90 protein-coding genes, 1 other RNA gene and 10 pseudogenes (2 of these 101 cut by a window edge) are annotated in these 115343 nt (G+C 58.3%); 48 read left to right on the top strand and 53 right to left on the bottom strand.

Translation table 11 applies throughout. The features are described 5' to 3' along the window. The 4 genes from ACA072_RS09525 to hemN form a co-directional block, all read left to right on the top strand. Positions 1-1914, top strand: the 3' portion of a protein-coding gene (locus ACA072_RS09525; RefSeq protein ID WP_497624084.1) for a heavy metal translocating P-type ATPase. Its footprint begins 537 nt before the window's first position; 1914 of the gene's 2451 nt are visible here — the last part of the coding sequence; its start codon lies beyond the left edge, outside the window; it ends in the stop codon at positions 1912-1914. Between the two features lie 22 nt (positions 1915-1936). Beyond that, positions 1937-2155 (top strand): cbb3-type cytochrome oxidase assembly protein CcoS, encoded by a 219-nt coding sequence (ccoS, locus tag ACA072_RS09520; protein WP_007905420.1) that lies wholly within the window; start codon positions 1937-1939, stop codon positions 2153-2155. Continuing rightward, a complete protein-coding gene (locus ACA072_RS09515) occupies positions 2148-2831 on the top strand; it encodes a sulfite exporter TauE/SafE family protein (protein ID WP_497624083.1) in 684 nt (227 codons plus the stop codon). Before ccoS ends, ACA072_RS09515 begins: the two co-directional genes overlap by 8 nt. Before the next feature lie 221 nt (positions 2832-3052). Next, a complete protein-coding gene (gene hemN, locus ACA072_RS09510; protein WP_497624962.1) occupies positions 3053-4435 on the top strand; it encodes an oxygen-independent coproporphyrinogen III oxidase in 1383 nt (460 codons plus the stop codon). Here hemN and ACA072_RS09505 read toward each other — a convergent pair. Continuing rightward, positions 4432-4899: a hypothetical protein gene (locus tag ACA072_RS09505; RefSeq protein ID WP_497624082.1), complete on the bottom strand. Its 468-nt coding sequence runs from the start codon at positions 4897-4899 to the stop codon at positions 4432-4434. The genes hemN and ACA072_RS09505 overlap by 4 nt on opposite strands. A gap of 156 nt (positions 4900-5055) precedes the next feature. Between ACA072_RS09505 and fnr the strand changes: the two genes are divergently transcribed. Both fnr and ACA072_RS09495 read left to right on the top strand, forming a co-directional pair. Further along, positions 5056-5790 carry a fumarate/nitrate reduction transcriptional regulator Fnr gene (gene fnr, locus ACA072_RS09500; protein WP_090182045.1) on the top strand — a complete coding sequence of 245 codons (735 nt, stop codon included), beginning with the start codon at positions 5056-5058 and terminating at the stop codon, positions 5788-5790. 79 nt (positions 5791-5869) lie between these two features. Further along, the gene (locus ACA072_RS09495) at positions 5870-6418 is read left to right on the top strand and encodes an adenine phosphoribosyltransferase (RefSeq protein ID WP_497624081.1); all 549 of its coding nucleotides are present in this window, start codon (positions 5870-5872) and stop codon (positions 6416-6418) included. 126 nt (positions 6419-6544) lie between these two features. Here the strand turns inward: ACA072_RS09495 and ACA072_RS09490 are convergent, their stop codons facing one another. The 5 genes from ACA072_RS09490 to dnaX all read right to left on the bottom strand — a co-directional run bounded on the left by ACA072_RS09490 (position 6545) and on the right by dnaX (position 12341). Then, positions 6545-7693 carry an acyl-CoA dehydrogenase family protein gene (locus ACA072_RS09490; RefSeq protein ID WP_497624080.1) on the bottom strand — a complete coding sequence of 383 codons (1149 nt, stop codon included), beginning with the start codon at positions 7691-7693 and terminating at the stop codon, positions 6545-6547. 189 nt (positions 7694-7882) lie between these two features. Beyond that, positions 7883-8485, bottom strand: a complete 603-nt coding sequence (gene recR, locus ACA072_RS09485) for a recombination mediator RecR (protein ID WP_403100645.1) — start codon at positions 8483-8485, stop codon at positions 7883-7885. Positions 8486-8550: 65 nt separating this feature from the next. Beyond that, positions 8551-9585, bottom strand: coding sequence for an NADPH-dependent curcumin/dihydrocurcumin reductase (curA, locus tag ACA072_RS09480; RefSeq protein WP_497624079.1), 1035 nt, complete (start codon positions 9583-9585; stop codon positions 8551-8553). Positions 9586-9847: 262 nt separating this feature from the next. After that, complete coding sequence (locus ACA072_RS09475; RefSeq protein ID WP_109628912.1) at positions 9848-10186, bottom strand: YbaB/EbfC family nucleoid-associated protein; 339 nt, start codon at positions 10184-10186, stop codon at positions 9848-9850. 67 nt (positions 10187-10253) lie between these two features. Next, positions 10254-12341, bottom strand: a complete 2088-nt coding sequence (dnaX, locus tag ACA072_RS09470) for a DNA polymerase III subunit gamma/tau (RefSeq protein WP_497624078.1) — start codon at positions 12339-12341, stop codon at positions 10254-10256. Between the two features lie 144 nt (positions 12342-12485). On the opposite strand from dnaX, the gene ACA072_RS09465 reads away from it, so the two are divergent. Then, entirely contained in the window at positions 12486-13235 is a 750-nt protein-coding gene (locus ACA072_RS09465; RefSeq protein WP_497624077.1) for a substrate-binding periplasmic protein, read from the top strand. Positions 13236-13379: 144 nt separating this feature from the next. On the opposite strand, the gene ACA072_RS09460 is transcribed toward ACA072_RS09465, so the two are convergent. Further along, entirely contained in the window at positions 13380-15080 is a 1701-nt protein-coding gene (locus tag ACA072_RS09460) for a putative bifunctional diguanylate cyclase/phosphodiesterase (protein ID WP_497624076.1), read from the bottom strand. 303 nt (positions 15081-15383) lie between these two features. Between ACA072_RS09460 and ACA072_RS09455 the strand changes: the two genes are divergently transcribed. Next, positions 15384-15698: a helix-turn-helix domain-containing protein gene (locus tag ACA072_RS09455; protein ID WP_461980546.1), complete on the top strand. Its 315-nt coding sequence runs from the start codon at positions 15384-15386 to the stop codon at positions 15696-15698. Positions 15699-15881: 183 nt separating this feature from the next. Here ACA072_RS09455 and ffs read toward each other — a convergent pair. The 6 genes from ffs to ACA072_RS09425 all read right to left on the bottom strand — a co-directional run bounded on the left by ffs (position 15882) and on the right by ACA072_RS09425 (position 25431). Then, positions 15882-15978, bottom strand: an RNA gene (ffs, locus tag ACA072_RS09450) — signal recognition particle sRNA small type. 336 nt (positions 15979-16314) lie between these two features. Then, complete coding sequence (locus ACA072_RS09445) at positions 16315-17481, bottom strand: zinc-binding metallopeptidase family protein (protein WP_497624075.1); 1167 nt, start codon at positions 17479-17481, stop codon at positions 16315-16317. Positions 17482-17640: 159 nt separating this feature from the next. After that, positions 17641-19998 (bottom strand): NAD-dependent DNA ligase LigA, encoded by a 2358-nt coding sequence (ligA, locus tag ACA072_RS09440; protein WP_497624074.1) that lies wholly within the window; start codon positions 19996-19998, stop codon positions 17641-17643. Between the two features lie 169 nt (positions 19999-20167). Beyond that, positions 20168-21022: a cell division protein ZipA gene (zipA, locus tag ACA072_RS09435; protein ID WP_497450875.1), complete on the bottom strand. Its 855-nt coding sequence runs from the start codon at positions 21020-21022 to the stop codon at positions 20168-20170. A gap of 258 nt (positions 21023-21280) precedes the next feature. Further along, complete coding sequence (smc, locus tag ACA072_RS09430; RefSeq protein ID WP_497624073.1) at positions 21281-24769, bottom strand: chromosome segregation protein SMC; 3489 nt, start codon at positions 24767-24769, stop codon at positions 21281-21283. A 2-nt stretch (positions 24770-24771) separates the two neighbouring features. Then, complete coding sequence (locus ACA072_RS09425) at positions 24772-25431, bottom strand: GntR family transcriptional regulator (RefSeq protein WP_461957980.1); 660 nt, start codon at positions 25429-25431, stop codon at positions 24772-24774. A gap of 266 nt (positions 25432-25697) precedes the next feature. On the opposite strand from ACA072_RS09425, the gene xdhA reads away from it, so the two are divergent. From xdhA to guaD, 4 genes are all read left to right on the top strand, one after another. After that, on the top strand, positions 25698-27152 hold the full coding sequence (gene xdhA / locus ACA072_RS09420; protein ID WP_497624072.1) for a xanthine dehydrogenase small subunit: 1455 nt from the start codon (positions 25698-25700) through the stop codon (positions 27150-27152). Continuing rightward, positions 27145-29544 (top strand): xanthine dehydrogenase molybdopterin binding subunit, encoded by a 2400-nt coding sequence (xdhB, locus tag ACA072_RS09415; RefSeq protein ID WP_497624071.1) that lies wholly within the window; start codon positions 27145-27147, stop codon positions 29542-29544. The genes xdhA and xdhB overlap by 8 nt, the downstream gene beginning before the upstream one ends. A gap of 143 nt (positions 29545-29687) precedes the next feature. Next, a complete protein-coding gene (gene xdhC, locus ACA072_RS09410) occupies positions 29688-30533 on the top strand; it encodes a xanthine dehydrogenase accessory protein XdhC (RefSeq protein WP_497624070.1) in 846 nt (281 codons plus the stop codon). 8 nt (positions 30534-30541) lie between these two features. After that, positions 30542-31846 carry a guanine deaminase gene (guaD, locus tag ACA072_RS09405; protein WP_497624069.1) on the top strand — a complete coding sequence of 435 codons (1305 nt, stop codon included), beginning with the start codon at positions 30542-30544 and terminating at the stop codon, positions 31844-31846. A gap of 177 nt (positions 31847-32023) precedes the next feature. Here the strand turns inward: guaD and ACA072_RS09400 are convergent, their stop codons facing one another. Then, positions 32024-32788, bottom strand: a complete 765-nt coding sequence (locus ACA072_RS09400) for a GntR family transcriptional regulator (RefSeq protein ID WP_497624068.1) — start codon at positions 32786-32788, stop codon at positions 32024-32026. 356 nt (positions 32789-33144) lie between these two features. On the opposite strand from ACA072_RS09400, the gene ACA072_RS09395 reads away from it, so the two are divergent. Continuing rightward, entirely contained in the window at positions 33145-34335 is a 1191-nt protein-coding gene (locus ACA072_RS09395; protein WP_497624067.1) for a benzoate/H(+) symporter BenE family transporter, read from the top strand. Positions 34336-34446: 111 nt separating this feature from the next. Here the strand turns inward: ACA072_RS09395 and ACA072_RS09390 are convergent, their stop codons facing one another. Next, a complete protein-coding gene (locus tag ACA072_RS09390) occupies positions 34447-34791 on the bottom strand; it encodes a YggL family protein (RefSeq protein ID WP_007896965.1) in 345 nt (114 codons plus the stop codon). Between the two features lie 234 nt (positions 34792-35025). Between ACA072_RS09390 and dacB the strand changes: the two genes are divergently transcribed. Beyond that, positions 35026-36486 carry a D-alanyl-D-alanine carboxypeptidase/D-alanyl-D-alanine endopeptidase gene (gene dacB / locus ACA072_RS09385; protein WP_497624066.1) on the top strand — a complete coding sequence of 487 codons (1461 nt, stop codon included), beginning with the start codon at positions 35026-35028 and terminating at the stop codon, positions 36484-36486. 150 nt (positions 36487-36636) lie between these two features. Here dacB and ACA072_RS09380 read toward each other — a convergent pair whose 3' ends face one another. After that, the gene (locus tag ACA072_RS09380) at positions 36637-39039 is read right to left on the bottom strand and encodes a sensor domain-containing diguanylate cyclase (protein WP_497624065.1); all 2403 of its coding nucleotides are present in this window, start codon (positions 39037-39039) and stop codon (positions 36637-36639) included. 141 nt (positions 39040-39180) lie between these two features. After that, positions 39181-41451, bottom strand: a complete 2271-nt coding sequence (gene rlmKL, locus ACA072_RS09375; protein ID WP_497624064.1) for a bifunctional 23S rRNA (guanine(2069)-N(7))-methyltransferase RlmK/23S rRNA (guanine(2445)-N(2))-methyltransferase RlmL — start codon at positions 41449-41451, stop codon at positions 39181-39183. A gap of 530 nt (positions 41452-41981) precedes the next feature. Here rlmKL and rmf point away from each other — a divergent pair. After that, positions 41982-42197 carry a ribosome modulation factor gene (gene rmf, locus ACA072_RS09370; protein ID WP_003223300.1) on the top strand — a complete coding sequence of 72 codons (216 nt, stop codon included), beginning with the start codon at positions 41982-41984 and terminating at the stop codon, positions 42195-42197. Between the two features lie 294 nt (positions 42198-42491). Here rmf and ACA072_RS09365 read toward each other — a convergent pair whose 3' ends face one another. Beyond that, positions 42492-43511, bottom strand: a complete 1020-nt coding sequence (locus ACA072_RS09365; RefSeq protein WP_131060000.1) for a quinone-dependent dihydroorotate dehydrogenase — start codon at positions 43509-43511, stop codon at positions 42492-42494. A 232-nt stretch (positions 43512-43743) separates the two neighbouring features. Here ACA072_RS09365 and ACA072_RS09360 point away from each other — a divergent pair, with 232 nt between their 5' ends. The 7 genes and pseudogenes from ACA072_RS09360 (at position 43744) to cobA (ending at position 53998) form a co-directional block, all read left to right on the top strand. Continuing rightward, positions 43744-44955 (top strand): CmpA/NrtA family ABC transporter substrate-binding protein, encoded by a 1212-nt coding sequence (locus ACA072_RS09360; RefSeq protein WP_497624063.1) that lies wholly within the window; start codon positions 43744-43746, stop codon positions 44953-44955. A gap of 15 nt (positions 44956-44970) precedes the next feature. Next, positions 44971-45546: an ANTAR domain-containing response regulator gene (locus ACA072_RS09355; RefSeq protein WP_008146285.1), complete on the top strand. Its 576-nt coding sequence runs from the start codon at positions 44971-44973 to the stop codon at positions 45544-45546. A 344-nt stretch (positions 45547-45890) separates the two neighbouring features. Beyond that, positions 45891-47102 (top strand): nitrate/nitrite transporter, encoded by a 1212-nt coding sequence (locus ACA072_RS09350; protein WP_497624062.1) that lies wholly within the window; start codon positions 45891-45893, stop codon positions 47100-47102. Positions 47103-47109: 7 nt separating this feature from the next. Beyond that, entirely contained in the window at positions 47110-48780 is a 1671-nt protein-coding gene (locus tag ACA072_RS09345; protein ID WP_497624061.1) for a bifunctional protein-serine/threonine kinase/phosphatase, read from the top strand. Between the two features lie 469 nt (positions 48781-49249). Continuing rightward, positions 49250-50506, top strand: a pseudogene (locus tag ACA072_RS09340) (NAD(P)/FAD-dependent oxidoreductase); the annotation flags it as partial. Between the two features lie 2 nt (positions 50507-50508). After that, positions 50509-53223 carry a nitrate reductase gene (locus ACA072_RS09335; protein ID WP_497624060.1) on the top strand — a complete coding sequence of 905 codons (2715 nt, stop codon included), beginning with the start codon at positions 50509-50511 and terminating at the stop codon, positions 53221-53223. Between the two features lie 10 nt (positions 53224-53233). Further along, positions 53234-53998 (top strand): uroporphyrinogen-III C-methyltransferase, encoded by a 765-nt coding sequence (gene cobA, locus ACA072_RS09330; RefSeq protein WP_497624059.1) that lies wholly within the window; start codon positions 53234-53236, stop codon positions 53996-53998. An 86-nt stretch (positions 53999-54084) separates the two neighbouring features. On the opposite strand, the gene ACA072_RS09325 is transcribed toward cobA, so the two are convergent. The 8 genes from ACA072_RS09325 to ppsA all read right to left on the bottom strand — a co-directional run bounded on the left by ACA072_RS09325 (position 54085) and on the right by ppsA (position 62140). Further along, positions 54085-55119: an OmpA family protein gene (locus ACA072_RS09325; protein WP_497624058.1), complete on the bottom strand. Its 1035-nt coding sequence runs from the start codon at positions 55117-55119 to the stop codon at positions 54085-54087. Positions 55120-55226: 107 nt separating this feature from the next. Further along, positions 55227-55817: an RNA polymerase sigma factor SigX gene (sigX, locus tag ACA072_RS09320; RefSeq protein WP_010456518.1), complete on the bottom strand. Its 591-nt coding sequence runs from the start codon at positions 55815-55817 to the stop codon at positions 55227-55229. Positions 55818-55904: 87 nt separating this feature from the next. Then, on the bottom strand, positions 55905-56729 hold the full coding sequence (locus ACA072_RS09315; protein WP_008027407.1) for a mechanosensitive ion channel family protein: 825 nt from the start codon (positions 56727-56729) through the stop codon (positions 55905-55907). Positions 56730-56731: 2 nt separating this feature from the next. Continuing rightward, on the bottom strand, positions 56732-56980 hold the full coding sequence (locus ACA072_RS09310) for a CrfX protein (RefSeq protein WP_077748196.1): 249 nt from the start codon (positions 56978-56980) through the stop codon (positions 56732-56734). A gap of 63 nt (positions 56981-57043) precedes the next feature. Next, on the bottom strand, positions 57044-58039 hold the full coding sequence (gene cmaX, locus ACA072_RS09305; RefSeq protein ID WP_497624057.1) for a divalent cation transporter CmaX: 996 nt from the start codon (positions 58037-58039) through the stop codon (positions 57044-57046). A gap of 26 nt (positions 58040-58065) precedes the next feature. Then, entirely contained in the window at positions 58066-58557 is a 492-nt protein-coding gene (rraA, locus tag ACA072_RS09300; RefSeq protein WP_027922555.1) for a ribonuclease E activity regulator RraA, read from the bottom strand. Positions 58558-58678: 121 nt separating this feature from the next. Beyond that, entirely contained in the window at positions 58679-59668 is a 990-nt protein-coding gene (locus ACA072_RS09295) for an alpha/beta fold hydrolase (protein WP_497624056.1), read from the bottom strand. A 96-nt stretch (positions 59669-59764) separates the two neighbouring features. Next, positions 59765-62140 (bottom strand): phosphoenolpyruvate synthase, encoded by a 2376-nt coding sequence (gene ppsA, locus ACA072_RS09290; RefSeq protein WP_461957963.1) that lies wholly within the window; start codon positions 62138-62140, stop codon positions 59765-59767. A 174-nt stretch (positions 62141-62314) separates the two neighbouring features. On the opposite strand from ppsA, the gene ppsR reads away from it, so the two are divergent. Next, a complete protein-coding gene (gene ppsR, locus ACA072_RS09285; RefSeq protein ID WP_084318745.1) occupies positions 62315-63133 on the top strand; it encodes a posphoenolpyruvate synthetase regulatory kinase/phosphorylase PpsR in 819 nt (272 codons plus the stop codon). Between the two features lie 112 nt (positions 63134-63245). Here ppsR and ACA072_RS09280 read toward each other — a convergent pair whose 3' ends face one another. Then, positions 63246-64655 (bottom strand): aminotransferase-like domain-containing protein, encoded by a 1410-nt coding sequence (locus tag ACA072_RS09280; protein ID WP_497624055.1) that lies wholly within the window; start codon positions 64653-64655, stop codon positions 63246-63248. 135 nt (positions 64656-64790) lie between these two features. Between ACA072_RS09280 and ACA072_RS09275 the strand changes: the two genes are divergently transcribed. Continuing rightward, entirely contained in the window at positions 64791-65693 is a 903-nt protein-coding gene (locus ACA072_RS09275) for a DMT family transporter (protein ID WP_497624961.1), read from the top strand. A 135-nt stretch (positions 65694-65828) separates the two neighbouring features. Here the strand turns inward: ACA072_RS09275 and prpD are convergent, their stop codons facing one another. The 6 genes from prpD to ACA072_RS09245 all read right to left on the bottom strand — a co-directional run bounded on the left by prpD (position 65829) and on the right by ACA072_RS09245 (position 74548). Beyond that, positions 65829-67313 carry a 2-methylcitrate dehydratase gene (prpD, locus tag ACA072_RS09270; RefSeq protein ID WP_497624054.1) on the bottom strand — a complete coding sequence of 495 codons (1485 nt, stop codon included), beginning with the start codon at positions 67311-67313 and terminating at the stop codon, positions 65829-65831. 203 nt (positions 67314-67516) lie between these two features. Continuing rightward, on the bottom strand, positions 67517-68707 hold the full coding sequence (gene prpF / locus ACA072_RS09265; protein ID WP_497624053.1) for a 2-methylaconitate cis-trans isomerase PrpF: 1191 nt from the start codon (positions 68705-68707) through the stop codon (positions 67517-67519). A 56-nt stretch (positions 68708-68763) separates the two neighbouring features. Further along, positions 68764-71358, bottom strand: a complete 2595-nt coding sequence (acnD, locus tag ACA072_RS09260) for a Fe/S-dependent 2-methylisocitrate dehydratase AcnD (RefSeq protein ID WP_497624052.1) — start codon at positions 71356-71358, stop codon at positions 68764-68766. Positions 71359-71565: 207 nt separating this feature from the next. Continuing rightward, positions 71566-72693 carry a bifunctional 2-methylcitrate synthase/citrate synthase gene (gene prpC, locus ACA072_RS09255; RefSeq protein WP_497624051.1) on the bottom strand — a complete coding sequence of 376 codons (1128 nt, stop codon included), beginning with the start codon at positions 72691-72693 and terminating at the stop codon, positions 71566-71568. 245 nt (positions 72694-72938) lie between these two features. Next, positions 72939-73829: a methylisocitrate lyase gene (gene prpB, locus ACA072_RS09250; RefSeq protein ID WP_462026333.1), complete on the bottom strand. Its 891-nt coding sequence runs from the start codon at positions 73827-73829 to the stop codon at positions 72939-72941. Then, positions 73826-74548 carry a GntR family transcriptional regulator gene (locus ACA072_RS09245; protein ID WP_497624050.1) on the bottom strand — a complete coding sequence of 241 codons (723 nt, stop codon included), beginning with the start codon at positions 74546-74548 and terminating at the stop codon, positions 73826-73828. Before ACA072_RS09245 ends, prpB begins: the two co-directional genes overlap by 4 nt. A 299-nt stretch (positions 74549-74847) precedes the next feature. Between ACA072_RS09245 and rloA the strand changes: the two genes are divergently transcribed. From rloA to pabB, 4 genes are all read left to right on the top strand, one after another. Beyond that, entirely contained in the window at positions 74848-75384 is a 537-nt protein-coding gene (gene rloA / locus ACA072_RS09240) for a retropepsin-like aspartic peptidase RloA (protein WP_438660844.1), read from the top strand. A gap of 5 nt (positions 75385-75389) precedes the next feature. Continuing rightward, positions 75390-76925 (top strand): osmotic stress tolerance membrane protein RloB, encoded by a 1536-nt coding sequence (rloB, locus tag ACA072_RS09235; protein WP_497624049.1) that lies wholly within the window; start codon positions 75390-75392, stop codon positions 76923-76925. Continuing rightward, positions 76925-77905, top strand: coding sequence for an alpha-L-glutamate ligase-like protein (locus ACA072_RS09230; RefSeq protein WP_497624048.1), 981 nt, complete (start codon positions 76925-76927; stop codon positions 77903-77905). The genes rloB and ACA072_RS09230 overlap by 1 nt, the downstream gene beginning before the upstream one ends. A gap of 223 nt (positions 77906-78128) precedes the next feature. Further along, complete coding sequence (pabB, locus tag ACA072_RS09225; RefSeq protein ID WP_497624047.1) at positions 78129-79466, top strand: aminodeoxychorismate synthase component I; 1338 nt, start codon at positions 78129-78131, stop codon at positions 79464-79466. A 127-nt stretch (positions 79467-79593) separates the two neighbouring features. Here the strand turns inward: pabB and thrH are convergent, their stop codons facing one another. Then, entirely contained in the window at positions 79594-80211 is a 618-nt protein-coding gene (gene thrH / locus ACA072_RS09220; protein ID WP_109628821.1) for a bifunctional phosphoserine phosphatase/homoserine phosphotransferase ThrH, read from the bottom strand. Positions 80212-80384: 173 nt separating this feature from the next. On the opposite strand from thrH, the gene ACA072_RS09215 reads away from it, so the two are divergent. From ACA072_RS09215 to ACA072_RS09205, 3 genes are all read left to right on the top strand, one after another. After that, complete coding sequence (locus ACA072_RS09215; RefSeq protein WP_497624046.1) at positions 80385-81125, top strand: phosphoadenylyl-sulfate reductase; 741 nt, start codon at positions 80385-80387, stop codon at positions 81123-81125. Positions 81126-81698: 573 nt separating this feature from the next. Continuing rightward, positions 81699-83240: an NCS1 family nucleobase:cation symporter-1 gene (locus tag ACA072_RS09210; RefSeq protein ID WP_497624045.1), complete on the top strand. Its 1542-nt coding sequence runs from the start codon at positions 81699-81701 to the stop codon at positions 83238-83240. A gap of 57 nt (positions 83241-83297) precedes the next feature. Next, positions 83298-84026: an aspartate/glutamate racemase family protein gene (locus ACA072_RS09205; RefSeq protein ID WP_438660838.1), complete on the top strand. Its 729-nt coding sequence runs from the start codon at positions 83298-83300 to the stop codon at positions 84024-84026. 131 nt (positions 84027-84157) lie between these two features. Here the strand turns inward: ACA072_RS09205 and ACA072_RS09200 are convergent, their stop codons facing one another. Continuing rightward, positions 84158-85081, bottom strand: a complete 924-nt coding sequence (locus ACA072_RS09200; protein ID WP_497624044.1) for a LysR family transcriptional regulator — start codon at positions 85079-85081, stop codon at positions 84158-84160. Positions 85082-85349: 268 nt separating this feature from the next. Between ACA072_RS09200 and ACA072_RS09195 the strand changes: the two are divergent. Beyond that, positions 85350-85604 (top strand): annotated as a pseudogene (locus ACA072_RS09195) (arylsulfatase); the annotation flags it as partial. 282 nt (positions 85605-85886) lie between these two features. Here ACA072_RS09195 and ACA072_RS09190 read toward each other — a convergent pair. Then, the gene (locus tag ACA072_RS09190; RefSeq protein ID WP_497624043.1) at positions 85887-87164 is read right to left on the bottom strand and encodes an OmpP1/FadL family transporter; all 1278 of its coding nucleotides are present in this window, start codon (positions 87162-87164) and stop codon (positions 85887-85889) included. 559 nt (positions 87165-87723) lie between these two features. On the opposite strand from ACA072_RS09190, the gene ACA072_RS09185 reads away from it, so the two are divergent. From ACA072_RS09185 to ACA072_RS09155, 7 genes and pseudogenes are all read left to right on the top strand, one after another. Further along, positions 87724-90258, top strand: a complete 2535-nt coding sequence (locus ACA072_RS09185; protein WP_497624042.1) for an arylsulfatase — start codon at positions 87724-87726, stop codon at positions 90256-90258. A 116-nt stretch (positions 90259-90374) separates the two neighbouring features. Then, positions 90375-91517, top strand: coding sequence for a formylglycine-generating enzyme family protein (locus ACA072_RS09180; RefSeq protein WP_497624041.1), 1143 nt, complete (start codon positions 90375-90377; stop codon positions 91515-91517). Beyond that, positions 91504-91659 (top strand): annotated as a pseudogene (locus tag ACA072_RS09175) (transporter); the annotation flags it as partial. The gene ACA072_RS09180 and the pseudogene ACA072_RS09175, both read left to right, overlap by 14 nt. A gap of 48 nt (positions 91660-91707) precedes the next feature. Next, positions 91708-92385 (top strand): DUF3313 domain-containing protein, encoded by a 678-nt coding sequence (locus tag ACA072_RS09170; protein WP_497624040.1) that lies wholly within the window; start codon positions 91708-91710, stop codon positions 92383-92385. A gap of 111 nt (positions 92386-92496) precedes the next feature. Continuing rightward, a pseudogene (locus ACA072_RS09165) lies at positions 92497-92878 on the top strand (hypothetical protein). A 13-nt stretch (positions 92879-92891) separates the two neighbouring features. Beyond that, positions 92892-93350 carry a glycine zipper 2TM domain-containing protein gene (locus ACA072_RS09160; RefSeq protein ID WP_497451152.1) on the top strand — a complete coding sequence of 153 codons (459 nt, stop codon included), beginning with the start codon at positions 92892-92894 and terminating at the stop codon, positions 93348-93350. Between the two features lie 307 nt (positions 93351-93657). Beyond that, the gene (locus tag ACA072_RS09155) at positions 93658-94413 is read left to right on the top strand and encodes a bestrophin-like domain (protein WP_497624039.1); all 756 of its coding nucleotides are present in this window, start codon (positions 93658-93660) and stop codon (positions 94411-94413) included. Positions 94414-94986: 573 nt separating this feature from the next. On the opposite strand, the gene ACA072_RS09150 is transcribed toward ACA072_RS09155, so the two are convergent. From ACA072_RS09150 to ACA072_RS09140, 3 genes and pseudogenes are all read right to left on the bottom strand, one after another. After that, a complete protein-coding gene (locus tag ACA072_RS09150) occupies positions 94987-95433 on the bottom strand; it encodes a GNAT family N-acetyltransferase (protein ID WP_497451150.1) in 447 nt (148 codons plus the stop codon). Between the two features lie 532 nt (positions 95434-95965). Next, a complete protein-coding gene (locus ACA072_RS09145) occupies positions 95966-96277 on the bottom strand; it encodes a hypothetical protein (RefSeq protein WP_497451149.1) in 312 nt (103 codons plus the stop codon). A gap of 558 nt (positions 96278-96835) precedes the next feature. After that, positions 96836-96997 (bottom strand): annotated as a pseudogene (locus tag ACA072_RS09140) (con-10 family general stress protein); the annotation flags it as partial. A 263-nt stretch (positions 96998-97260) separates the two neighbouring features. On the opposite strand from ACA072_RS09140, the gene ACA072_RS09135 reads away from it, so the two are divergent. The 3 genes and pseudogenes from ACA072_RS09135 (at position 97261) to aac(6') (ending at position 98764) form a co-directional block, all read left to right on the top strand. After that, a complete protein-coding gene (locus ACA072_RS09135) occupies positions 97261-97818 on the top strand; it encodes an ATP-dependent Clp protease proteolytic subunit (protein ID WP_497624038.1) in 558 nt (185 codons plus the stop codon). A 115-nt stretch (positions 97819-97933) separates the two neighbouring features. Next, a pseudogene (locus ACA072_RS09130) lies at positions 97934-98184 on the top strand (DUF1652 domain-containing protein). 124 nt (positions 98185-98308) lie between these two features. Continuing rightward, a pseudogene (aac(6'), locus tag ACA072_RS09125) lies at positions 98309-98764 on the top strand (aminoglycoside 6'-N-acetyltransferase). A 447-nt stretch (positions 98765-99211) separates the two neighbouring features. Here aac(6') and ACA072_RS09120 read toward each other — a convergent pair. The 7 genes and pseudogenes from ACA072_RS09120 to ACA072_RS09090 form a co-directional block, all read right to left on the bottom strand. Then, positions 99212-100243 (bottom strand): sensor histidine kinase, encoded by a 1032-nt coding sequence (locus tag ACA072_RS09120; RefSeq protein WP_497451147.1) that lies wholly within the window; start codon positions 100241-100243, stop codon positions 99212-99214. A gap of 9 nt (positions 100244-100252) precedes the next feature. Beyond that, a complete protein-coding gene (locus ACA072_RS09115; protein ID WP_497624037.1) occupies positions 100253-101728 on the bottom strand; it encodes an ATPase domain-containing protein in 1476 nt (491 codons plus the stop codon). Beyond that, a complete protein-coding gene (locus ACA072_RS09110) occupies positions 101725-102159 on the bottom strand; it encodes a hypothetical protein (protein WP_497624036.1) in 435 nt (144 codons plus the stop codon). The genes ACA072_RS09115 and ACA072_RS09110 overlap by 4 nt, the downstream gene beginning before the upstream one ends. Before the next feature lie 100 nt (positions 102160-102259). Then, positions 102260-102796, bottom strand: coding sequence for a hypothetical protein (locus tag ACA072_RS09105; protein WP_140678747.1), 537 nt, complete (start codon positions 102794-102796; stop codon positions 102260-102262). 183 nt (positions 102797-102979) lie between these two features. Beyond that, positions 102980-103108, bottom strand: a pseudogene (locus ACA072_RS09100) (transcriptional regulator); the annotation flags it as partial. Positions 103109-103289: 181 nt separating this feature from the next. Then, entirely contained in the window at positions 103290-103484 is a 195-nt protein-coding gene (locus tag ACA072_RS09095) for a hypothetical protein (RefSeq protein ID WP_497451144.1), read from the bottom strand. A 484-nt stretch (positions 103485-103968) separates the two neighbouring features. Further along, entirely contained in the window at positions 103969-104208 is a 240-nt protein-coding gene (locus ACA072_RS09090; protein WP_497266481.1) for a DUF1652 domain-containing protein, read from the bottom strand. Positions 104209-104383: 175 nt separating this feature from the next. On the opposite strand from ACA072_RS09090, the gene ACA072_RS09085 reads away from it, so the two are divergent. After that, positions 104384-104593 carry a hypothetical protein gene (locus ACA072_RS09085; protein WP_497266483.1) on the top strand — a complete coding sequence of 70 codons (210 nt, stop codon included), beginning with the start codon at positions 104384-104386 and terminating at the stop codon, positions 104591-104593. Positions 104594-105146: 553 nt separating this feature from the next. Beyond that, positions 105147-105584, top strand: a complete 438-nt coding sequence (locus ACA072_RS09080) for a PRC-barrel domain-containing protein (RefSeq protein ID WP_497451143.1) — start codon at positions 105147-105149, stop codon at positions 105582-105584. Positions 105585-105881: 297 nt separating this feature from the next. On the opposite strand, the gene ACA072_RS09075 is transcribed toward ACA072_RS09080, so the two are convergent. The 3 genes from ACA072_RS09075 to ACA072_RS09065 form a co-directional block, all read right to left on the bottom strand. Next, complete coding sequence (locus ACA072_RS09075; RefSeq protein WP_497624035.1) at positions 105882-106193, bottom strand: hypothetical protein; 312 nt, start codon at positions 106191-106193, stop codon at positions 105882-105884. Between the two features lie 274 nt (positions 106194-106467). Continuing rightward, positions 106468-107163 carry a VIT1/CCC1 transporter family protein gene (locus tag ACA072_RS09070; RefSeq protein ID WP_109631392.1) on the bottom strand — a complete coding sequence of 232 codons (696 nt, stop codon included), beginning with the start codon at positions 107161-107163 and terminating at the stop codon, positions 106468-106470. Positions 107164-107661: 498 nt separating this feature from the next. After that, complete coding sequence (locus ACA072_RS09065) at positions 107662-108831, bottom strand: sensor histidine kinase (RefSeq protein WP_497624034.1); 1170 nt, start codon at positions 108829-108831, stop codon at positions 107662-107664. A gap of 499 nt (positions 108832-109330) precedes the next feature. On the opposite strand from ACA072_RS09065, the gene ACA072_RS09060 reads away from it, so the two are divergent. The 3 genes and pseudogenes from ACA072_RS09060 (at position 109331) to ACA072_RS09050 (ending at position 110863) form a co-directional block, all read left to right on the top strand. Next, complete coding sequence (locus ACA072_RS09060) at positions 109331-110023, top strand: DUF421 domain-containing protein (protein ID WP_497266493.1); 693 nt, start codon at positions 109331-109333, stop codon at positions 110021-110023. 68 nt (positions 110024-110091) lie between these two features. After that, positions 110092-110319, top strand: a pseudogene (locus ACA072_RS09055) (DUF4062 domain-containing protein); the annotation flags it as partial. 1 nt (position 110320) lies between these two features. Beyond that, complete coding sequence (locus tag ACA072_RS09050) at positions 110321-110863, top strand: MFS transporter (RefSeq protein ID WP_497624033.1); 543 nt, start codon at positions 110321-110323, stop codon at positions 110861-110863. A 14-nt stretch (positions 110864-110877) separates the two neighbouring features. Here the strand turns inward: ACA072_RS09050 and ACA072_RS09045 are convergent. Continuing rightward, positions 110878-111843: pseudogene (locus tag ACA072_RS09045) on the bottom strand (GlxA family transcriptional regulator); the annotation flags it as partial. Positions 111844-111925: 82 nt separating this feature from the next. Further along, positions 111926-112177, bottom strand: a complete 252-nt coding sequence (locus tag ACA072_RS09040; RefSeq protein WP_497624032.1) for a DUF6555 family protein — start codon at positions 112175-112177, stop codon at positions 111926-111928. A 71-nt stretch (positions 112178-112248) separates the two neighbouring features. Here ACA072_RS09040 and ACA072_RS09035 point away from each other — a divergent pair, with 71 nt between their 5' ends. After that, a complete protein-coding gene (locus tag ACA072_RS09035) occupies positions 112249-113379 on the top strand; it encodes an ATP-binding protein (protein ID WP_497624031.1) in 1131 nt (376 codons plus the stop codon). 249 nt (positions 113380-113628) lie between these two features. On the opposite strand, the gene ACA072_RS09030 is transcribed toward ACA072_RS09035, so the two are convergent. After that, positions 113629-114195: an MltR family transcriptional regulator gene (locus tag ACA072_RS09030; protein WP_497624030.1), complete on the bottom strand. Its 567-nt coding sequence runs from the start codon at positions 114193-114195 to the stop codon at positions 113629-113631. A 500-nt stretch (positions 114196-114695) separates the two neighbouring features. Further along, positions 114696-115343 carry the final stretch of a hypothetical protein gene (locus ACA072_RS09025; RefSeq protein ID WP_497624029.1) on the bottom strand. 1068 nt of this gene lie beyond the right edge of the window, so 648 of the gene's 1716 nt are visible here — the last part of the coding sequence; the start codon falls outside the window, past its right edge — the gene reads right to left on this strand; its stop codon occupies positions 114696-114698.

The raw sequence follows: 115343 nt of genomic DNA, 5'->3' as shown, positions 1-115343 counted from the left end.
CAACTCGGCGTCGCCGGATTGCTGTGGTTCCAGGCGATGATGGCGACCATGGCCACCTGGCCGGAATTCAACATCGACCTCAGCCCCGAGCTGCACACCATTCTGCGCTGGGTCGCGCTGTTCCTGACCACGCCGATCGTTTTCTACAGCTGCGCGCCGTTCTTCAAAGGGGCGATGCGCGATTTGCGCACCCGTCACCTGACCATGGACGTGTCGGTGTCATTGGCGATCGGCAGTGCCTACATCGCGGGGATCTGGACCTCGATCACCGGCGTCGGCGAGTTGTATTTCGATGCGGTGGGAATGTTTGCGTTGTTCCTGCTGGCCGGGCGTTATCTGGAACGTCGCGCCCGGGAACGCACTGCAGCGGCGACTGCACAGCTTGTAAACCTGTTGCCCGCTTCGTGCTTGCGCCTGAGTACTGACGGCCAGAGTGAGCGGATCCTACTCAGCGAATTGCGCGTAGGCGATCAAGTGCTGGTGCATCCGGGCGCAATCCTGCCAGCCGACGGCAAGATCCTCGATGGCCAGTCGAGCATCGACGAATCGCTGCTGACCGGCGAATACCTGCCGCAACCGCGTACCCAAGGCGATGCGGTCACCGCCGGCACCCTGAACGTCGAAGGCGCGTTGACCGTGGAAGTGTTGGCGCTGGGTCAGGACACACGGCTGTCAGCTATCGTCCGCCTGCTGGACCGCGCTCAAGCCGAGAAACCACGCTTGGCGGAAATCGCCGACCGCGCCGCGCAATGGTTCCTGCTGCTAACGCTGATCGCATCCGCCTGCATCGGCCTGTTGTGGTGGGAACTGGATTCGTCGCGAGCCTTTTGGATTGTCCTCGCGATGCTGGTTGCGACGTGCCCGTGCGCCTTGTCGCTGGCCACGCCGACCGCCCTCACCGCCGCCACCGGCACGCTGCACAAACTCGGTTTGCTGCTGACGCGCGGTCATGTGCTGGAAGGCCTGAACCAGATCGACACGGTGATTTTCGACAAGACCGGCACGTTGACCGAAGGTCGCCTGGCGTTGCGTTCGATCCGCCCGCTCGGAGCACTCGACAGCGATCAATGCCTGGGCCTCGCCGCAGCCCTGGAAAACCGCTCCGAACACCCTATCGCCCGGGCATTTGGCCGGGCACCGCTGGCGGCCGAAGAAGTCCTCAGCATGCCGGGGCTTGGCCTCGAAGGCCTGGTCGGCACGCAACGCTTGCGTATCGGCCAGCCGGGTTTTGTCTGCGAACTCAGCGGCGCTGCCGTGCCGGTCATGCCCGATGAGGCGGGCCAGTGGTTGCTGCTCGGCGACAGCCAAGGTCCACTGGCGTGGTTTGTCCTTGATGACCGTTTGCGCGCCGATGCAGCGGCGCTATTGCAAGCTTGCAAGGCTCGCGGTTGGCGCACTTTGCTGCTATCGGGCGATACCTCGCCAATGGTCGCCAGCGTGGCCGCCGAATTGGGCATCGACGAAGCCCGGGGCGGTTTGCGCCCCGATGACAAATTGCAGGTCCTGCAACAGCTGCACAGGGAAGGCCGCAAGGTGTTGATGCTCGGTGACGGGGTCAATGACGTGCCGGTGCTGGCCGCGGCCGACATCAGCGTGGCGATGGGCTCGGCCACCGATCTGGCGAAAACCAGTGCCGATGCGGTGTTGCTGTCGAACCGTCTCGACGCGCTGGTGCAAGCCTTCAGTCTGGCGCGGCGCACCCGTCGGGTAATCATCGAGAACCTGCTGTGGGCCGGGCTGTACAATGGCCTCATGTTGCCGTTCGCCGCCCTCGGCTGGATAACCCCGGTATGGGCCGCGGTCGGCATGTCCATCAGTTCGTTGACCGTGGTGCTGAACGCTCTGCGCCTGACTCGCCTGCCGAGCGCGCCTGCCGCCCGCACCACGCCAGAAACCCGTCCGCTGCCGGCCTGAGCCGCGCGGGCATGGAGTCCAGATGCCAGCTCTCTACGTGATGATCCCGGCCGCGCTGCTGATCGTGGCCATCGCTATCTATATCTTCTTCTGGGCGGTCGACAGCGGTCAGTACGACGACCTCGACGGCCCGGCCCACAGCATTCTGTTCGACGACCAGGACCCGAACCACAAGGCTGCGGTCGACGAAGCCAGCGGCCATCCGGCCAAACCGGACGACAAGGCACCGCCTCATGCTTGAGTTGGCGCCACTGCTGGTGTCTGCGGTGATTCTCGGCCTGCTCGGCGGCGGCCATTGCCTGGGCATGTGCGGCGGCCTGATGGGCGCGTTGACTCTGGCGATTCCCAAGGAGCAGCGCAGTCGCCGCTTTCGCCTGTTGCTGGCCTACAACGTGGGACGAATTCTCAGCTATGCAACGGCCGGTCTTCTGATCGGTCTGGCGGGCTGGGCGGTCGCCAACAGTCCGGCCGCCATGTTCATGCGTGTGATCGCCGGCTTGCTATTGATCGCCATGGGCCTGTACCTCGCCGGCTGGTGGAGCGGCCTGACCCGCATCGAAAGCCTCGGGCGCGGCCTGTGGCGGCATATCCAGCCGGTTGCCAACACACTGCTGCCGGTGTCGAGCCTGCCCCGTGCGCTGCTGCTGGGCGCGCTGTGGGGATGGCTGCCGTGCGGGTTGGTTTACAGCACGCTGCTGTGGGCGGCGAGTCAGGGCAATGCGCTGGACAGTGCGTTGCTGATGCTCGCGTTCGGGCTCGGCACCTGGCCGGTGCTGCTGGCCACCGGGCTGGCGGCGGAGCGGGTCACGGCGTTGTTGCGCAAGCGCAGTGTGCGCATGGCCGGTGGTTTGTTGGTGATGCTGTTTGGCATCTGGACGTTGCCGGGGCCGCATCAGCATTGGCTCATGGGGCACTAGATCGGCGGTGCGCCCTTCGCGAGCAAGCCCGCTCCCACATTTGATCGCTGTCGAACACAAAATTTGTGTGCACAGGAGATCCAATGTGGGAGCGGGCTTGCTCGCGAAGGGGCCAGCACCAACAACACAATTCCTGACCGTTGATGCAAATCAAGATGCCCCAACGTCGCACCCCATAGACTCGCTGACATTGCCAGCCTATCCGGGGGAATGCCCGCATGATGCTCGACGCCATTCGTTGGGACACCGATCTGATCCGCCGTTACGACCTGGCGGGGCCGCGCTACACCTCTTACCCCACCGCGGTGCAATTCGACGGACAGGTCGGCACGTTCGACCTGTTTCACGCCCTGCGCGACAGCCGCAAAGCGTTGCGCCCTTTGTCGCTGTACGTGCACGTGCCGTTCTGCGCGAACATTTGCTACTACTGCGCCTGCAACAAAGTCATCACCAAGGACCGGGGCCGCGCCCTGCCCTATTTGCAGCGCCTTGAGCAGGAAATCCAGCTGATCGCCTGCCACCTCGACCCGGCACAGAAAGTCGAGCAACTGCACTTCGGCGGCGGCACCCCGACTTTTCTCAGTCACGACGAACTGCGTCAGTTGATGGCTCAGCTGCGCAAGCACTTCAACTTGCTGGACGACGATTCCGGCGACTACGGCATCGAAATCGACCCGCGCGAAGCCGATTGGTCCACCATGGGCCTGCTCCGTGAACTGGGCTTCAACCGGGTCAGCATTGGCCTGCAAGACCTCGACCCGGCGGTGCAACGAGCGGTCAATCGCCTGCAAAGCCTGGAAGAAACCCGCGCCGTGATCGACGCCGCCCGGACCCTGCAATTTCGCTCGATCAACATCGACCTGATCTACGGCTTGCCGAAACAGACACCCGACAACTTCGCCCGCACGGTCGACGAAGTCATCGCGCTGCAACCGGACCGTCTCTCGGTGTTCAACTACGCGCACCTGCCAGAACGCTTCATGCCGCAACGGCGGATCAACAGCAACGAGTTGCCGACACCGGCGCAGAAACTGGAAATGCTCCAGCGCACCATCGAACAATTGACCGCTGCCGGTTACCGCTACATCGGCATGGACCACTTCTCCCTGCCCGACGATGAGCTGGCGATTGCCCAGGAAGAATCGACCCTGCAACGCAACTTTCAGGGCTACACCACTCACGGTCATTGCGATTTGATCGGCTTGGGGGTGTCGGCCATCAGCCAGATCGGCGACCTCTACTGCCAGAACAACAGCGACCTGAACCAGTACCAGAACGCTCTCGCCGTCGCGCAACTGGCGACGAGCCGAGGCCTGATCTGCAACGCCGATGACCGGGTGCGACGGGCGGTGATTCAGCAGTTGATCTGCACATTCAACCTGGAGTTCGCGGACATCGAACAGGCGTTCAACATCGATTTTCGCGGTTACTTCGGTGAACTGTGGCCTCAGCTACTGACCATGGCCGATGACGGCTTGATCAGCCTCGACAACGAGCGGATCAGCGTACTGCCCGCCGGTCGCTTGTTGGTGCGCTCGGTGTGCATGGTCTTCGATGCCTATTTGCAGCAGCACAATCACCAGCGGTTTTCGCGAGTGATCTAGCTTTTCATCGCCAGGGAGGCCGTTTTCAGGACTTGTTCAGGGGTGAGATTCGACTGACTGATGGCTTTGGACAGAGACAGACTGGCGGTAATCAGCCCGCCGTTGAGCATTGCGATGGCTGACTGCAGCGCGCCCAGTTTGGCTCTGCGCTCTTCGTCCGACAGGCGTTTATCAGCCATCACCGCCTGCATGCGGGCCACTTTCTCAGCGATCTGTTGCTGCAATCGGCGAATCATTTTCAGGATCTGTTGAATGTTTTCCGGCAACCCGCTTTCTTCGATGTCCTTGTTGTCACCATGCGCCGCGGCACCCTTGGTCAAACCGGCGCCAGACAGCGAGACCTTGATGCCTTCGGCCACCGGCGACGAGTCCGCAACCGAGTCATCGGGTGTCGAGCCGCTTGAAGGTTCAAGCCGTGTCTGTATGCCACTGCTGCCGGGGTTGAGCACGCTGAGGGTGGCCATGAAACAGGTTCCTTGCACAAGTTCGGATGCCAAGGTTATCGGCCGCCGACTGCGGCCCTTTATCGCCGTGCGACAAAAACGGCACAAACTGGCCTGAATGTCCTCCCGTGAGTTACCCTTACGGCTTATGTGTGTTTTCCCACAAGGATTGAAGAAATGTCCGAGCCAGTAAAACTGCGCGCTCACAGCCAGGCCCATTGCAAGGACTGCAGCCTGGCCCCCCTCTGCTTGCCACTTTCTCTGAATCTGGAAGACATGGATGCGCTGGACGAAATCGTCAAACGGGGTCGTCCGCTAAAAAAAGGCGAGTTCCTGTTCCGCCAGGGCGACACTTTCGATTCCGTTTATGCAGTACGCTCCGGCGCCCTCAAGACTTTTAGCCTGAGCGATGGTGGTGAAGAACAGCTCACCGGTTTCCACTTGCCGAGCGAACTGGTCGGCCTGTCGGGCATGGACACTGAAAAGCACCCGGTTTCGGCGCAAGCCCTGGAAACCACCTCGGTGTGCGAAATCCCTTTCGAACGCCTCGACGAACTGGCCCTGCAACTGCCGCAACTGCGTCGTCAGCTGATGCGTGTCATGAGCCGCGAGATTCGTGACGATCAACAAATGATGTTGCTGCTGTCGAAGAAAACTGCCGACGAGCGCATCGCCACGTTTCTGGTCAACCTCTCGGCACGTTTCCGCGCCCGGGGCTTCTCGGCCAACCAGTTCCGCCTGAGCATGTCGCGCAACGAAATCGGCAATTACCTGGGCCTGGCGGTGGAAACCGTGTCCCGGGTGTTCACGCGCTTCCAGCAAAACGAGCTGATCGCCGCCGAGGGCAAGGAAATCCACATCCTCGACCCGATCCAGCTCTGCGCCCTGGCCGGTGGCTCGCTCGAAGGCTGATGGCAACAATTGCGGCTGAGCGAAACGGTTCAGCCGCCGGTATACTGCGACGTTTGCAGCCTGCCAGGATTCTTCGACCATGGCCTTTGACGCCTTCGACATCAAATCCCTCATCCGCCCCGTGATCGACTTCCCCAAGCCGGGCGTGATCTTTCGCGACATCACCCCGTTGTTCCAGTCGCCCACAGCCCTGCGCTTCGTGATGGACAGCTTCGCTCATCGTTATGTCGAGGCGGACTTCACGCACATCGGCGCCATGGATGCCCGTGGTTTCCTGATCGGCTCGGTGCTGGCCTATCAACTGAACAAGCCGTTGGTGCTGTTCCGCAAGCAAGGCAAACTGCCGGCCGACGTGTTGGCCGAGGGGTATGCCACCGAGTACGGTGAAGCATTCCTCGAAGTGCACGCCGACAGTTTGTGTGAAGGCGACTCCGTGGTGATGTTTGATGATTTGATCGCCACCGGCGGCACGCTGATCGCCGCGGCGAACCTGATCCGGCGCATGGGGGCGCGGGTTCATGAGGCGGCGGCGATTATTGATCTGCCGGAGCTGGGTGGGTCGCAGCGGCTGAAAGAAATGGGTATTCCTACGTTTTGCCTGACGCAGTTTTCGTTGAGCGAGAAGTAAGCGGCGCCCTCAAGGGCCTCTTCGCGAGCAAGCCCGCTCCCACAATTGATCGAGTTGTCCAAACGGATGCGGTCTAATGTGGGAGCGGGCTTGCGCGCGAAAGCGCCCTCAGCAGCACCGCAGGACTTAAAGTCCCATCTGCTTACTGATGATCTCGTTCATCACTTCCCGCGTCCCGCCCCCAATCGACAGAATCCGGTTATCCCGATACAGCCGCTCCACCAGGCTCTCGCGCATATAGCCGAGGCCACCGAGGATCTGCACCGCATCCGTCGTGATCCGGTCAGCCGTGTCGGTCGCAAAATTCTTGGCCATGGAAATCTCCTTGATCACACTCTGCCCCGCCGCCATTTTAGCCGCCTGGCGGTAAGTGAACTCCCGCGACACCTCCAACGCCGTGGCCATTTCCGCGAGACGGTGCTTGAGCACCTGGAACTTGCCGATGGGTTTGCCAAAGGCTTCGCGCTGACGCGCCCATTTCAGGCTTTCCTCCAGGGCCATCTGCGCCGTCATGTTGGCCATCAACGCCAATGCCAGGCGTTCGCTCTGGAAGTTGCCCATGATGCAGGCGAAGCCCATGTTCTCGGCGCCGATCAGATTTCCCACAGGCACTCGGCAATCGTCGAAGAACAACTCAGCTGTGTCCGACGCCCACCAGCCCATTTTCTTTAACTGACGGCCGACGGTGAAACCCGGCGTGCCCTTTTCGATCAGCAGCAGACTGATGCCACCGAAACCCGGCTCGCCGGTGCGCACCGCAACGGTGTAGAAATCCGCGCGGACGCCGCTGGTAATAAAGGTTTTGCTGCCGCTGACCTGGTAGAAGTCGCCGTCACGTACGGCGCGGGTTTGCAGGTTGGCGACGTCGGAGCCGCCGCTGGGTTCGGTGACCGCCAGTGCGCTGATCTTCTCGCCGGCCAGCACTGGCGGCACGACGCGATCACGGACTTCGGGCCTGGCCCACTTGAGAATCGGCGGCAGGCCGATGTCCAGTGAACCGAGACCGGCCACCAGACCGCCTGAGCCGCAACGCATCAGCTCCTCGCTGGCCGCGACCTTGGCAAACAGATCACCTTCGTGGCTGCCGCCCAGGGATTCGGGATAACCGATCCCCAGGATGCCCGCCGCACCGGCCTTGAGATAGAGCTCGCGGGGAAAGCTTTCGGCTTCTTCCCACTGGTCAATGTCCGGAAGAAGCTCGCGTTCGACGAAACGTCTGACGCTGTCGCGGACTAATTGGTGGCTGGGATCGAAGTATTCCTGAAAGGCAGGCATCGGCGAACTCCACTGAAGGTTCAGCGAAGTTAACCGAGCGCTTGCTTGGTTTTCAATAGCATTGTGTGAATCAGGTAGACCGAGGCGCGCCATTCGCGAGCAAGCCCGCTCCCACAGGAGATCTGCTGTGTATACACAAACAGTGTGGGAGCGGGCTTGCTCGCGAAGGCGTCAGCGGCCACACCACAATTACAAAGCGATCGGCTTACGCCCGGCAAACGAATGCGCCAACGTCCCGCCGTCCACCAGCTCCAGCTCACCGCCCAACGGCACACCGTGGGCGATACGCGAGGCAACCAGGCCTTTATTGCTCAGCAACTGGGCGATGTAGTGCGCCGTCGCCTCACCTTCCACGGTCGGGTTGGTGGCCAGAATCACTTCAGTGAACGTGCCCGCCTCCTCGATCCGCGCCAATAGCTGCGGAATACCGATGGCCTCCGGACCCAGCCCGTCGAGCGGCGAGAGATGGCCCTTGAGCACAAAGTAGCGACCACGGAAACCGGTCTGCTCAACGGCGTAGACGTCCATCGGACCTTCCACCACGCAGAGCAAGGTGTCGTCACGGCGGGTATCGGCACATTGCGGGCAGAGGTCGTCTTCGGTCAGCGTGCGGCACAACCGGCAATGGCCCACCCCTTCCATGGCCTGGCTCAGTGCCGAGGCCAGTCGCGAACCACCGCTGCGATCACGCTCAAGCAGTTGCAGCGCCATGCGCTGGGCGGTTTTCTGACCGACACCCGGCAAAATTCGCAGGGCGTCGATCAGTTGGCGAATCAAAGGGCTGAAGCTCATGGGGGAACGTCCGACAAATCAACGAGACGCGGTTTATACCCGCGCCTCTGTATAGCGTCAATTACTCAGTCCTGCGCGACCCGCACCACCAGTTTGCCGAAGTTGCGTCCTTCCAGCAGACCGATGAAGGCCTCGGGGGCATTTTCAAGGCCATCGACCACGTCTTCGCGGAACTTGACCTTGCCGTCCCGGACCCACGGCGCCATGGCACTGACGAACTCCGGCTGACGATCACCGTAGTCGTCGAACACGATAAAGCCCTGGATGCGTACGCGCTTGGTCAGCAACGTGCGCTGCAGTTGCGGCAGGCGATCGGGACCGGTTGGCGCTTCGTGGGCGTTGTAGCCCGCGATGAGGCCACACAGTGGAATTCGTGCCTTGGCATTGAGCAGCGGCACCACCGCGTCGAACACCTTGCCGCCGACGTTCTCGTAGTAGATATCGATCCCCTCGGGGCATGCTTGCGCCAGTTCCTCGGCGAAATTCGCGCTCTTGTGGTCGATGCAGGCATCGAAGCCCAATTCCTCCACCACGTAGCGGCATTTTTCCGCACCGCCCGCCACGCCCACTACGCGCAGGCCTTTGATCTTCGCCACCTGGCCGACCACTGAGCCCACCGCGCCCGACGCCGCCGCGACCACCAGGGTTTCGCCGGCGTTGGGCTGGCCGATGTCCATCAGGCCCATGTACGCGGTCATGCCCGGCATGCCTAGCACACCCAGGGCCATTGACGGGGTCGGCAAACCGCTCGGCACCGGAATGATGTTGCGGCCGTCGCTGATGCTGTGGCTCTGCCAACCGGTGGCGCCCACCACCAGGTCGCCTTCGTGGAATTTCGGATTCAGCGAGCGCTCGACGCGGCTGACAGCGCCACCGGTCATCACCTCGCCGATTTCCACCGGTGCGGCGTAGGACGGTGCGTCACTCATGCGACCGCGCATGTAGGGGTCCAGCGACAGGTATTGAGTCTTGAGCAGGACCTGACCGTCGGCCAGGTCCGGCAGGGCCTCCCGTTCCAGGCGGAAATTCTCCGGCGTCGGCGCGCCAACGGGGCGGGACGCCAGGACGATACGTTGGTTGAGGGTCAGTGGATCAGACATGTCAGCGTCTCCTTGAATGTTGAATTCGGCGGTATAGGGAGCAGACCTTTCTGGCGGTGGGGCGTTCGATGTTTCGTCAGTTGTACCGAGGTGACTTCTTCGCGAGCAAGCCCGCTCCCACAGTAGAACGCGGTCACCTGTGGGAGCATGGCTTGCCCGCGAAGGCGGCCGTACAGACACCATAAATCCAACAACCAGAAACAAAAATGCCAGACACGGTGCCTGGCATTTTTTTGTAGCTCATCGGATGCGCTTTGGCGAATCAGAACGGCAGTTTCATACCCGGTGGCAGTTGCATGCCAGCGGTCATGTTGCCCATTTTGTCCTGGCTGTTGGCTTCGATCTTGCGCACGGCGTCGTTGACGGCGGCGGCGAACACGGCCTCGAGCATTTCCTTGTCGTCTTCGCTCAGGCCTTCAACCAGGCTTGGGTCGATGGTCACGCGCTTGACGTCGTGACGACCGGTCATCACCACGGTGACCATATCGCCGCCGGCTTTACCGGTGACTTCGGCGTTGGCCAGTTCTTCCTGCATCTTGGCCATTTTTTCCTGCATCTGCTGCGCCTGCTTCATCAGGCCGGCCATGCCACCTTTCATCATGGGAATCACCTCAAAAGTACTTGGATTTAAACAGTGCCCGGCCCTTGGGGCCGAACACCTTCAGTTATTAGCCCTGACTGACCAGGGCTTCGACAGGTTCAATAGTATCGTTACGGACCACCGCACCGAACTGCTGCATCATTTGCTGGATGAACGGATCACCGTGGATCGACTCCTCCGCCTCGCGCTGACGGTTGACGCGGCGCCGGGACGCGGCCTGGGCCGGGGTTTCCTGCTCGGGCTTGATCAGCTCCATGGTCAGGGTCAGCGTACGGCCGTGAAACTGGTTCAACGCATCGTTGAGCCGACGCTGCTGGGTCGCGTTGAACAAGGCGCTGTGGGCCGGGTCCAGGTGCAACAACCAGTTGTCGCCATCGACAGCGATCAACGTGCAGTTGGCGGCGATGCTGCCGGTCATGCCCGAGATCGGCAGTTTCGGGAACAGCTCCAGCCATTGCAGGGCCAGACCGGTGGCGGGCATGGCGGCCGGCTCGGGCTCGGGTTCCGGCGCCGGTTCGGCGGCGTGTTCGCTGGCCAGTTCATCAAGGTAACTGTAGGCCGAATCCATGTCCGGCTCGATGTAGTCTTCGTCCAGCGGCGGCTCGTCATCCAGATCCACGCCCGGGGTGGCGGCATCGACGTCGGCGACCGACGGCTCAGGGATCGGCGCTGCGGCCCACTCCGGCGCGTCCGGCACCACGCTGTCAGGCGTCGGCAACGGCATGGGCGGCAGATCGGGTTGTTCGCTGGCGGTTTCCAGGACCGGCTCGACGGCGGGTTGCTGGACCGGCTCCGGCTCGACCGGGTCATTCCACGGCAAGTCGACCACCGCTTCGACCGCTACAGGCTCAACCACGGGCTCGGCCACGATAACGGGCGCAACCGGTTCAGGCTCTGGAGCAGGAACTGCCGCAACGACGGGTTCAGGCACAGGCGCTGGGGCAACGGAGGCAACTGCCACAGCGACTACCGGCGCCACAACCGGCGCGGCAGCCACTGAATTTGCGGAATCAACTGTGGCCTGGCTGATCCCCACTGGCTTTAGCGGTTGCCTCGGGGCGTCGGCCGTGTCCGCCGGTCGGAACGCGAGCATTCGCAGCAGGACCATCTCGAAGCCACCACGCGGATCAGGCGCCAGCGGCAAATCGCGGCGGCCAATCAGGCCCATCTGGTAATAGAACTGCACGTCTTCGGCCGGCAAGGCCTGGGCCAGGGCCAGCACCCGATCGCGGTCGCCGTGACCGTTGTCGACGCCTTCAGGCAAAGCCTGGGCGATGGCGACACGGTGCAGCACGTTGAGAATTTCCGAGAGCACGCCGTTCCAGTCCGGGCCTTGTTCCGCCAAATGGCGGACGGCTTCGAGCAAGGCCTTGGCGTCGCCTTCGATCAGAGAATGCAGAACGTCGTAGACCTGACCGTGATCGAGCGTACCCAGCATCGCCCGCACGTCGGCGGCCATGACCTTGCCTTCACCGAAGGCAATGGCCTGGTCGGTCAGGCTCATGGCGTCACGCATCGAGCCATCGGCGGCACGGCCCAGCAGCCACAGTGCGTCGTCTTCGAACGGCACGTTCTCGACGCCCAGCACGTGGGTCAAATGCTCGACCACGCGCTCAGGCGTCATGTTCTTCAGGGAGAACTGCAGGCACCGCGACAGAATGGTTGCAGGAAGTTTCTGCGGATCAGTCGTCGCCAGGATGAATTTGACGTAGGGCGGCGGCTCTTCAAGGGTTTTCAACAGCGCATTGAAGGAATGGCTGGAGAGCATGTGCACTTCGTCGATCAGGTAGACCTTGAAGCGCCCGCGGCTCGGCGCGTATTGCACGTTATCGAGCAGCTCGCGGGTGTCTTCGACCTTGGTCCGGCTCGCGGCGTCGATCTCGATCAGGTCGACAAATCGGCCCTCATCGATTTCGCGGCACACCGAACACTCGCCGCAAGGCGTCGAAGTGATACCTGTTTCACAGTTCAGGCATTTGGCGATGATGCGCGCGATGGTGGTCTTGCCGACCCCGCGCGTCCCGGTGAACAGGTAGGCGTGGTGCAGCCGCTGGCTGTCCAAGGCATTGATCAGAGCCTTGAGCACATGGGTCTGGCCGACCATTTCGCGGAACGAGCGCGGACGCCATTTACGTGCAAGAACCTGATAACTCATCGAAAACCGTCGCAACGAAGGAACAGAAGCGGCTAATGCTAGCGGAGCAAGGCCAAAATTGCATCCGGTGCGCTCGTCTAATCTGGCTAAGATGCACTTTGGGGGGCTTTTATCGGCTCAGGTTTGCGATGTACCGGAGCGTTTATGCGTTTTGCCTTGGGGGCACTGCTGTGGATAAGTCTGAGCGTCGCCGCCGCCGAGGCGCCGCTGCGTTTCGTGGTGCCCGACAGTTGGGCGATGCCGATGGTGCAACTGGAGCGCGGGCAGGTGACCCAGGGCATCCTGTTTGACGTGATGCTCAGCCTCGCGACCCAGGTCGGCGTGCCGGCTGAATTTCACGTGCTGCCGCGAGCGCGGGTGCAAAACGCCATGGAACACGGCGAGGTCGACGTGCGCTGCTATGCCGCGCAGTCCTGGCTGCCGAATCAGTCCGGAGACTACATCTGGAGCATTCCGCTGTGGTTTCAGCGCGACATGCTGATCAGCCGGCAAGATCCGCAGCCCTCGGTGATGCCTGCGAACCTGTCGCGACAAGCCATCGGCACCGTACTCGGCTACAGCTACCCAACGTTGCAACCGCTGTTCGACGCCGACCGACTGCACCGCGAAGACGCGCGCAACCAGGAACAGGTGCTGGAAAAACTCCACGCCGGGCGCTATCGCTATGCCGTGAGTAATCAATGGACACTGGACTGGTTCAATCAGCGCCTGCTGCCCGACCGGCAACTCAAAGGCGTGGCGGTGCTGCAGGAACAGAGCGTCGGCTGCTACGTGCGCAACGACCCCAAGGTGCCGGTGCAACGCATACTGCGCACGCTGCTGCGGATGAAAATGTCGGGGGAGATTGATGACATTATCCGGCTCTATATAGGTTCCGAGCCCGGTACACCTTAAGCAAATCTTCTGATCAACGCATGACAGCCTGTGGGAGCGGGCTTGCTCGCGAAGGCGGTGTATCAGTTGACATTAATGGTGAATGACACACCGTTTTCGCGAGCAAGCCCACTCCCACAGGAGTTCTGCGGAGATTTCAAGACTTCAGCCAACCCGATCCAGCACCCGCCATTGCAGCGGCGCGACAAACCCCGCGACCCACTCGGGCACCTCGGCGGGCGGCATCGGCCGAGCGATGAAATAGCCTTGGGCCACTTCACACCCCAGTCGCAACAGCAACTCCCCGTGCTCGATACTTTGCAGCCCTTCGGCAATCACCTGCCGGCCAAACGCCCGGGCCAGCCCGATCACCGCAGTGGTCAGCGCCAGGTCATCGCGATCATCCAGCATGTCGCGCACAAACGATTTATCGATCTTGATGGTTTGGGTGCGCAAACGCTTGAGGTAGCTCAGCGACGAATAACCGGTGCCAAAGTCGCCCAGCGAAAACTGCACCCCCAGTTCCTGACAGGCCTGCAAACAAGCGCTGACGTGTTGAATATTCTCGACCGCTACCGATTCGACGATTTCCAGGTCGAGCATTTGTGGAGCTACGTCAGCATGCCGGGCGAGGACGTGCCTGAGGCGGTCGACGAAATCTGCGCGCTGAAAATGCCGTGCCGCGATATTAATGCTGATCGGCCAGCCCTGCCCCGTTTGCTGCCATTGGCGCAACTGCGTGAGCACCTGATCCATCACCCATTCGCCGATGTCGACAATCAGATCCGTCTCTTCCACCAGCGGCAAAAACTCCCGGGCCGGCACCAGGCCATTTTGCGGATGCTCCCAGCGCAACAGCGCCTCGAAGCCGACCACCACGCCCAGGCGCATGTTGACCTTGGGCTGGAAATGCAGACGCAACTCATCGGCGGCCAGCGCCTGACGCACTCGCTCGACCGTCTGGTGAGTGGCCTTGACCTCCTGATCCCGGGACACGTCGAACAGATGGAATCGGTTGCGCCCACGCTGCTTGGCCACGTACATGGCCTGATCGGCGTGACGCAGCAGGGTTTCAGCATCTTCATTATCGAGGGGAAACAACGTGACGCCGATACTGGCGAACACGTTTATGTCCTTGCCATGCAAGGTGTACGGCGCGGAAATCGCCCCCAGCACCCGGTTCAGCGCCGCGCGCAATTCCGGCAGATCCCGCACGTAACGCAACACCAGCACGAACTCGTCGCCGGCCAACCGCGCCACCACATCTTCACCACGCACGATCTGGCGCAAGCGCTTGGCCACTTCCACCAGCAATTGATCGCCACTGGCGTGACCGTAGCCGTCGTTGACTGCTTTGAACCCGTCGAGGTCGAGCATGCACACGGCAAGCGGGATGTTCTCCTGTCGGGAAAACTCCAGCGCCTGGTCCAGCAGGTCCGAGAGGAATGCACGATTGGGCAGCCCGGTCAGTACGTCATGGCCGACCCGCCATTGCAGGGAATGCAAAAGTTGGCGTTTTTCGCTGATATCGAAACGAATCGACAGGTATCGATCAACCCGTCCAGTGGCGTCATTGAGGACCGGCACCATGGTGCTTTCGACCCAATACAGGCTGCCGTCCTTGGCACGATTGCAGATATCGCCCTTCCAGACTTCGCCCAGCGCGATGGTGCGCCACATGCCGGCGAAGAAATCTGCAGAGTGCACGCCAGAATTGAGAAGACGATGATTCTGCCCGAGCAACTCGTCGCGGCTATAGCCGGACACGGCGCAGAACTGATCATTGACGTGAGTGATCCGGCCGCTCAGGTCGGTCTCGGAAAAAATGGCGGCGGCATCCACGGCCCTGCGGTAGTTCTCATCCATGAATCAGGCTCGCTGTCGCTAGCGGTGGGACTGCGCAAACGCGTTTTCACTCCATGACCAGCATTCGATGACCTCGCAGAACCGAAGATCGGCTAGTCTCAAAAACCTCGTGCAAGGCTGGCAAGGGCGCGCAATGCTGGCGGTTTCGCATCGCCCATTTTCGAGAAACAGGTCACCAAACACCCCTTATCGGCGGCGATTCTACGAAACGCATCACATTTTGCAAAGCAAGGTGATGGATCATGCAGTTGTCTAATGCAAAAATCTATCGTTAAGTTCTTGATTCTAAATGGGAATTGAGCGATGCAAATTTCAAGTTTGGGTCCGGCCATCCGACGCTACCGCAAGGTCGCGGGGCTTACTCAGGCTGAACTCGGCGAAAAAACCGGTTTTGACCCCAAAACCATCAGCCGCTTTGAAACCGGAACCTACACCCCCAGCGTTGAAGCCTTGTTCCTGCTTGCCGAGGTGCTGGACGTAAAGCTGAAAGCCTTTTTCGCAGATCTGGGCGATGAAGATGAACAGCGGGCGTATCTGTTCGGTGTCATCCACAAAGCCACCCCGAAGGATCTGGGAAAGCTGATCGCAGCGGTTGACCAGGCCTTGTCCAAGCCTTAGTGGCGAAAATGAAAAAGGAGGCCGACGTGTCTTACACGACACGTCGGCCTCCTTTTTTACGTTCATTCTGTAAATCGTAAACAACAAAAAACCGCCAGGAACAAGCGCCATGGCAGTACACACACAATAAGTATTTTCAGACAGATAACGCGAGAGAGGACTCGCGGTGCGTTATGGAGGCAACCCCACCAGCCACACCCCGGCACACAATGTTCCCGCTGTGGCTGCTTCCTTCCGGATCTGACCAGGTTCACGGGTAATCGTTGCGGGGGGACCGATGGGGTCACCATAACGACGCTCACCTGACGGCGAGCCGCGCCATTGTACCTATCTGAGACGAAGTTACAACCGTTCGGGGGGATTAAAAAATATGTGCTGCTTCAAGGACATGCAAATCCTGCACAACACCGCAACCCTGTAGCAGCTGTCGAGCTTGCGAGGCTGCGTTCGGCTGCGCAGCAGTCGTAAATCCGGTATACGCGGTTTAACTGAAAAACCACGTCGCCTGGTTTTACGACTGCTGCGCAGCCGAACGCAGCCGAACGCAGCCTCGCAAGCTCGACAGCTGCTACAGTCGGACGCTAGCTCGACAGCAGCTACAAGCGGACGCGGGCGGCTACAGGTCTTGCAGCACTTCATCCGCCCTGCCGCCCTCTTGCTGGATCACCAGATGGATGAAGTGCAGCTTGGCAATCACTGCCGGCGGCAAGACGAACGGATAGAAATCCGGCTGGCCCATGCTGCGCGACAATTCATTGAGCATGCCGGCCAGTTCGATCCATGCGTTGACGAATGACAGGAACGCCGCACCACCGGGATGTTGCGGATCGTAGAGCGTGTCGGACGGAAATGGCTGGTAGTCGAAATCCATCTCGCGCGCGCTCATGCCGAACCCCAGCGCCGTGTCCACCGCGTCCATCATGTGCAGGTAGTGCGCCCAGGTTTCCGCCCAGTCTTCCCACGGATGCATGGTGGCGTAGGCGCTGACGCATTGTTGCTGCCAGTCTAGCGGCGCGCCTTGCTGGTAATGGCGCTCCAGAGCGTCGGCGTAGCTGACACGCTCGTCGCCGAAGAGACTGCGGAACGAATCCAGCCAAGGGCTATTGGCGATCAAGCGATCCCAGTAGTAGTGCCCGACTTCGTGCCGAAAATGCCCGAGCAGCGTGCGATATGGCTCGTGCATTTGCACCCGAACCTTTTCGCGGTGGGCGTCGTCGGCCTCCTTGATATCGAGGGTGATCAGACCGTTGGCGTGACCCGTGGTCGGCGGCTTGCCTTCAAGGTCGACACCGATGAAGTCGAAGGCCAGGCCAGTCTGTTCGTCGACGGTTTTGGGAATCACCTGCAAACCCAGGCTGATCAACTGTGCGACCAGCCGACGCTTGGCGGTTTCGACCTTGCGCCAGCGTTCGTGGTTTTCGGCAATCGACAGGTCAGGAATGGTGCGATTCAGGCTACAGGCGATGCACAACGCATCGTGATCATTGGCCGGCAGCAGCCAATTGCACGCTGCCGGGGAATCGAGATTGGCGCAGCGCCGGAACAGACCGGCTTCGGGATCGGCGTCGAGCAACCATGTATCCGCTTGCAATCCCGGCTGCAGCGAGGACAAGCGACTCTGCTCGGGCTGATAGCCCAACGCTGCCGAACAGGCCAGGCACTGGCTGTTGCGAAAGAACAGCGACTGCCCGCAGCGACAATGCCAGACCTTGCTGTTGCGCGAACTTTCACCCATGAAGGGCGCGGCGATGCGTGAGCTGAGCTGTTCGAAGAAGCGGTGCATGGCGATCTCTCCCTGGGGCTTGCCAAGACTAGATCATTCCCTGACAAGGATCGTTCCCACGCTCTGCGTGGGAATGCCGCCCCGGACGCTCCGCGTCCGCTGTGACGCGGAGCGTCACGGGATGCGTTACCACGCAGAGCGTGGGAACGATCAATGGCATCACACGGAAATACCGTGCGAGCTCAAAAACTCGACGAACGCTTCTTCATCGAGAACCTTCAACCCCAGCTCATTGGCCTTGGCCAGCTTCGAACCCGCACCCGGCCCGGCCACCACGCAATGGGTCTTGGCCGACACGGAACCCGCCACCTTGGCGCCGAGGCTTTCGAGTTTGTCCTTGGCAATATCGCGGCTCATCAATTCCAGTGAACCGGTCAGCACCCAGGTCTGGCCAGCCAGCGGCAAGCCTTCGACGACCTTCTTCTCGCTCTGCCAGTGCATGCCGAAATCGCGCAGCTGCTTTTCGGCAGCCTCGGCAATCTGGCGATTTTCTGCCACGGCAAAAAACTCGCGAACCGAATTGGCCTGCTTCTCCGGCAAGGCCTGGCGCATGTCCAGCCAGTCCGCGCCAAACACACCTTCCAGCGAACCAAACTTGTCCGCCAGCTTCTGCGCCCCGCCCGGCCCCACGGAAGGAATGTGCAGCTTGTCGAGGAAACCGCCCAACGTGGTGCTGGCGGCAAACTCGGCCCCCAGCTCGCCCTGATCCTGAATCTGCATACCGTGCTTGAGCAGATCCGCAATCACCTGTTGGTTATGCGCATCTTCAAAGAAGCTGTGAATCTCGTGAGCCACTTCCAGGCCCACATCCGGCAAGTACGTGAGCACTTGCGGCAATGCCTGCTGAACCCGCTCCAGCGAGCCGAGAGAGCGCGCCAGCACCTTGGCCGTCTCTTCGCCGACATCCGGTATCCCGAGGGCGTAGATGAACCGCGCCAAGCTCGGTGTCTTGCTGTCCTGGATCGCTGCGAGCAGTTTGTTGCTCGACACTTCGGCAAAGCCTTCCAGATCGACAATGTCATCGAACTTCAAGGCATACAGATCGGCGGGAGAACTCACCAGGCCTTCATCGACCAATTGCTCGACGCTCTTGTCGCCCAGGCCTTCAATGTCCATCGCGCGGCGGGAGACAAAGTGAATGATCGCCTGTTTGAGTTGCGCGCCGCAGGCCAGACGACCGACGCAGCGATACACTGCGCCTTCACTGACGGTCTCGCGACCTTTGCTGCGTTTGACCAGTTGCGTGCGCTCGACGTGCGAGCCGCAGACCGGGCACTTCTCGGGAATCTGCACCGGACGCGCATCCTCCGGACGGCGCTCCATGACCACTTGCACCACCTGCGGAATCACGTCGCCCGCGCGACGGATGATCACGGTGTCGCCGATCATCAGGCCCAGACGCGCCACTTCGTCCATGTTGTGCAACGTCGCATTGGCCACGGTGACACCGGCCACCTTGACCGGTTTCAAGCGCGCAACCGGCGTCACCGCGCCGGTACGGCCGACCTGGAATTCCACATCGAGCAGTTCGGTGAGCTCCTCCATGGCCGGGAATTTGTGGGCAATCGCCCAACGCGGTTCGCGAGCACGGAACCCCAGTTCACGCTGGGAGGCGATGCTGTTGACCTTGAACACCACGCCGTCGATTTCATAGGCCAGGCCGTTACGGCGCTCACCGATGTCACGGTAGTAATCCAGGCATTCGTCAATGCCGTGCGCCAGTTTCAGCTCGCGACTGATCGGCATGCCCCACGCCTGGAGCTGCTTGAGATTACCGATGTGGGTGTCGGCAATGTCCGCCGAAATCTGGCCAATGCCGTAGCAGCAGAATTCCAGCGGACGGTTGGCAGTGATCTTCGAATCGAGCTGGCGCAAGCTGCCAGCCGCGGCGTTGCGCGGGTTGGCGAAGGTCTTGCCGCCGACTTCCAGTTGCGTGGCGTTCAGACGCTCGAAACCGGCCTTGGACATGAACACTTCGCCGCGCACTTCCAGGGTCGCCGGCCAGCCCGTTCCTTGCAGCTTCAGCGGGATATTGCGCACTGTGCGCACGTTGACGCTGATGTCTTCGCCGGTGGTGCCGTCGCCGCGCGTCGCGCCGCGTACCAACACGCCGTCCTGATAAAGCAGGCTGACCGCCAGGCCATCGAGCTTCGGTTCGCAGCTGTATTCCACCGCCGCGCCGCCACCAAACAAGTCGCCGGCAGGCAGGTCCAGACCTTCAGTCACCCGGCGATCGAACTCGCGCATGTCGGTTTCTTCGAAGGCGTTGCCGAGACTCAGCATCGGCACTTCGTGGCGCACCTGAGTGAACGCTGACAGCGCCGCGCTGCCGACACGCTGGGTCGGCGAGTCGCTGGTGATCAGGTCCGGATTGGCCGCTTCCAGAGCCTTGAGTTCGTGGAACAGCCGGTCGTATTCGACGTCCGGAATGCTTGGCTCGTCCAGCACGTGATAACGGTAGTTGTGCTGATCCAGCTCAGCGCGCAGCTCTAGAATGCGGGTTTTGGCGGCGGTCATGGGTGTTCTCTCATAAAGCAAAAGAGCAGCCGAGGCTGCTCAATCTGTAAACGCGGTTTAATCATTGTAGGAGCCGGCTTGCTGGCGATGGCGGCTTCGAGGACGCCATCGCCAGCAAGCCGGCTCCTACAAGGTACGGGGTATTACGACTTCCCGCACGTTGCCAATTTCAGCGCTTCTGGGTCAGGGCGCGACGTTCGAACTCGACGATGCGCTGACGGTAATGTTCAATCGTCTGGGCGGTCAGCACGCTGCGCTGGTCGTCTTTCAGTTCGCCGTTCAGCTCCTGGGACAGTTTGCGCGCTGCGGCCACCATCACGTCGAACGCTTGCTTCGGATGACGCGGGCCTGGCAGGCCGAGGAAGAAGCTCACCGCCGGGGTGCTGAAGTGGTCGATGTCGTCCAGATCGAAGATGCCCGGCTTGACCGCATTGGCCATGGAGAACAGGACTTCACCGTTGCCGGCCATGCTTTCGTGGCGGTGGAAAATATCCATTTCGCCGAAACGCAGACCGCTTTCCAGAATGTTCTGCAACAACGCCGGGCCTTTGAAGCCTGCCGCGTCACGGCAGATCACGCTGATCACCAGCACTTCTTCGGCTTGCGGTTGTTCCTTGTCGCTGACCGACGGAGAGGCCTTGGTGTCATCCGGGAAATCGTCGTCACGGCTGCTGAAGCTCGGGCCACCGTCGAGGTCCAGGCTGAGGTTCATGTCGCCCTGGGAAGGCTCGCCGTGGCCACGTTTGCCGCGCTTGGAACCCGATTCACGCGGTTCACGGGCAGGCATGCTCACCGACGGCAGATCGTGCTCGTCCAGTTGCGGTTCTTTGTGATTATCCAGAACGCGGGGCGGGCCCAACAGCTCGGCGCTGGTGTCCTCATCCGGCAGGTTGGACAAACTTCGGTCAAGACGGAATTTCAGTTTTCCCTTGCCGCCGCGCATGCGACGCCAGCCATCGAAAAGAATACCGGCAATGACAATAATGCCGATGACGATCAGCCACTCGCGCAGACCGATTTCCATGTAATCCCGTGCCTCTATAAAAAATGCTGAAAAATAAGGGGTTTACAACTCGCAAACCGCTTTAAAACGTGGCGCCAACTCTATGTTCTGACAGGCGTTTTGCCCACGTATACGAAAAATTGACATTAAACTAGCACGACCAAAGGCAACTTTACACCGTCTGTCACAATGGCTTGCGCGAATATGTCGATTGGCCAGCAAGTCGAGACAGGTAAAAAAGTCCTACAGACCAAAAATACTTGCCCTACAAGCGCCGACTCAGGCCTCCACCATCGCCATCGCCTCCTCGACATCCACTGCCACCAGACGCGAGCAACCCGGTTCGTGCATCGTCACACCCATCAGTTGTTCAGCCATTTCCATGGCGATCTTGTTGTGGGTGATGTAGATGAACTGCACCGTCTGCGACATCTCTTTGACCAACCGTGCGTAGCGTCCAACGTTAGCGTCATCCAGGGGTGCATCCACTTCATCGAGCATGCAGAACGGCGCCGGATTCAACTTGAAGATCGCAAAAACCAGGGCTAATGCGGTCAGGGCTTTTTCGCCACCGGAGAGCAAATGGATGGTGCTGTTCTTCTTTCCTGGCGGCTGCGCCATGATCGTTACCCCTGTATCGAGTAGATCTTCGCCCGTCAGTTCCAAATAGGCGCGTCCTCCACCGAAAACTTTTGGGAAAAGCGCCTGTAAACCGCCATTGATCTGATCAAAGGTATCCTTGAAACGGTTTCGGGTTTCCTTGTCGATCTTGCGAATCACGTTCTCAAGCGTGTCCAGTGCTTCCACCAGATCGTCGTTCTGCGCATCCAGATAACGTTTACGCTCGGATTGTTGCGTGTATTCGTCGATGGCCGCCAGGTTGATTGCACCGAGGCGCTGAATCCGCGCGGCAATGCGTTCGAGCTCTTCTTCGGCGTCCTTCTCGCTGGCCTCGGCTGTCAGCGTGGCGAGCACGCCGTGCAGGTCGTAGCCGTCTTCCAGCAACTGATCTTCAAGGGTCTTGCGGCGCACGGTCAGGGCTTGCCATTCCATGCGCTGGGTTTCCATCTGCCCACGAATCAACTGCGATTGCTGCTCGGCCTGGTTGCGACGTTTTTCCGCATCGCGCAATTCACGGTCAGCGTCTTCCAGGGCGATCTGCGCGGTCTTGAGTTCTTCGTCGACGGTCATGCGTTTGTCGAGCAGCTCTTCGAGTTTAAGGCGCAGTTCTTCCAGCGGCGCTTCGCCCTCCTCCAGATTCAGGCTCAGCTGTTCGCGCTTCTCGGTCAGGCGCTCGGACTGCATCTCCAGGCGTTCCAGCGCCTGACGCGTCGAGTCATGCTGTGCCTTGAGCGAGCCCAGACGTACAGCCAACTGATGAGCGTGGTCCTTGTGTTGCCGGGCTTCCTGACGCACCCGATCAAGTCGCTCGCGCAGGCTGTCACGCTGGGCCATCAGCAACTCGCGCTGCTCGGTGTCCAGCGCCATGGCATCGAGGGCGTCCTGCAATTGCAGGCGCGCTTCGCCGATGTTTTCGTGTTCCAGCGCACGCTGCTCGGCCAGCTCGGTGAGCTCTTCATCGAGCCGGGTACGGCGCAACGTCAGTTGCTCGACCTTGGCTTTGCCGGCAGACAACTGGGCTTTCAATTCGCCTTGCTGACGCGCTTCGTCTTGCAGCAAACGACGCAAATGTTCGCGACCGTTTTCCTGCTGACGCTGCTGCGCCCGGAGAGTCTGCAGTTGGGTTTCCAGGGTTTCGACCGTGGCTTCGCGCTCTTCGCGTTCGATGCTCAGACGCTGGATTTCCTGACCACGGGCGAGCACGCCGCTTTCCGCCTCGCTGGCCCGGCGCACGCGTAAAAAGTGTCGACCGACCCAATAGCCATCGCGGCTGATCAAGCTCTGGCCGGCGGTCAACTGACTGCGCAGGGCCAAGGCCTGTTCGAGGTTCTCAACGGGCTTGACCTGCCCCAACCAGGGCGACAGATCGATCTGCGCTTCGACTTTATCGAGCAGGCTGCCGGGTACGCGCACGCCATCACTCGCGGGGCTGAGCAATCGCAAATCGCCCTGGGCAAAACCGGCCAGATCGAAATCGCCGAAGTCATCCACCAGCACCGCTTGCAAGTCGGCGCCGAGCACGGTTTCCACCGCCAGCTCCCAACCCGCTTCAACCTTCAGACCTTCGGCCAGACGCGGGCGGTCTGCCAAGTGCTGTTCGCGCAGCCATTCAGCGGTGCCGGTGCCCGGATCGAGGGCGGCTTGTTGCAAGGCTTCAAGGGATGCAAGACGACCGTTGAGACGCTGCAAATCGCCTTGGGCCTGTTGCTGATTTTGCAGGGCTAACTGCAATTCCTGGCGCAGTTGCTCAAGGCGTTCGACCTGGGCCTCTTCGCTGGCCTGCAAATCTTCAAGCGTTGCTTCGCTCGCGGCCAGTTGCTCGCTGAGCTCCATGATCGCCGCATCTTCGGGGTCCGCCGAGAGCAGCGCGCGCTCTTCGCCGAGGCGCTTCTGGCGATCGGCCAGACGCTCCATACTGGTTTCGAGTTGCTGGATCCGCGACTGCTGAACTTCGGATTGGCGACGCGGCTCGGCGGCCGTCAGGTTGAACGTGTCCCACTGCTCCTGCCAGGCGTGCATGGTGGTTTCCGATTCTTCCAGCGCGGCAGCGGCTTCTTCGGCGGCGGCGCTGGTGACTTCCTGCTCCGGCGTGAGCATGTCCAGCTCTTCGCCGAGGGTCAGCAGCAAGGTGCGGTCGTGGCCCAGGTGCGATTCGGTTTCCAGACGCGCGCGCTCGGCTTCTTTGAGATCGTCCTGCAACTGGCGCAAACGCTGCTGACCGTGCTGGATGCTCTGCTCGACCCGGGCGATGTCGCCGCCGACCGAATAGAAGCGCCCCTGCACCAGATTGAAGCGCTCTGACAGGTCATGGTGCCCGTCACGGAAGCGTTCGATGCTCGCGTCGGCGTTACGCTGCTCGGCGACCAGGGCTTCGAAAGTGACTTCCTGATTGCCGATGACCGCTTCGCGCTGCCCGACCTGTTCGTTCAACGCCTGCCAGCGCAGGGCCGACAACTGGGCCTTGAGCTGACGCTCTTCGCCTTTGTATTCCTGATACTTCTTGGCGGCTTCGGCCTGGCGATGCAAGCGTTCGAGTTGACGCTCAAGCTCTTCTCGCAGGTCGGTCAGGCGGGCCAGGTTTTCATGGGTGCGGCGAATGCGGTTTTCGGTCTCGCGCCGACGCTCCTTGTACTTGGAGATGCCGGCTGCTTCTTCGATGAAGTTGCGCAGGTCTTCGGGCTTGGACTCGATCAGCTTGGAGATCATCCCCTGCTCGATGATCGAATAGCTGCGCGGGCCCAGGCCGGTACCCAGAAAGATGTCGGTGATGTCGCGGCGACGGCATTTGGTGCCGTTGAGGTAATAGGTGGTCTGGCTGTCGCGGGTCACTTTGCGGCGAATGGAAATTTCCGCGTAGGCGGCGTATTCGCCGAGCAGAGTGCCATCGGAGTTATCGAACACCAGCTCGATACTCGCCTGGCTCACCGGTTTACGGCTGGTCGAACCGTTGAAGATGACGTCGGTCATCGACTCGCCACGGAGGTTTTTCGCCGAACTTTCGCCCATCACCCAGCGCACGGCATCGATGATGTTCGACTTGCCGCAGCCATTGGGCCCGACCACCGCCGCCATGTTGCTGGGGAAGTTCACCGTGGTCGGGTCGACGAAGGATTTGAACCCTGCCAGCTTTATGCACTTGAGCCGCACGCTTAAGCGTCCGTCAGGGCAGAAACCACCAGATCGCAGCTGCGCTGGGCATACGCCGTCAGCACTTCGCGGATCTGCGGAAAGTCACGGGCGAGCACGGCAGCGAGCAAACGTTCGAACAACTCGAGGAACTCGCTCATCGACGCCTTGCGCTGGTCCAGGGCGAGGAAATACGCACGGCTCATGGCCGGCTGCAGGTTTTCGACGGTTTCCTGCAAGTACGGATTGTTGGCGAATGGGTACGCGGCGCGCATCACGTTGAAGCTGTCGTCGACGAAGGTGCGGATGTCCTGACGCTCATAGCTGGCAGCCAGGCGCTGCTGGATCTGCACGAACGGCGCCATGTCGGCCTGGACCTGCCAGCCTTTGGCAACGGCATTGCCCAGCAGAATATACAGCTCGCTCATCAGCGTGCACAGGCTCTGCACCTTGTGGGCAGTGAGCTCGGTGACGTGGGCACCGCGTCGCGGCAGGATCGCGATCAGGTGGCGGCGCTCGAGGATCAGCAAAGCCTCACGGACCGAACCGCGGCTGACATTGAGGGCCAGCGTGACCTTCTGTTCCTGAATGCGCTCCCCGGGCTTCATTTCGCCACGAATGATGCGTTCGGCGAGGTGGTGAGCGATTTGCTCGGCGAGGCTGTCCGGCGCCTTGAACGTCATGGTTGTCCTTCAAACTCTTCGATCTGCACAAGCGGCGCAGTGTAGCGCACATGAAGGGTCATGGCGGAGTGCCCACTCAGCGGTTTTTGGCACGAATCAAGCAAAAAGCAGGCTAACCCGCGAGGGTCAATAATGAAGGAACGCGTCGTTGATCGACAAAATGCTGTTTCCTGACCTTTAAGTCAGAAAATCATTGACCGCAAAGTCAGACCTGATAAATTCGGTCCAAGTCGGTTAACAACAATAATGAGTCTGCGAGGCCTTCCGTGATCCAGTTTTTACTAAACCAGGAACTCCGTAGCGAGCACGCCCTGGACCCAAACCTGACCGTGCTCAATTATCTGCGCGACCATGTGGGCAAACCCGGCACCAAAGAAGGCTGCGCCAGCGGTGACTGTGGCGCCTGCACCGTGGTGGTCGGCGAGTTGCAAACGGACGACGATGGCCGCGAACACATTCGCTATCGCAGCCTCAACTCGTGCCTGACGTTCGTGTCGTCGTTGCACGGCAAACAACTGATCAGCGTCGAAGACCTCAAGCACCAGGGCGAACTGCACAGCGTGCAGAAAGCCATGGTCGAGTGCCACGGTTCGCAATGCGGCTTCTGCACCCCGGGCTTCGTGATGTCGCTGTTCGCGCTGCAAAAGAACAGCGACGAGCCCGACGCCCATAAAGCGCACGAAGCGCTGGCCGGCAATCTCTGCCGCTGCACCGGCTATCGACCGATCCTGGCCGCCGCCGAACAATCCTGCTGCGGCAAGCAAACGGATCAGTTCGATGCTCGCGAAGCCGACACCATCGCCCGCCTGAAAGCCATCGCCCCCACCGACATCGGCGAACTCAACAGTGGCGACAAGCGCTGCCTGGTACCGCTGACCGTGGCCGATCTGGCTGACCTCTACGACGCTTATCCACAAGCCCGCCTGCTGGCCGGCGGTACGGACCTGGCGCTGGAAGTCACCCAGTTTCATCGCGCATTGCCGGTGATGATCTATGTCGGCAACGTCGCCGAGATGAAGCGCATCGAACGCTTCGACGATCGCCTGGAAATCGGCGCCGCGACCGCCCTTTCCGATTGCTACGAAGCCTTGAAAGCCGAATACCCGGACTTCGGTGAATTGCTGCAACGCTTCGCTTCACTGCAGATCCGCAACCAGGGCACCCTCGGCGGCAACATCGGCAACGCCTCGCCGATTGGTGACTCGCCACCGCTGCTGATTGCCCTCGGGGCGCAAATCGTCCTGTGCAAAGGCGAAACCCGTCGCACCATGGCCCTTGAAGATTACTTCATCGATTACCGCGTCACCGCGCGCCAGGAAAGCGAGTTCATCGAGAAGATCATCGTGCCCCGCGCCAGCGCCGAACAGCTGTTCCGTGCGTACAAGGTTTCCAAGCGTCTGGACGATGATATTTCCGCCGTCTGCGCCGCGTTCAACCTGCGCATCGACAACGGTGTGATCGCGGATGCTCGCGTGGCGTTCGGCGGCATGGCCGCGATTCCGAAACGTGCGAATAACTGCGAAACCGTGTTGCTCGGTGCGCCGTTCAACAACGCCACCGTCGAACGTGCCTGCGCCGCACTGGCCGAAGATTTCACGCCGCTCTCGGACTTCCGCGCCAGCAAGGAATATCGCCTGCTCAGCGCGCAAAACCTGCTGCGCAAATACTTCATCGAACTGCAAACGCCGCACATCGAGACTCGGGTGACCGCTTATGTCTAACCATCACGCCGTAGAGAAGACCCAGGCCGAACTGGCTGAGTTGTTCGCCAAGGACCTGACCACCGGTGTCGGCCGCAGCGTCAAACACGACAGCGCCGCCAAGCATGTGTCCGGCGAAGCACAGTACATCGACGACCGGCTGGAGTTTCCCAATCAGCTGCACGTTTATGCACGCCTGTCGGACCGCGCTCACGCGAAAATCATCAGCATCGACACCAAGCCGTGCTACGCCTTCGACGGTGTGCGCATCGCCATTACTCACGAGGATGTACCGGGTCTGAAAGACATCGGCCCGCTGATGCCCGGTGACCCGTTGCTGGCCATCGACACCGTGCAGTTCGTCGGTCAGGTGGTAATGGCCGTCGCCGCCCGTGACCTGGAGACCGCACGCAAAGCCGCCATGGCCGCGGTGATCGAATACGAAGACCTGGAACCGGTGCTAGACGTAGTCGAGGCGTTTCGCAAAAAGCATTTCGTGCTGGACAGCCACACCCATGAGCGCGGTGATTCGGCGGGCGCGTTGACGACAGCAAAAAATCGTATCCAGGGCACGCTGCACATCGGCGGCCAGGAGCACTTCTACCTCGAAACCCAGATCTCTTCGGTCATGCCGACCGAAGACGGCGGGATGATCGTCTACTGCTCGACCCAGAACCCCACCGAAGTGCAGAAACTGGTGGCCGAAGTTCTGGACGTTTCGATGAACAAAATTGTCGTCGACATGCGCCGCATGGGCGGTGGTTTCGGTGGCAAGGAAACCCAGGCGGCCAGCCCGGCCTGCCTGTGCGCGGTGATTGCGCGCCTGACCGGCCAGCCGACCAAAATGCGCCTTCCGCGTGTTGAAGACATGCTGATGACCGGCAAGCGTCACCCGTTCTACGTCGAGTACGACGTGGGCTTCGACGACAGCGGGCGCCTGCACGGCATCCAGCTGGAACTGGCGGGTAACTGCGGCTGCTCGCCGGACCTGTCGAACTCGATTGTCGACCGCGCAATGTTCCACGCCGACAACTCGTACTACCTGGGCGATGCGACCATCAATGGTCATCGCTGCAAGACCAACACTGCGTCGAACACCGCGTACCGGGGTTTCGGCGGCCCGCAAGGCATGGTCGCCATCGAAGAAGTGATGGACGCGATCGCCCGTCATCTGGCCCTCGACCCGCTGGCGGTGCGCAAGGCCAACTACTACGGCAAGACCGAGCGCAACGTCACCCATTACTACCAGACCGTCGAGCACAACATGCTCGAGGAAATGACCGCCGAACTGGAAGAAAGCAGTCAGTACGCCGAGCGCCGCGAAGCGATCCGTCGCTACAACGCCAACAGCCCGATCCTGAAAAAAGGCCTGGCGCTGACCCCGGTGAAATTCGGTATTTCCTTCACCGCCAGCTTCCTCAACCAGGCCGGTGCGCTGGTCCACGTCTACACCGACGGCAGCATCCACCTGAACCACGGCGGCACTGAAATGGGCCAAGGGTTGAACACCAAGGTTGCGCAGGTGGTGGCCGAAGTGTTCCAGGTGGAAATGGACCGCGTGCAAATCACCGCCACCAATACCGACAAGGTGCCGAACACCTCGCCGACCGCCGCTTCCAGTGGTGCCGATTTGAACGGCAAAGCGGCGCAGAACGCGGCTGAGATCATCAAGAAACGCCTCGTCGAATTCGCCGCGCGCCAGTACAAGGTCAGCGAAGAAGACGTGGAATTCCACAACGGTCACGTGCGGGTTCGCGATCACATCCTGACGTTTGAAGCGCTGATCCAGCAGGCGTATTTCGCCCAGGTGTCGCTGTCGAGCACCGGGTTCTACAAGACCCCGAAAATCTTCTACGACCGCAGCCAGGCCCGTGGTCGGCCGTTCTACTACTACGCCTTCGGTGCCGCCTGTTGCGAGGTGATCATCGACACCCTGACCGGCGAGTACAAGATGCTGCGTACCGACATCCTCCACGACGTCGGCGACTCGCTGAACCCGGCCATCGACATCGGCCAGGTCGAGGGCGGTTTCATCCAGGGCATGGGGTGGCTGACCATGGAAGAACTGGTGTGGAACAACAAAGGCAAACTGATGACCAACGGCCCGGCCAGCTACAAGATTCCGGCCGTGGCGGACATGCCGCTGGACCTGCGGGTGAAGCTGGTGGAGAACCGTAAAAACCCGGAAGACACGGTGTTCCATTCCAAGGCCGTGGGTGAGCCGCCGTTCATGCTCGGCATCGCGTCGTGGTGTGCGATCAAGGATGCGGTGGCGAGTCTGGGCGATTACAAGCATCAGCCGAACATCGACGCACCGGCGACGCCGGAGCGGGTGTTGTGGGGGTGTGAGCAGATGCGGCAGTTGAAGGCGGCGAAGGTTGCCGAAACCGAAGTTGAGTTGGCTTCGCTCTGATACCGAGGCGCGGCCAATCGCTAGCAGGCTAGCTCCCACAGGACTCGTGGGGAATCCAAAAGGTGTGGACACCACAAAACAATGTGGGAGCTAGCCTGCTAGCGATGTGGCCCGAACAGACAACAGAAATGTTGAGGTGAAACATGTACAACTGGATCGACGCCCTCGCCGACCTGCAGAACCAGGGAGAACCGTGCGTGTTGGTGACCATCATCGAAGAGCTCGGCTCGACACCGCGCAATGCCGGTTCGAAAATGGTCATCAGCGCCAACCAGACCTTCGACACTATCGGTGGCGGGCACCTGGAATACAAAGCCATGCAGATCGGCCGCGAGATGCTGGCCAGCGGCAAGCAGGACACGCACCTGGAGCGCTTCAGCCTCGGCGCCAGCCTGGGTCAGTGCTGCGGCGGCGTGACCGTGTTGCTGTTCGAACCGATGGGCCAGGTCCAGGCGCAGATCGCCGTGTTCGGTGCCGGCCATGTCGGTCGCGCATTGGTACCGCTGCTCGCCAGCCTGCCCTGCCGGGTGCGCTGGATCGACTCGCGGGAAGCCGAATTCCCCGAACAGATCCCCCACGGCGTGCGCAAAATCGTCGCCGAAGAACCGGTGGATGAAATCGACAACCTGCCCGCCGGCAGCTATTGCATCGTCATGACCCACAACCACCAGCTCGACCTCGAACTCACCGCCGCGATCCTCAAGCGCAACGACTTCGCCTACTTCGGCCTGATCGGTTCGAAGACCAAACGGGTGAAGTTCGAACACCGCTTGCGTGACCGTGGTTTCGACAGCGCCGTGCTGCAACGCATGCGCTGCCCGATGGGCATCGGCGAAGTCAAAGGCAAGTTGCCTGTGGAAATCGCCATCTCCATCGCCGGCGAAATCATCGCCACCTATAACGCCAGTTTCGGCCAGCAAACTGCCAGCGCCGGATCATCGATCGCCAAACTGCTGCCTGCTTCACGCCGCAGCCAAGCCACCAGTTGAGAAATCACATGCCTTTGACTCGCAAAGCCTACCGCGCCGCCATCCTGCACAGCATCGCCGACCCTGCCGAAGTGGGTATCGAAGCCTCGTACGAGTATTTCGAAGACGGCCTGCTGGTGGTCGATAACGGCCAGATCAGTGCCCTCGGCCACGCCAGCGAACTGCTGCCGACCCTGCCGGCCGACATCGAGATCACTCATTATCAGGATGCGCTGATCACCCCGGGCTTCATCGACACCCACATCCATTTGCCGCAAACCGGCATGGTCGGCGCCTACGGCGAGCAACTGCTGGACTGGCTCAACACTTACACCTTCCCGTGCGAAAGCCAGTTCGCCGACAAGGCTCACGCCGATGAAGTCGCGGGCATTTTCATCAAGGAACTGCTGCGCAACGGCACCACCACCGCCCTGGTGTTCGGCAGCGTGCACCCGCAATCGGTGAACTCGTTCTTCGAAGCCGCCGAACAGCTGGACCTGCGGATGATCGCCGGCAAGGTGATGATGGACCGCAACGCGCCGGACTATCTGACCGACACCGCCGAATCGAGCTACGTGGAAAGCAAGGCGCTGATCGAGCGCTGGCACGGCAAGGGCCGCCTGCATTACGCCGTCACCCCGCGCTTCGCCCCGACCAGCACCCCGGAACAACTGACCCTCGCCGGCCAGTTGCTCGGCGAATACCCGGACCTGTACATGCAGACCCACATCAGTGAAAACCTGAAGGAAGTCGAGTGGGTCAAGGAGCTGTTCCCGGAGCGAAAGGGCTACCTGGACGTTTACGATCACTACCAGTTGCTGGGCGAGCGCTCGGTGTTTGCCCACGGCGTACACCTGTGCGACGACGAATGTGCGCGGCTGGCGGAGACAGGTTCGGCGATTGCGTTCTGCCCGACCTCGAACTTCTTCCTCGGCAGCGGCCTGTTCAACCTGCCGATGGCCGAGAAGCACAAACTCAATGTCGGTCTGGGTACGGACGTTGGCGGCGGCACCAGTTTCTCGCTGCTGCAAACGTTGAACGAAGCGTACAAGGTCATGCAAATGCAGGGTGCGCGCCTGAGCCCGTTCAAATCGCTGTACCTGGCGACCCTCGGCGGAGCGCGTGCGCTGCGCCTGGAAGACAAGATCGGCACCCTGCAACCGGGCACCGACGCGGATTTCCTGGTGCTCGATTACAACGCCACCCCGCTGCTGAACTATCGCTTGAAGCAGGCCAATAACATTGCCGAGACGTTGTTTGTGTTGATGACGCTGGGGGATGACCGGACTGTTCTGCAGACGTATGCGGCGGGGAATCAGGTGCATCAGCGCTAGTTTTCTTCGGGCATAAAAAATCCCCCGCACTTTTCAGTCCGGGGGATTTTTATTGCGTGTCAGATCGCTATCGCTGGCAGGCCAGCTCCCACAGGGTTTGGCGTTTACCGCAGATATCGTGAACACCACAAATCAATGTGGGAGCTGGCCTGCCAGCGATTGGGGCACCTCGGTCTATCAGATTTTCGCCGGCGAGCGCCCCGGCTTCTTGGTCTGCAACAAATGCGAAAACACCGCATGCAAATCATCCGACGCGCTTTCTTCGTCGAGGTTGAGTTTGCTGTCGATGTGATCCATGTGATGCATCATCAAATTCACCGCCAACTCACCGTTGCGCGATTCGATGGCGTCGATCAGTTGGGTGTGTTCGTCGTAGGAACAGTGGGAACGGTTGCCGCTTTCGTACTGGGCAATGATCAACGAAGTCTGGGACACCAGGCTGCGCTGGAAGCTGATCAGCGGTGCATTCTTCGCCGCTTCGGCCAGTTTCAGGTGGAATTCGCCCGACAGACGGATACCGGCACCGCGATCTCCGCGGGAGAAGCTGTCGCGTTCGTCATTGACCATCTGCCGCAACTCGGCAATCTGCTCGGCAGTGGCGTGCTGAACCGCCAACTCAGTGATCGCGCGTTCTACCAGACGCCGCGCCAGGAACACCTGACGTGCCTCTTCGACACTCGGGCTGGCAACGACCGCGCCGCGATTCGGACGCAGCAGCACGACGCCTTCATGGGCCAGGCGCGACAGCGCGCGGCGAATGATGGTGCGACTGACCCCGAAAATTTCCCCCAGCGCTTCTTCGCTCAACTTGGTGCCGGGCGCCAGACGTTGTTCGAGGATGGCCTCGAAGATATGCGCGTAGACAATATCGTCCTGGGTCCCGCTGCGGCCGGCTTTGCCTGCTCGCGGTTGTTTCTTTAGGGGCTGCAACTGTTCGTTCATGGGCACTCGAGTCGGGAGAACTGCGGCGAATTGACCGTGACTGTAATACGGCACAGTGGGTCGCTGGCAAGTATCGCGTAAAAAACACCGCGATTGTACACAATGGATGGTGGCAACACGACTGTACGGCTGTTTGTCGCTTCTGCTGTATCGCAACGGTTGATTACTTTTGAGTTTAGGCTTGATCGCAGAATCCGCCGCCTGAACGCAATCCCTTGTGGGAGCGGGCTTGCTCGCGAAGGCGGCGTGTCAGTCAATGTTGATGTTGGATGTACTGACGCCTTCGCGAGCAAGCCCGCTCCCACAGGGTTCAGTGTTGATTCGATGTCTTTAACCGAACAAGGAACACCGCTGTCATGAACGACGCCACGCACACGCAGCTCCGCCCCTTGGCCGATACGTCACCGTCGGCGATCGTCGCCGGTTTCATCGCGATGATGACCGGCTACACTAGCTCCCTGGTCCTGATGTTTCAGGCCGGACAAGCGGCGGGCCTGACCAGCGGACAGATTTCGTCGTGGATCTGGGCGATCTCGATTGGCATGGCGGTGTGCTCGATCGGCCTGTCCCTGCGTTATCGCACGCCGATCACCATCGCCTGGTCGACGCCCGGCGCGGCATTGCTGATCACCAGCCTCGGCGGTGTGAGCTACGGTGAAGCCATCGGCGCCTACATCACTTGCGCAGTGCTGGTGACCATTTGTGGCCTGACCGGCAGCTTCGAACGTTTGGTGAAAAAGATTCCGGCGTCATTGGCCGCAGCGTTGCTGGCGGGAATTCTGTTCAAGATCGGCAGTGAAATCTTCGTCGCCGCGCAGCATCGCACCGGGCTGGTGCTGGGGATGTTCTTTACTTACCTGCTGGTCAAGCGCCTGTCTCCGCGTTATGCGGTGCTCGCGGCGTTGCTGATCGGCACGGCGTTGTCGGGATTCATGGGTCTGCTGGACTTCAGCGGTTTCCATCTGGAAGTGGCGACGCCGGTCTGGACCACGCCGCACTTCTCCCTCGCCGCGACCATCAGCATCGGCATTCCATTGTTTGTGGTGGCGATGACCTCGCAAAACATGCCCGGCATCGCCGTATTGCGCGCCGACGGCTACACCGTGCCGGCCTCGCCGCTGATCACCACCACCGGCATCGCTTCGCTGCTGCTGGCGCCGTTCGGTTCCCACGGGATCAACCTGGCGGCCATCAGCGCGGCGATCTGCACCGGGCCGCATGCCCATGAAGATCGCAACAAGCGCTACACGGCGGCGGTCTGGTGCGGGATTTTCTACGGGATTGCCGGAGTGTTCGGCGCCACGCTGGCGGCGTTGTTTGCGGCGCTGCCTAAAGAGTTGGTGCTGTCGATTGCGGCGCTGGCGTTGTTCGGCTCGATCATCAATGGCCTGAGCATTGCCATGACCGAAGTGAAGGAACGTGAGGCGGCGTTGATTACCTTTATGGTCACGGCGTCGGGGCTGACGCTGTTTTCCATTGGTTCGGCGTTTTGGGGGATTGTCGCGGGGGTGTTGACGCTAGTGATCTTGAATTGGCGTAAAGATTGAACAACGCAGCCTCGTTTCACTCGACAGCTGCTACAGAGTGAAACGAGGCTGCGTTTACTCTTCCGGACATAAAAAAACGGCGACCCTTGGGTCGCCGCTTCTTTTATGACATCAAGCTACCGGATTGATCGGCTTTTCCGGGTACCAGACGTCGATCAGCGGGCTGACGGTTGCTTCGGTCAGTTCGCTGCGGCCTTTGAGCCAGGCTTCAACAGCAGCGCGCTGCTCTTCGGATACCGAGCCACGCTTCTGCAGGCAAACCAGACCGAAGTCGTCGCCGCCAACATAGCCCAGACCGTTGGCTTCCATGGCTTCTTTCAGGAACGCGTCGAGGAAAGCATCAATGGCTTCATCAGCCAAATCTTCTTTGAAATCCAGGTTCAGCTCGAAACCCAGCTCTTGAAATTCATCGACGCACAGTTTTTTGCGCAGACGCTGGGAACGGTTAGTCGCCATTGGAACAATCCTCATAAGTAATAACGGGCGGCACTTTAGCAGTTTAAGGCGCTGATTGCCCGTCTCTCGGCAGCGCTACGCCTACCGTCGGTAAAAAAATAGCGGATTAGTGGGCCACGGCAAGGCACAAGCCGTTACACCTTGGGGCATAATGCCGACACTTTCATGACCACTGAGGGAATTTATCTTCATGCCCTCGTCTTTTTTCCCCTCGAATGCAGGGTTGTATTTCAGATGATCAAATCTTTACGTCCATTGTTGCTGGCCGGTTTCCTTCTTCCTCTGGCCTTCTCCGTTTCCGCCGCCCCCATCAACACCGGTCTGACACCCAACGTCGAAAAGGCCCTGAAGGCCAGCAAGCTCCCGGACAACGCCTTGTCGCTGGTGATGATCCCGCTGAACGGCCCGGGCACCCCGACCATTTACAACGCCGACGTTTCGGTTAACCCGGCCTCGACCATGAAGCTGGTGACCACCTATGCCGCGCTGGAAATGCTCGGCCCGAACCACCAGTGGAAAACCGAGTTCTACACCGACGGCACTCTCAGCGGCGGCATCCTCAACGGCAACCTCTACCTCAAGGGTGGCGGTGATCCGAAGCTGAACATGGAAAAACTCTGGCTGCTGATGCGTGACCTGCGCGCCAACGGCGTGACGCAAATCACCGGCGACCTGGTGCTGGACCGCGGTTTCTTCGTGCAACCGCAACTGCCGGAGTTCAACGACGACGGCAATGACGAAAACAAACCATTCCTGGTCAAGCCCGATTCGCTGATGGTCAACCTCAAGGCCTTGCGCTTCGTGGCGCGCAACGACAACGGCCGGGTTCTGGTGTCGGTGGAACCGCCAATTGCCAGCATCAAAATCGAAAACCAGGTCAAAGCGGTCAACTCCAAGCAATGCACCGGTGGCGTGCGTTACAACCCGGTGACCCAGGCCGATGGCAGCGTGACCGTAACGGTTGGCGGCCAGTTGGGCGATGGCTGCAGCTCGCAGACTTATCTGTCGCTGCTCGACCACGCGACCTACACCGCAGGTGCGGTGCGGGCGATCTGGAAGGAGCTGGGCGGCAGCATCCAGGGCAGGGATCGTCTGTCGCCGACGCCGAGCAACGCCAAGGTGCTGGCCCGGGCCTACTCGCCGGATCTGGCGGAAATCATTCGCGACATCAACAAGTACAGCAACAACACCATGGCTCAGCAGCTGTTCCTGAGCCTGGGCCAGAAATTCCGTACCGACGCCGATGGTGATGACGCCAGGGCTGCCCAGCGTGTGGTGCGTCAATGGCTGGCGAAGAAAGGCATCACTGCGCCGCACCTGGTGATGGAGAACGGCTCCGGCCTGTCCCGTGCCGAACGTGTGAGCGCCCGTGAAATGGCGGCGATGCTGCAAGCCGCGTGGCGCAGCCCGTACTCCGCCGAGTTCATCAGTTCGATGCCGATTGCCGGCACCGACGGCACCATGCGCAAACGCCTGAAGACCACGGCGATGCGCGGCGAAGCCCACGTCAAGACCGGCACCCTGAACACCGTACGCGCGATCTCCGGCTTCAGCCGTGACGTCAATGGCAACACCTGGGCGGTGGTGGCGATCCTCAACGACAAGGCGCCGTTTGGCGCGTCGTCGGTGCTGGATCAGGTGCTGCTGGATCTGTATCGCCAGCCGAAAGTGCCGGAAACGGCTTCGGTGCTCTGACCCGATCTACAAGACACCACAGATCCAAATGTGGGAGCGGGCTTGCTCGCGAATTCGGAGTATCAGTCGACATCAATGTTGAATGACACACCGCTTTCGCGAGCAAGTCGAATCGTCGCACCGCCGCTCCCACAAGGTCTGCATGCACCTTTAGCTGGTTTGCGGCTCGACCCGATCCCGTCCCGCCTGCTTCGCCGCGTACACCCCCGAATCCGCCCGCAGCAACAGCGCGTCCGCGCCCTCCCCGACTCGCCAGCTGGCAATCCCGAAACTCGCGGTCACGGTCCCCACGCCTTCGATGGGCGAACTGCGCAATCCTTGCCACAGCTGCAAGGCCAGCACGTGAGCCTGTTCGACATCGATGTCCGGGCACAACACCATGAATTCCTCGCCTCCCAGGCGACAGAACACGTCGGTACGCCGCAGTCGATGGCCGATGCGCTCGCACACGGCCTGCAACACCCGGTCGCCCACGGCGTGGCCATGCAGGTCATTGATGCGTTTGAAGTGGTCGATGTCGAGCATGATCACCGACAACTCGCCACCACCGCGCTCGACCCGGGCCATTTCGGTGGTCAGGCGTTCCTGGAAGTAGCGGCGGTTGTGGATTCCGGTCAACGAGTCGGTGATCGACAGCGCCCGCAGCTCTTCTTCCACGCGCTTGAGGTCGGAAATGTCCGAGATGTAACCGTGCCAGAGCACGCCGCCGCCTGGCAGTTCCTCCGGGGTCGCTTCGCCGCGCACCCAGCGCAGGCCGCGCTGAGGCAGTTGCACCCGGTATTCCTCGCGCCACGGGCTGAGGGTGTCCGCCGACGCGCGAATAGAGGCGCGGACGCGGGTCGTGTCCTGCGGATGAATCCGCGTGAAAATCGCTTCCGCGTTGAGCAACAGCACGTCCGGTTCGAGTTCGTAAATCTCGCGAATCCCGTCGCTGGCGTAGATCACGCTGAAGCGACCGTCGAATTCCATCTTGAATTGATAAATGCCGCCGGGCACATGGGCGCTGAGCTTTTTCAGCAACAGGTCGCGCGCAGCCAACGCCTCGTGAACGCGCTTGCGTTCAGTGATGTCGATGCAGACCGCCAGATGCCCGACCCACAGGCCTTGCTCGTCGAGCACCGGGGTCGCGAGCATGTTCACGGTCAAATGGCTGCCGTCCTGACGGACCAGCGTCCATTCCCGCGCCTCGTGACCGCCCTCTTCGCCGCCTTCGACCAACATCGCCTGGCAGGTCGGGATCGGTTTGCCATAGCGCGCACTCAATTCCGCCGAGCGGGCCACCAGCTCCCGGGGAAAGTGCAGGTTTTCCAAGGTCATGCGCCCGACCACTTCAGCGCTTGTGTAACCGAGCATTTGCTCGGCCCCGGCGTTAAAGGTGCTGATGACGCCACGCAGGTCGGTGGCGATGATCGCCACTTGCGTCGCGGCATCCAGCACGCCGCGCAACTGGCCGTGTGTGCCGCGCAACTCTTGCTCACGGGCGTGCAACTCCTGGGTGCGTTGCTCGACCATTTTCAACGCTCGCTGACGCTGGCTGACCAGCACGTAGAGCAACGCACTGAGCAGCACACTGAGCAAACCACCCAGCACCACCAGGCTCGTCACCGAGGAGTGGTTGGCTTTCAGAAAGGCTTCGCTGGGCAGGATGTCGACTTGATAGTCGTGGTCGGCCATGCGCAGCAGGCGTGTCGCGGACAATTCGCTGGGCGCTGGCGAGTTATAGGACTCGTAAAGCACTTCGTGCTGGTCGTCGGTGGACAGGTCGAGGATGCGCACCGAGAGATAGTCATGACTGGCGTCCGGCAACCCGTCCGCCAGCAGCTGGCGCATGCTGATCACCGCCATGACATAACCGTAGGGTTTGGCGGTCGGCGTCGCCGCATCACTCTGACGCTTCACCGGCGCCACCAGCAGCACACCCCGCGCATAGGCTGGCTCGATGCCGACCAGATGCATCGGTTGCGACACCGCCATGCTGCCCGACTTGTCGGCCCGATCAAGGGTGGCGCGGCGCAACGGCTGGGCGAACAAGTCGTAGCCGAGCGGCGAGCCGAGTCGGCTTCGGGTCTGACTGTAGAGCACCGCCACGTATTCATCCCGTTCGGCGGCCAATTGCAGCTGCCCCTCGGCATTGAGCTCACGCAAGGTGAAGTCGCTCAAACCTTGTTCTTCACGCACTTTGCGCTCGAACTCTGCCCGCTCGGCGCGTGTGACCCGCGCAGCGAATGAGTACGCCTGAGTGCGGTGCAGCAACGGTTGGGTGTAGCCGTCGAACTCCTCGCGGGAGACCGACTCGGAATTGGCGAAGAACCGGCGCAGGCCGTCGAGGCGCTGCTCCTGATCTTCGAAACGTTCTTCGATGCGGCTGTAACGTTCGCTGGCGAGCAGCTGGAAACGTTGCCGTAATTGATGGTGAAACAGATTCAGTGTCGACCAGGCCAGTAATCCGGTAAGAATCCCGCCGATGAGCAACACCAGCAGCGCGACCAGCCAGGCCGAGACATCTTCACTGATAAAACCCAGGATCTTCGGGCGCACGGCGTGCAACGACATAGACGCAACTCAAAACGCCAGGTGCGGGAAAGCCCATTGGCCATGAGTTGAGTTATAGCTATTAGCCACTAATTTGACCAGCACAGAAAGAACCAAAGAGCCTTTAAAAATCAAGGCTCTGTGGATCCAATCACTTATCTGTCAACGGGCAGTGATTTTCCAGGCACGGTGGATCTTGCCGTTACGGGCGAAATCCGGATCGATGGTCTGGGCGGTGATTTCTTCAACGGCATAACGCTCGGTGAGGTTTTCCTCGAGCGTGAACTTGCGGAAGTTGTTGGAGAAATACAAAACGCCGCCCGGCGCCAGGCGCGCCATGGCCAGGTCGATCAATTGCACCTGATCGCGCTGCACGTCGAAGATGCCTTCCATGCGCTTGGAGTTGGAGAACGTTGGCGGGTCGATGAAGATCAGGTCGTACTCGTCACGGCAGGCATCGAGCCACGCCATCACGTCACCCTGCTCCAGACGGTTCTTGTCAGAGAAACCGTTCAGCGACAGGTTGCGACGCGCCCAGTCGAGGTAGGTTTTCGACAGGTCGACGCTGGTGGTGCTGCGCGCGCCGCCCTTGGCTGCGTGAACACTGGCGGTTGCGGTGTAGCTATACAGGTTGAGGAAGCGCTTGCCGGCCGCCTCTTTCTGGATACGCATGCGCATTGGACGGTGGTCGAGGAACAGCCCGGTGTCGAGGTAGTCGGTGAGGTTGACCAGCAACTTCACGCCGCCTTCGTTGACCTCGACGAACTTGCCCTGCGCCGCCTGGCGTTCGTACTGCTTGGTGCCGCTCTGACGCTCGCGGCGCTTGACCACCACGCGGCTCTTGTCGATGTTCAACGCCTGTGGAATGGCCGCCAGGGCATCAAACATGCGCGCCGAGGCTTTTTCCGGGTCGATGGATTTCGGCGCGGCGTATTCCTGGACGTGGACCCAATCCTGATACAGATCGATGGCCATGGAATATTCCGGCATGTCGGCATCGTAGACGCGGTAGCAATCAATGCCCTCGCGCTTAACCCACTTGCCCAGGGCCTTGAGGTTCTTTTGCAGCCGGTTGGCAAACATCTGCCCGCCTTCGCTCAAGCGCGGTTGCTCGATCACCGGCGCGGGTGCCGCGGCCGGTTTGATCGGGTTACCGTTTTTGTTGTACAGGCGTTCCTGCGGCTCGTTCGGCGCCTGATCGTATTCCGCCTGCTCGCGCTCGACCTGACGCTGTTCCGGGGTGCGACGCTCGCCGGTGACGAACTGGTCCGGCGTGACTTTGATCAGCAGCAGTTTGCACGGCAAGGCGCCGTTCCAGAACGAATACTGTTTGTGACTGCGGATGCCCATGCGCTTGCCCAGGTCCGGCGCGCCGGTAAAGACTGCCGCTTCCCAGTTCAGGCACGCCTGACGCAGACGCTCGCCAAGGTTCTGGTAGAGGTAAAGCAAGCTCGCCTCGTCGCCCAGACGCTCGCCGTACGGCGGGTTGCAGATCACCAGACCTTTCTGGTTCTGGTCCGGACGCGGCTCGAACGTGCCGACTTCGCCCTGGTAGATCTTGATCCACTCGCTCAGGCCCGCCCGCTCGACGTTGTTGCGGCCTGGTTGAATCAGGCGCGGGTCGGCTTCGTAGCCGCGAATCCACAGCGGCGGCTTGGCCAGACCGGCTGCGGCGCGTTCGGTGGCTTCTTCGTGGAGCTTTTTCCACAGCGCCGGGACGTGACCGAGCCAGGCGGTGAAGCCCCACTGCTCGCGACGCAGGTTCGGCGCCATGTCGGCGGCGATCATTGCCGCTTCGACGAGGAATGTACCGACACCGCACATCGGGTCAGCCAGTGCGCCGCCCTCGGCTGCGATACGTGGCCAGCCGGAACGGATCAGGATGGCGGCCGCGAGGTTTTCCTTCAGCGGCGCCGCGCCCTGCTGCAAACGATAGCCGCGCTGGTGCAGGCTGTGGCCGGAGAGGTCGAGGGACAGGATGGCTTCGCCACGGTCCAGACGCAGATGAATGCGCAGGTCCGGGTTGAGCTTGTCGATGGACGGACGGTCGCCTTGCGGGGTGCGCAGTTTGTCGACGATGGCGTCTTTGACTTTCAGGGCGCCGAAGTGAGTGTTGTCGATGCCCGAGCCGTGACCGCTGAACTCGACGGCCAGGGTGCCGTCGTTGAGCATGTGGTCTTGCCACTCGATATCGAGCACGCCGTGGTACAGATCTTCAGCGTCCTTCATCGGGAAACGCTTGAGCACCAGCAGCACCCGGTTCGCCAGACGCGACCACAGGCACAGGCGATAAGCGGTTTCCATGGTGGCCATGCCGCGCACAGCCGAGGTGTGCTCACGCGCTTCTTCAAGGCCAAGCCCGACGGCTTCCTCGATGAGCAGGCCTTCAAGGCCTTTTGGGCAAGTGAGGAAGATTTCGAATTGATCGGACATTGGAAGTTCAGAGCCTTTAGCTAAGTGAACCGGCAACGCATTGCCGGCCCGGATTTCAATCAGGCGCTTTTCTAAAAGAGCGCCCGCGTGGCACGAAGGTGTGCCGTCCCACCCGTGCTGCTCAGGTTAGAAGAGCTTAGATGCACGGGCAGATAAAAAAGTTGAAGCAACAAAATGTCATAAGTCGACCCTTCGTCGAATAGTCGTCCTGCTCAACAGGAGCCATTCTCACTAAAGGATTAACCCCGTCATCCTGCGGGGGGCCGATCATACAGGGCTTTGACCAATAAACACGGGACAAACATCGTGTTACTTATGGCCTTAGCATCTTTATGGTTACGTTCTTATGACAAAACGATCATTCCCTCGATGTGACGCATTGGTTAGAACTCACTACAGGTTGACGTCGCAACGGCGTCAACACCTTGGCTCGCGACGCCGGCAGCGAGCCCCAACGGCAGGAGTTTTTCTGCCAGACCTCAATTGAGGTCGACGCGATAAATACAGTCAACAAGTGAGGGCAACACCCTATGAGAAGACTTAAGCGTGATCCGTTGGAAAGAGCATTTTTGCGCGGATATCAATATGGCGTTGGTGGCAAATCCCGTGAGCTTTGCCCATTTACTCTACCGTCGGTACGTCAAGCCTGGATTAACGGCTGGCGAGAAGGACGCGGCGACAACTGGGACGGTATGACCGGCACTGCGGGAATCCATAGACTCAACGAACTTCACGCCGTCGGCTAAACACAGGGCACAACACTCCGACACGACAATCTGATTACGTAACGACTTACCACGCACGCCCCATCCGGGCGGCGGGCTCCGGCCCAGGGGCTCCTTCAAGGAGCCCTTTTTTATGCCTGCTTTTCACCAACACACAATTCCCTTTGTAGCAGCTGCCGAGCTGCGCGAGGCTGCGTTCGGCTGCGTAGCAGTCGTAAAATCAAGCACCGCGGTCTTGCTGATACACCATGCATCAGGGTTTACGACTGCTGCGCAGCCGAACGCAGCCTCGCGCAGCTCGGCAGCTGCTACAACTCAGCGCAGGGCGGCGATGGCGTCGACGGATTCGCGAATCAGCGCCGGGCCTTTGTAGATGAAGCCGGAATAGAGCTGCACCAGGCTCGCACCCGCGGCGATTTTCTCGGCCGCGTGCTTGCCTTCGGTGATGCCGCCCACGGCGATGATCGGCAAGCGGCCGGCCAGTTCGGCGGCCAGTACCTTCACGGTGTGGGTGCTCTTGTCACGAACCGGTGCGCCGGACAGACCGCCCGCCTCGTCACCGTGTTCCATGCCTTCAACGCCCACGCGGCTCAGGGTGGTGTTGGTGGCAATCACCGCATCCATCCCGGTTTCGATCAACGCCTGCGCGACTTGAGCGGTTTCTTCGTCGGTCATGTCCGGCGCGATCTTGATCGCCAGCGGGACATGTTTGCCGTGGCGCAACGCCAGTTCTGCGCGACGGGTCGCCAGATCGGCAAGCAATTGCTTGAGCGAATCGCCGAATTGCAGGCTGCGCAGGCCCGGGGTGTTCGGCGAGCTGACGTTGACCGTCACATAGCTGGCGTGGGCGTAGACCTTGTCCAGACAGATCAGGTAATCGTCGACCGCGCGTTCAACCGGCGTATCGAAGTTCTTGCCGATATTGATACCCAGCACGCCCTTGTATTTGGCCGCCGCCACACGGGCCAGCAGGTGATCGACGCCGAGGTTGTTGAACCCCATGCGGTTGATGATCGCCTCGGCATCCGGCAGACGGAAAATCCGTGGTTTCGGGTTGCCCGGCTGCGGACGCGGGGTGATGGTGCCGATTTCGACAAAGCCGAAACCCAGTTGGGCGAAACCGTCGATGGCCGCGCCGTTCTTGTCCAGACCGGCCGCCAAACCTACCGGGTTCGGAAACTCCAGCCCCATGACGTTCACCGGCATTTTCGCCGGCGCCTTGCACAGCAAGCCGTTGAGGCCCAAACGTCCGCCCGCACCGATCAGGTCCAGGGACAGATCGTGGGAGGTTTCCGGGGAAAGTTTGAACAACAGCTGACGGGCCAGGGTGTACATGGGCGGTTTTGACTCGATTGGCGGCGAAATGAGGCGGCGATTATAGCCGGGCATCGCAGTCGCAAGCGAGGCGCACAACAAAATCAGCGGGCGATGGCATATGCCTTGCACCGTCACTGACATCAGCACTCATGCCAACGGCGGGATGAGTCGAAAGACAAAGGCGTCGTCACCTGGCCTTGCCCTGGCAAGCAGCCCGGTACGGCGCTTTTTTTTTGGAAGGTGTTTAGCCATGAATGAAACCACAGCCGGCCCGTTGGCCTGGGTCAATGGCAGCGATGCCCCGGAAAAGACTGAAATCAACCTCGGCTTCATGGCCCTGAGCGACTGCGCCTCGGTGGTGGTCGCGGCCACACAGGGTTTCGCGCAGCCTTACGGCCTGACCCTGAACCTCAAGCGCCAGTCGTCCTGGGCCAACCTGCGGGACAAACTGGTCAGCGGCGAACTCGACGCCGCCCACAGCCTGTACGGTCTGATTTACGCCGTGCACCTGGGCATCGGCGGTGTCGCGCCCACCGACATGGCGGTGCTCATGGGCCTGAATCAAAACGGCCAGAGCATCAACCTCTCCCATGGCTTACAGACTTTAGGCGTGATCAGTCCTGAAGCACTGGACAGACACGTGCACCAAAGTCGCCCAAAACTGACCTTTGCCCAGACATTTCCCACCGGTACTCATGCCATGTGGCTGTATTACTGGCTCGCGAGCCAGGGCATTCATCCATTGCAGGACGTCGACAGCGTGGTGGTGCCGCCACCGCAGATGGTCGCGCACCTGCAAGCCGGGCGCATCGATGGCTTCTGCGTCGGCGAGCCGTGGTCCGCCAGCGCGGTGAAGCAGAACCTGGGGTTCACGATGGCGACAAGCCAGACCATCTGGCCCGATCACCCGGAAAAAGTCCTCGGCTGCACCCGCGCCTTTGTCGAGCAATACCCCAACACCGCCCGGGCGCTGGTGATGGCGATCCTCGAAGCCAGTCGCTTCATTGAGGAAAGCAGCGAAAACCGCCGCAGCACCGCGAAGCTGTTGAGCGCGCCCGAATACCTCGATGCGCCGCTCGATTGCATCGAACCGCGTTTGCTCGGTGACTACGCCGATGGCCTCGGCAATCGTTGGCAGGACCCGCACGCGCTGCGTTTCCATGCGGACGGCGAGGTTAACGTGCCGTACTTGTCCGACGGCATGTGGTTCATGACTCAGTTCCGCCGCTGGGGCTTGTTGCGTGACGACCCGGATTACCTCGGCGTGGCCCGTCAGGTCCAGCATCTAGACTTGTACCGTGAGGCCGCCAGCGCAGTCGGTGTTGCCTTCGAGGGCGAGGAAATGCGCAGCAGCCAGTTGATCGACGGCAAAATCTGGGACGGCTCCGACCCGACCGGCTATGCCCGCAGTTTCAAGCTGCACGCCATGAGCGAAAGCTCGCACCGAATCGCCAGCCGCTGACGGGAGACTGCGAATATGTTGCGTATCCTGCTGATCAACGACACCGCGAAGAAAGTCGGTCGCCTGAAAGCTGCCCTGACCGAAGCCGGGTTCGAGGTGATCGACGAATCCGGCCTGACCATCGACCTGCCCGCACGTGTCGAAACGGTGCGCCCGGACGTAATCCTGATCGATACCGAGTCACCGAGCCGCGATGTGATGGAGCAAGTGGTGCTGGTTTCCCGCGACCAGCCGCGGCCGATTGTGATGTTTACCGACGAACACGACCCCGATGTGATGCGCCAGGCGATCAAGTCCGGGGTCAGTGCCTACATCGTCGAAGGCATTCACGCACAACGTTTGCAGCCGATTCTCGACGTGGCCATGGCCCGCTTTGAAAGCGACCAGGCCCTGCGCGCCCAGCTCAATGCCCGCGACCAGCAACTGGCCGAGCGCAAGCGTATCGAGCTGGCCAAGGGGTTGCTGATGAAAATGAAGGACTGCAACGAGGAAGAGGCCTACACCCTGATGCGCCGCCAGGCCATGAGCCGGCAGCAAAAGCTGATACAGGTGGCGGAGCAGATTATTGCCATGAGTGAACTGCTCGGCTGAGGTTAACCGATCGTTCCCACGCTCTGCGTGGGAATGCATCCCGTGACGCTCCGCGTCACATCTCGAAGCGGACGCAGAGCGTCCATGGCGGCATTCCCACGCGGAGCGTGGGAACGATCATCCTGAACCTGGCACAGATCTGGCTAAGTAATCCACACAGGTAACCAACGGCGGTTGCCCCACCTACGACAAAGACGTCGCTCACCTCATTTGCCCATGGCGAATCGGGTGGCGGCGTTTTTTAGTTTTGGCCCCAGAGATCGGGGCCGGTGGTGCGGCCGAGGCGGCGCCCCACCTGCAAGCTCCTGACTCCTTCTCGAGACTCCCTACAGCTGAGGTGCGCGATGAATTCAAGCTTCTGGAAATCCGGTCACACGCCGACATTGTTCGCGGCCTTCCTCTATTTCGACCTGAGTTTCATGGTCTGGTACCTGCTCGGCCCCTTGGCGGTGCAAATCGCCGCTGATCTGCACCTGACCACCCAACAGCGCGGGCTCGTAGTGGCCACGCCGATTCTGGCCGGTGCCGTACTGCGATTTGTCATGGGTTTGCTGGCTGATCGCCTGTCGCCAAAAACCGCCGGATTGATTGGCCAAGTGATCGTCATCTGTGCACTGTTCGGTGCCTGGAAACACGGCATCCACAGCTATGAGCAAGCGCTGGTGCTGGGCCTGTTCCTCGGCATGGCCGGTGCCTCATTCGCCGTCGCGCTGCCGCTGGCCTCGCAATGGTATCCGCCGCAGCATCAAGGCAAGGCCATGGGCATCGCCGGTGCCGGCAACTCGGGCACCGTGCTTGCCGCATTGATCGCCCCGGTCCTGGCGGCCGCCTTTGGCTGGAGCAACGTGTTCGGCTTCGCGCTGATCCCGCTGATCCTGACCATCATCGTCTTCGCCTGGCTGGCCAAAAACGCCCCTGAGCGGCCGAAAGCCAAGTCCATGTCCGACTACTTGAAAGCATTGGGCGACCGCGACAGTTGGTGGTTCATGTTTTTCTACAGCGTGACCTTCGGCGGCTTCATCGGCCTGGCCAGCGCCCTGCCCGGCTACTTCAACGACCAATACGGCCTGAGTCCCGTGACCGCCGGCTACTACACCGCGGCCTGCGTGTTCGGTGGCAGCCTGATGCGTCCTTTGGGCGGCGCGCTGGCCGATCGATTCGGCGGGATTCGCACGCTGCTGGGGATGTACACGGTCGCAGCGGTCTGCATCGCGGCGGTGGGTTTCAACCTGCCGAGTTCGTACGCGGCACTGGCGCTTTTCGTCTGCACCATGCTCGGTCTGGGTGCGGGTAACGGTGCGGTTTTCCAACTGGTCCCGCAGCGTTTTCGTCGCGAGATCGGCGTAATGACCGGTTTGATCGGCATGGCCGGCGGCATCGGAGGTTTCGCACTCGCGGCTGGCATGGGCGCGATCAAGCAAAGCACCGGCAGCTATCAACTGGCCTTGTGGTTGTTCGCCAGCCTCGGCGTGCTCGCCTGGTTCGGTCTGCACGGGGTGAAACGTCGCTGGAGAACCACTTGGGGTTCGGCAGCCGTGACCGCTGCTCGGGTCTGAAGTCTTAATGAGCCTGCAACTGAGTTTTGCCGAAGCGAGTGCCATCGGCCCTCGCGAGGAAAATCAGGACGCCCTGCGCCTGGTCACGCCGGCCCCGGCGCTGGCGGCGAGCAAGGGTTACCTGTTCGCCATCGCCGACGGGGTCAGCCAGTGCGCCGACGGCGGGCTCGCCGCCCGTTCGACCTTGCAGGCCCTGGCGCTGGACTATTACGCCACCCCGGAAACCTGGGGTGTCGCGCAGGCGCTGGACCGCCTGCTGCTGGCGCAAAATCGCTGGCTGCAGGCCAATGGCGGTGGGCAACCGCTGCTCACCACGGTCAGTGCCCTGGTCATGCGCGGAAGGCGTTTTACCTTGGCCCACGTGGGCGATTGCCGTGTCTATCGCTGGCACGCCGACACCTTGCAACGGGTCAGCGAGGATCACGTCTGGGATCAACCGGGCATGCAGCACGTGCTCAAACGGGCGCTGGGGCTCGATCAGCATCTGGTCCTGGATTTTCTCGACGGCGAGTTGCGTCTCGATGAGAGCTTTGTGCTACTCAGCGATGGTATCTGGGCTGTGCTGGGCGACACGGCTATTGCAGCGATTCTGCGCGATCAACCGGACCTGCACAGTGCTGCACAAACCCTGGTCAGCGCGGCGCATCTGGCCGGTAGCCAGGACAATGCCAGCGCTCTGCTGGTGCGGGTCGATGCCCTCGGTGAAACGAGCATCGGCGACGCGTTGATTCATTTGCAGCAGTGGCCGCTGCCTCCCGCACTGAAAGCGGGCCAGACGTTCGAAGGCTGGCAGGTCGAAGGGATTCTTGGTCAGAGCCAGCAGTCGCTGCTCTATCGGGTTCGCGACAGTCAGCAACAACCCTGGCTGCTGAAAACCTTGCCCGTGGCACTGCGCGACGATCACCTGGCCGGGCAAGCATTGCTGTCGGAGGAATGGTTTCTCAAGCGCGTGGCCGGACGGCATTTTCCTGAAGTCCATGCCGCCAGTCAGCGTCAGCATTTGTACTACGTGATGCGCGAATATTCCGGTTCTACCCTGGCGGAATTGCACGAACGGGTTGCAGCGCTGCCGCTGGCGCAATGGCAGGATCTGGCCGAGCGCCTGCTGAAAGCCGTCGGCATGCTGCATCGCCGACAGATTCTTCATCGCGACATCAAGCCGGAGAACCTGTTGCTGGGGGACGACGGTGAGTTGCGCCTACTGGATTTCGGCCTCGCTTACTGCCCCGGCCTGTCCGAAGACCAGCCCTCTGCACTGCCCGGGACCCCCAGCTATATTGCGCCGGAAGCGTTTGGCGGTGAGGCACCGACACCGCAACAGGATTTGTACGCGGTCGGTGTGACCCTGTATTTCCTGCTGACCGGGCATTATCCCTACGGCGAAATCGAAGCTTTCCAGCGTCCACGGTTTGGCTTGCCCGTGAGCGCCAGCCGCTACCGCCCCGACCTGCCGGACTGGATCGCGCAAAGCCTGGAACGCGCGGTGGCGGTGGATCCGGGCCAGCGCTTTGAAACGGCGGAGGAATGGTTGCTGCTGTTGGAACAGGGCGAGCGGCGCAGTTTGAGTGTGCGACCCCGACCGCTGCTGGAGCGCGAGCCGTTGAAGGTGTGGCGGACGTTGGCGCTGGTGATGTTGGTGGTGAATCTGGTGCTGCTGGTTTTGGTATTTCATGGCTGACCTTGAACCCCTGTAGCAGCTGCCGAGCTGCGCGAGGCTGCGTTCGGCGACGCAGTCGTCGTGAAATCAGCCCCTGCGGTGCGTCAGGAAAACCGCATTCGCAGGGTTTACGACGACTGCGTCGCCGAACGCAGCCTCGCGCAGCTCGGCAGCTGCTACAGAAACCGCGCCAATTGCGGGCAACGTGCATTTAAACAGTGCAAATGCGTTCCCACTAAATGCCGAGACCGCGACAAAACCGCACAAATCCGGGAACTTGGAGCACTTGGCACAACCACTGCATTACCTCTCCCAACAGACATAAAGCCCAGCCTTCAACGATGAAGGGTGCGCTTCCCGAGAGAACGGGACCAGGACAAAGGCGTCCTCGCTAGGCCACTAGCGGGACGCCTTTTTTTGTTTGCGCAAAATATGTCGAGCAAGACCTGAAAGCCGTGTTGAGGCGGGTCCGAGCTCCCCGGAGAACCTGATGAAAAAATTAAAACTGGTGATGATCGGCAACGGCATGGCCGGGGTCCGCACCCTGGAGGAGCTGCTCAAGCTGAGCAACGAGCTGTACGACATCACGGTCTTCGGCGCCGAACCCCATACCAACTACAACCGCATCCTGCTGTCGCCGGTCCTGGCCGGTGAGCAGACGTTCGAAGAGATCGAACTCAACAATCTCGACTGGTACCTGGACAACAACATCAAGTTGCTGCTCAACCGCAAAGTCGTGGAGATTGACCGGATCAAACGCCGCGTGATCGCCGAAGACGGCACCGAGGCCGAATACGATCGCCTGCTGATCGCAACCGGTTCGACCCCGTTCATCCTGCCGATCCCCGGCAACACCTTGCAGGGCGTAATCGGCTACCGCGACATCGCTGACACCCAGGCCATGATCAACACCGCAAAAACTCACAAGCACGCCGTGGTGATCGGTGGCGGCCTGCTCGGCCTGGAAGCCGCGAACGGCCTGATGCTGCGCGGCATGCACGTCACTGTGGTGCACATCGGCGAGTGGCTGCTGGAACGGCAACTGGATAAAACCAGTGGCCAACTCCTGCAAACCGCCCTGGAAGCCCGAGGCCTGCATTTTCGCCTGAGCGAACAGACCCAGGCCCTGCATGATGCCGGCAACGGCCGGGTCGGCTCGGTTGAATTCAAGAACCGCGACATCATCCCCGCCGACCTGGTGGTGATGGCCGCCGGCATTCGCCCAAGCACTGAGCTGGCGGAAAAATCCGGCATCCCCTGCCATCGCGGGATTCTGGTCAATGACACGATGCAAACCTACGACCCTCGGGTCTACGCCATTGGCGAATGCGCCAGCCACCGTGGCACCGCCTACGGCCTGGTCGCGCCGCTGTTCGAGCAAGCCAAGGTCTGCGCCAACCACCTCGCGCAACTGGGCTTCGCCACCTACAAGGGCTCGGTGACCTCGACCAAACTGAAAGTCACCGGCATTGACCTGTTTTCCGCCGGCGACTTCATGGGCGGCGAAGGCACCGAAACCATCACCCTCTCCGACCCGATCGGCGGGATCTACAAAAAACTGGTGATCAAGGATGACGTGCTGGTCGGCGCCTGTCTGTACGGCGACACGGCAGATGGCGGTTGGTATTTCCGACAGATCCGTGAGAATCACACCATCGACGAGATCCGCGATCACCTGATGTTTGGCAGCTCTTCGTTTCTGGGGCTGGCCCTCGGCGACGCAGGACACCCAGGCCGGGAAGCAAGCTGATGAACCAGATTACTGCTTCCACGTGCTGCTACTGCGGAGTCGGCTGCGGCGTGCTGATCGAGCATGACGGCGAGCGCATCCTCGGCGTCAGCGGCGATCCGAGCCACCCGGCCAACTTCGGCAAGTTGTGCAGCAAGGGTTCGACCCTGCACCTGACCGGCGACCTGACGGCGCGAGCGCTTTACCCTGAATTACGCCTCGGCAAAGGCCTGGCCCGCAGCCGTACCGACTGGGACACCGCCCTCGATCACGCGGCCAATGTCTTCGCTCAAACCATCGCCGAACACGGCCCGGACAGCGTGGCGTTCTACATTTCCGGGCAGTTACTGACCGAGGACTATTACGCCTTCAACAAACTGGCGCGGGCGCTGGTGGGCACCAACAATATCGACAGTAATTCGCGGCTGTGCATGTCGTCGGCGGTGGTCGGCTACAAGCGCAGCCTGGGCGCCGATGCTCCGCCGTGCAGCTACGAAGACCTGGAGTTGAGCGACTGCGTGATGATCGTCGGCAGTAACATGGCCTACGCCCACCCGGTGCTGTTTCGTCGCCTGGAAGAAGCCCGGTCCCGTCGCCCGCAGATGAAAGTCATCGTCATTGACCCCCGTCGTACCGACACCTGCGATTTGGCTGACCTGCACCTGGCGATTCTTCCCGGGACCGATGTCGCCTTGTTCCATGGGATTCTGCACCTGCTGCTGTGGGAGGACTGGATCGACCGTGACTTCATCCAGGCTCACACCGAAGGTTTGGCTGAGCTGAAAAATCTGGTGCGCGAATACACGCCGCAAAGGGTGTCGCAGCTTTGCGGGATCGAGATCGAGCAACTGCAGCAATGCGCGGAATGGGTCGGCACCTCGAAGACGTTTCTGTCGCTGTGGTGCATGGGGCTGAACCAGTCCACCGCCGGTAGCGCCAAAAACAGTGCGCTGATCAATCTGCACCTGGCCACCGGGCAAATCGGCCGTCCCGGCGCAGGACCTTTCTCCCTGACCGGTCAGCCAAACGCCATGGGCGGACGGGAAACCGGCAGCCTGTCGAACCTGCTGCCAGGCCATCGCGAAGCAGCCAATGCCGAGCATCGCGCGGAAGTGGCGGCCTATTGGGGCGTTGCTCAACTGCCAGAAAACACCGGGCTCACCGCAATCGAGCTGTTTGAGCAAATTCGGAGCGGCAAAATCAAAGCCCTGTGGATTGCCTGCACCAACCCCGCGCAATCGCTGCCGGACCAGACCGCCGTACGCGCGGCACTGCTGGCTTGCCCGTTCGTGGTGTTGCAGGAAGCCTTTCGCACCACCGAAACCGCGGCATTCGCCGACCTGCTGTTGCCCGCCGCCAGTTGGGGCGAAAAGGACGGCACGGTGACCAACTCCGAACGGCGTATTTCCCACGTTCGCCGGGCCATCGTCGCACCGGGTGAAGCGCGTTCCGACTGGGCGATCACCGTGGATTTCGCACAACGCCTGGAAAAACAGCTGCGCCCCGGCCAAGACAGTCTGTTTGCCTTTGAAACGCCGGCACAGGTTTTCGAGGAATACAAACACCTGACCCGCGGGCGTGATCTGGACTTGTCCGGCATCAGTCATGAGCTGATCGACCGTCTCGGCCCTCAACAATGGCCCTTCCCCGCAGGCGCCAGCGCGGGGACTGCCCGCCTGTACCTCGACGGCATTTTCCCGACCGCCAGCGGGCGCGCGACGTTTGTGGCTGATCCGTATCGCGCCGCCAAGGAGCAACGCGACGCACACTTCCCGCTGACGCTGATCACCGGTCGCTTGCGCGATCAATGGCACGGCATGAGCCGCACCGGCACCGCCGCACAGTTGTTCGGTCACGTCAGCGAAGCCGTGTTAAGCCTGCACCCGGATGAACTGAGCCGGCATCGCTTGCAACCCGGCGACCTGATCAGCCTGGAAAGTCGGCGTGGCGCTGTGATCGTGCCGGTCGCCAGCGACGACAGCGTGCGGCCCGGCCAGGCCTTTTTGCCAATGCATTTTGGTGACCGCTTCCTCAAGGGCGGCGTGAATACGCTCACCCTGCCCGCCTTCGATCCGCTGTCGAAACAACCGGAACTCAAACACAGCGGCGTGCGAATCGAGCCAGTTCACCTGCCTTGGCAGCTATTCGCCCTGGTAGAGGGCAATGTTCAACAGCATTTTGAGACCCTACGACCGCTCTGTGAGGCGTTTTCCTACGCCAGCCTCAGCCTTGTCGGCCGCGAGCGCCCCGCGCTGCTGATACGCGCTGCCAGCGCCGTCGCACCAGATCCGCAATTGCTGCGCGATATCGATCAATGCCTGGCGCTCACCGACGGTCCGGTACTGGCCTATGACGACCCACGCCGCTCTATCGGCAAACGCGTGCGGATCGACAACGGCCGGATCACTGCGATTCGCCTGGCCGGCGAAACCCTCGCCCAACACTGGCTGCAAAACCTTTGGCTTGAGGGGCGTGCCGACGAACAACTGCGGCGCTGGCTACTGGCACCGCTGAGCGCGCCACCGGGCAACGCTGTAACTGCAATAGCGGGTACAAACATTCTGTGCAACTGCAAGAACGTCAGCCAAGGCGCGGTCTGCGCCGGCATCAGCCGTGGCCTGGACTTGCAAGGTTTGAAACAAGAATTGGGTTGCGGCACGCAATGCGGCTCCTGCGTACCGGAAATCAAGCGCCTGCTGGCTGCCACTGCGCAGCCGATCGCCGTCATCTCGTGAGGAAAACACTATGAGCGCAAAAGTCTGGCTGGTGGGTGCGGGTCCCGGCGACCCTGAATTACTGACCCTCAAGGCTGTTCGGGCGTTGAGAGAAGCGGACGTGGTGTTGATCGACGACCTGGTCAATGACGCGGTGCTGGAGCATTGCCCCGGCGCGCGGATCATTCCCGTGGGCAAACGCGGCGGCTGTCGCTCCACGCCTCAAGCCTTTATTCATCGCCTGATGCTGCGCTATGTCCGCCAGGGTAAATGTGTGGTGCGGCTCAAGGGCGGCGATCCGTGCATCTTTGGTCGCGGCGGTGAAGAAGCGCAGTGGCTGCGCGAGCGCGGCGTTGAAGTCGAACTGGTCAACGGCATCACGGCCGGGCTGGCGGGCGCGACGCAATGCGATATTCCGTTGACCCTTAGAGGCGTTGCCCGCGGCGTGACGCTGGTCACCGCCCACACTCAGGATGGCAGCAGACTGAACTGGCAGGCCCTGGCCCAGAGTGGCACGACGTTGGTGGTTTACATGGGCGTGGCGAAGCTGAGCGAGATTCGCGAGCAACTGCTGGCCGGGGGAATGGCGGCGGATACGCCGGTGGCGATGATTGAAAACGCTTCCCTGCCGCACCAACGGGAATGTCGGAGCGATCTGAGGGCCATGGAAGAAGATGCTTCAGTGTTCGAATTGAAAAGCCCGGCGATCCTGGTGATCGGCGCGGTTGCAACCGTTGCGACGCCATCTCTGTGGGCGCGCGACTTGCCCGCGATGGCGGCCGATCAATCAGCCTGAGTTTCCCTGCTTCACCCCTCATCCACCAAATCGCAGACAAAGAAAAGCCCGGCCTAAGCCGGGCTTTTCTCAGAGCTGCGGGCTAATTACTTAGCTTGAGCTTCAACCTGCGCTTCTACGCGACGGTTTACAGCGCGGCCAGCTTCAGTTTTGTTGTCAGCAACTGGGCGGGATTCGCCGTAGCCAACAGACTGAACGCGGGACGATTCAACACCGTACTGGTTGGTCAGAACTTGCTTAACGGCGTTTGCACGACGCTCGGACAGTTTCTGGTTGTAAGCGTCAGGACCGACGGAGTCAGTGTGACCTTCAACAGTGGTGCTGGTGGATGGGTACTGTTTCATGAAATCAGCGAGGTTTTTGATGTCGCCGTAGCTGTTAGGCTTGACTACCGACTTGTCGAAGTCGAATTTCACGTCCAGCTCAACACGAACAACTTCAGCAACTGCTGGGCAGCCATCAGCGTCAACAGTTACGTTGGCTGGGGTGTCCGGGCACTTGTCAACGTTGTCGCACACGCCATCGTTGTCGCTGTCGGAGCAGACTTCAGCTGGTGCTGGAACTGGAGCAGCAGCTGGCTTGGAGCCGCCACCGAAGTTCACACCGATACCGACGCTAGGAGCCCACTCGGTGTCACCCTGGTCGATGTTGTATTGAGCTTCAACGCCGGCACGAGCGTAGAAGTTATCAGTGAAGTACAGCTTGGCACCGCCGCCAACGTTGGCGAAGGTGGAACGGTTACGACCGTTGCTGCCATTCTGGTCGATGCTCTGGTCCGAGAAACCGGCAGAGACGTAAGGACGCAGCATGTCACCTGGGTTGTTGAAGTGGTACAGAGCGTCCAGAGCGGTGTTAGCGCCTTTAACGTTCTTGCCATCATCTGCACGTACGTTGTGCACTTCGTCGTAAGCCAGACGCAATTCAACGTCGTCGGTCAGGAAGTAACCAACCGAACCGCCGAACAGGTTGCCGTCGTTCTTGAAGTTACGAGCGCTGTCGAATTGTTCTTTCTTAGCGAAGCCTTCGATTTCAACTGCGCCTTGGCCTTGTGCCAGAGCGCCGAACGAAGTGGCAGCAATAAGAGAACCAATGGCCAAGCCCAAGGTGTTTTTCAGTTTCATCCGTTAAATCCCCATCTGGTGATTGTGAAGCAGTCCCGCAAACCGGGGGACAACTCGGCGGCAAGTCTATCAGAACTTGCCTACACGTAAGAGATATTTGCGCCGAACTAAGTTTCAGCAATGCCTGCAAATTTCTCACGCAATTTATCTAGAGCACGTTTGTACCGCATTTTTGTCGCACTCAAGCCCATATGCATGATGTCTGCGATCTCCTGAAACTCCAGCTCTGCGACAAATCGTAGCACCAGAATTTCTCGGTCAATCGGGTTCACATACACCAGCCAGCGATCGAGTCCACCCTTATCCTCGGGTTTCGGCGTCTTTTCTTCAGACGCTTCCTCGAGGGGGTCCAGACTCAAAGCGTCCATCAAGCGACGCTTTCGCCGTTCTTTCCGATACTGCGTGATGCATTCGTTGTACGTGATGCTGTAGAGCCACGTCTTGAACTTCGATTTCCCCTCGAAGTTCTTCAGGCCATACAGCACCTTCAACATCACTTCCTGACAGACATCGTCTGCGTCGCGATCGTTCCCCAGATATCGTGCACAAACGTTAAATAATGTTCGTTGGTAACGCCGCATCAGTTCTTCATAGGCGCGTGTTACGTGAAACAGCTCGGTATGCGAGCGCGCGACCAACTCCTCATCAGAGAGCTCGCGGGGGTCGTAGCGCGTGGAGAGCGATTGAGCTTTATTCAAAACAAGTCGGGCCGACAGTCAGGTCAATGTCCGCCGCAGCCCTTACAGGGCACTTTGCGGCGGCATACATTAGCAGGGTTTGCCGGGTTAGCGGCTACTCACATGCTGCTCCAGGAGGATCCGATTGGAGAGAGAGACTAGCTCACCCTCATCGGTCAGCAATGTGGTTTTAACCGTGCCGATCTCTTCGATCTGACCTTCGACCTCGCCAACACGCACTTGTTGCCCAACCTGATACAACTCACGCACATAGATTCCCGCAAGAATCTGACCGGCAATTTCCCGGCTTCCCAATCCCATGGCCAGCGCAACCGCCAGACCAACGGTAATCAAAACAATCACAATCACGTGGTTGAGCAGGTCAGTCTTGACCTCCAACTGGCTGATTGCGACTGAAATACTGATGATAATCACCAGGCCCTGGGCAATTCGCCCCAGGCCCGCAGCATAATCCAGCCCTACGCCTTCTGCTGCACCACGCACCAGCCCATTGGCCAGTTGCGCCAGCAACACACCCACCAGCAGCACCAGCGCGGCGCCAAATACTTTCGGCAAATACAGCGCAAGCATGTCCAGCGTAGCCGAAACTCGCTCAAGTCCAAGGGATTCTGCGGCAGAAACCAGAAAAATCAGCAGAACGAACCAGTAGACAATCTTGCCAATCAGGGTCGAGATCGGTACTTGCAGGCCGGCCCGGGACAGCAGTTTAGTCAGACCGGTGCCGCCCATCAGGCGATCAAGGCCCAGCTTGGCGAGCAACTTGGACAGCAAAGTATCCAAAAGTTTCGCAACGACGAAACCCAACAGCAACACGACCAGTGCGCCGAACAGGTTCGGGATGAAATTTGCCACCTTTGTCCATAACGCGGTCATTGCAGTGACGAGGCTCTGAGTCCAGAGATCAAGTTCCATATTCAATCAGCCTTATCAGCGGTGCGAGCGGTAGGTTTACGGTGGCGGGAGACCGGCGAGACGTGGGCCGAGCCGTTATTGAGGGCAATCATCAGCGCGGGCAGCCAGCGGCCCAGCAGGCTGAACAGATCACCGGCGCCGACCTGGCGGTTGGCGGTTTTCAGGACACGCCCAAGGCACGCATCGTCGTCTCGTGTGGACGGCGAAGCGTTCAGCATGTCGCGCAAAGACTGTTCAAACGGATCGTGCATACGCACCTCTCGTGATGTCTGTGAAAGACGCGGTCAAATTTGCCCGGGTCACATGAGTCATCGTCACACCCAACGCAAACGTCGGAATAACCACCACTGCCCCAATGCCACCGAGATCATCATCAGGCACGCGATCAGGAAGCCGTAAGGGCTTTCCGAGAACGGAATGCCACCGACGTTGATGCCAAGAAGACCGGTCAGGAAACTCATCGGCAAAAAGATCCCGGTGATGATCCCGAAGCGGTACATCGTGCGGTTCATGCGCACGCTCAAACGCCTGTCTTCGGCCTCGAGGACCAGCCCCACCCGCTCCCGGGTCAATTCCAGCTCCTCGAGATAACGGGTCAGGCTGTTGTTCAATTCGTTCCAGTAATCGCCATCGTCTTCGACGAACCACGGCAGTTTTATCCGCGTCAGCTGTCCGAAAATTTCCCGCTGCGGAGCAAGGAAACGTTTCAGTGCAGCCGCTCGGCGACGGATCTGCAAAATGGCTCCGTGCTCGGGTGTATACCGTTCGTCGGCATCCAGTTTTTCTTCTTCCTCATCGACCACTTCCGACAGGCAACTGACCAGATCCTGCACCTTGTTGGTGAGGTATTGAGCCATATAAAGGATGAGTTCGGAGGCGGTTTTCGGTCCCTTGCCTTCAGCCAGCTGCACCAGCAACTCGTCGGTAGCACGCAAAGGACGCAAACGCAGGGAAATGACGCGCTGGGCGGAAGCGAAGATCCGCACCGAGACCATGTCTTCCGGCTCCGCGCCCGGGTTCAGGTTGACCCCGCGCAGAAACAGCAGCAGTTCGGAGTCCGGCAGTGGCAAAAGACGTGGCCGGGTGTTCTCTTCGAGCAGCAGGTCACAACTGAATTCACTCAGACCGCTGGATTTGCGCAGCCAGGTCCGGGTTTGCGGGTGACTGCGATCCCAGTGCAGCCACAGGCTTTCATGGGCCTGCAACTGCAAGTCATCGAGTTCAGTCCGGGCTATCGAACGCGCGCCGCCTTTACCATCCAGCACCAGGGCATGCACCAGCCCCCACTGCGCGTTGTCTTCCTCGAACATCCTCACCCCTTTGTTGATTCGCGGCTTTATTCAGGCATCTTCAGCGGGCTTGGCGAGATGATCACGCCGTTGTTATCCGCATAAATGTAGTGGCCTGGATGGAAGGTCACGCCGGCAAAGGTCACCGCCACGTTGAGATCGCCGATGCCGCGCTTGTCGGTCTTCATCGGGTGGCTGGCCAGGGCCTGAACTCCCAGGTCGGTTTGCGCGATGACGTCGACATCGCGGATGCAACCGTAGATCACCAGCCCTTCCCAACCGTTTTTCGCGGCTTTCTCGGCGATCATGTCGCCCAGCAGCGCGCGACGCAGGGAACCGCCACCGTCGACCACCAACACCTTGCCATTGCCCTTGAGCTCGGCTTGTTCCTTGACCAGCGAGTTGTCTTCGAAGCACTTGATGGTCACGATTTCGCCGCCGAACGAGTCACGGCCACCGAAATTGCTGAACATCGGCTCCAGCACCTGCACCAGCTCCGGGTAGGCGTCGCACAGGTCAGGCGTGAGGTAATGGTTCATCGAGAAACTCCTGTAAAGAGGAAGACAATCGAGTGTGTCGCAAAGTGACCGGAACAGCACAATGCGTCATATCTTAGCCTCAAGCCGAACAGAGCGAAATGCCCTTGTTAGAGCATCAGGCTCAGACCGCCGCGGCCAAATCCGGCTTTTCGCCCAGCAAAGGCGTTTGCTGATCGGCCAGCCAGCGCGCCACCAATGGCCAGACTTCGGCTTGAGCGGCTTTGCTGACGAGCATTTCCACGTGACCGAAATTATCGCCAAAGCCCTGCTCGCGGCCAAGGTTGATGAATTGCTTGTGCTCGGAACCCACTTGATCGAACAACTTGCGGCACGCCCACGCCGGATCCTGATGATCGCCAGCGGCGCTCACGGCCAGCACGGGCAGTTGAACCTCGGCCAATCCCGCCCACCAGTCCTTGTCTGCATCACCGAAGCGTCCGAACAGGCCATACCAGCGCATGCTTTCCAGGGCCAGGCCAATAGGCTCGTCCTCCGGGCCGCGCTTGAGCCGTGAACCGGACAGCTGGGCGAAACGCTTGAGAATGAAGCGTCCACTCCACTCCACCGGTGGAATCTTCAACGGCCAGTAGGTGCGACTGACCTGCGTACCGAAGAACGCCGCAGACGCGACGACAGGCTCGCCGATGTATTCCCCGCCCAGCGCCGCCGCCAGCGTGATGCCGCCCAGCGAGTGACCGATCCAGTGCGGCACCTGGCCGCTCTGCTCGCGAACGAACGCGCCAATGGCCGGCAGATCGTAACGGGCGTAGTCGGCAACACGGTTCTTGCGGTAGTCCTGATTGCGCTGGGACAGGCCGTGCCCGCGCATTTCGGGAATCCAGACATCGAATCCCAGACGCGTCAGGTAGGCGCCCAGCCCCAGCCCTTTCGGCGAGAACCAGAACCGTCGATTGGAAAAGCTGCCATGCAACAGAATTACCGGCACGCCACCGTGCGCGGGCACGTCCGCCATGCCCAAACGGGTCACAGCCAACTCCACAGTGCCATCAGGACTGTTGCCGGGTTTCAAACGATAGACATCTTCGCTCAGATCGCCGCGCCGCTCGGCGCTGATCAGGGCGACAGGAAATAGGTTGCTGCTGCTTTGCATAATGCTCTTGCACAAAAAAGGGCGGCATCCAGAGGAGCCCGCCCTACTTGAATCTCTAAAAGGGCCGATCACTGACCGGCCCTTTCACTCACACCATCAAGCCGGAGCTTGACCTTCAGCCAGGAAGAACCAGGTTTCCAGTACGGAATCGGGGTTCAGCGAAACGCTTTCGATGCCCTGTTCCATCAGCCATTTGGCCAGATCAGGGTGGTCCGAAGGGCCCTGACCGCAGATGCCGATGTACTTGCCAGCCTTGTTGCACGCGGCAATGGCGTTGGCCAGCAACTTCTTGACCGCCGGATTACGCTCGTCGAACAGGTGAGCGATGATCCCGGAGTCACGGTCCAGGCCCAGCGTCAGCTGAGTCAGGTCGTTAGAGCCGATGGAGAAACCGTCGAAGAACTCAAGGAATTCTTCAGCCAGGATCGCGTTGGACGGCAGTTCGCACATCATGATGATGCGCAGACCGTTCTCGCCGCGGGCCAGGCCATTTTCGGCCAACAGATCGATCACCTGGCTCGCTTCGCCCAGGGTACGGACGAACGGCACCATGATTTCGACGTTGGTCAGGCCCATCTCGTTGCGCACGCGCTTGATGGCACGGCACTCGAGCTCGAAGCAGTCACGGAACGCTTCGCTGATGTAACGCGAGGCGCCGCGGAAGCCCAGCATCGGGTTCTCTTCTTCCGGCTCGTAGAGTTTGCCGCCGATCAGGTTCGCGTATTCGTTGGACTTGAAGTCCGACAGACGCACGATGACCTTTTTCGGGGTGAACGCAGCGGCCAGGGTACTGATGCCTTCAACCAGCTTCTCGACGTAGAAGCCGACCGGATCGTCGTAACCGGCAATGCGCTTGTCGACGCTGTCCTTGATTTCCTGCGGCAGACCGTCGTAGTTCAACAGCGCTTTGGGGTGGACACCGATCATGCGGTTGATGATGAACTCCAGACGGGCCAGGCCCACACCGGCGTTCGGCAATTGCGCGAAGTCGAACGCACGGTCCGGGTTGCCGACGTTCATCATGATCTTGAACGGCAGATCAGGCATGGCATCGACGGAGTTTTTCTTGATGTCGAAGCCCAGCTCGCCTTCGAAGATGTAACCAGTATCGCCTTCAGCGCAGGACACGGTCACGCCCTGGCCGTCTTTCAACAGCTGGGTGGCGTTGCCGCAACCGACCACGGCCGGGATGCCCAGTTCGCGAGCGATGATCGCCGCGTGGCAGGTACGACCGCCACGGTTGGTGACGATGGCGCTGGCGCGCTTCATGACCGGTTCCCAGTCCGGGTCGGTCATGTCGGAAACCAGAACGTCGCCCGGCTGGACTTTGTCCATCTCGGACACGTCCTTGATGATGCGGACCTTGCCGGCGCCGATGCGCTGGCCGATGGCGCGACCTTCAACCAGCACGGTACCGGTTTCTTTCAACAGGTAGCGTTCCATGACGTTGGCCGAGGTACGGCTCTTCACGGTTTCAGGACGGGCCTGAACGATGTAGAGCTTGCCGTCGTCGCCGTCTTTGGCCCATTCGATGTCCATCGGGCACTTGTAGTGCTTCTCGATGATCATCGCTTGCTTGGCCAGTTCGCTGACTTCGGCGTCGCTCAGGCAGAAACGGGCGCGATCAGCCTTGTCCACGTCGATGGTCTTGACCGATTTACCGGCCGTGGCGACTTCGCCGTAGATCATCTTGATGGCTTTGCTGCCCAGGTTGCGACGCAGGATGGCCGGACGACCGGCTGCCAACGTGCCTTTGTGGACGTAGAACTCATCCGGGTTCACCGCGCCTTGTACGACGGTTTCACCCAGGCCGTAGGCGCCGGTGATGAACACCACGTCACGGAAGCCCGATTCGGTATCGAGGGTGAACATCACGCCGGCGGTGCCGGTTTCGGAGCGGACCATGCGCTGCACGCCAGCCGACAGGGCCACCAGCTTGTGGTCGAAGCCCTGGTGGACGCGGTAGGAAATCGCGCGGTCGTTAAACAGCGAAGCGAACACCTCTTTGGCGGCGCGAATGACGTTTTCGACACCACGGATGTTCAGGAAAGTTTCCTGCTGACCGGCGAAGGAAGCGTCCGGCAGGTCTTCGGCGGTAGCGGAAGAGCGCACGGCCACGGCCATGTCAGGGTTGCCGGCCGACAGCGTGGCGAACGCGGTGCGGATCTCGGCGTTGAGCTTCTCGGGGAATTCGGCTTCCATGATCCATTGACGGATCTGGGCGCCAGTCTTGGCCAGGGCGTTGACATCATCGACGTCCAGGGCGTCGAGGGCGGCATGGATCTGATCGTTCAGGCCGCTCAGTTCCAGAAAATCACGATAAGCCTGAGCTGTCGTGGCGAAGCCACCGGGCACCGATACACCGGCACCTGCAAGGTTACTGATCATCTCGCCCAGGGATGCGTTCTTGCCCCCTACGTGCTCTACATCATGGACGCCGAGCTTATCGAGGGAAACTACGTACTCTACCAAGGTGATCTCTCCACTAACTGTGTTGGAAAAGCTCAGAAGCCGGCGGCTCGGGGGAGCGTTTACCGGCTGTATGGCCTGGACCTGGAAAATAAGTGAGAATGCGGGCCACTGGCGGCCGGCAAATCGCGCCTACTATATCCAAGATTCGTCACTAGCTTAAGGCCCAAGGTGCAAATGAAACGATCTGCTTTCTTTATTTCCGACGGCACCGGCATCACAGCCGAAACCCTCGGCCAAAGCCTCCTGGCGCAGTTCGAAAACATTACCTTCAGCAAATTCACGCGTCCGTACATCGACAACGTGGATAAAGCGCGGGCCATGGTACAACAAATCAACAAAGCCGCCGAAACCGACGGCTTTCGGCCGATCATCTTCGACACCATCGTCAATCAGGACATCCGTGAGATCCTCGCAACGTCCAATGGTTTCATGATCGACATTTTCTCGACCTTCCTGGCGCCGCTTGAACAGGAACTGACCGAGCATTCTTCCTACACCGTCGGCAAGTCCCATTCCATTGGCGGCAACTCCAATTACATGGAACGCATCGAGGCGGTGAACTTCGCCCTAGACAACGACGACGGCGCGCGCACGCATTATTACGACAAGGCCGATCTCATCCTAGTGGGCGTGTCGCGTTGTGGTAAGACACCGACGTGCCTGTACATGGCCATGCAATTCGGCATCCGTGCGGCCAACTACCCGCTGACCGAAGACGACATGGAACGCCTGACCTTGCCTAACGCCCTGCGCGCCCACCAGCACAAGCTGTTCGGCCTGACCATCGACCCGGACCGCCTCACCGCCATCCGCAACGAGCGCAAGCCCAACAGCCGCTATTCGAGCTACGCCCAGTGCGAGTTCGAAGTGCGCGAGGTGGAGAACCTGTTCCGTCGCGAGAACATTCCCAACATCAATTCCACGCATTTTTCCGTGGAAGAGATTTCGGCGAAGATTCTGGTGGAGAAAGGGGTTGAGCGGCGGTTCAAGTAGTTATTGCGCGATAGTTACACCGCCTTCGCGAGCAAGCCTGCTCCCACATTCGACCGAGTCGTGACAGAGGAACACGGTCAAATGTGGGAGCGGGCTTGCTCGCGAAAAACGATTACACGATCTCGGCCAGTGCCCCCGCCAACGCTTCAAACCCTTGCAACAACAGCCCATCATCCCCCGCCGAATGACACACACTCGCCCGAATAAACTGCGGTACCGCCCCATGCCCGACCGCAAACGCCTCCGCGGTGGCCACCAGATAATTGTTCTGCTTGAGCTCCGCCGCAATCTGCGACGCCCGCCACGGTTCGGGCACTCTGATCCAGAAGTGTGGGCTATGGGGATGAGTCTTGTACCCGACCTCTTCTAACACTGCGCTGACCAAACGCTTGCGGCGGCTGATTTCGACAATCTGCTGCCCCAGCAACTGTTCGGCGATCCCGTCTTCGATCCACGCCGTCGCCAGTTCCATCGACAGCGGATTCGCCATCCAGCAAGTCCCGCGCACCGCGGCGCTCAAGCGTCCGATCAACGGTTGCGGCGCGTGCAGATACCCCGCCCGCAACCCCGCCGAAACCGCTTTGCTCAGACTGCCGATCAACACCGAGCGCTCCGGGGCAAAGTGACTCAAGGGCAATGGACGCTGCTGCGCCAGTACGGCGTGGGCTTCGTCCTCGATGAGCAGCAGATTGTGCTGGCGACAGACCTCGGCGATCGCTTCGCGTCGTGGGACCGACATCACCGCCGCCGTAGGATTCTGGATGGTTGGCGTGCAGTAAAGCGCTGACACCCGATGATTCTGGCAAACGTCCGACAGTGCATCGGGCAACAGTCCTTCGTCATCCATCCCGACACCGATCAGCTTGATGCCGAGCATGCGGGCAACGCTGATCAGCCCCGGGTAAGTCAATTGCTCGGTGACCAATGTGTCGCCGGGCTTGAGCAGCGCCATCAGCACGCAGAGCAGGCCGTGCTGGCCGCCATTGACGCAAATGATCTGCTCGGCGCTTGGTACGAATGCCTGATGCCGCAGCCATTGGGCACCTGCCGCACGGTGGCGCGGTGATCCGGCATCGGCCGTATAACCGCTGAGCGATTGCAAGGTGTGCGGGACGCTGGCCAAGGCCTGCAGGCTTTGACTCAGAAAGGTTGCTTCCTGCCCCGGTATCGGCTGATTCCGACTCATATCGAAGTACGGCTGAGGCTCGTCGCTGACATTGCGAAAGCCAGAATCGCGCGGCCGTTCCAGCCCGCGCTGACGCACATAAGTGCCATCTCCTACACGGGCCACGACCAGCCCTACCCGCTCCAGCTCGCCATACGCACGACTGATGGTGCCAATGGTTACGCCCAGGCTGTCCGCCAACAAACGATGGGGCGGCAGTTTGCTGCCAGGCTCGATCAAGCCTTCGCCAATGCTTTTTTCGAGAGCTTCGGCCAGACGCTTGTACTTCACACCGCGGCCCCGATCCAAGCCTTCGCGCAGGATTGACACCGTGGCAATACTTACTTTGACAGTCATTTCCATCCCGAATAGCGTGCTGAAAACAGGTTCAATCAGGGATAGACCTATTTGGTAACCGGGTCAATCCAACGACGCAGGAGCACGATCATGTCCATGGCCCTCAGCACCTCTTCAAGTATTCGAAAACCCTGGATTGCCGGGCTGGTCACCAGCCTGTTGTTCCTGATCGTTTGCCTGAGCTGGGGCACTACGTGGCTGGGCATCAAGATTGCCGTCGAAAGCGTGCCGCCACTGACCGCCGCCGGCCTGCGTTTTCTGATCGCCTTTCCGCTGTTTTTGAGCTTCGCCCTGCTGCGTCGCGAGCCGCTGCTGTTTCCACGGCAAAGCCGCTGGTTTTTCGTGTTCGTCACGTTGACGTATTTCAGCCTGCCGTATTACTTGCTCAACTACGGCGAGATGCACGTTTCGTCCGGCCTGACCGCTTTGCTGTTCAGCTGCATGCCGGTGTTCATCCTGATTTTTTCCGCCATGTTTCTACGGGAAAAAATCTACCCCTCGCAGGTGCTCGGCATTGCTATCGGATTTGGCAGTCTGTTCATGATCATCCGCAGTCAGGGGTTGCACCTGGACCATGCTGAACTCTTCGGCGTACTGGCGATTCTGGCGGCGGCGGTGATGCATGCGCTGTGTTACGTGATCACAAAAAAACAAGGCAGTGCGATCAGCGTGATTACTTACAACACACTGCCCATCGGCCTGGCTGGCTTGATGCTGTTTGTGGCGGGTTTGAGCGTTGAGGCGCCGGTGTTCGATGACATTACCGCACGTTCATGGGGGGCCCTGTTGTATCTGGGACTGGTGGCTTCGGTGGGCGGCTTCATCGTTTACTTTTTGCTGCTCAAACGCCTGAGCCCGATCATTTTGTCGTTCGTGTTTATTATTTTTCCGGTGTTCGCGGTAGTGATTGGTGCATGGTACGAGGGGCAAGCCGTGTCCCGAGAACTGATGATGTATTCGGCGATTTTGCTGACGGGTTTTGCCATCACCAAATTACCCGTCGAAAAAATGGTTCAGCGACTTAAAACAGACCTGTAGCAGCTGTCGAGTGAAACGAGGCTGCGATCTTTTGATGTTGCTTTTAAAAGCGAAGGTCAAAAGATCGCAGCCTCGTTTCACTCGACAGCTGCTACAGGGTTTTGCATCGTTCAATCAGATCGGAGTGCATACCCGTTAGATAACGAACAGGTCGACGAAGCGGTTTACTGGCGTAGCTTCCAACGCAGCCTGATCCTTACATAAAGCAAAAATCTCATTACTGCGCTGCGCGGTGAAGCGCGTCGCCAGGTTGGCCTTGAACTTGTCTTCCAGCAGCGGAATGCCATCGACACGGCGACGGCGGTGGCCGATCGGGTACTCGACCACCACGTTGTCGGTGCTGGAGCTGTCCTTGAAAAACACCTGGATCGCGTTGGCGATGGAACGCTTGTCGGCTTCCAGGTATTCGCGGGTGAAGCGCGGGTCTTCGACGATGACCATTTTTTCCCGCAACACGTCGATGATCGGGTGCGCGGCATGGAAATCATCTTCGTACTGCTCGGCCACCAGATTGCCAAACGCCAGCGGTACGGCGGTCATGTACTGAATGCAGTGATCGCGGTCGGCGGCATTGGCCAAAGGGCCAACCTTGGAAATGATGCGGATCGCCGATTCGTGGGTGGTGATGACGATTTTGTCGATTTCGTGCAGGCGGTTTCTGACTTGCGGGTGCAGGGCCACCGCCGCTTCGCAGGCAGTTTGCGCGTGGAATTCGGCGGGAAAGCTGATTTTGAACAGCACGTTTTCCATCACATAAGTGCCGTAGGTGCGGGAGAAGCTCAGCCCGCGTTTGTCTTCGGGCTTGAGCGCCAGATCGTTGTTGGTGTGGCTGAATAACACGTCGTAAAAGCCCCACTGTTTAGCCGTCAGCACGCCGGGAATGCCCATCTCGCCGCGCAGCGCAATGTCCGCCAGGCGCACGCCCCGGCTGGACGCATCGCCCGCCGCCCAAGATTTGCGCGACCCGGCATTCGGCGCATGTCGATAGGTGCGCAGCGCCTGACCGTCGGCAAAGGCGTGGGATAACGCTGACAGTAGTTGCTCGCGATTGGCGCCCATGAGTTTGGCGGTCACGGCGGTCGAGGCGACTTTCACCAGGATGACGTGATCAAGCCCTACACGATTGAAGGAGTTTTCTAGTGCGATCACGCCTTGAATCTCGTGGGCCATGATCATGGCTTCGAGCACAGCGCGAATGGTCAGCGGCGCATCGCCATTGGCCAGGCGTTTTTGCGAGAGGTGGTCGGCCACGGCGAGAATGCCGCCGAGGTTATCGGACGGATGACCCCATTCGGCGGCGAGCCAGGTGTCGTTGTAATCGAGCCAACGCACGATGCAGCCGATGTCCCACGCCGCTTTGACGGGATCGAGCCGAAAACTGGTGCCGGGAACCCGGGCGCCGAACGGGACGACGGTGCCTTCGACGATCGGGCCAAGGTGTTTGGTGCATTCGGGAAAGCGCAGGGCCAGCAGACCGCAGCCGAGGGTGTCGATCAGGCAGTTGCGGGCGGTGTCCAAAGCTTCTTTGGATTCGATTTTGAAGTTGAGGACGTAATCGGCGATGTCCTGCAGGACGGTGTCGTAGTCGGGGCGGTTGTTCAGGTCGACGTTGGCGCTCATGTTCGATTCACTCTTGAAGTGGTTCGTTGATGGGACCTCGGTTCAGGGGGCAATCTCAGTGGGTTACATCGATCTTATTTTGGTAATCCAATCAAACTGTGGGAGCGGGCTTGCTCGCGAAGACGGCGGCACATCCGACATCGATGCAAGCTGACCCACCGCTTTCGCGAGCATGCCCGCTCCCACAGTGGTTCGGTGTCGGGTCAGAAGGAATCACCCGGCACGCGCACAAAGCCTTCCATCAACACCCGCGCACTGCGGCTCATGATGGCTTTGTTCACCGTCCACTCACCGTTCACCTGGCTGGCCTCGGCACCCACGCGCAACGTGCCGGACGGATGCCCGAAGCGCACGGCATTGCGTTCGATGCCACCGGCGGCGAGGTTTACCAACGTCCCGGAAATCGCCGCCGCAGTACCGATGGCAACCGCCGCCGTGCCCATCATCGCGTGGTGCAACTTGCCCATCGACAGCGCGCGCACCAGCAGGTCGACATCGCTTGCCGCCACGGTTTTTCCGCTGGACGACACGTATTCCGCCGGCTTGGCCACAAAGGCAACCTTGGGCGTGTGCTGACGCTTGGCCGCTTCGTCCAGGTCCTTGATCAAGCCCATGCGCAACGCACCATACGCTCGGATGGTCTCGAACATCAGCAAGGCTTTCGGATCGCCATTGATCGCACCCTGCAACTCGGTGCCGGTGTAACCGATGTCTTCGGCGTTGACGAAAATCGTCGGTATGCCGGCGTTGATCATGGTCGCCTTGAAGGTGCCGACGCCGGGCACTTCGAGGTCATCCACCAGATTACCGGTGGGGAACATCGAACCACCGCCGCCCTCTTCTTCCGCGGCCGGGTCCATAAATTCGACCTGCACCTCGGCGGCGGGAAAGGTCACGCCGTCGAGTTCGAAATCACCGGTTTCCTGCACTTCACCGTTGGTGATCGGCACGTGGGCGATGATGGTCTTGCCGATGTTGGCTTGCCATACGCGCACCACGGCAATTCCGTTCTGCGGGATGCGGCTGGCGTCCACCAGACCGTTGCTGATGGCGAACGAGCCGACGGCGGCCGACAGGTTGCCGCAGTTGCCGCTCCAGTCGACGAAAGGCTTGTCGATGGAGACCTGACCGAACAGGTAATCGACGTCGTGATCAGCCTTGGTGCTTTTTGACAGGATCACGGTTTTGCTGGTGCTGGAGGTCGCGCCGCCCATTCCGTCGATTTGCTTGTCGTACGGGTCGGGGCTGCCGATCACGCGCAGCAACAAGGCATCGCGTGCGGGGCCGGGAACCTGTGCGGCTTCGGGCAAATCCTTCAGGCTGAAGAACACGCCTTTGCTGGTGCCGCCGCGCATGTAGGTGGCGGGGATTTTGATCTGAGGTGCGTGAGCCATTGGTGCTCCTTCATAGCGGGCAAGGGACTTGAAATCCCCTGCCCGCAAAGCATGTTTTAGACGGCAACCGCCGACTCTTCGAGGAAGTCCTGCGCGAAGCGCTGCAACACGCCACCCGCCTCGTAGATCGACACTTCTTCGGCGGTGTCGAGACGGCAGGTCACCGGCACTTCGACGCGTTCGCCGTTCTTGCGATTGATCACCAGTGTCAGGTCGGCGCGCGGTGTGCGTAAACCGATCACGTCATAAGTTTCGCTGCCGTCGATGGCCAGGGTATGACGGTCGGTGCCTGGTTTGAACTCCAGCGGCAACACGCCCATGCCCACCAGGTTGGTGCGGTGGATGCGCTCGAAACCTTCAGCGGCAATCGCTTCCACACCCGCCAGACGCACGCCCTTCGCTGCCCAGTCGCGGGACGAACCCTGACCGTAGTCGGCGCCGGCGATGATGATCAGCGGCTGCTTGCGCTCCATGTAGGTTTCGATGGCTTCCCACATGCGCATGACCTGGCCTTCCGGCTCGACGCGAGCCAAAGAACCCTGCTTGACCTTGCCGTTTTCCTGAACCATTTCGTTGAACAGTTTCGGGTTGGCGAAAGTCGCGCGTTGCGCGGTCAGGTGGTCACCGCGGTGCGTGGCGTAAGAGTTGAAGTCCTCTTCCGGCAGGCCCATTTTCGCCAGGTATTCGCCGGCGGCGCTGTCGAGCATGATCGCGTTCGACGGCGACAGGTGATCGGTGGTGATGTTGTCCGGCAGCACCGCCAATGGGCGCATGCCCTTGAGCGGACGTGCGCCAGCCAACGCGCCTTCCCAGTACGGCGGACGGCGGATGTAGGTGCTCATCTCGCGCCAGTCGTACAGCGGCGTCACTTTCGGGCCGGTGTCTTCATGGATGGCGAACATCGGAATGTAGACCTGACGGAACTGCTCCGGTTTGACCGAGGCTTTCACCACCGCGTCGATTTCTTCGTCGCTTGGCCAGACGTCTTTCAGGCGGATTTCCTTGCCGTCGACCACACCCAACACATCTTTTTCGATGTCGAAACGGATGGTCCCGGCGATGGCGTAAGCGACCACCAACGGCGGCGAAGCGAGGAAGGCGTTCTTGGCGTACGGGTGAATCCGGCCGTCGAAGTTGCGGTTACCGGAGAGCACAGCGGTGGCGTATAGATCGCGGTCGATGATCTCTTGCTGGATCACCGGATCCAGTGCACCGGACATGCCGTTGCAGGTGGTGCAGGCAAAAGCCACGATGCCGAAACCGAGTTGCTCCAGTTCGCTGGTGAGGCCAGCCTCGTCGAGGTACAGCGCCACGGTTTTCGAGCCCGGCGCCAGGGACGATTTGACCCACGGCTTGCGGGTCAACCCGAGTTTGTTGGCGTTGCGCGCCAGCAAGCCGGCGGCAATGACGTTGCGCGGGTTGCTGGTGTTGGTGCAACTGGTGATGGCGGCGATGATCACCGCGCCGTCCGGCATTTGCCCCGGCACATCGTCCCACTGGCCGGAGATGCCTTTGGCGGCCAGATCCGACACCGCCACACGGGCGTGCGGGTTGCTCGGGCCGGCCATGTTGCGCACCACCGAAGACAGGTTGAAGCTCAACCCACGTTCATATTGCGCATGCTTCAAGCTGTCAGCCCACAGACCAGTGGTCTTGGCATAGTTCTCGACCAACTGCACTTGCTCGTCTTCACGGCCGGTGAGTTTGAGGTAGTCGATGGTTTGCTGATCGATGTAGAACATCGCCGCCGTGGCGCCGTATTCCGGGGCCATGTTGGAAATGGTTGCGCGGTCGCCGAGGGTCAGCGCGGCGGCGCCTTCGCCGAAGAATTCCAGCCATGCGCCGACGACTTTTTGCTTGCGCAGGAACTCGGTCAGTGCCAGCACCATGTCGGTGGCGGTGATACCCGGTTGCAGCTTGCCGGTCAGTTCAACGCCGACGCTTTCCGGCAGACGCATCCACGACGCGCGGCCGAGCATCACGCTTTCAGCTTCCAGACCACCGACACCGATGGCGATCACGCCCAGCGCATCGACGTGCGGAGTGTGGCTGTCGGTGCCGACGCAGGTGTCGGGGAATGCCACGCCGTCGCGCACCTGGATCACCGGAGACATTTTCTCCAGGTTGATCTGGTGCATGATCCCGTTGCCCGGCGGGATCACATCAACGTTCTTGAAGGCCTTTTTGGTCCAGTTGATGAAGTGGAAACGGTCTTCGTTGCGACGGTCTTCGATGGCGCGGTTCTTCTCGAACGCCTCCGGATCGAAACCACCGCGCTCGACGGCCAGGGAGTGGTCGACGATCAATTGCGTCGGCACCACCGGGTTCACTTGCGCCGGGTCGCCACCTTGCAGGGCGATGGCGTCACGCAGTCCGGCGAGGTCGACCAGAGCGGTCTGGCCGAGAATGTCGTGGCACACCACGCGGGCCGGAAACCACGGGAAATCGAGGTCGCGCTTGCGCTCGATAAATTGCTTCAGGGATTCGGTGAGCGTGGCCGGGTCGCAGCGACGCACCAGGTTTTCCGCCAGCACGCGGGAGGTGTACGGCAGAGTGTCGTAGGCGCCGGGCTGGATGGCCTCGACAGCCGCGCGGACGTCGAAGTAATCCAGATGGCTGCCGGGCAGCGGTTTGCGGAATTCAGTGTTCATCGTCAGGACTCGGTCACGGTGGTTACAAAAGGTGGGGCCTGGGCACCGGGCCTGAGTTGAAACCGGTTCACATGTGGGAGCGGGCTTGCTCGCGAAAGCGGTGTATCAGCCGACATCGATGTTGAATGTCAGTCCGTCTTCGCGAGCAAGCCCGCTCCCACAGTGGGGTTCGGTTCAATCAGCAACCGGTGCGGTAACCCCCACCATTCAGCGTTGTTCGATTGGCACGAACTTGCGCTGTTCGACGCCGACGTACTCGGCGCTTGGGCGGATGATGCGGTTGTTGGCACGTTGTTCGAACACGTGCGCTGCCCAGCCGGTCAGGCGCGAGCAGACGAAGATCGGTGTGAACAACTTGGTCGGAATGCCCATGAAGTGGTACGTCGACGCGTGGTAGAAGTCGGCGTTCGGGAACAGCTTCTTCTGCTCCCACATGGTCTTGTCGATGGCTTCGGAGACCGGGAACAGCACGGTGTCGCCCACTTCGTCAGCCAGTTTTTTCGACCAGCCCTTGATCACCTCGTTGCGCGGATCGTTGTCCTTATAGATCGCGTGGCCGAAGCCCATGATCTTGTCCTTGCGCTCAAGCATGCCGAGGGTGCCTTTGATCGCCTCTTCCGGCGAACTGAAACGCTCGATCATTTCCATCGCCGCTTCGTTGGCGCCGCCGTGCAGCGGACCGCGCAGCGAACCGATGGCCGCGGTGACGCAGGAATACATGTCCGACAGGGTCGACGCGCATACCCGTGCGGTGAAAGTCGAGGCGTTGAACTCGTGTTCCGCGTAGAGGATCAGCGAAACGTTCATCACTTTGACGTGCAACTCGCTCGGCTTCTTGTCGTGCAGCAGGTGCAGGAAGTGGCCGCCGATGGATTGCTCGTCGCTCACGCAGCTGATGCGCTTGCCGTCGTGGCTGAAGCGATACCAGTAGCACATGATCGCCGGGAACGCGGCCAGCAGGCGGTCGGTCACGTCGTGTTGTTCGGAGAAGTCTTTCTCCGGTTCGATGTTGCCCAGGAACGAGCAACCGGTGCGCATCACGTCCATCGGGTGGGCGTCGGCGGGGATGCGTTCCAGCACTTCTTTCAGCGCTTGCGGCAGGTCGCGCAGCTTGCCCAGTTTGCTGATGTAAGCGGCGAGTTGTGCCTTGGTCGGCAGTTCGCCGTAAAGCAGCAGGTAAGCCACTTCTTCGAATTGCGCGTCAGCCGCCAGTTCGCGAACGTCGTAGCCGCGATAGGTCAGGCCTGCGCCCGACTGGCCCACGGTGGACAGAGCGGTTTGCCCGGCAACCTGGCCACGGAGCCCGGCGCCACTGAGTACTTTTGCTTCGGCCATTGCTGTCTCCAGTTTTCTTGAATTTGTCAGGGAATCTGCAATTTCTTTCAGGTGTGCATCTGACTCTGTAGCAGCTGTCGAGCACCGCGAGGCAGCGTCCGGCTGCGCAGAAGTCGTAAAACCTGACGACGCGTTACACCTGGAAAATCGCGTCGCCCGACCGGCGAGTCCTTCGGCCTCGAACGCAGCCTCGCGGGCTCGGCAGCTGCTACAAAAACGTGTTCATTTGCAACGTTGCTTTGTCGTTACTTCTTCGCGGCGAACAACGCATCGAGCTTCTGCTCGAAGGTGTGGTAGTCGATGCGGTCGTAAAGTTCCATGCGGGTTTGCATGGTGTCGATGACGTTCTGTTGCGTGCCGTCGCGGCGGATCGCGGTGTAGACGTTTTCCGCCGCCTTGTTCATCGCGCGGAACGCGGACAATGGGTATAGCACCAGCGACACGTCGGCAGCGGCAAGTTGATCGGTGGTGTACAGCGGAGTCGCGCCGAATTCGGTGATGTTGGCCAGGATCGGCGCTTTCACGCGGTTGGCGAACAGCTTGTACATGTCCAGTTCGGTGATGGCTTCCGGGAAGATCATGTCGGCGCCGGCCTCGATGCACGCCGCGGCGCGATCCAGTGCGGATTCCAGACCTTCCACTGCCAGCGCATCGGTGCGGGCCATGATCACGAAGCTGTCATCGGTACGCGCATCAACAGCAGCCTTGATCCGGTCGACCATTTCCTGCAGCGACACGATCTCTTTATTCGGACGGTGACCGCAGCGCTTGGCGCCGACCTGGTCTTCGATGTGAATCGCCGCCGCGCCGAACTTGATCATCGACTTGACGGTGCGCGCGACGTTGAACGCCGAGGAGCCGAAACCGGTGTCCACGTCCACCAGCAGCGGCAGGTCGCACACGTCGGTAATGCGACGAACGTCGGTCAGCACGTCATCCAGGCCGGTGATGCCCAGGTCCGGAACGCCGAGGGAGCCGGCAGCCACCCCGCCACCCGACAGGTAAATAGCCTTGAAACCGGCGCGCTTGGCCAGCAGCGCATGGTTGGCGTTGATCGCGCCGACGACTTGCAGCGGATGTTCGCTGGCGACCGCATCGCGGAAACGCTGGCCTGGAGTGCTCTTGTTGGAACTCATGACTCACCTCGTTCAGTGGCTGTCTGGTTAGCGCCGTCCTGGTAGTGACGGGCGATATTGCGTTTGGAGGCGCCGATGTGGCGGCGCATCAACAACTCGGCTAGCTCACCGTCACGGTCGGCGATGGCGTCGAGAATTCGGTGGTGTTCGGCAAAGGCCTGGTGCGGGCGATTGGGTGTGGTGGAAAACTGGATGCGGTACATGCGCACCAGCTGATAGAGCTCGCCGCAGAGCATTTGCGTCAAGGTGCGGTTGCCGCTGCCCTGGATGATCCGGTAATGGAAGTCGAAGTCGCCTTCCTGCTGGTAATAACCAACGCCTGCCTGAAACGCCTCATCGCGCTCGTGGGTTTCGAGGACCCGGCGCAGTTCGTCGATTTCTTCGACGGTCATGCGCTCGGCCGCCAGGCGGCAGGCCATGCCTTCAAGGGATTCGCGAATCTCGTAGAGCTCCAGCAGCTCGGCATGGCTCAGCGAAACCACCCGCGCCCCGACGTGCGGCACCCGAACCAGCAGGCGCTGGCCTTCCAGACGATGGATCGCCTCGCGCAGCGGTCCGCGGCTGATGCCATAGGTACGGGCCAGTTCCGGTTCGGAAATCTTGCTGCCCGGAGCGATCTCGCCTTTGACGATGGCCGCCTGAATGCGGCGGAAAACGTTTTCGGAAAGCGTCTCCGACTCGTCTTGCGTAACCACCGGGGGATCGGGTTGATCCAACATATTGTCGACACCTTTAAAGCCAATGCCGCAAAAACTAGCGAAAACAGGCGCAACAGTCAAAGGATAAATAGGTATTGTCGACAATCGTCTAATAACCGACTGCACCACAACGAAGCAGCCCCTCTGTTTATAGCCGCCCGCCAGCGGTGGCGCCATAAACCCACCGTGCTAGAATGCCGCCCGCATTTGTTTGTGACATCTGCACGGCTTGTCATAAATAGTTGACAGGCATACGAGGGAGCTTGCGCAGTGATGCCAGGGCCTTGAATCGAAACACGGACCGCTGCGCACCAGGATTTATGAGACTCAAGCCCTTCCCCACCTTCCTTTATCTTCTTTGCCTGCCCGGTTTCGCCGCGGCGGGGGAAAAGACCGTGTACGGCCTCAACGAGTACGCTTCCCTGAATGGCATCGACCTTGAAGTCGCCGCCAAACTCGACACCGGGGCGAAAACAGCGTCCTTGAGTGCCCGCGATATCAAACGTTTCAAACGCAATGGCGAGTCCTGGGTGCGCTTCTATCTGGCCATCGACGCCGCGCATTCGCACCCTATCGAGCGGCCACTGGCCCGCGTCAGCAAGATCAAGCGCCGTGCCGGCGACTACGACCCGGATGAAGGCAAGAAGTACACCGCCCGTCCGGTGATCGAGCTGGATATCTGCATGGGTTCGGCTTTACGCAGCATCGAAGTGAACCTAACTGACCGAAGTGCCTTCCAATATCCGCTCTTGATCGGCTCCGAAGCATTGAAACGCTTCGACGCGCTGGTCGACCCAAGTCTTAAATACGCTGCTGGCAAACCCGCCTGCGCCACCGACGCACATACCGCAGAGTAATTCCAATGCGCTCTCTTACCCTTCACTTGAAATTCCTGATCGCCATCCTGGTGGTGCTGGGCATTTCAGTTACGGCCTATCAGATTTTCGTGCTCGGCATTCCCGTGACCGAAGACGCCACCGACGACTTGTGGAACATCGACGCCAAGGTCGAGTTCGTCGCCAGTGCCAAAGACCCGGTCAAGATCCAGATGTTCGTGCCGCCGCTGAGCCGCGATTACGTCAGCCTCAACGAGAGTTTCATTTCCAATAACTACGGCGTGGCCGTGAACCGCGTTGACGGCAACCGCAAGGTCACCTGGTCGGCGCGCCGGGCCAAGGGCAACCAGACCCTTTATTACCGCCTGGTGCTGACCAAGCGCTACACCGGTGAAAAATCCAAGGTCAAGGGCCCGACCTTCCGCGACAGCATCGCCGTCGAAGGCGCAGAAAAAGTCGCCGCCGAAGCCCTGCTCGCGCCAATCCGCCAACACTCGGCCGACGTCGAAACTTTCATCGGCGAAGCCATCAAGCGTGTCAACAATCTCAACGACGACAACGTGAAGCTGTTGCTGGGCGGCGATCCGTCCCCTGGACACAAAGCGAAAATCGTCGAGCTGGTGCTGTCCATCGCCCACGTGCCGGTGGAAAAGGTCCACACCATCCGTCTGGTGGCTGACCAGCCGCAACTGCCGGAACTCTGGCTGCGCAGCTTCAATGGCACCGACTGGCTGTACTTCAACCCGGAAACCGGTGAACAGGGCCTGCCGACCGACCGCCTGCTGTGGTGGACCGGCGACGAAAACCTGATCACCGTCGATGGCGGCAAGAAAGCCAACGTGACGTTCAGCCTGAACAACAGCGAAATGAACGCGATTCGCTTGGCCAAGCTGACCGACGAAAACACTGACGCCAACTTCCTCGAATACTCGCTGTACGGTCTGCCGCTGCAAACCCAGCAGACGTTCATGATCATGGTGATGATCCCTATCGGCGTGCTGGTGATCCTGATCCTGCGCAACCTGATCGGCTTGCAGACCCTCGGCACCTTCACCCCGGTGCTGATCGCCCTCGCCTTCCGCGAAACCCAGCTCGGCTTCGGCATCGTGCTGTTTACGGTGATCACGGCGCTGGGGCTGTCGCTGCGCTCCTACCTTGAACACTTGAAGTTGCAAATGTTGCCGAGGCTGTCGGTGGTGCTGACGTTCGTGGTGGTGCTGATCGCGGCGATCAGCCTGTTCAGCCATAAACTCGGGCTGGAACGCGGGTTGTCGGTGGCACTGTTCCCAATGGTGATTCTGACCATGACCATTGAACGCCTGTCGATTACCTGGGAAGAACGCGGTTCCGGGCATGCGATGAAAGTGGCGATCGGTACGCTGTTCGCCGCCGCCCTGGCGCACCTGATCATGAGCGTGCCGGAGCTGGTGTACTTCGTGTTCACCTTCCCGGCGATCCTGTTGATCCTGGTGGGCTTCATGCTGGCGATGGGTCGTTATCGCGGTTACCGCCTGACCGAACTGGTGCGCTTCAAGGCTTTCCTGAAGAAGGCTGACGCCTGATGTTCGGCTTCTGGAAGACCTGGAAGGCCCTGGAAGCCCGGGGCATCATGGGGATCAATCGGCGTAACGCCGACTACGTGCTCAAGTACAACAAGCGCAGTCTGTACCCGATTGTCGATGACAAGATCATCACCAAGGAGCGCGCGATCGCCGCCGGCATTCATGTGCCGGAACTGTACGGGGTGATCTCCACCGAGAAGGAAATCGATAACCTCGACAAGATCATCGGCGGGCGCACCGACTTCGTGATCAAACCGGCCCAGGGCGCGGGCGGCGACGGCATCATTGTGGTTGCCGACCGTTTCGAGGGCCGCTATCGCACGGTGTCCGGCAAGATCATCGGCCATGAGGAACTCGAGCACCATATTTCCAGCATCCTCACCGGCCTGTACTCCCTGGGCGGTCACCGCGACCGCGCACTGATCGAATACCGGGTGATCCCGGACCAGATCTTCAAAAGCATCAGTTATGAAGGCGTACCGGACATCCGCATCATCGTGCTGATGGGCTACCCGGTGATGGCCATGCTGCGCTTGCCGACGCGCCAGTCCGGCGGCAAGGCCAACCTGCACCAAGGCGCCATCGGCGTCGGCGTCGACCTCGCAACCGGTCAGACCCTGCGCGGCACCTGGCTGAACAACATCATCACCAAACACCCGGACACCACCAACGCAGTGGACGGCGTGCAACTGCCCTATTGGGATGGTTTCATGAAACTCGCTGCCGGCTGTTATGAGCTGTGCGGGTTGGGCTACATCGGTGTCGACATGGTGCTCGACCAGGAAAAGGGCCCGCTGATCCTTGAGCTCAATGCTCGGCCCGGGTTGAATATTCAGATTGCCAATGATTGCGGCCTGACGCTGCGCACCCATGCGGTTGAAGCGCGGCTGGAAGAGTTGAAGGCTCGCGGGGTTGTTGAGACGGTTCAGGAGCGGGTTGAGTTTGTTCAGGAGATGTTTGGGCATATTCCTGCGGTTTAGGGTTGATCCCCCTGCATTGATGGTTCCCACGCTCCGCGTGGTAACGCCGCCACGGACGCTCTGCGTCCGCCTGTGACGCAGAGCGTCACGGGATGCATTCCCACGCGGAGCGTGGGAACGATCAATGGCCGCCAATCTACCAATCCCCGACATCCCCTCTAGGAGCAAATCCTGCAGGGGACTACAATCGCCACCCCGCCTCGATGGCTGATCTGCCCCGCCCATGTTGACCTGTTCCGTATACTCACTGCCCTACCGCGCCAACCCCGCCGAGTACTTCGCGGCGATTCGTCATGCCCCCGGTGCCGTGCTGCTCGACAGTGGCCGGCCCACCGCTGATCGCGGGCGTTATGACCTGCTCAGCGCCTGGCCGCTGGAACAGTTGGCGGTGTTGCCGGACGAGAGCGGCCTGCACTTCCTGCAACGCCTTCGCGACAATCTGACGCGACTCGGTGAAGCGGCCGTTCCCGATGAGCTGCCGTTCGCCGGCGGCCTGATCGGTTACCTGAGTTACGACTTCGGCCGGCACCTGGAACACCTGCCGAGCCAGGCGCAGGACGACCTGCAATTGCCCGACGCGCGTTTCGGTCTGTATGACTGGGCACTGATCAGCGATCACCAACTGAGTACAAGTCAATTGGTGTTCCACCCGTCGTTGGTCGACAGCGAGCGCCAACGCCTGATCGCCTTGTTCAGTCAGTCGACGGCTGCACCGATCGAGCCGTTCAAGCTGAAAGCGCCGATGAAAGCCGATCTGAGCGTCGATGAATATCGCCACGCCTTGGAACGCATTCAGCAATATATCCAGGCCGGCGATTGCTATCAGGTGAACTTCGCCCAACGCTTCCGGGCTGAGTGCCAGGGCGATTCGTGGGCCGCGTATGTCGCGCTGCGGGCCGCGTGCCCGACTCCGTTTTCCGGTTTCCAGAGCCTGCCCGACGGCGGCGCTGTGTTGAGCCTGTCTCCTGAGCGTTTCGTCAAAGTCAGCGAACGTCATGTGGAAACCCGCCCGATCAAAGGCACCCGCCCGCGCGGCCTGACGGCTGCCGAAGACGCCGCGAACGCCTCCGAACTGCTGGCCAGCCCCAAGGACCGCGCAGAAAATCTGATGATCGTCGACCTGCTGCGCAACGACCTCGGCCGCACCTGCCGCATCGGCTCAGTGCGGGTGCCGGAGTTGTTCAGCCTGGAAAGCTATCCGAATGTGCATCACCTGGTGAGCAGCGTGACCGGGGAACTCGCAGATGACCGCGACGCGCTCGACCTGATCGCCGGCAGTTTCCCGGGCGGCTCGATTACCGGGGCACCGAAGATTCGGGCCATGCAGATCATCGACGAACTGGAGCCGACCCGACGCGGGCTGTATTGCGGTTCGTTGCTGTACCTGGACGTGCGCGGCGAGATGGACAGCTCCATCGCGATCCGCAGTTTGCTGGTCAAGGATGGGCAGGTGTGCTGCTGGGGCGGTGGCGGGATTGTCGCGGACTCGGAGTGGCAGGCGGAGTATCAGGAATCGATTACCAAGGTGAAGGTTTTGCTTGATACCCTGCAGAACCTCTAACCGACACCCTGATCGTTCCCACGCTCTGCGTGGGAATGCAGCCCGGGACGCTCCGCGTCCCAAAGCGGACGCAGAGCGTCCATTGAGGCATTCCCACGCAGAGCATGGGAACGATCAGCGCCGGCAATTACAGGCTCAACGCGCGATTGGAAGCCTTGATGAACTCCTGCTTCAAATCCTCAAAGCTGTGCACCGCCGGAAATTGCGGAAACTCGCGAATCACGTTATCCGGGGCATGAAACAGAATCCCTGCATCCGCCTCGCCCAGCATCGTGGTGTCGTTGTAGGAATCCCCTGCCGCAATCACCCGGTAGTAAAGGCTCTTGAACGCCAGAACCGACTGACGCTTGGGATCTTTCTGACGCAACTGATAGCTCGTCACCCGCCCCGAATCGTCGGTAATCAGGCGATGGCACAGCAACGTCGGGAACCCCAATTGACGCATCAGCGGCTGGGAAAACTCATAGAACGTGTCCGACAGAATCACTACCTGAAAGCGTTCACGCAGCCAGTTGACGAACTCGATGGCGCCGTCCAGCGGCTTCAGGGTGGCGATCACTTCCTGAATGTCGGTGAGTTTCAAGCCGTGCTCGTCGAGAATCCGCAGGCGCTGCTTCATCAGCACATCGTAGTCGGGAATGTCCCGGGTGGTCGCCCTCAGGGATTCAATACCGGTTTTTTCAGCAAACGCGATCCAGATTTCCGGGACCAGCACACCTTCGAGATCCAGACAGGCAATTTCCACAAGACACTCCCATTTATATTGATTATTGAGTCGAGCGAGTAAAAGGACTGCCGAACTCTAGCGACTCAGGCTGCCCCGCGCAACGCAGAGGGCGCGCCAGGCGTTGCAGGATTTTGTTACCATCAGCCCCATATAGAGCGCCCAGCGCCACCGACCTGTAGGAAGCCGCCCTGATGAGCCCATCGTTCGATGTCGTGGTACTCGCCACGACCTATGCCAACAAATCCGCCCAGGACATCCTGAAACTCGCGTTTGCCGAGTTTGGCGATGACCTGTGGATATCTTTCAGCGGCGCCGAGGATGTGGTGCTGGTGGACATGGCCTGGAAGCTGAACAAGAACGTCAAGGTGTTCAGCCTCGACACCGGCCGTCTGCATCCGGAAACCTACCGCTTCATCGATCAGGTGCGCGAGCACTACAAGATCGACATCGAACTGGTGTCGCCGGACTACACGAAACTTGAACCGTTCGTGAAGGAAAAAGGCCTGTTCAGTTTTTACAAGGACGGCCATGGCGAGTGCTGCGGCATCCGCAAGATCGAGCCGCTGCGCCGCAAGCTGTCGGGCGTGAGCGCCTGGGCAACCGGCCAGCGTCGGGACCAGAGCCCGGGTACCCGCAGCGCCGTCGCGGTGATGGAAATCGACACCGCGTTTTCCACCCCGGAACGCACCCTGTACAAGTTCAACCCACTGGCACAGATGACCAGCGAAGAGATCTGGGGTTACATCCGCATGCTCGAACTCCCGTACAACAGCCTGCATGAGCGTGGCTTCATCAGCATTGGCTGCGAACCGTGCACTCGCCCGGTGCTGCCGAACCAGCATGAGCGTGAAGGCCGCTGGTGGTGGGAAGAGGCGACGCAGAAGGAATGTGGGTTGCATGCGGGGAATATCATCGGCAAATCCAAGGCCTGATTCCGAGCCTTGTGAAATCCCCCCTGTGGGAGCGGGCTTGCTCTCGAAGACGTCGTATCAGGCTCCATCGATGTTGAATGTCAGTCCGTCTTCGCGAGCAAGCCCGCTCCCACAGGTTTTGTGACTGGCTTCAGAAATGTGTACACACGAATGTCACCATAGGTGCCATTTGTGTGTGCACTTTTAGTTTAAGCGCCCCAAAAAGTTACATCCTCCTTTCCTGACTTCCTCAGTCGCGCTTTCCCACAACCTTGGCCGAAAAATAAATACCTGTTCAATAGGTCAATTTATATCGCCGTTTATTCAGATACTTATCTCGCCTCGATAACAAAACGAAATTAGCCAGGACTTTTATAGGCCCGTAACTGGCATGGATCTGGCTTAAGTGCATACATGTTTTGTATACAATCATCTCAAAACATACACACACTTTAGATCCGCAAGCCTGAAGCGCCCTATCCCGTACAGGCTGCAGATGCCCCGTAACCAATGATGCTGATTGCCCGCGACGAAGATTTGTCGAGCCCACGCTCATGCACAGTCATCGCGACGTCAAGCTCGGAGCCTGCCGGAATGCGTACTAGCCTCTCCAATAACAACATCGCGCTGGATCTGCCCTCCTTATCACCAACCTCCATCCCTCACGACCAAGCGTTTGAAGAACCCGTGGTGCTCAGCCCGCGCCTGCACAACAAGGACCTGGCGCCGACCAAAGCCGAAGGTCGACGTTGGGGCCGCTACAGCATCTTCGCCCTGTGGACCAACGACGTTCACAACATCGCCAATTATTCCTTCGCCATCGGCTTGTATGCGTTGGGCCTGGGTGGCTGGCAGATTCTGTTGTCCCTGGGGATCGGCGCGGCGCTGGTGTATTGCTTCATGAACCTCTCCGGCTACATGGGGCAAAAGACCGGCGTACCGTTTCCTGTCATCAGCCGGATCAGTTTCGGCATCCACGGGGCTCAGATTCCTGCATTGATCCGCGCCGTTATCGCCATCGCCTGGTTCGGTATTCAGACGTACCTGGCCTCCGTGGTGTTTCGCGTGTTGCTGACGGCAGTTCATCCCGGCTTCGCCGACTACGACCACGACTCGATCCTTGGCCTGTCGAGCCTGGGCTGGGTGTGTTTCGTGGCGATCTGGCTGGTGCAACTGGGCATCCTCGCCTATGGCATGGAAATGGTGCGGCGTTATGAAGCGTTCGCCGGCCCCGTGATTCTGGTGACCGTCGCCGCCCTCGCCGCCTGGATGTACACCCAGGCCAACGCGACCATCGCCTGGTCGATCCGTGAACCGCTGACCGGTGGCGAGATGTGGCGCAACATCTTTGCCGGTGGTGCGTTGTGGCTGGCGATCTACGGTACGTTGATCCTCAACTTCTGCGACTTCGCCCGCTCTTCGCCGTGCCGAAAAACCATCAAGGTCGGAAATTTCTGGGGCCTGCCGGTCAATATTCTGGTGTTCGCAGCCATCACGGTCCTGCTCTGCGGTGCGCAGTTCCAGATCAATGGCAGGATCATCGAAAGCCCGACTGAAATCATCGCCTCGATCCCCAATACTTTCTTTCTGGTGCTTGGCTGCCTGGCCTTCCTGATCGTTACCGTGGCGGTGAACATCATGGCCAACTTCGTCGCCCCGGCCTTCGTGCTCAGCAACCTGGCGCCCAAGTACCTGAACTTCCGCCGCGCCGGGCTGATCAGCGCGACCATCGCGGTGCTGATCCTGCCGTGGAACCTCTACAACAGTCCGCTGGTGATCGTGTATTTCCTGTCAGGCCTCGGCGCCCTGCTCGGACCGTTGTACGGCGTGATCATGGTCGACTACTGGCTTGTACGAAAAGGCCAGGTCAACGTGCCGCAGTTGTACAGCGAAGACCCCAACGGCGCTTATTACTACAGCCGCGGGGTCAATTTACGCGCCGTAGCGGCGTTCATTCCTGCCGCGTTGATCGCCATCGTCCTGGCGCTGGTGCCGGGTTTCGACAGCGTGTCGCCCTTCTCCTGGCTGATCGGTGCAGGGATTGCCGGGATGCTCTACCTGATCATCGCCAAGCGGCAACCCCACTACGCCGACGTCAGCGGTGAAAGTATCGCGGTCGACAACGTCAGCCACTAATCCACTGGCGGCCCGGCAGCGTCGGGCCGCAGAACCACCGTGCAATAAGGACTACTCATGCGAATTCTCGTGGTCAACGTCAACACCACCGAATCCATCACCCAGGCCATCGCCCGCTCCGCACAGGCAGTGGCCGCGCCGGGTACAGAAATCATCGGCCTGACGCCCTACTTCGGCGCCGACTCCATCGAAGGCAATTTCGAAAGTTACCTGGCCGCTATCGCGGTGATGGACCGGGTGATGGCTTACGATCAACCCTTCGATGCCGTGATCCAGGCCGGTTATGGCGAGCACGGTCGCGAAGGCCTGCAGGAATTGCTCAACGTTCCGGTGGTGGACATCACCGATGCGGCGGCCAGCACCGCCATGTTTCTGGGCCATGCCTATTCAGTGGTCACCACGCTGGACCGCACCGTGCCGCTGATCGAGGATCGGCTGAAACTGTCCGGATTGTGGGACCGCTGCGCGTCGGTGCGGGCCAGTGGCTTGGCGGTGCTGGAACTGGAATCCGATCCGCAACGGGCGTTGGAAGCGATTGTTCGTCAGGCGGAACTGGCAGTGCTTGAAGACAAGGCCGAGGTGATTTGCCTGGGCTGCGGTGGCATGGCCGGGCTGGATGAACAGATTCGCCAGCGCACTGGCGTACCCGTGGTGGATGGGGTGACGGCGGCGGTGACCATTGCCGAGTCGTTGGTTCGGTTGGGCTTGTCGACTTCCAAGGTGCGGACGTATGCAACGCCGCGACCAAAGAAGATCATTGGCTGGCCGGGGCGGTTTGGCAGGTAGACCGCGTTATCGTTCTTCGCGGGCAAGCCTCGCTCCCACAGGTTTTGTGTCGTTTACATCATTGAGGTACGACGCAACCCTGTGGGAGCGTGGCTTGCCCGCGAAGGCCGCGACTCGGTTTTGAGGCTGGCTCAAACCGCACTAAACCGCTGCCCAAACCCCCGTTCCGAAAACTGCTCAATAATGAAATCCACAAACGCCCGGGTCTTGCCCGGCAGCAATTTGTGTTCCGCGTAATAGATAGAAATGTTGCCGTCGTCGACATACCAGTCCGGCAACACCCGTTGCAACGTCCCGGCCTCCAGATACCCCGCAGCAAACGGCATGCTCACCAATGCAATGCCCAACCCCTGCGCCGCCGTCGCACATGCCGCTTCCGAATCGCTCATGGTCATTCGCGCCTTGAGCGTCAGCGGATTGTGTTGCTGAGTGCGACTGGTCAATTGCCAGGAACGCACACGGCCAGTCTGTGGTGAGCGAATCAGGATGCCGTCGTGGTCCTTGAGTTGATCGGGCTCGACGATCTCAGGCCGTGCAGCCAGATAATCAGTTGATGCCACCAACACCCTATGCGCTGGGGTCAGCTTGCGCGCCACCACGCCCTGGGGCAGTTCGAATCCCCCGCCGATCGCCGCATCGAACCCCTGAGCGATCAAATCGACCTGACGGTTATCGAAATGCCAGTCCGGGTTGATCGCCGGAAAGCGCCGCAGAAATTCGCCCAGTAAGGGCACGACATATAAACGCCCGAACACCGTGCCCATGCTGACCTTCAACGTTCCCGCCGGCCGGCCCTCGGCGCTGGCGAGGTTGGCCACCGCATTTTGAATCGTGTGCAGGCTGGAACTGACTTCACCGAGAAACAGATGACCGGCCTCAGTCAGCGCCAGGCTGCGCGTGCTGCGCTGGAACAGCCGCACACCGAGCCGGGCCTCAAGCTTTGCAACACTTTTACCGACCGCCGCCGGGGTCAGGCTCAAGCGTCGTGCGGCCTCGGCGAAGCTGCCAACCTCGGCGCTGCGCACGAAGCATTCGATACTGCTGAAGGTTTCCATAGGCGTCACTATAAACTTCTGGTTTACACAGACTATCGCAATTGCCGTCTACTCAGCCCTCAGCGGTCATTAGAAAATAAAATGAAGTCATTAGTTTATAAAACGGGCAGATAGGCCCGCCCTATTTGCTACGGACAGCAATTGTCCATTTTCTGCCTCTCGCTAAGGGCAGTAATCGGCCAAAAGCAGTCAGTCCGACTGGACACTCGGCACTCTCGTTTCAGCCATCGATGTCCAAATAAGAGCCACAAGTGCTGGTGGAAACCAGCTTGCAATTCTGACCAACTTGCGACTTGACCCGTTTGAACGTACCGGCTGGCCGGAGAACCAGACGGCTGAGGGTTCCCAGCAGTATTTCGACTGGTTCAAGTATCAGTTCTGGCGTTTCGTGTTTGTCCAGCAGCAAGTCGCCAAACTAGCTGAAACGGCGATTGAATACCCACCTATGCAAAAAGGCGCGAGCTTCAATCTCGATTCTGTCAAAGCCAAGATCGAAGCGGCCCGGGCGGCGATGGCCAAGTAAGCGGTCGAATACAAGGGTGGCTGGTGCTGGCCACCCGCGTTCGTGACTGATATTGCTGAGGTCACCCTATGCGAATAAATGCATCCGCCCTGCCCGCACCCAACCTGTTTGCCATGCGCTGGGTGAGTCCGTCGTGGAACCCGAATGCTTAGGAGGGTTGAACCGCTTACTTCAGAAGCACCTGCGTATCGTTTGTCTCAACGCGACACCAACACACCATTTATGGGACAGGTTGATGGGGCCGTACTCCTCGGGTGGAAGTTATCTGTTCGATTGTCCGGTTCAGAAACGCCAGGTCATGTTGCCCGTGAGGGCATGAATCCAGGCATCGCTGAACTCGCCCGAGGTGCGATCGCCAGCCAAGGTTTTTGTCTGATCTACAGCCATATCGCCCAGCCAGAGGGAGACCCAGCTGAAGTTCACGTCAGTGTTCTGGTCCAGGGCATAGCTGAGTCCGGCAGCAAAGCGCCAGGCATCACCCATAGGAACAGTAAAGGTCCGGTTGCCATCGGAGACTGCCGAGGTGTCATAGGCGATACCGAAATTCCATAACAGATTTTGCGTCTGCTGGTATTGCGCACCCACAGCCAGTTGATAAGTGTCCTTGAAGTTGGCATCAACGGTACTCGATTGCGCACCGGCAACTGAAGTATCAACTTCGACGTTAATCTCACCAAACTCTGACCAGTCTTGCCAGTTCGCCGTGGCCAATAATGCCCATTGACTGTCAAGTTGCTGATACAGACTAAGGCTGGCAGTTTGTGGAACTTGCATATCAAGCTTGGTATTAAGACCATTGAGTCGATCCATCGATGGGCCAGTGCCGTTCACATCCAGACGATCCTCGAAGTCCAGGTCGACCTTGCTGGTATAGGCCAGGCCAATCCGTGTACCAGGCTGTGGCGCATAGATCACGCCAAGATGGGCGCCATAGCCCCAAGTGCTGTCTTCGTACTTGTATTTACCGTCCGAGCGCTCAGTCAGACCGAATGGCCCGCGATTGATCGCCGCCTCTGATTGCAACATGCCGTACATGGCCTTGAACCCGCCCCCCGCCGACCATTCATCGTTGAAGCGATAGGACACGCTGGGGACCAGTGACAGACCGGCAATACTGGCGTTTTGCACGAAATAACGTCCGGACCAGTCATTGTCGTAGTTTTCTGCCAGCCCGAAGTCGCCATAAGAGCCAAAGCCGACGCTCCACTGCTCATTCAATTGGTGGCTGATGAAGAAGCTGGCGGCCGGTATCGGGTCGAGCACATTGCCGCTGCCGGTACCTGGAGTATTGGTTGCACCGTCCCGGTCAAACGTCAGGTTGCCGAAAAGAATCTGGGCGCCGGCGCTGATCTGAGTGCCAGCCAAGTAACTCAAACCAGCAGGGTTACTGGCGATCGTTGAAGGGCCCTGCGCCCTAGCCGCTGCGCCGGCGTTGGCCAGCCCGGTGTTGTCCGTGGCGATCTCATACAACATGAGCCCGCCGGCAACTCCCCGCTCACTGATGGAAAGTGTCAGCAGTGCAAGGGCAGTGATCGACAATGCAATTTTGTTCGACTGCATGACGCCCCTCACTGAGGATTTTTAATCACTATGGTTCAGGTAAAATTGCAACCGGTTTCTTTTGGCGAACTTAAGTATTGCTGAGGATTCGATATTGTCCATATGTCCATATGTCCATGTGTAATAACGGCGCCCAGCACCAAATGTGGCTGACCTGATATCAATGGCTGATGCTCTCGAATGATTGAAACTGTTAACTAAATGAGACACCGAAAGGCGTTATGGCCGTGCGCATTAGAAATACTTAAAGCGCTGAAAAAATCGCAGAGGTCATTTGTCTGTTGTGACGAAGAGCGCCTGAAACAAACTCAGCCCACTTGGCTGGACGAGCGAGATTATTGATCTATGCTGAATCATCAATATCGTCCACAAGCGGGTGTGATATTCGATGTTTGCGTTGATCGTGTTTTCCGCGCCATATAAATACGCGGTATGCGTAACGCACCTTCTTTAGGCCCATCAATTCCAAAACAGAATTAAAGCTATAGCGACTTAAGTGTGTTGCCTGGTTCGGCGTCGCACGCCGCCTGGGTGATGGATCAAACATCTAGGAGGTCCTATGCGCAACGTCAAACTGGACATCGACTCACCAAAAGGCGGACTGCTCAGCATCTTGGTATTCGCTATTTCCGCAATCGTCATGCAGCAGGCCAGTGCGGGCACCGATGAGATTAACGGTGTACCGGGCTCGCCCAGCGCCACGCTGAATATCAGCGGTGAACAGATTCCTGCACCTCCCTCAAAATTCGAAGGCAAGATCGAGCGTAACGCTGCGCAATCCAAACCCTACTGGCCGCCTCGTATCGAGCCACACAAGGGAGCGCCAAACGTATTGCTCATCATCACTGACGACACAGGTTTTGGCACACCCAGCACTTTTGGTGGGGTAATACCCACTCCTACCCTTGATCGGGTCGCTCGGGAAGGACTGCGCTATACGAACTTTCACTCGACAGCATTGTGCTCGCCCACTCGCGCGGCGCTACTTACTGGACGTAACCACCATTCAGCTGGCTTCGGCGTCATCTCTGAGCAATCATCTGGCTACCCTGGCTATAACAGCATCATCCCACGCGATAAAGCGACAATCGGACGAATGCTTAAAGACAACGGCTACCGCACTGCGTGGTTCGGCAAAGATCACAACGTTCCCACCTTTCAGGCGAGCCAGGATGGCCCCTTCGACCAGTGGCCGGTCGGAATGGGCTTTGAATACTTCTATGGCTTCATCGGTGGCGACGCCAACCAATGGGCGCCGAACCTGTTCCGTAACACCACCCAGATCTACCCGTTTGTAGGCAAACCCGGCTGGAACTTGACCACGGCGATGGCCGACGACGCAATTGCCTATGTGAACCGCATCAATGCGCTTGCACCCGACCAGCCGTTCTTCGTCAAGTACGCCCCCGGAGGTGTCCACGCGCCACACCACCCGACACCCGAGTGGATCGAGAAAATTAGCAAGATGAGGTTGTTCGACCAGGGCTGGAACAAGCTCCGGGATCAGATTTTCGAAAACCAGAAAAAGCTCGGCGTGATTCCAGCCGACGCCAAGCTCACGCCGTGGCCTAAAGACCTGCTCAAAGATTGGGACACGCTATCGCCGGACGAACAAAAAATGTTCATCCGCCAGGTCGATGTATTCGCAGCGTACGTCGCTTATACCGATCACGAAATCGGCCGTGTCATCCAGGCAGTCGAAGACATGGGCAAGCTCGACAACACCCTCGTCATTTACATTAGCGGCGACAATGGTGGTAGCGCCGAGGGCACGTTGCTCGGCACGCCAAACGAGGTCGCAAGTTTCAACGGTGTGGACGTGCCGGTCGCCGACCAGCTCAAGAGCTTCTACGATGATTGGGGCTCCGACAAAACCTACAATCACATGTCGGTGGCGTGGTCTTGGGCATTCGACACCCCCTTCTCCTGGACCAAACAGGTTGCCTCACATTTCGGCGGCGTGCGGCAAGGCATGGCGATCATGTGGCCGAAGGTGATCACGGACAAGGGTGGTATCCGCAACCAGTTCCAACATGTCATCGATGTCGTACCGACAATCCTCGAAGCGACGCAGGTCAATCAGCCCAAAGTGGTCGATGGCATCACGCAGAGTCCCATCGAGGGGACCAGCATGATGTATACGTTCAACAAAGCAAATGCCGACGTGCCCTCGACCCACAAAACTCAATACTTCGAAATGATGGGCGACCACGCGATCTATAACGACGGTTGGATCGCCAGCTCGAAAGTAATGCGACCACCATGGATCATCGTCGGTAACGTGAGCCAGGACCCGGCCGCTTTTCCCTGGGAGCTCTACGACCTCAATAAGGACTGGACTCAATCCGAAGACGTCGCCGCCAAATATCCAGAGAAGCTGAAGGAAATGCAGAATATCTTTTGGGCAGAAGCGGAGAAATATCAGGTGCTGCCACTCGACTCGACGGTTGCGACGCGATTGGTGACGCCGCGTCCGAGCCTGACTGCCGGACGTAACGTGTTCACATGGACGTTGCCGCTGACGGGTATTCCGAACGGTGATGCGCCCTCCGTTCTCAATGCCTCTTACACTTTCAAGGCCGAGGTCGATGTGCCAACCGGCGGTGCCGAAGGCATGTTGATCACCCAGGGTGGTCGTTTCGGTGGGTACGGTTTCTACCTGCTGAAGAACAAACCGGTGTTCCTATGGAATCTGGTGGACCTCAAGCGTCAGCGCTGGGAGGGACCCGAGCTCACGCCCGGCAAACACACACTGGAGTTCGACTTCAAGTACGACGGCCTTGGTATGGGGACGCTGGCGTTCAACAATATGTCCGGCATCGGACGCGGTGGCACCGGAGTGCTGAAAGTGGACGGCAAGTCCGTTGCGGAGCAGAAGATGGAGCACACCATCCCTCTGATCCTGCAATGGGACGAAAGCCTCGACATTGGTTCAGACACGCTTACCGGGGTGGCCGACCAGGACTACCAGCCGCCATTCGCCTTCACCGGCAAGATTGACAAGATCACGTTGACGATCAACCGGCCAAAGCTGACGCCTGAAGACGAACAGAAGCTGTTACAGGCGCAACGGGATAACAAGACCAGCGAGTAACGGGTACCGATGGTGATCCGAAGACGAGGGGGCTGGAGGACGTTTCGGTCGTGGCACCGGGCGATGGCCAATAGTTTTGCAGTGGTCACCGCCAACAGACACCAAGGGGAACGCAGATGCTCATCAGGAAACGGAGTTTAGGCATCGCTTTAGTCGCAATCGGAATAGTGTCTGCCTGCCTGGCTTTTACTGTGTACCAGGACATTCGCGGTCCGTTGCCTTTGACACTCGGTGATGGGAAAAATGGCCCCCTGGATATGGTCTGGATTCCTGCTGGCGAATTTTTGATGGGTAGCGATCATAAGCAGGCGCGACCCAACGAGGGGCCGGCTCACAAGGTTCGACTCGATGGCTATTGGATCGACCGCTACGACGTCACCAATGCCGATTTCGCCCGTTTCATTTCTGAAACGCATTACGTCACCACCGCCGAACGCAAACCCAAATGGGACGATCTGAAAGTTCAGCTACCGCCGGGTACTCCTGAGCCGGACGACAGTGTAATGGTACCTGGGGCATTGGTTTTCGTGGGCACAGACAGACCAATCCCGCTGAATGACTTCAGTCAGTGGTGGGCATTTGTCCCAGGGGCCGACTGGCGCCACCCGTTAGGCCCCGACAGTACAATCGAGGGCAAGGAAACCCATCCGGTTGTTCAGGTTTCACGCGAGGATGCACAGGCGTACGCGGCATGGGCTCATAAGCGCCTACTGACGGAGGCCGAATGGGAGTACGCCGCCAGAGGCGGACTGGAACAAGCGAACTATGCGTGGGGGAATGATTTCTCGCCCGGTGGAGAAAAGATGGCCAACACCTGGGACGAGGTACAACCGTTTCCCGTGACCGAGTCCAGCAATAAATTCAAGATCGGTACCAAACCGGTAGGCAGTTACAGACCTAACGCCTACGGGCTGTACGACATGTCCGGGAACGTTTGGCAATGGGTCGCCGATTGGTATCGTGCCGATGCGTTTAGAGTTGGGCTCAAGCGTCAGTCGGCTGGTGAAGTAGCGGTTAACCCGGTGGGTCCATCCGATAGCTATGACCCAGATCTCGGGGTAACGGCCAACGCACCGCAGCGTGTGATTCGCGGTGGATCCTTTCTTTGTAGCGACAGTTACTGCACGAGCTTTCGAACCAGTGCCAGGCAGGGCGCGGATCCTATGAACTCCATGTCGCATCTCGGGTTTCGCTTGGCGATGAGCAATGACCAATGGGAAAAGAACCAGACTCAGCCACGCGCGGGACCAGGACACTGACGTGAACTTCAGCGGGGTCTCCCTCTGGCTCGGCGACATGCCGGTGGATCAGACAAAAACCTTGTCCGGCGATCGCACCTCGGGCGAATTCAGCAATGCGTGGATTCATGCGCTCACGGGCAACATGACCTGGCGTTTCTGATGTTCTGTTGACGACTAATACGACTTAATCCAAGGAGCATAAAGCACTATGAACCAGTCCCGAAAATTGCTCGTCGGCGCCGCTCTGACCGGGGTTCTGCTCGGCGGTTGCACCTCGAAAGTCACCGAGCGTGAGCAGTACTCCGGCTACCTGTCCAACTACAACAACCTACAAGAAGTCACCACCCCCAGCGGCGGCACTGCGATGCGTTGGGTGGGTCCGTCGTGGAACCCGAATGCGTATGACACAGTGGCGTTCAACCGGCTGGAACTCTATCCGGCACCTAAGCCCAATGAGCGGGTCAACCAGCAGACACTTAACGATATCCAGAACTACATGACCACAAAGGCCAAAGGCGTGCTAGGTCAGAAATACCGGCTGGTATCCACTACGGACGCAGCACCGGCCGGGTCGAAACCCTTGATCCTCCGCGCGGCCATCACCGGGGTAACCGCTTCGAACGAAGGCATGAAGTGGTATGAAATAGTTCCGGTCGCTGCCGTGGTCGGGGCGACACAAGCGGCCACCGGCCACCGGGACCAAGACACTAACTTGTTCATCGAAGCTGAGTTTATAGACGCAAACACCAATCAGACCGTTGCCAAGGTGGTGCGCAAGGTGTTCGGTAGCCAGCTTTCGAACGAGAGCGAGAAAATCACCACCAAGGACTTCAAAGCCGCGATCGACAAATTGAACGCCGATCTCTGGGCTTTCATCCGTAGCTAAGCCACGCTTCAATCGTCAACACTCGTTGGCGGTTGAATATCCCTCAACGAGAGGACACCCGACATTTGAGCTTGTTCATCGCTTCGACTCTAAACATTACACTGGCCATTACTGAGCGCAGCGCTCTTCGCGAGCGTACTCGCGCTGAGTGCTTGCGCAACGGTCGATGCCCAGACGACTGCTTATGTCAGGGTTGAACACCCTGCGCCAACGTTGGCCAGCGAAGTACAGATATTACGTGTGGAGCCCCTTGGCCCAATGTGCGACTGGGCGAAATACTGATCGATGCCAGGTGTCGACCCGGCGCCGCCGATCACGCAGGTCGAACAGAAAATTGCGTGAACAAGCAGCCACTCTCGGCGCAGACGCAGTGGTCGTCGTTTACGACCAGATTCAGCCCGTCGCCGCCTACGTGACAGGCCCACTGTAGAGCCGTGACATAGAAACGATCCAGGGACGCAAGCTCAAAGGCATTGCCATCCGATTTCAATAATGAGGTGCACAGAATGAAAACAATCTTGTCCTGGCTGACGCTTACGTTGGTGGTTGTGCTGATCAGTGCCTGCTCCACCGTGGGATCAACCGATGGCGGTGCCGGTGAAGTCGAGATTCGCTCAGGGAAGATCGAGCATATCTCGCTGACGCAGATGCAGACCAATCACGACAGTGGCGTAGGCGCTGTTCTCGGTGGCCTTGGCGGTCTTGGTATCGGTAGCCTGATCGGTCGTGGCACCGGACGCGACGTCGCCATGGTTGCGGGCGCTCTCGCTGGCGCTGTCGGCGGCAATTACGTGGAGAAGAAAAAATACGACCAACCGATAGAAGCGCAACAGATCATCGTGCGGGTCAAAAGTGGCGTGCTGGTATCGGTTACCCAGCCGATCAATCCATCCCTCGGTAAAGGCATGAATGTTTATATCCAAGGCTCAGGTAATGACGCTCGAGTGGTACCGCAAGGCGGTTAAGGTTCACTAGGTGTTCGGTATTCCTCCGAACAATATGCCTTCAACAGTTACACTTGGAAATCACCGTATTAGTACCATGACAAGCAACCTCCGAAGACATGAGATCGAGGTCGACAACTTATGGGCATGGAAGGTTTGGCGCTGAAATCGCACTACACTCCACCACAGCAGTAAACGATTTATACGCGCCGCTCGCAACGCGGTTCGAACGGACTGCTTGGCATGGTTGACTCGCGATTTGCATGCGGCGCGAGCCTTCCTCACTACGGCAGGAATTCCGAGGTGATTCGATGCGTAATTTTCTCTCATGAGCCATGTAGCTATCGGACTCATCGCCTTCGTCGCTATCTTCGGCGGCGCTCTTGTTGGCATCTTTTCTGCGAGGGTTTTGCCCGAGCATCACCTCAGCAATGAGTCGCGCAATGCGATCTCCGTTTCAGCGGCGATTGTCGGCACGCTTTCGGCCTTGGTGATCAGCCTGATGATCTCGACGGCAAACAGTTCGTTCTCGACACGGTCGAGTGAAGTATCCAGGATTGCCGTCGACATCGTCCGTATTAACCGAGTGATGCTGCGTTACGGACCAGAGGCGGAGGATGCCCGCACTAAGCTGCGCCTCTACGCGAGGGCGAAAATGCAGGAATTGTTTCCAGCGACGGGTAAACCCTTACATTCAACTGAAACGACTGTCGGAATGATGGAGGCGATACAGGAATCGATTCTATTGCTTGTTCCGACTGATCCGAGACAGCGCTGGCTTCGCTCGCAGGCGCTCACACTTTCAGACGATGTTTTACAGGCGCGCTGGCTGCTGGCGGAACAGCGTGCCAGCAACATTCCGATGCCGTTCCTGATCCTGTTGATCTTTTGGCTTAGCCTGGTTTTCGCCAGCTTCGGTTTGTTCGCACCTCGAAATGCCACGACTATCGCCGTTTTCTGCCTCTGTTCGGTTGCGGTTTCGGGAGGCATCACAATGATTCTGGAGCTGGACTCGCCCTTCTCCGGCCTCGTCCATGTCTCCGGTGAGCCGATGCGCCAAGGGCTGGCCGAGATCATCCGTTGATTAATTAGTCGAGGACGGGGTCGGTCAGCACATAAAATTCGCTTAGCCGAAGACCTCGTTATCCCCGGAACCGAGACACTCGAATATCTCCTTTTAGCGGTGACTGCATGGCCGGATCGATTTTGGACTGTCACGATGGACCTGTTTGGGTCGTTCTCTGCCGGTCTGGGCCACGAAACGTGCTGGTCAAATCCGATGCAAATGACTGGTCAGGTCAAATGCAAATGGGTGCGCAAGTCTGTGCAATTACCCAGCAGGCAACATAGGTCGTTTAGCGGACAACGGCGGCCTGAAATATGCCCTAATTTTGCCCTAAACGTCTCAGTGCGATTGGCGGCATTCGGCCGGTCGTGACAGGCAGAAAACGGCCAATTCCCGCCGATGCTGACCGGCAGCTATGGCTCGATTGCTGCCCTTCGCAACAGGCAGGAAACGGTAATCTGTGCTGACCACTGATTGCGTCCGAGGCGATCTCACTGTATCGACGCAACCGGCGAAAAGCGAGCCTAAGCAGCCATTCAGGACTCTCCTGCACGCATGAGTGATCGTAAGCATTGAAAGACTATCCATTAGTCATTTGATATGTCGGTAGACCTTTGTTGTGCGCAACGAGAATCCTGCCCCCTCGTATAAACGATGGGCAGATTCACGATCTGGGTTGGATGTTAAATCCAGTGTTTTCGCGTCGAGGTCATGGCTTTTTTCTATTGCTGCTTCTATGAGTGCTTTGCCGATCCCTTGGCCTCGAACACTGGCATCTACTACGACGTCTTCGATCCACGCACGAACGCCTGTCGGAATACGAAAATGAATTAAGGTTAGCGCCCCCAAAATGCTTCCTCCACTTGCTGCTCTCACGACTAATAAATGGGAGCATTCGGAATCCACGATCTGCTTCAAATCTTCCATTGTCATAGCTTGAGCGTTTTTGGAAAGCTGCAGGAGAAGGTCATTAAGAGATCTGAGCAGTATAGGATCGGTCTCTTGAACCACCTCGACAATAGCGGATTGGTTTGTCATTAGAGATCCTCAAGTGAAGGGGGGGTAAAGCTTCAACGGTTCATTCGACACATTATCCCAAAGGTTCTGCGAGTGACCGCTTCTGGCCGTTTCTGCCTATCGCGAATTACCGGTTTGGCTCGATTACAGCCGTTCGTGGCGGGCAGAAAAACATCGCTCGCAGGGTTGCTCCGTGGCGTATGGAACCCGATCGCTGCATATATGACTAACGAGTGAATCTTAAAAGTCAGCGAGTAATCACATGCATATGTCAGAGACGTACCAGATCATGGAAGCACTATCTGCCAATGACGCGAACCTAAAGCTTCACGAGGGATGGAAGCTCATTAGCGTCGTGGTGACCACACATCCAAATGGCCAGCTTCACCCATGCTACATCCTTGGTAAATCAAAAGCGGTGCATGAAGCCCCTTCATCAGATTGATCGTGGTTAGATACGAAAAGCTATTCGATTGAAGCCCAAAAGCTCGCGCGTCATGCGGGCTTTTTTGATGCGACATCTAGGCTCATCACGTGACTCTAACGATTTTGGCTAGCGAATGAGACTAACGGCGGTGGCACGGATCAGAATTTCTTCCTGTTGAAAACGCTCTTCAAGATCGCGCTTGAAGCTTTGCCACCAAAGCCGATCAACAGCTTCAACTATGACCTCATAAACGATGATGTCGTCCTCTGCACGCTCGTTATCTTCCTGCAGTGAAATACCTTTCGCCGGATTGCGAGTGAAAGCAGTCACTCCTCCGAACTGCTCGGCCAACTGCTCGCGTACACGGCGAAAAAGCTCGATGGGCTGAGGCGTGCCATCGTTCGTGTTGAGCGGCAAAAAAATCTCGATCAGGTGCATTTGGATAACCTCGATATCTTAAGAGGTCGTTTCGTGAAGGCAGATGCCTGTTCATAGGATCACTTATGCCGCCTCTCGCAGGAAAATTTCGATGGACGTTGAGCACCAATTCCTTCGAAAGCGGTAAAGCGATGTTTAAAATCCTGGTGATCGGCACGCGCCGCTACGATAGTGCCCACACCCCAACATATACGTTGCTGAGTTTTGAGCCAAGACTCGGATCTCAGTATTGGCCGGTAATACGAAATCAAGCCCCAAAGGTTCGGGGCTTGATAGCGTAAGACGGCATCAGGATTTGCGTCCTCCACCTCCGCTCATCCCATCGTCCTTGCTCCCCATATCAGATGATTTATCGCGGTCATCGGAAAGAGTGCTATCGCGTCCGCTTCCTTTTCCACCGGGGTTGGATTGATCAGCCTTATTGGATTGTTGTCCGCCTGAAGCCTGGCCGCCTTTTTGGCCTGGTTTGGACATGTTTTCTTTATCGTCGGCGAATTCGCCTCCGCGATTCGTACCCTGCCCGCCTCCGGACATGCGATCGCTATCGCGGGATTGTTGTCCGCCGGAAGCTTGACCACCTTTTTGGCCTGCTTCGGACGCGCGTTGTGGATCGTTGGCAAAATTTCCGCCTGAGGCTTCTCCACCTTTCTTACCGGCTTCGGAAGCCTTGTCACGGTCATTAGAAAAATTGCCTGGATTTTTGTTTCCTGTATTAGCCATTTTTGTTCACCTCTACATCGTTCGCACGAGCATGGGCTCGTCTAATTCGGAGGACGCACAAAACAGAAAGTTTGAACGGATTATTGGGCTTGCGACGAGTGGATTTGGACATTTGGTTCCATAGAAAAAGCGTGCATTCGATGGATGGCGTGTGCCTAATGGACGCGCAACTGACGTCGGATTCAGATCAGAAGGATCGATGTTTACTAGACTTAATAATTCGTAGAAGTCCTCCATGTTCATCACACTCAGGAGGTCAATCGATGACTGAACACATCGTGCACTTTCATTGCCAGATAGATCAGGGAACGACTGAACGCTTCCGGGACTGTTGCCTCGAAGCCATCGATCAAGGCGCCACCTCTTTGCTCCTCAATCTGTCTACAAGCGGGGGCAGCACCAACTTTGGCTTCACCCTCTACACGTTCCTGAAATCATTGCCGGTACCGCTATGCGCGATCAACGCGGGCAACATCGAATCAATGGGCATCATCATGTTTTTGGCAGCAGGCCGCCGTATCACCTCGCCCCACTCACGCTTCCTGATTCACCCGATGAATTGGTACTTCAGCCAAAAATCAGTCGACCATCAGCGTCTGCGTGAATACCTGTCGAGCCTCGACAACGACCTAGCGCGTTACGTACAAATTTTCACACTCGAAACTGCTGACGCAGAGACCAAACTCGATATTTTCCATTGCCTTTCGGCGGAAGAGAAAGTTATCGCTGCACATGAATCCCTGGCCTACGGCATTGCTCATGAGATGCAGCAGATGGTATTCGCCGATGATGTAAAACACTGGAAAGTAAGTGGTGGATGAGGGCGCTGCGGTCGTCATAAGCAGGCAGTTTAGAAAGACCGAAACACTAGCGCTTCCTTACCATAACCACATAAGACAAAAGTCATTTGGATGACTTCCGTCGAAACAAGCGGCCATGCTATCGACTTTAGAAATCCGCCACTTAGTGGAGCAAAGTTTTCTGCCCTCTCGTTGCGAATGCACCGTTGATCCAGGAGCCGCTTTGACGGCACGTTTTTTCACGATGCTTCGAATCAAGAATTACTCGTCGTCACTGAAATCTCGGTGACTCAGCTCAAAAATGGGGACGCCATCGCAAACCTTGTTGCTGGACTAAAACAAAATCTTGAACTCGTTACTACTGCTCCTGGCTATACAGCTCCTTAAACTGATTCTAATGCTACGCTTTGATTTCGTCGAATAAAGATGAAAGGACTCCAATCGAAACCTCATTCCTCAGATGGAGGATAACCTATGATCTTGGGCAATTATTCCTTCGCATGTTCCCTCAGTGATCAAGCGCTGCACTTTGCTCAACCATAACGGTTGGCTGCCCCTACGTGTTGCCTTGTGGCCTGATTCCGCCCCGGACAATGACCATGACAAACGAACGATACTGAGCGAGCCAGAGCGCTATCTGGTACTGATCTTCGTTAATAAGAACGGCAACGCTCTAGGGTTTGCCGAGGCGTCGATCCGAGCGGACTACGTCAACGGTACAAGCTCCTCACCCGTGGCCTTTCTCGAAGGTCTGTACGCCCGGCCCGCCGGTCGGGGCCAAGGCATAGCACGGCAACTCGTGGTGGGTATCCAACTGTGGGCAGAAGAAATGGGCTGCACTGAACTGGCTTCGGATGCACTGCTGGATAATTAGGGAAGCCATGCCATGCATGAGGCCTTGGGCTTCGCAGAGACCGAACGGGTGATTTACTTTTTGAAGCCTTTGGGGCTATCAAAGCGTAGTTAGTAGCATTCAAGGCCTGACCCGTTGGCCACACGACCGCTCTTTTTTCGCTCAGTGACCCAGAAGTTTTCTCCGACCTAAAGGATAGGAGAGTTCGGTAGCGATGACTCATTCAGTTGAGAATTCCAAGCTGCACACGCGTCCGAATGTTGGTTACAGCGGCACACCATCTTTCACCGGAAAGCTCGCGAGTTGCGACCAACATCATCATTCGGTTAATAGCCGCATCCAGGTCTAAAAGCAGCTCATGAGATTTAAATCTAAAGTCGTCCGCTGCGTTCATGTCGGATCCTGTGCTCAGCGGGTCTGATTCCAAGTTCCGCGTCGCAGTCCCACCAAGAATCTAATTGCGGTTTTTAATGGATCAGCCCGAGCGATGGACGTAATCATTTTTTCTGGCTGGAACAGGGCGTGTCCCCTGGAATCAAATGAATCGCTGTCCACGCCTTTTTATCCGCTTGAATGGATCACCATCGGTAACGTGACCACGAATTCGCTACCCATGCTATCACCCTCGCTCATACCGGTAACTTCGCCGCCGTGCGCCTCAACCAACTCGCGGACTACTGTCAGTCCGATGCCCAAGCCAGAGCCATTGAATCCGACGGCATGCACGTCTTGAACATAGGAGTCGAAAATAAACGGGAGTGTATTAGCGGAAATGCCTATTCCATTGTCGGAAATGGTTATCTTCAAAACGTCGGACGCTACCGTTACGGATAGTTCGATTCTACCGTGGGTCGGTGTGTATTTAGCCGCATTTGCCAGAAGGTTGTGGAGAATCTGCGCGAGGCGCCCCGGGTCACCATTGACCATCAAGATGCCGTTGGGAAGATGGGCGTTGAAATGCTGCTCTTGTGCGTCCATTAAAGGGCGGCACGCATCAATGGCCTCACGCAGAATTTGAATCATGTCGACATCGCGGCGATTGAGTCGTAACTTACCAGTGCTAGCACGGGAGACGTCCAGCAGATCGTCCACCAGCTGTGACATATGTTGCACTTGGCCTTCGATCAACTCCCGCATCCGAGGCAGCTCGTCGCTAGGCATCCGCACCATACGCTCTGCAATCATACTGATGGGTGTTAATGGGTTACGTAGCTCATGGGCCACCGTCGCCAGTATGCTTTTTTGCTGACTCAGTGCGCGCTCGGCTACAGCCTGAAGGTCTTGAGCACTGAGCGCGGCTATGACCAGCTGTGCATTAGCTTCACGCAGCTCCTGGTACAACCGTTGCTCTTCCAAGCGTGGGGCGACTATAGCGTCAGACTGCACCAGCAGTTTCGCCGGTACTGGCTGCTGATTAGCCTCAATCACCTGCTCGACCTGCTGACTATCCACCAGCCGGCTGCTGGCGTCGCTCAACTCTTTTTGAAGTGCTGCCAGCACGGCGCGTGCTTCAACGGTTTTCTGGCCAAGCAGGAAGAGTTCGTGAGCGGCATTAGCGATCTCACGCTCATTCGTGCCATCGACATTACTCATGAGTCGGGCTCAAGCATTTTTATCTCCTGAATTTGATACACCTGAAATCCGCTTTGTGGGTCGGCCTCCGAGCAGACCTTCTTGTTCATGAAGCATTTCGCCAATCTGCAAGCCGTTTTCATCGACGCGGTACAAGCGCAGCTCATCGGAGTGGGCACTGGCCCGCATCTTGACCACGGCCATGATGCGCAGTAAGCGGCTCTCTACTTCAATATAGCGTTGGACAATGATGGCGTCAGTGAGAAATGCCGTGCCGTAAGGGCTGAAACGCAAGTCGGTGTAGCGGTCTTCCAGCTCTGAGGTCATCAGCACACTGACCCCGGCACTGGTCAGCGCGGTGACCATACGCGACAGCGATTCACGGAAGTCTTCGCGGAAGGTCGGCGCCAGCGCCAGTTCGAAGCCCGACAACGAATCGATCACCACCCGGGTGGCTTTCAGTCGGCTGATCTCGCTGAGCAGCAACTGCACGATTTCGTCGATGGACAAGTCCGGTGCGCGACTGTCCACCAAGCCGACCTGACCGTTTTGGATCAATTGAATGAGGGCGGCATTTTGAAAATGATTGGGCCGTTGTTCGAACACCGTGATGACGCCGGTTTCGCCGTTGCGTGCGCCTTCGGCCAGGAACGTCGCCGCCAGGATGCTTTTGCCCGACCCCGACGGCCCAGCCACCAGCAAGGAATAACCCCGAGGTAGGCCTCCACCGAGCATTTCGTCGAGCTGCGGGACACCCATTTTTAGGCGTTTGATCGGGAACTCCAGAGGCACTTCCGTCAGATTTGACGCTGCAGGCGAGAAGACCTTTATCCCCGAGGGGCCGATGCGGAAGGTGTGCAGCCCCGGTAATGTTGGCTGTCCGCGCATTTTCATGATTTCTATTTTGCGCACCATCGAGTTGCGCTGAACGCTCTGGCGCAGCCAGATCAGGCCATCGGCCACGGTGAAAATCGGGTTGGTGTCGGTTTCGTTGAAGTATTCGCCAATCAGGAAGGTCGTCGCCTGCCAGGTGGTCATCAACATGCCCAGTTGCTGAACGAACTGCGGCAGGTTGTTGTTGGGGTTGTCCTGAGTCTGGCTGGCCAGCACCACCGAACGGAAAGAGTCGACGAACACCAGCGCCGGGGAGTAAGCCTCCACCTCGCTGACGATGCGCCGCAGCACTTCGTCCAGATTTCCGGCCAGGGTGTCGTCGGTCAGGTTGATATAGCGGATCGACTGGTTGATCGCTTCGCTGTCGAAAAAGTCGAATTGCTGCTGATAACGCAACATCTTCAGCGGCGGCTCGCCCAGTACGGTAAAGAACAGCGCCGGGCGCTCGGGCGTGGCCAGGGCAAACATCATCTGGTGCGCCAGGGTAGTTTTGCCGCAACCCGGCGGGCCGGCGATCAGGTTGAACGAAAACTCCGGCAGTCCTCCGCCCAGCACCTCGTCTAGCCCTGGCACACCGGTGGCCAGGCGGTTGATAGTCACTTTGGTGCTCATAGCGAATTTTCCTGCGAAGGGGTGTCGCTCAATAAAGGTTCCCACATACCACGAAGCAAACGTGCGGTGAGCGAGGGTCCGATCAGCGTGGTCAGCAGTGCGTAAAAGGTAGTCAGCAACACTTCACCGAAAAACAGCGCATCGGCGTCGCTTTGCTCAACGATTACGGATTTGAGGGCAATCAGATCCATGCCTGCCTGCGCTCTGTCACAGGTGCCGGCCAGTCGCGGATGAGTGGAAACGCACAGATTGAGGCTGCGGCGATAAAGCGCGACAACCCCTTGCTGGCCGATGATGGGCCTGAGGGCTGCGTCCATATCCTGCAAGGTTGAAATAATTGCGTGGGCGGTCTTTGCAAGATCAGCAATGTCACCGACCCGGCGCGCCAGAGAAGCTACGATCTGGCGGCCCTCTTCGCTTTCCCTGGACATGGCTCACTAATTTTTGATGGGCACCTATCGATGGTACACCCTATAACCTGTGATCGAGTTTTCATTTGGGCGCAGAGCTGATGATGTCCGAATATCTCTCTCAAGCACCTAGTTTGGTGATTTGAATACAAACCGACCAAATGCCAAGCAATACCCAGAACGTCGCAAAGATCCAAGGTGTGCGCACCGAAAACAGCAACGCCTTTCGATACCCCTTTTGCGTGGACTCTCTCTCACAAAATAAAGGCGATTCGTCATACGCCAACCCCATTAAAGGCTCGCTATGCAATAGCTCACTCTGCTTGAAATGCCAATGGCCGATAATGTCGTATGCCGCACGAATACCGGGCCAAGCATTCAACGAACTTAGCACTCCAAGCAACGTAAGAAACGGTGGTACTACCAGCGTGAACAACTTGCCCCATTCGGGGTTGAGATTGCCCATAGAAGAGGCAAATGCGATGACCAAAAAAGACTGAGATGCCAAAAAGGCGTCAGTTCGATTAGCCAAGATGCTGGTTTCGTACTGAATCTCTCTTCGGTAAAAATCCAAGCGCTCCTTTGGCGACCCGAACATCCTTGCATTGTGCTCGTTTAGTGCGGTGTCACTTATCTGGGAAGTCAAAATTCTCGGCACGGTGGGTTCATCCTTATCAAACATGTGAAGCCGGCTTACCACCCATCCCAACCTAATTGAACTGGATTTCTCCCACGTTAGCATTGGTACTCACTAACATCTGTGTTAGCCGGACGTTTATCCGCATTCCCCGCAACGCCAACAAAAATGGCCCTCTCGGGCCGTTTTGTACTCAAACTAAACTCACTTGGAAAGCCGGGACTCGACGGTGTCGGAGCCGTGTTCAGCGTTCCATTCTTTAAGACCCTTGTGGTTACCGCCTTTGGTTTCGACGACCTCGCCAGTATGCGGATTTTTGTAGAATTTTACCCGCGAGGCTTGCTCAGCATGTCGCAGATGACAACTGTCGCCACTTCGTACTCATGATGTATTTCTAACGCTTTTGCTAAAAACACTCCTTGCCGACTCATAGGACTCTCTTGCATCAGACAAAAAGCATTGATCGAAATTGTCAATCTCAGCTAGTGAGCCCGTCCTTTTCAGAATCTGCAATTTAAATATTTGTGTTATGCGTATTCATAAAGGCATCCCAGCTTTCATAGGCGTCGTGCTGCCTCTTGCTGGCAAAATCCCAGTCGGGGCCTGAAACGCATTTGGATGTGACCAGCGTCATCATTTCCATCGTAGCGGCGTCGAGTTCTATCAGGAGCTCGTGTGATTTCATCCTGAAATCTTCGATCGATGCCATTAGCTTTGCCTCGGCGCGGAGGTCACCGCCATTGAGAAACAACTGCTCCTCGAGCGGTGGAGTACGAACACGCCAAATAATTCATACCTTCTGATCGCTGGTTCGTTTAGCCCCGAACCTTCTCCGTCAAAGTCAGCCGCTATAGCAGGACGGAAGAGTCGTGCATGAAATAAGGGAGCGGCCCGATCTTTGTCCCCGCGTTTGAAAGCGACGCGGATCAGTCGATGTCGCCGACAATGCGCACAGCGCGCTGGACGCCATCGACAGAAACGAAAAGTTCATCAAACTGACGCTCGCGGTATTTATCTGATAGACCCCGCAACGGTACCGCCATCAACCACCTACCTGCACAAGCCTTGGTCATTGGACGACTTGGTAATCGCGGTAGCGTCTCTCCTGCAGCCTGATTACCCCATTCGTAAGATTTGAGTCGTTGTTGGCCTGTTAGCTCTGATGCTCCCAAGTCCACCATTTGCCCTCGGGCTCACGCACAGATCGCTTGGCGCGCTGCCATTTCAATTCTGAGTTCGCCAATCAAATTTGAAATCGCCCGACTGGACGTGAGATCCGATGCCAACACGCCGGGGACAAACAGTTCCACGCGGCCAGAGGAAGGCTCAATCATCTTGATCAATAGCGAACCTTTGGGATTCACGGAGCAGGTGCAGGAGCGAGGTAATAAACCGCTTTCAATGATATGTCGGAGCTCAAGAGAAGAAATCATGGGGTACGTCCGAAGGAAAAATTCCTTCTCAGTCTTGTCTATGAAGCCCAGTAGTCAAGGAACGCGCCGGAGTAAATTCACGACCAATTGTTTCCCGTCCACTGGCCTTGAGCTGACGCGGCTGACTATTCATTTTTTATACTGCTAGGCTTGGCGTTTTCATGGAGGAACCTTGATGCCAAATTCAGATTTGCTCCCTTCCCTGCTCTTCAAAATCAATCAAAACCAATTAGCTCTTGAGGCCGCCATCATGGAGCTGACGCTCTGGGTCGAGCAACGTGGTTCTGCTGAAGTCGCCGGCAACGTTCGCGGTGCTTTAGACACGATTAGCAAAAACGAGGAATTCATCAATATGAGTCTTGCGGTGCTTATGTCACCTGAGTGACCTGGCCAAAACGCTATCAGTGGCGTCGTTCAGTCAATACTGCGCCAAGGATCGCGTGAGTAATGAGACAAGCTGCCGAGGCTATGTATCGTCCTCGTGGCCGAAGAATTTGGGATCAAGCACCAACGCGCGTAATGGCTTCAAACGTTTCTCGGCGAGATCAGCTTGCCGGGAGCATTCAGTGGCGTCCCCGGCAGCGCCCACAGCCGTCGCCTACTCATTCAAATAAGTTTGGTCACAGCAGTGACCAAAACTTAATCTTTATATTTATGAAGTTATATTCAAGCCGGAGACGTAGTTGCCATAATGGGAAATCGTTTAATCTAGATGTCTACGATATCGATCTAGTTAATACCCATAATAAAAACAAAGCATCACACATGGATAGCACACTAATTAAAAGCTGATTAACTTTTTTACTTCCAATTTGCCATTCGTCGTCATGCAGAAGAAAAATTCAACTTTTTAGAAAGCGGGTGACTCTCACTAATACAGCCATCAAGGTGGTGGGTGCATTTTCTGATTGATTGGCGATTGCTGATAGGAGATAGTAATGAACTACGAAGATCGTGATACCTATGGCATGTACAAAACCAACCTCCTACGAGATACCAGCTCTGAGGAACAGGGGCCTGGCCCCGACCTGATGGGGGCAGACACACTCATTGGAAATGATGTTTATAACCATAATGAAGAAGACTTGGGAGATATCAAGGAAATCATGCTGGATGTTCGCAGCGGTAGAGTGAGTTATGCTGTTCTCTCTTTTGGTGGCTTTCTTAGCATGGGAGAAAAACTGTTTGCGGTACCCTGGAATGCATTCACACTCGATACAGTAAATAAGCGCTTCGTACTAAACGTAGAGAAAGAACGCTTGGAAAACGCACCAGGTTTTGACAAGGACAATTGGCCTAATATGGCCGACGAATCTTGGGCAACTGAAATCCATTCTTTCTATGGAACTAAACCGTTCGATTACGATAATGTCTAGATACAAAGTATCGACAAAAGCTAACTGTCCATAACCAAAATGAAGAGTGATGCGCGCCGAGCAAACAACGACATGTTAAGATTGGTCGTTGGTGGCCAAACCCTAAGGCGCGCATTGCGGTGAAAAAGCGCTAACAACAAGGGTTTAGGGTGGATTCTGCTGACCGCCGTCGAATCCAAGGCTAGCCCAGCCGCATCGTACCGGAAAGCTATTCGTTTGAAGTCCAAAAGCTCGCGCGTCACACGGGCTTTTTTTGATGCGACATCTAGGCTCATCACGTGACTCTAACGATTTTGGCTAGCGAATGAGACTAATGGCGGTGGCTCGGATCAGAATTTCTTCCTGTTGAAAACGCCCTGCAAGATCGCGCTTAAAGCTTTGCCACCAAAGCCGATCAATAGCTTCAACCATGACCTCATAGACGATGATGTCGTCCTCTGCTCTCTCGTTATATTTCTGCAGTGAAATACCTTTCGCCGGATTGCGAGTGAAAGCCGTCACTCCTCCGAACTGTTCGGCCAACTGCTCCCGTACACGGCGAAAAAGCTCGACGGGCTGAGGCGTGCCATCGTTCGTGTTGAGCGGCAAAAAAATCTCGATCAGGTGCATTAGATAACCACAGCAGCCCACGGCTGTAAGTAATGCGATTCCCCTTGGGCCCCCAAGGCCTGCGTTTCAGTTTCAGCTTCTGTTCCAGCTTTCAATCCTGTGGGATTAAAAAGCTAAAGAAAACAGAAGAAAAACCGGCGGCATCCTATCGGATAAAGGTGTGTGGGGGCAGCGCTGCTTTTCTCTTGCCTTCAAATATATAAACCCTGTTCCATCCTTGTATAAAGGCCCACTCTCACCATCAAGAATTTAATTCTGGAACCCGCTCCGGGTTTTATACTGTGGTTCCCAACAGGGTACCGACTCCTGCTGCCACCGCCATCGAAAGTGCACTCCAAAAAGTCACACGTAAAACCCCATTTTTAATATTTGCCCCGCCGACCTTGGCCGCCAAGCCGCCAAGGATAGCAAGGAAGACCAACGACGCGACGACGATGACTGGGATGAGATGTTCTTGTGGAACTACTACGACCACGAGTAATGGTAGTGCTGCACCTACGGCAAAGCTTAGCGCAGATGCAAGAGCAGCCTGTAATGGCTTTGCACTCATCGCATCGGTGATTCCCAACTCATCTCGGGCATGCGCCCCCAAGGCGTCGTGATCCATTAGTTTAGTCGCGACTTCTTTTGCAAGCGGCACCTCAAGTCCTCGCTCAACATAAATTCCTGTCAGTTCACGATTCTCGCCCTTCGGATTTTCCTGAATCTCAATTCGCTCCGCCTCTAGGGCAGCCGCTTCCGTGTCGGCTTGGGACTGCACGGAAACGTACTCTCCGGTAGCCATCGACATAGCACCGGCGACGAGAGCAGAGACACCCGCTATAAGGATGCTGTTGTGAGTTGCGTGAGAGGCGGCTACGCCCAGAATCAGACTTGAAGTTGAAACGATTCCGTCATTGGCCCCCAATACGGCAGCGCGCAGCCAACCAATGTTGTCTATTGGGTGTTTCTCTTTATGATGCGCTGCCATTCTGGAATTCTCCGTGTGAAAAATTGCATTAGGTCAGGTCTCTGGCGTCATGAGCACCGTGAGATTCATGTTGATGAACGGAGATCCAATCACCGGTAATGACTGAATCAACCGATTAAATTTCAGAAAGATGCTTTACGCTGCCAGCATTTCCAGAACATACCGATCACGGCAAAAAGCCATTACGATAGTACATCGTGTTTAACAAAAAAGGCCCTCGAAGGGCCCTTTTGTACTCAAACCAAAATCACTTGGTCAGCCAGGACTCGATCTTGTCTGAGCCGTATGTCGCTTTCCGCTATTTCAAATTTTGTGATAGTCGCCCTTGGTTCCACGACCTCATCCGATTCCGGATTCTTGTAAACCTACCTCGCGAGGCTTGCGGGTGCCCGATTGCGGCAGGCAGCCGGAGCGCGACGACCAGGCTGTAGATCAGGCAGGTTGAAGATGTCCTTCAAGCTGTTGCCGTACTTGGTAAGTAAAGCGAGAAGCTTCGTTTCAAATTTGAGGACGCAAACTCAACATCGGAGAAAAAATTATCTGAAACGCGGTGCCGCCGATGTTTGCGTTGGGCTGGTGACTTAGCGAGCCACCCAGATTTTTAACAAGCGAAGTAATTACTTTCATTCCCAACCCTGACATTTTATCCACACCAAAGTCGGCTGGAAGTCCCTTGCCATTGTCAGTTACGGTCAGGCAATACTGATGTTCATATGGTGCCAATTGTACATCGACCTTGGTGGCCCCATATTTTAAAGCATTTGTCACCAATTCATTTACGATAAGGCCGAGTCGACTGAGTTGTTCGCTCGCCAAGGCGAGTGGAACGGCTTCGACCGAGATAGCTACCTGATCCCTACAACCTAACATTGCTGATAAGCCAGAACACAGTTGAACCAGATAGTCAGCACTATCGAGCGTCGTGGCAGCCTTACCGACGTTAATATGCTGATGCACATTTGCTACTGCAAATATTTTGGCAGCCGCTCTTGAAATCTCCTTAGCCGCTTCAGAGTTGCCCAGCTGAACACTCTGAATGCTCAGCATTGACACAATCAAATGGAGGCTATTCATGACTCGATGGTCAATTTCCTCGGCCATCAAGTGGGAATGATTCAGCGCTGCTTCCTTCTCAGCTATGGATCGCATGGCGGAAAGGCGCAGTTCAAGCTGATCCATTACAACGCTAGCAAGATCCGCCAACGTGTCTATCTGATCTTGGGTAACCGTGCGCGGCTGCGTGTCCAGCACACATAACGTACCGAGATTGAAGCCGTCGTGAGTATGCAGCGGCACACCCAAATAAAATTGAAGACCAAATTCGCCTGCGACAAGGGGATTAGAAAGCGTTCGAGGATCATGCCTAGCGTCTGTTACTAACCAAGGCCCATTCTGTAAGATCGCGGAGGCACAGAGTCCTGGATTGCGGGAAATTTGATTTGCGTCGAGCCCATGATGGGATTTGAACCAGATTCGATCTGTATCGACGATGCTCACGATTGCAATCGGAGTACCGAGAAGGCGCGCTGCTATTGCGGTCACACGATCAAATGCGCCGTCCGGAGGGGAATCAAGGATGGCGTACCTACGAACGACGTTCATTCGAAGGGATTCATCTGGAGCTGTTTCACTGGAGCTAACGGAATGAGGCGTGGTGTTCGCAGTCATTTTTACTCCCGAACGGCTCAAGGTCAATGCTTTAAGTGGGTTATCCGATGGAATGCCCGCTTTCAAACCGTTGCACCAAGGTCGCACTCGATTGATGGTCTGGATGGCAGCAGAACGATGTATGGTCTCACGTTTGTATAAGCCATGTCAGGCACGCACACAAACCGCTTCAATCAGTGGGGTGGTGGCAATGATCCCGCTGCCCGCAGGTCACGCCCTTACCCACCTACCGGATTGTAAAATCCGTGCCAGGGAACCGACAAGCACCAACAGGGCAGATTCCGCGCTTGCGCGAGTAAGCCTTCCGGTGAGTAACGGATGGTGCAAACTGGCTCACCATTCTTTGGCGAATCGAGGCTAAGGTTCATGTATTGGAGATTCATTCCACGACTAGCCCGTTTTCATCGCCCCCGTGGAGCTACTCAGAGGATGTAACGCTTTAGATGGGCAGGACTCACACAATTCAATGATTATCTAAAAAACCAAAAAAGAGGTGATGATGTCTCCCTTTGATATTCAACGGATGTTGATAGATGAGTTTCCACTAACATTTTTGCTAGAGGTAGGGTTTCGGGCAGCTTTTGCCTTTCTTGCCGTTTTCTTGTTCTTAAAATCAAGTGGCCGACGCGGGATAAGACAGCTCTCACTTTTTGAGTTGGTCGTGATTTTGACGTTGGGCTCCGCTGCCGGAGACGTGTCCTTCTACCATGATGTACCACTGTTGCCCGTTGCAGTCGTTTTCCTCACGCTGTTGCTGCTCTATCGCATGACGGTTTGGGTCATGACCAAAAGCAAGAAATTTGAAGCATGGATTGATGGTCTACCTGTAACCGTCATTCGCAATGGCTTATATGAACTTAAATCCTTAGAGAAGCTGAATATTTCATCGAGCGAAATATTGATGGAGCTTCGACAACGGGGCGTTGAGCACTTAGGCCAAGTAAGATTGGCGCTTATGGAAACAGATGGCGACATCAGTCTTTATTTTTACGATCAAGAAGACCTGCGCCCTGGCTTGTCAGTCCTACCTTTAGAACATCGTGCGGAGTTTATAAAAGTGCCCGCTTCGGGACTTTATTGCTGCGTGAGTTGTGGCTTTGCACAATCTATTCTTGAAGAACACGAAGCACGCTGCTCGCGGTGCGATCATGACATCTGGTCAAAGGCGCTGAGCACCCAACGCTGTAGGTGATGGTTGCTGGAAACAATCCCACCAGGCATCAGTCAAATCCACAGGCGCCAGCATTTTGAGGGGAACAGATGAAGGTATTCATAAGCTCGGTGGTAAGGGGATTTGAGCAATTCAGAGCGGCTGCCAAGGACGCCGTAGAAGCTCTGGATATGAAGCCGGTCATGAGCGAGCATTTTGGAGCCCGCACCTATTCTTCCGTGCATGCCTGCCTGACAGAGGTTGATCAGTGCGACGTCTTTGTCCTCATTTTGGGCGCTAACTACGGCTACGAGCCTGAGCCGGGTCTGTCGGTTAGCCTTGGCGATTGCCTCTCACCACACTCTAGAATTCGACATTAGCCCCTTCGTGCTGGGCCTTCTGCTGTCCTCCTTTTTATGGCTTTACCTCTTCGCACTCATACCCATGGGAATGCTGGAGGATCGATACGATACTCGGCTGGTCAACGCCTGGGGCATCGGCGTCTGGTCTGTCGCCCCCCTCCTCTCTGCAGCATCAGGGGGTTTCTTCTCCATGCTGATCACTCGTTTGCTGATGGGTGTCGGAGGGTCGACTTCGTACCCCGCCGGGGGACGCGCTCTGCGCGAATGGGTGCCTGCCGGCGAGCGCGGAATGGCGACCTCACTGTTCCATGCCGGTAGCCTGATAGGCCCGGGGATTGCTGCGTTGGGCCCGAGCATTGTCGTCAACAGTTACGAATGGCGTGTTGCCTTCGTCATAACTGCCGCTGTTCGATTCTTATGGCTGGCTGCCTGGCTGATATGGTTCAGGCAACCTGAAGTCGCGCGCTGGTTACATCCGCTTCAGGCGCTGCTCGCTGTCGTTAGGAATCTTGCTGCCTGAGCTAAGAGGCATAATTAAAACTTTAGCTGGGAAGGGGTGGATGGCTCGGCAATGTGCTCACTGCCGCCCGCCTTCGGGCCTGGCCTCATTTCACGGAAAAACATTCGCCGATACTCAGAAGGCGATGTGCCGAGGTGAACGCCGAACTGTTGTCTCAACGACAAAGGCGTTCCGAAACCCGCCTCACCGGCGACACACTCGATAGGTAGGTCGGTCGTTTCGAGCAGCTGTTGTGCTCTGGCGACTCTCTCAGCATTCAACCATTTAGAGACGGTACTGCCAGTGGCCTCCCTAAAGCGACGAGTAAACGTGCGCCTACTCATTTTCGCCATGTCTGCCAGGACGTCGAGCGATAGATCACTGGCTAGGTTCATTCGGGCCCACGCCAGTACTTCAGACAAATGAGTCTCACTAGATAGTTGCGGCACAGGATGTTCTACGTATTGAGCCTGGCCTCCTTGCCTATGCGGCGGCGTCACCAGCATCTTCGCGGTGCGATTCGCCACATCAGCACCGAGCCGCTGGCGTATCAGATGCAGGCAACAATCGATTGCCGCCACGGTTCCCGCAGAGGTCATGATATTGCCATCAATGACATAGAGCACCTCGGGCCTGAAACGAACTTCAGGGAAGCGACGCGCAAACTCGTCTCTGACTGCCCAGTGAGTGGTTGCTTCTTTGCCATCAAGCAGCCCGGCATCTCCGAGCACGAATGCTCCCAAACATAACCCGACTATGAGCTTTCCTTGGACATTAGCGAGCTGTAAGGCTTTCACAAGCTGTGCAGATGCAGCGACCGATTGATCGCCCCACGCTGGAATGACAATTACATCAGATGCCTCCATCAGTTCCAGGCCATGAGTGACCTCCAAGCCGATGCCTTGGTCGCTACTCACCATACCCGGCGACTCTGCGCAGTAGCTGACCTCGTATTGAGGTTCACCAGGTGCGGATTGAACTGTCCCCAGCACCACTCCCGGCCAAAAGCAGTCATTAAGAGAGGCTCATGCGAGCAAACGCTGGATAGCGCAACCGACTCTGCAATATCGCCGTCGATCATCATTACACCACCTCCGTCCAGCCTACTGAGATAGACTCTCGCCACTCCATATCGGTAATGGCGTGTCTCTGTGCCAAAGGCCTGGAAAACTTCGTGAGTGGTGGCTTGCCTGGCTGTGGGAGCGGAGCCACACCCGCATCACAGCTCGCCCAATGCCATGCGTCTGAATTGTTCATTTCCGCGTTCCGAAGGATGAATGATTTTGACTTTCCGAAAAAGTTGTAGTGAATGATGAAAAGATTTAAACGGCTCACTGAGAGTTTCCTATGCTCATTGCCTAACGAGTTCCGTTAAAGAAAAAGACTCTGATTACTGTGAGCACACCATGCGCCTTGCCGACTTCATCCTTGCAAATATGGAACCCATCCTTCAGCAGTGGGAGGACTTCGCCAGAACGTTAACTCCCGCCGCTGACGGGATGGATTCGCCCGCCCTGCGAGATCATGCGGAACAAATGTTGCGGATCATCGCTGCCGACCTTCAAACTCCGCAGAGCCATGAAGCAAGGATCGCGAAATCTCACGGAGGTGCCCCTCCCACTTTTGGGGTCAGCTCATCAGAAACGCACGCGGACCTTCGTCATTCTTCGGGCTTCACCATCGGGCAAATGATTGCCGAATACAGAGCATTGCGTACCAGCGTGCTTGCGTTGTGGTTGCCGCCTGATCATGTGTCCGAGGCTGAAGAAATTCATGATGTCATTCGGTTCAATGAAGCAGTTGATCAAGCGCTCGCTGAGTCGGTGGTGACATACACCAATGCCGTCAATACAGCGCGCAACGTATTTCTTGGCGTTCTCGGCCACGATTTGAGAAGTCCGCTCGGTGCCATATTACTCAGTTCTGAAGTCCTTTTAGGCGCTGGGAATCTACCGCCCAAATCAACCAAGAACGTGTCGCGTATTTTCACGAGTGTGAAGCGCTCCATAAAGATCGTAGGTGACCTTTTGGATTTCACACGCACTCAGTTGGGATCGGGAATTCCAGTGCGCATCGAACCAGATGATCTAGCACTGACGTGTAAGGGGATGGTGGACGAAGCAAGCGCCTACCACCCGGATCGACAGATAGACTTTCAGTCGAAATACACCGTGCCATGGCGGTTTGATAAACCCAGGATGGAGCAGGTAATCGCTAATCTCATTGAAAACGCGATCCAGCACGGAGAGACCGGCACCCCTGTTACCGTCACTCTAAAAGCCAGCAATGAGTATGCCCAACTGTCGGTCCACAATGCCGGACTTCCAATCCAAGACAGCGCAAGAGCGAGCCTTTTTAATCCGATGACTCGTCATCTAAACAGCGGCGACGTCGAGTACGGCGCTGAAGCGGGGCTCGGGCTAGGACTTTACATCGCATCCGCAATCGTAAGTGCCCATCAGGGAGATATAGAAGTCGACTCAGGAGCTGATAGGGGTACCACTTTTACGGTTCGCATTCCTATGGGGCGCTCATAATCTGCACAGGCGGCAGCTCTGCGAGGAGTGACCGCGATGGGTCGATAGCAGCCGGTTGCGACCGGCCGCTATCACCTACTGTTGTAACTAGCCAATGGAGGGTGGCAGTTTCCGCCCCACACATTTTCCTGCTGGCTGCGACACTCAGGACTCTACTCTCGTATATTTCCTAAGCAGAAAGTTTTTAGCCCGCTCAAGTGGGCGCAGCGTGTGGCCAATCAATGTTAACTGCTTTTTCTCACAGAGTATTCAATCATCAAAAGTGTAGGTCGCGTGGTCGATATCCATCTTCGCAAAAGCGTCAATCAGATGTGCATCTGTGACCCTCCATGCTTTTGGCGATCTACGCTCTTTTTGAACACACGTAGCCCTGTAATACAAGCGAAGTACAATGCATACAACAGAATTCATAAATTTGAATCGAGGACCATCAGTTGGAATATCTAGGTCTTGTGGAATCTCAGCTTGCAAGCTTGTGCAGTAGTCTTTAATTTTCTTTGTTTCAAAAGACAAGCCATGCTTGGCGTGTGCGAACTCATTTCTAATTTTTCTAATCACTCCAATCTCTTGGTACTCAAATTCGTCAATGAGACCCAAAGCATAGCAAGCGTCTATTTTTGAGGAGAATGTACCTAGTGGAGCGTTACCTTCAGACAATAATTTTTTTGATGATTTCCCCTCAATAAAAAATGCATCGAGGGCCTCGAAAAGTTTTTCGTCAATAAGAGCTGCACCGACCAATGGAAGCCCGCGATCGGTTTCGCTCTTAAGTTCCTCAACGAACCTGGCTAGATCTACCGCATGATCAAATTGCACGCACATTGTCCCGTAGATTAGTAACCGTTAAGAATCATGATATTTCGCGTCTCGTATGGATATTAAGCTTATGAATTTCTTGTCGCCTTGTACACTTTCCGCCATACAGGCGTGATGTGACTTATGAAGAGTTGCTTAAATTAAAGCTTTGCTGAATGATGGTTGGTCCTGACACCATCGAGAGTCAATTGCAGTGTCTGTGAAGCTACTAAGCTACCGGCATTTTGTCTACCCCGTGGATAGTTACCATGGGTCGATTTCTGCCCTTCGTGACGGGCAGAATCGGCCAATTGCTGCCCGTCGCAGCAGGCAGTAATCCGCCAATAGCTGTCTCTCATCTGGCTGCAATGGACAAGCGAAGACTGCACCTTCTGACTCAGTGTCGATGAAATTAGACGCCAGAACCTGCGCTATAACGCAGCGATCCGGCTCAAACATCGCGTGCAAAGCCGGAGCGATTCAGTTTGTGAACTGTGCGTCTGGTAGTTCTCTTCTTGGGTTTAGTCCGCACCATCGCCAGAAGTCGAGCTAGGTAATAAAACATCCGCGCCATGGATTGGCGTGTCGGGAGCAATTGCTGCTTCTAACTGTACCAGTGGTTGATTCCCTGGATGACTTTCCACTGCGAGCGCGACCATCTTTCGACATTGATCCATGTTTCCTACCAGACGGAAGCGCTCCGCCAGATCTAGTGACACTGCAGCCTCAAACAACCTTGGAAAACGCAGCCCACTAGGCTTTCCACGTCGCTTGAAATAGCTTTCCAGCACCTGCAGATGAATCTCTAAAGGCCAATTGGCCACCTTGGCGAAGATGGTGTTTACGATAAGCGCTTCCGCCGAAGGCTGTGAGAGCTCTTGTTGAATAAGCCTGTCAATCGTTTCAGATACTGGCGCCCGACTTCCCTCTGGCACAACTCCATTGAAAAGTGCATATAGAGCAAGGTACGGCAACCGGAGATTCTTCTTGGCGCTTGGCAGGAGTTCTGCCACAGGGATCAGAACTGGCCGCAGATCAGTTAGAGATGCCCCTTCTTCTCTCAATGCACACGGCACAAATTGCTCTAGAAACCCTTCAAGTTTCCGTCGACCGGCGCTGATCACATCTCCTTCAGCGTTCGCAATCCAGTACTGTGGCGCCATCTGCAA

Source organism: Pseudomonas sp. LBUM1656 (genome assembly GCF_059716065.1).
The sequence above is the reverse complement of the archived record's forward strand: the minus strand, read 5'-3'. Positions and strand labels throughout refer to the sequence as shown.

What these genes read in the sequence shown, in the direction of transcription:
- rraA (WP_027922555.1), bottom strand. Translation starts at nt 58,557, where the DNA reads ATGAACCATTACCTCACGCCTGACCTGTGCGACGCCTACCCGGAGCTG.
- ACA072_RS09495 (WP_497624081.1), top strand. Translation starts at nt 5,870, where the DNA reads ATGGCCTTTGACGCCTTCGACATCAAATCCCTCATCCGCCCCGTGATC.
- ligA (WP_497624074.1), bottom strand. Translation starts at nt 19,998, where the DNA reads ATGACCGCCGCCAAAACCCGCATTCTAGAGCTGCGCGCTGAGCTGGAT.
- ACA072_RS09395 (WP_497624067.1), top strand. Translation starts at nt 33,145, where the DNA reads ATGAACGACGCCACGCACACGCAGCTCCGCCCCTTGGCCGATACGTCA.
- prpC (WP_497624051.1), bottom strand. Translation starts at nt 72,693, where the DNA reads ATGGCCGAAGCAAAAGTACTCAGTGGCGCCGGGCTCCGTGGCCAGGTT.
- ACA072_RS09315 (WP_008027407.1), bottom strand. Translation starts at nt 56,729, where the DNA reads ATGGAACTTGATCTCTGGACTCAGAGCCTCGTCACTGCAATGACCGCG.
- ccoS (WP_007905420.1), top strand. Translation starts at nt 1,937, where the DNA reads ATGCCAGCTCTCTACGTGATGATCCCGGCCGCGCTGCTGATCGTGGCC.
- ACA072_RS09190 (WP_497624043.1), bottom strand. Translation starts at nt 87,164, where the DNA reads ATGCAGTCGAACAAAATTGCATTGTCGATCACTGCCCTTGCACTGCTG.
- rlmKL (WP_497624064.1), bottom strand. Translation starts at nt 41,451, where the DNA reads ATGTCCGATCAATTCGAAATCTTCCTCACTTGCCCAAAAGGCCTTGAA.
- ACA072_RS09280 (WP_497624055.1), bottom strand. Translation starts at nt 64,655, where the DNA reads ATGACTGTCAAAGTAAGTATTGCCACGGTGTCAATCCTGCGCGAAGGC.
- dacB (WP_497624066.1), top strand. Translation starts at nt 35,026, where the DNA reads ATGATCAAATCTTTACGTCCATTGTTGCTGGCCGGTTTCCTTCTTCCT.
- ACA072_RS09310 (WP_077748196.1), bottom strand. Translation starts at nt 56,980, where the DNA reads ATGCACGATCCGTTTGAACAGTCTTTGCGCGACATGCTGAACGCTTCG.
- ACA072_RS09365 (WP_131060000.1), bottom strand. Translation starts at nt 43,511, where the DNA reads ATGTACACCCTGGCCCGTCAGCTGTTGTTCAAACTTTCCCCGGAAACC.
- ACA072_RS09465 (WP_497624077.1), top strand. Translation starts at nt 12,486, where the DNA reads ATGCGTTTTGCCTTGGGGGCACTGCTGTGGATAAGTCTGAGCGTCGCC.
- prpB (WP_462026333.1), bottom strand. Translation starts at nt 73,829, where the DNA reads ATGAGTTCCAACAAGAGCACTCCAGGCCAGCGTTTCCGCGATGCGGTC.
- ACA072_RS09135 (WP_497624038.1), top strand. Translation starts at nt 97,261, where the DNA reads ATGACTGAACACATCGTGCACTTTCATTGCCAGATAGATCAGGGAACG.
- ACA072_RS09095 (WP_497451144.1), bottom strand. Translation starts at nt 103,484, where the DNA reads ATGGCATCGATCGAAGATTTCAGGATGAAATCACACGAGCTCCTGATA.
- ACA072_RS09085 (WP_497266483.1), top strand. Translation starts at nt 104,384, where the DNA reads ATGCCAAATTCAGATTTGCTCCCTTCCCTGCTCTTCAAAATCAATCAA.
- ACA072_RS09090 (WP_497266481.1), bottom strand. Translation starts at nt 104,208, where the DNA reads ATGATTTCTTCTCTTGAGCTCCGACATATCATTGAAAGCGGTTTATTA.
- ACA072_RS09390 (WP_007896965.1), bottom strand. Translation starts at nt 34,791, where the DNA reads ATGGCGACTAACCGTTCCCAGCGTCTGCGCAAAAAACTGTGCGTCGAT.
- ACA072_RS09180 (WP_497624041.1), top strand. Translation starts at nt 90,375, where the DNA reads ATGCTCATCAGGAAACGGAGTTTAGGCATCGCTTTAGTCGCAATCGGA.
- fnr (WP_090182045.1), top strand. Translation starts at nt 5,056, where the DNA reads ATGTCCGAGCCAGTAAAACTGCGCGCTCACAGCCAGGCCCATTGCAAG.
- ACA072_RS09210 (WP_497624045.1), top strand. Translation starts at nt 81,699, where the DNA reads ATGCGTACTAGCCTCTCCAATAACAACATCGCGCTGGATCTGCCCTCC.
- ACA072_RS09160 (WP_497451152.1), top strand. Translation starts at nt 92,892, where the DNA reads ATGAAAACAATCTTGTCCTGGCTGACGCTTACGTTGGTGGTTGTGCTG.
- hemN (WP_497624962.1), top strand. Translation starts at nt 3,053, where the DNA reads ATGCTCGACGCCATTCGTTGGGACACCGATCTGATCCGCCGTTACGAC.
- ACA072_RS09515 (WP_497624083.1), top strand. Translation starts at nt 2,148, where the DNA reads ATGCTTGAGTTGGCGCCACTGCTGGTGTCTGCGGTGATTCTCGGCCTG.
- ACA072_RS09065 (WP_497624034.1), bottom strand. Translation starts at nt 108,831, where the DNA reads ATGACTGCGAACACCACGCCTCATTCCGTTAGCTCCAGTGAAACAGCT.
- ACA072_RS09035 (WP_497624031.1), top strand. Translation starts at nt 112,249, where the DNA reads ATGCGCCTTGCCGACTTCATCCTTGCAAATATGGAACCCATCCTTCAG.
- ACA072_RS09350 (WP_497624062.1), top strand. Translation starts at nt 45,891, where the DNA reads ATGAATTCAAGCTTCTGGAAATCCGGTCACACGCCGACATTGTTCGCG.
- ACA072_RS09345 (WP_497624061.1), top strand. Translation starts at nt 47,110, where the DNA reads ATGAGCCTGCAACTGAGTTTTGCCGAAGCGAGTGCCATCGGCCCTCGC.
- ppsR (WP_084318745.1), top strand. Translation starts at nt 62,315, where the DNA reads ATGAAACGATCTGCTTTCTTTATTTCCGACGGCACCGGCATCACAGCC.
- ACA072_RS09115 (WP_497624037.1), bottom strand. Translation starts at nt 101,728, where the DNA reads ATGAGCACCAAAGTGACTATCAACCGCCTGGCCACCGGTGTGCCAGGG.
- ACA072_RS09445 (WP_497624075.1), bottom strand. Translation starts at nt 17,481, where the DNA reads ATGCACCGCTTCTTCGAACAGCTCAGCTCACGCATCGCCGCGCCCTTC.
- ACA072_RS09335 (WP_497624060.1), top strand. Translation starts at nt 50,509, where the DNA reads ATGAACCAGATTACTGCTTCCACGTGCTGCTACTGCGGAGTCGGCTGC.
- cobA (WP_497624059.1), top strand. Translation starts at nt 53,234, where the DNA reads ATGAGCGCAAAAGTCTGGCTGGTGGGTGCGGGTCCCGGCGACCCTGAA.
- recR (WP_403100645.1), bottom strand. Translation starts at nt 8,485, where the DNA reads ATGAGCTTCAGCCCTTTGATTCGCCAACTGATCGACGCCCTGCGAATT.
- ACA072_RS09490 (WP_497624080.1), bottom strand. Translation starts at nt 7,693, where the DNA reads ATGCCTGCCTTTCAGGAATACTTCGATCCCAGCCACCAATTAGTCCGC.
- xdhC (WP_497624070.1), top strand. Translation starts at nt 29,688, where the DNA reads ATGTACAACTGGATCGACGCCCTCGCCGACCTGCAGAACCAGGGAGAA.
- zipA (WP_497450875.1), bottom strand. Translation starts at nt 21,022, where the DNA reads ATGGAAATCGGTCTGCGCGAGTGGCTGATCGTCATCGGCATTATTGTC.
- ACA072_RS09110 (WP_497624036.1), bottom strand. Translation starts at nt 102,159, where the DNA reads ATGTCCAGGGAAAGCGAAGAGGGCCGCCAGATCGTAGCTTCTCTGGCG.
- ACA072_RS09155 (WP_497624039.1), top strand. Translation starts at nt 93,658, where the DNA reads ATGAGCCATGTAGCTATCGGACTCATCGCCTTCGTCGCTATCTTCGGC.
- ACA072_RS09380 (WP_497624065.1), bottom strand. Translation starts at nt 39,039, where the DNA reads ATGTCGTTGCACGCCGTGCGCCCGAAGATCCTGGGTTTTATCAGTGAA.
- ACA072_RS09080 (WP_497451143.1), top strand. Translation starts at nt 105,147, where the DNA reads ATGAACTACGAAGATCGTGATACCTATGGCATGTACAAAACCAACCTC.
- rmf (WP_003223300.1), top strand. Translation starts at nt 41,982, where the DNA reads ATGAGAAGACTTAAGCGTGATCCGTTGGAAAGAGCATTTTTGCGCGGA.
- ACA072_RS09070 (WP_109631392.1), bottom strand. Translation starts at nt 107,163, where the DNA reads ATGGCAGCGCATCATAAAGAGAAACACCCAATAGACAACATTGGTTGG.
- pabB (WP_497624047.1), top strand. Translation starts at nt 78,129, where the DNA reads ATGTTGACCTGTTCCGTATACTCACTGCCCTACCGCGCCAACCCCGCC.
- ACA072_RS09200 (WP_497624044.1), bottom strand. Translation starts at nt 85,081, where the DNA reads ATGGAAACCTTCAGCAGTATCGAATGCTTCGTGCGCAGCGCCGAGGTT.
- cmaX (WP_497624057.1), bottom strand. Translation starts at nt 58,039, where the DNA reads ATGTTCGAGGAAGACAACGCGCAGTGGGGGCTGGTGCATGCCCTGGTG.
- prpF (WP_497624053.1), bottom strand. Translation starts at nt 68,707, where the DNA reads ATGGCTCACGCACCTCAGATCAAAATCCCCGCCACCTACATGCGCGGC.
- ACA072_RS09475 (WP_109628912.1), bottom strand. Translation starts at nt 10,186, where the DNA reads ATGATGAAAGGTGGCATGGCCGGCCTGATGAAGCAGGCGCAGCAGATG.
- rloA (WP_438660844.1), top strand. Translation starts at nt 74,848, where the DNA reads ATGAGACTCAAGCCCTTCCCCACCTTCCTTTATCTTCTTTGCCTGCCC.
- acnD (WP_497624052.1), bottom strand. Translation starts at nt 71,358, where the DNA reads ATGAACACTGAATTCCGCAAACCGCTGCCCGGCAGCCATCTGGATTAC.
- rloB (WP_497624049.1), top strand. Translation starts at nt 75,390, where the DNA reads ATGCGCTCTCTTACCCTTCACTTGAAATTCCTGATCGCCATCCTGGTG.
- ACA072_RS09295 (WP_497624056.1), bottom strand. Translation starts at nt 59,668, where the DNA reads ATGCAAAGCAGCAGCAACCTATTTCCTGTCGCCCTGATCAGCGCCGAG.
- ACA072_RS09230 (WP_497624048.1), top strand. Translation starts at nt 76,925, where the DNA reads ATGTTCGGCTTCTGGAAGACCTGGAAGGCCCTGGAAGCCCGGGGCATC.
- ACA072_RS09145 (WP_497451149.1), bottom strand. Translation starts at nt 96,277, where the DNA reads ATGCACCTGATCGAGATTTTTTTGCCGCTCAACACGAACGATGGCACG.
- ACA072_RS09460 (WP_497624076.1), bottom strand. Translation starts at nt 15,080, where the DNA reads ATGGATGAGAACTACCGCAGGGCCGTGGATGCCGCCGCCATTTTTTCC.
- ACA072_RS09355 (WP_008146285.1), top strand. Translation starts at nt 44,971, where the DNA reads ATGTTGCGTATCCTGCTGATCAACGACACCGCGAAGAAAGTCGGTCGC.
- ACA072_RS09205 (WP_438660838.1), top strand. Translation starts at nt 83,298, where the DNA reads ATGCGAATTCTCGTGGTCAACGTCAACACCACCGAATCCATCACCCAG.
- ACA072_RS09425 (WP_461957980.1), bottom strand. Translation starts at nt 25,431, where the DNA reads ATGACGTTCAAGGCGCCGGACAGCCTCGCCGAGCAAATCGCTCACCAC.
- ACA072_RS09170 (WP_497624040.1), top strand. Translation starts at nt 91,708, where the DNA reads ATGAACCAGTCCCGAAAATTGCTCGTCGGCGCCGCTCTGACCGGGGTT.
- dnaX (WP_497624078.1), bottom strand. Translation starts at nt 12,341, where the DNA reads ATGAGTTATCAGGTTCTTGCACGTAAATGGCGTCCGCGCTCGTTCCGC.
- ACA072_RS09215 (WP_497624046.1), top strand. Translation starts at nt 80,385, where the DNA reads ATGAGCCCATCGTTCGATGTCGTGGTACTCGCCACGACCTATGCCAAC.
- guaD (WP_497624069.1), top strand. Translation starts at nt 30,542, where the DNA reads ATGCCTTTGACTCGCAAAGCCTACCGCGCCGCCATCCTGCACAGCATC.
- ACA072_RS09455 (WP_461980546.1), top strand. Translation starts at nt 15,384, where the DNA reads ATGCAAATTTCAAGTTTGGGTCCGGCCATCCGACGCTACCGCAAGGTC.
- ACA072_RS09150 (WP_497451150.1), bottom strand. Translation starts at nt 95,433, where the DNA reads ATGACAAACCAATCCGCTATTGTCGAGGTGGTTCAAGAGACCGATCCT.
- curA (WP_497624079.1), bottom strand. Translation starts at nt 9,585, where the DNA reads ATGTCTGATCCACTGACCCTCAACCAACGTATCGTCCTGGCGTCCCGC.
- ACA072_RS09075 (WP_497624035.1), bottom strand. Translation starts at nt 106,193, where the DNA reads ATGCACCTGATCGAGATTTTTTTGCCGCTCAACACGAACGATGGCACG.
- ACA072_RS09325 (WP_497624058.1), bottom strand. Translation starts at nt 55,119, where the DNA reads ATGAAACTGAAAAACACCTTGGGCTTGGCCATTGGTTCTCTTATTGCT.
- ACA072_RS09060 (WP_497266493.1), top strand. Translation starts at nt 109,331, where the DNA reads ATGTCTCCCTTTGATATTCAACGGATGTTGATAGATGAGTTTCCACTA.
- prpD (WP_497624054.1), bottom strand. Translation starts at nt 67,313, where the DNA reads ATGAGCGCCAACGTCGACCTGAACAACCGCCCCGACTACGACACCGTC.
- ACA072_RS09505 (WP_497624082.1), bottom strand. Translation starts at nt 4,899, where the DNA reads ATGGCCACCCTCAGCGTGCTCAACCCCGGCAGCAGTGGCATACAGACA.
- ACA072_RS09400 (WP_497624068.1), bottom strand. Translation starts at nt 32,788, where the DNA reads ATGAACGAACAGTTGCAGCCCCTAAAGAAACAACCGCGAGCAGGCAAA.
- ACA072_RS09360 (WP_497624063.1), top strand. Translation starts at nt 43,744, where the DNA reads ATGAATGAAACCACAGCCGGCCCGTTGGCCTGGGTCAATGGCAGCGAT.
- ACA072_RS09245 (WP_497624050.1), bottom strand. Translation starts at nt 74,548, where the DNA reads ATGTTGGATCAACCCGATCCCCCGGTGGTTACGCAAGACGAGTCGGAG.
- ACA072_RS09185 (WP_497624042.1), top strand. Translation starts at nt 87,724, where the DNA reads ATGCGCAACGTCAAACTGGACATCGACTCACCAAAAGGCGGACTGCTC.
- xdhB (WP_497624071.1), top strand. Translation starts at nt 27,145, where the DNA reads ATGTCTAACCATCACGCCGTAGAGAAGACCCAGGCCGAACTGGCTGAG.
- ACA072_RS09120 (WP_497451147.1), bottom strand. Translation starts at nt 100,243, where the DNA reads ATGAGTAATGTCGATGGCACGAATGAGCGTGAGATCGCTAATGCCGCT.